The sequence below is a fragment of the Enterobacter sp. MEB024 genome (assembly GCF_030209635.1).
Taxonomy (GTDB): Bacteria; Pseudomonadota; Gammaproteobacteria; order Enterobacterales; family Enterobacteriaceae; genus Enterobacter; species Enterobacter ludwigii.
The window spans coordinates 115,344-229,647 of the sequence record NZ_JARVRQ010000015.1; the positions used below are offsets into that span (position 1 = coordinate 115,344).

General features: G+C 54.7%; 116 protein-coding genes and 1 pseudogene (2 of these 117 only partly in view). 80 read left to right on the plus strand and 37 right to left on the minus strand.

What is annotated here, in order from left to right; translation table 11 throughout:
• Nucleotides 1–516, minus strand: the 5' end (the start) of a protein-coding gene (locus QRN24_RS20315; protein ID WP_032677755.1) for an MFS transporter. Its footprint begins 699 nt before the window's first position; 516 of the gene's 1,215 nt are visible here — the first part of the coding sequence; the start codon lies at nt 514–516; the stop codon falls past the left edge of the window.
• An 82-nt stretch (nt 517–598) separates the two neighbouring features.
• Here QRN24_RS20315 and QRN24_RS20320 point away from each other — a divergent pair, with 82 nt between their 5' ends.
• The gene (locus QRN24_RS20320) at nt 599–1,150 is read left to right on the plus strand and encodes a TetR/AcrR family transcriptional regulator (RefSeq protein WP_020884879.1); all 552 of its coding nucleotides are present in this window, start codon (nt 599–601) and stop codon (nt 1,148–1,150) included.
• Here QRN24_RS20320 and QRN24_RS20325 read toward each other — a convergent pair.
• From QRN24_RS20325 to QRN24_RS20360, 8 genes are all read right to left on the minus strand, one after another.
• On the minus strand, nt 1,147–1,923 hold the full coding sequence (locus QRN24_RS20325; RefSeq protein WP_284942999.1) for an SDR family NAD(P)-dependent oxidoreductase: 777 nt from the start codon (nt 1,921–1,923) through the stop codon (nt 1,147–1,149). The genes QRN24_RS20320 and QRN24_RS20325 overlap by 4 nt on opposite strands.
• Before the next feature lie 117 nt (nt 1,924–2,040).
• Nucleotides 2,041–2,472, minus strand: a complete 432-nt coding sequence (gene arsC, locus QRN24_RS20330; protein WP_025204600.1) for a glutaredoxin-dependent arsenate reductase — start codon at nt 2,470–2,472, stop codon at nt 2,041–2,043.
• Between the two features lie 12 nt (nt 2,473–2,484).
• Complete coding sequence (locus tag QRN24_RS20335) at nt 2,485–3,774, minus strand: arsenic transporter (RefSeq protein ID WP_284943000.1); 1,290 nt, start codon at nt 3,772–3,774, stop codon at nt 2,485–2,487.
• Between the two features lie 36 nt (nt 3,775–3,810).
• On the minus strand, nt 3,811–4,131 hold the full coding sequence (locus QRN24_RS20340) for a metalloregulator ArsR/SmtB family transcription factor (protein WP_113656807.1): 321 nt from the start codon (nt 4,129–4,131) through the stop codon (nt 3,811–3,813).
• A 177-nt stretch (nt 4,132–4,308) separates the two neighbouring features.
• Nucleotides 4,309–5,364 carry a phage integrase gene (locus QRN24_RS20345; protein ID WP_284943001.1) on the minus strand — a complete coding sequence of 352 codons (1,056 nt, stop codon included), beginning with the start codon at nt 5,362–5,364 and terminating at the stop codon, nt 4,309–4,311.
• Nucleotides 5,365–5,436: 72 nt separating this feature from the next.
• Nucleotides 5,437–6,033: a DUF4276 family protein gene (locus QRN24_RS20350; RefSeq protein ID WP_284943002.1), complete on the minus strand. Its 597-nt coding sequence runs from the start codon at nt 6,031–6,033 to the stop codon at nt 5,437–5,439.
• 5 nt (nt 6,034–6,038) lie between these two features.
• Nucleotides 6,039–7,172, minus strand: a complete 1,134-nt coding sequence (locus QRN24_RS20355) for an AAA family ATPase (RefSeq protein ID WP_063435276.1) — start codon at nt 7,170–7,172, stop codon at nt 6,039–6,041.
• A gap of 2 nt (nt 7,173–7,174) precedes the next feature.
• Nucleotides 7,175–7,741, minus strand: coding sequence for a phage repressor protein CI (locus QRN24_RS20360; RefSeq protein ID WP_284943003.1), 567 nt, complete (start codon nt 7,739–7,741; stop codon nt 7,175–7,177).
• Between the two features lie 125 nt (nt 7,742–7,866).
• On the opposite strand from QRN24_RS20360, the gene QRN24_RS20365 reads away from it, so the two are divergent.
• The 10 genes from QRN24_RS20365 to QRN24_RS20410 all read left to right on the plus strand — a co-directional run bounded on the left by QRN24_RS20365 (nt 7,867) and on the right by QRN24_RS20410 (nt 13,362).
• The gene (locus QRN24_RS20365) at nt 7,867–8,088 is read left to right on the plus strand and encodes a regulator (RefSeq protein WP_284943004.1); all 222 of its coding nucleotides are present in this window, start codon (nt 7,867–7,869) and stop codon (nt 8,086–8,088) included.
• A gap of 32 nt (nt 8,089–8,120) precedes the next feature.
• Nucleotides 8,121–8,624 (plus strand): phage regulatory CII family protein, encoded by a 504-nt coding sequence (locus tag QRN24_RS20370; protein ID WP_284943005.1) that lies wholly within the window; start codon nt 8,121–8,123, stop codon nt 8,622–8,624.
• Between the two features lie 9 nt (nt 8,625–8,633).
• Nucleotides 8,634–8,828 carry a phage filamentation protein Fil family protein gene (locus tag QRN24_RS20375; protein WP_284943006.1) on the plus strand — a complete coding sequence of 65 codons (195 nt, stop codon included), beginning with the start codon at nt 8,634–8,636 and terminating at the stop codon, nt 8,826–8,828.
• On the plus strand, nt 8,818–9,246 hold the full coding sequence (locus QRN24_RS20380; RefSeq protein ID WP_013097409.1) for a hypothetical protein: 429 nt from the start codon (nt 8,818–8,820) through the stop codon (nt 9,244–9,246). The genes QRN24_RS20375 and QRN24_RS20380 overlap by 11 nt, the downstream gene beginning before the upstream one ends.
• The gene (locus QRN24_RS20385) at nt 9,246–9,647 is read left to right on the plus strand and encodes a hypothetical protein (RefSeq protein ID WP_284943007.1); all 402 of its coding nucleotides are present in this window, start codon (nt 9,246–9,248) and stop codon (nt 9,645–9,647) included. The genes QRN24_RS20380 and QRN24_RS20385 overlap by 1 nt, the downstream gene beginning before the upstream one ends.
• 66 nt (nt 9,648–9,713) lie before the next feature.
• On the plus strand, nt 9,714–9,947 hold the full coding sequence (locus QRN24_RS20390; RefSeq protein WP_044857840.1) for a DUF2732 family protein: 234 nt from the start codon (nt 9,714–9,716) through the stop codon (nt 9,945–9,947).
• The gene (locus QRN24_RS20395) at nt 9,938–10,804 is read left to right on the plus strand and encodes a DNA adenine methylase (RefSeq protein ID WP_284943008.1); all 867 of its coding nucleotides are present in this window, start codon (nt 9,938–9,940) and stop codon (nt 10,802–10,804) included. Before QRN24_RS20390 ends, QRN24_RS20395 begins: the two co-directional genes overlap by 10 nt.
• Nucleotides 10,801–11,013: a hypothetical protein gene (locus QRN24_RS20400; RefSeq protein WP_284943009.1), complete on the plus strand. Its 213-nt coding sequence runs from the start codon at nt 10,801–10,803 to the stop codon at nt 11,011–11,013. Before QRN24_RS20395 ends, QRN24_RS20400 begins: the two co-directional genes overlap by 4 nt.
• Nucleotides 10,982–13,030 (plus strand): replication endonuclease, encoded by a 2,049-nt coding sequence (locus QRN24_RS20405; protein ID WP_284943010.1) that lies wholly within the window; start codon nt 10,982–10,984, stop codon nt 13,028–13,030. Before QRN24_RS20400 ends, QRN24_RS20405 begins: the two co-directional genes overlap by 32 nt.
• 119 nt (nt 13,031–13,149) lie before the next feature.
• A complete protein-coding gene (locus QRN24_RS20410) occupies nt 13,150–13,362 on the plus strand; it encodes a hypothetical protein (RefSeq protein ID WP_047362327.1) in 213 nt (70 codons plus the stop codon).
• Here the strand turns inward: QRN24_RS20410 and QRN24_RS20415 are convergent.
• Genes QRN24_RS20415 through QRN24_RS20425 form a run of 3 tightly spaced genes read right to left on the minus strand, consistent with a single transcriptional unit; the run spans nt 13,336 to nt 16,480 of the window.
• Nucleotides 13,336–13,659, minus strand: a complete 324-nt coding sequence (locus QRN24_RS20415) for an Ogr/Delta-like zinc finger protein (RefSeq protein ID WP_078774158.1) — start codon at nt 13,657–13,659, stop codon at nt 13,336–13,338. The two genes, QRN24_RS20410 and QRN24_RS20415, sit on opposite strands and share 27 nt — an antisense overlap.
• A complete protein-coding gene (locus QRN24_RS20420) occupies nt 13,656–14,708 on the minus strand; it encodes a phage portal protein (protein WP_271040621.1) in 1,053 nt (350 codons plus the stop codon). Before QRN24_RS20420 ends, QRN24_RS20415 begins: the two co-directional genes overlap by 4 nt.
• Nucleotides 14,705–16,480, minus strand: coding sequence for a terminase large subunit domain-containing protein (locus tag QRN24_RS20425; protein ID WP_284943011.1), 1,776 nt, complete (start codon nt 16,478–16,480; stop codon nt 14,705–14,707). Before QRN24_RS20425 ends, QRN24_RS20420 begins: the two co-directional genes overlap by 4 nt.
• Before the next feature lie 172 nt (nt 16,481–16,652).
• On the opposite strand from QRN24_RS20425, the gene QRN24_RS20430 reads away from it, so the two are divergent.
• From QRN24_RS20430 to QRN24_RS20545, 24 genes are all read left to right on the plus strand, one after another.
• Nucleotides 16,653–17,447 (plus strand): GPO family capsid scaffolding protein, encoded by a 795-nt coding sequence (locus QRN24_RS20430; protein WP_284943012.1) that lies wholly within the window; start codon nt 16,653–16,655, stop codon nt 17,445–17,447.
• Between the two features lie 59 nt (nt 17,448–17,506).
• Nucleotides 17,507–18,529 carry a phage major capsid protein, P2 family gene (locus QRN24_RS20435; RefSeq protein ID WP_284943013.1) on the plus strand — a complete coding sequence of 341 codons (1,023 nt, stop codon included), beginning with the start codon at nt 17,507–17,509 and terminating at the stop codon, nt 18,527–18,529.
• Nucleotides 18,530–18,532: 3 nt separating this feature from the next.
• On the plus strand, nt 18,533–19,234 hold the full coding sequence (gene gpM, locus QRN24_RS20440) for a phage terminase small subunit (RefSeq protein ID WP_284943014.1): 702 nt from the start codon (nt 18,533–18,535) through the stop codon (nt 19,232–19,234).
• A gap of 98 nt (nt 19,235–19,332) precedes the next feature.
• Entirely contained in the window at nt 19,333–19,785 is a 453-nt protein-coding gene (locus QRN24_RS20445) for a head completion/stabilization protein (protein WP_108648578.1), read from the plus strand.
• Nucleotides 19,782–20,288 (plus strand): phage tail protein, encoded by a 507-nt coding sequence (locus QRN24_RS20450; RefSeq protein ID WP_284943015.1) that lies wholly within the window; start codon nt 19,782–19,784, stop codon nt 20,286–20,288. Before QRN24_RS20445 ends, QRN24_RS20450 begins: the two co-directional genes overlap by 4 nt.
• The gene (locus QRN24_RS20455; RefSeq protein WP_284943016.1) at nt 20,285–20,992 is read left to right on the plus strand and encodes a hypothetical protein; all 708 of its coding nucleotides are present in this window, start codon (nt 20,285–20,287) and stop codon (nt 20,990–20,992) included. Before QRN24_RS20450 ends, QRN24_RS20455 begins: the two co-directional genes overlap by 4 nt.
• Entirely contained in the window at nt 20,989–22,116 is a 1,128-nt protein-coding gene (locus QRN24_RS20460; protein WP_275061963.1) for a DUF2586 domain-containing protein, read from the plus strand. The genes QRN24_RS20455 and QRN24_RS20460 overlap by 4 nt, the downstream gene beginning before the upstream one ends.
• Nucleotides 22,113–22,568 (plus strand): phage protein, encoded by a 456-nt coding sequence (locus QRN24_RS20465; protein ID WP_044865384.1) that lies wholly within the window; start codon nt 22,113–22,115, stop codon nt 22,566–22,568. Before QRN24_RS20460 ends, QRN24_RS20465 begins: the two co-directional genes overlap by 4 nt.
• Nucleotides 22,569–22,577: 9 nt before the next feature.
• Nucleotides 22,578–22,871, plus strand: coding sequence for a phage holin family protein (locus QRN24_RS20470; RefSeq protein ID WP_039268767.1), 294 nt, complete (start codon nt 22,578–22,580; stop codon nt 22,869–22,871).
• Complete coding sequence (locus tag QRN24_RS20475; RefSeq protein WP_039268768.1) at nt 22,868–23,209, plus strand: M15 family metallopeptidase; 342 nt, start codon at nt 22,868–22,870, stop codon at nt 23,207–23,209. Before QRN24_RS20470 ends, QRN24_RS20475 begins: the two co-directional genes overlap by 4 nt.
• Nucleotides 23,209–23,577, plus strand: a complete 369-nt coding sequence (locus tag QRN24_RS20480) for a hypothetical protein (RefSeq protein ID WP_044857981.1) — start codon at nt 23,209–23,211, stop codon at nt 23,575–23,577. Before QRN24_RS20475 ends, QRN24_RS20480 begins: the two co-directional genes overlap by 1 nt.
• Nucleotides 23,578–23,696: 119 nt before the next feature.
• A complete protein-coding gene (locus tag QRN24_RS20490) occupies nt 23,697–23,957 on the plus strand; it encodes a putative phage tail assembly chaperone (RefSeq protein WP_271040633.1) in 261 nt (86 codons plus the stop codon).
• 47 nt (nt 23,958–24,004) lie between these two features.
• Nucleotides 24,005–24,148 (plus strand): DUF6890 family protein, encoded by a 144-nt coding sequence (locus QRN24_RS22855; RefSeq protein ID WP_409014059.1) that lies wholly within the window; start codon nt 24,005–24,007, stop codon nt 24,146–24,148.
• A complete protein-coding gene (locus QRN24_RS20495; RefSeq protein WP_284943017.1) occupies nt 24,145–26,457 on the plus strand; it encodes a phage tail tape measure protein in 2,313 nt (770 codons plus the stop codon). The genes QRN24_RS22855 and QRN24_RS20495 overlap by 4 nt, the downstream gene beginning before the upstream one ends.
• Nucleotides 26,454–26,783, plus strand: coding sequence for a DUF2590 family protein (locus QRN24_RS20500; protein WP_044857978.1), 330 nt, complete (start codon nt 26,454–26,456; stop codon nt 26,781–26,783). Before QRN24_RS20495 ends, QRN24_RS20500 begins: the two co-directional genes overlap by 4 nt.
• A complete protein-coding gene (locus tag QRN24_RS20505; RefSeq protein WP_284943018.1) occupies nt 26,780–27,964 on the plus strand; it encodes a baseplate J/gp47 family protein in 1,185 nt (394 codons plus the stop codon). Before QRN24_RS20500 ends, QRN24_RS20505 begins: the two co-directional genes overlap by 4 nt.
• Nucleotides 27,957–28,544: a hypothetical protein gene (locus QRN24_RS20510; protein ID WP_275061960.1), complete on the plus strand. Its 588-nt coding sequence runs from the start codon at nt 27,957–27,959 to the stop codon at nt 28,542–28,544. Before QRN24_RS20505 ends, QRN24_RS20510 begins: the two co-directional genes overlap by 8 nt.
• Before the next feature lie 9 nt (nt 28,545–28,553).
• Nucleotides 28,554–30,980: a phage tail-collar fiber domain-containing protein gene (locus tag QRN24_RS20515; RefSeq protein WP_284943019.1), complete on the plus strand. Its 2,427-nt coding sequence runs from the start codon at nt 28,554–28,556 to the stop codon at nt 30,978–30,980.
• Nucleotides 30,980–31,561 (plus strand): tail fiber assembly protein, encoded by a 582-nt coding sequence (locus tag QRN24_RS20520; protein ID WP_284943020.1) that lies wholly within the window; start codon nt 30,980–30,982, stop codon nt 31,559–31,561. The genes QRN24_RS20515 and QRN24_RS20520 overlap by 1 nt, the downstream gene beginning before the upstream one ends.
• The gene (locus tag QRN24_RS20525; protein ID WP_284943021.1) at nt 31,551–32,276 is read left to right on the plus strand and encodes a hypothetical protein; all 726 of its coding nucleotides are present in this window, start codon (nt 31,551–31,553) and stop codon (nt 32,274–32,276) included. Before QRN24_RS20520 ends, QRN24_RS20525 begins: the two co-directional genes overlap by 11 nt.
• The gene (locus tag QRN24_RS20530) at nt 32,248–32,796 is read left to right on the plus strand and encodes a baseplate complex protein (RefSeq protein ID WP_275061957.1); all 549 of its coding nucleotides are present in this window, start codon (nt 32,248–32,250) and stop codon (nt 32,794–32,796) included. Before QRN24_RS20525 ends, QRN24_RS20530 begins: the two co-directional genes overlap by 29 nt.
• A 2-nt stretch (nt 32,797–32,798) precedes the next feature.
• Nucleotides 32,799–34,475, plus strand: coding sequence for a hypothetical protein (locus QRN24_RS20535; RefSeq protein ID WP_284943022.1), 1,677 nt, complete (start codon nt 32,799–32,801; stop codon nt 34,473–34,475).
• Between the two features lie 38 nt (nt 34,476–34,513).
• Nucleotides 34,514–34,882: a hypothetical protein gene (locus QRN24_RS20540; protein ID WP_284943023.1), complete on the plus strand. Its 369-nt coding sequence runs from the start codon at nt 34,514–34,516 to the stop codon at nt 34,880–34,882.
• A 310-nt stretch (nt 34,883–35,192) separates the two neighbouring features.
• Complete coding sequence (locus QRN24_RS20545; RefSeq protein ID WP_284943024.1) at nt 35,193–36,311, plus strand: PIN domain-containing protein; 1,119 nt, start codon at nt 35,193–35,195, stop codon at nt 36,309–36,311.
• Between the two features lie 255 nt (nt 36,312–36,566).
• On the opposite strand, the gene QRN24_RS20550 is transcribed toward QRN24_RS20545, so the two are convergent.
• Nucleotides 36,567–38,252 (minus strand): aspartate:alanine antiporter, encoded by a 1,686-nt coding sequence (locus tag QRN24_RS20550; RefSeq protein ID WP_014169303.1) that lies wholly within the window; start codon nt 38,250–38,252, stop codon nt 36,567–36,569.
• Between the two features lie 273 nt (nt 38,253–38,525).
• On the opposite strand from QRN24_RS20550, the gene QRN24_RS20555 reads away from it, so the two are divergent.
• On the plus strand, nt 38,526–38,900 hold the full coding sequence (locus tag QRN24_RS20555) for an inner membrane protein YbjM (RefSeq protein ID WP_020884874.1): 375 nt from the start codon (nt 38,526–38,528) through the stop codon (nt 38,898–38,900).
• Nucleotides 38,901–38,930: 30 nt separating this feature from the next.
• On the opposite strand, the gene QRN24_RS20560 is transcribed toward QRN24_RS20555, so the two are convergent.
• Nucleotides 38,931–39,200 (minus strand): GrxA family glutaredoxin, encoded by a 270-nt coding sequence (locus QRN24_RS20560; RefSeq protein ID WP_014169305.1) that lies wholly within the window; start codon nt 39,198–39,200, stop codon nt 38,931–38,933.
• 182 nt (nt 39,201–39,382) lie between these two features.
• Between QRN24_RS20560 and nfsA the strand changes: the two genes are divergently transcribed.
• The 11 genes from nfsA (at nt 39,383) to QRN24_RS20615 (ending at nt 50,100) form a co-directional block, all read left to right on the plus strand.
• A complete protein-coding gene (gene nfsA, locus QRN24_RS20565; protein ID WP_025204598.1) occupies nt 39,383–40,105 on the plus strand; it encodes a nitroreductase NfsA in 723 nt (240 codons plus the stop codon).
• Between the two features lie 69 nt (nt 40,106–40,174).
• A complete protein-coding gene (gene rimK / locus QRN24_RS20570; RefSeq protein WP_284943025.1) occupies nt 40,175–41,077 on the plus strand; it encodes a 30S ribosomal protein S6--L-glutamate ligase in 903 nt (300 codons plus the stop codon).
• A gap of 63 nt (nt 41,078–41,140) precedes the next feature.
• On the plus strand, nt 41,141–41,617 hold the full coding sequence (locus QRN24_RS20575; protein ID WP_020884871.1) for a YbjN domain-containing protein: 477 nt from the start codon (nt 41,141–41,143) through the stop codon (nt 41,615–41,617).
• Nucleotides 41,618–41,968: 351 nt separating this feature from the next.
• Nucleotides 41,969–43,081 carry a spermidine/putrescine ABC transporter substrate-binding protein PotF gene (gene potF / locus QRN24_RS20580; protein WP_284943026.1) on the plus strand — a complete coding sequence of 371 codons (1,113 nt, stop codon included), beginning with the start codon at nt 41,969–41,971 and terminating at the stop codon, nt 43,079–43,081.
• A 143-nt stretch (nt 43,082–43,224) separates the two neighbouring features.
• Nucleotides 43,225–44,358, plus strand: coding sequence for a putrescine ABC transporter ATP-binding subunit PotG (potG, locus tag QRN24_RS20585; protein WP_020884870.1), 1,134 nt, complete (start codon nt 43,225–43,227; stop codon nt 44,356–44,358).
• Nucleotides 44,359–44,368: 10 nt separating this feature from the next.
• Nucleotides 44,369–45,322, plus strand: coding sequence for a putrescine ABC transporter permease PotH (potH, locus tag QRN24_RS20590; protein WP_014169313.1), 954 nt, complete (start codon nt 44,369–44,371; stop codon nt 45,320–45,322).
• The gene (gene potI, locus QRN24_RS20595; RefSeq protein ID WP_078774814.1) at nt 45,319–46,164 is read left to right on the plus strand and encodes a putrescine ABC transporter permease PotI; all 846 of its coding nucleotides are present in this window, start codon (nt 45,319–45,321) and stop codon (nt 46,162–46,164) included. Before potH ends, potI begins: the two co-directional genes overlap by 4 nt.
• A gap of 65 nt (nt 46,165–46,229) precedes the next feature.
• Nucleotides 46,230–46,703 carry a YbjO family protein gene (locus QRN24_RS20600; protein WP_014169315.1) on the plus strand — a complete coding sequence of 158 codons (474 nt, stop codon included), beginning with the start codon at nt 46,230–46,232 and terminating at the stop codon, nt 46,701–46,703.
• A gap of 40 nt (nt 46,704–46,743) precedes the next feature.
• Nucleotides 46,744–47,871, plus strand: coding sequence for a 23S rRNA (uracil(747)-C(5))-methyltransferase RlmC (gene rlmC, locus QRN24_RS20605; RefSeq protein WP_049023301.1), 1,128 nt, complete (start codon nt 46,744–46,746; stop codon nt 47,869–47,871).
• Between the two features lie 71 nt (nt 47,872–47,942).
• Nucleotides 47,943–48,647, plus strand: coding sequence for a response regulator transcription factor (locus QRN24_RS20610; RefSeq protein ID WP_014169317.1), 705 nt, complete (start codon nt 47,943–47,945; stop codon nt 48,645–48,647).
• Nucleotides 48,634–50,100: a sensor histidine kinase gene (locus QRN24_RS20615; protein WP_047742425.1), complete on the plus strand. Its 1,467-nt coding sequence runs from the start codon at nt 48,634–48,636 to the stop codon at nt 50,098–50,100. Before QRN24_RS20610 ends, QRN24_RS20615 begins: the two co-directional genes overlap by 14 nt.
• A gap of 63 nt (nt 50,101–50,163) precedes the next feature.
• Here the strand turns inward: QRN24_RS20615 and artJ are convergent, their stop codons facing one another.
• The 6 genes from artJ to QRN24_RS20645 form a co-directional block, all read right to left on the minus strand.
• On the minus strand, nt 50,164–50,895 hold the full coding sequence (gene artJ, locus QRN24_RS20620; RefSeq protein ID WP_040017023.1) for an arginine ABC transporter substrate-binding protein ArtJ: 732 nt from the start codon (nt 50,893–50,895) through the stop codon (nt 50,164–50,166).
• Nucleotides 50,896–51,072: 177 nt separating this feature from the next.
• On the minus strand, nt 51,073–51,741 hold the full coding sequence (artM, locus tag QRN24_RS20625; protein ID WP_014169321.1) for an arginine ABC transporter permease ArtM: 669 nt from the start codon (nt 51,739–51,741) through the stop codon (nt 51,073–51,075).
• The gene (artQ, locus tag QRN24_RS20630; RefSeq protein WP_014169322.1) at nt 51,741–52,457 is read right to left on the minus strand and encodes an arginine ABC transporter permease ArtQ; all 717 of its coding nucleotides are present in this window, start codon (nt 52,455–52,457) and stop codon (nt 51,741–51,743) included. Before artQ ends, artM begins: the two co-directional genes overlap by 1 nt.
• Nucleotides 52,458–52,463: 6 nt before the next feature.
• On the minus strand, nt 52,464–53,195 hold the full coding sequence (gene artI / locus QRN24_RS20635; RefSeq protein WP_020884864.1) for an arginine ABC transporter substrate-binding protein ArtI: 732 nt from the start codon (nt 53,193–53,195) through the stop codon (nt 52,464–52,466).
• 20 nt (nt 53,196–53,215) lie between these two features.
• Nucleotides 53,216–53,944 carry an arginine ABC transporter ATP-binding protein ArtP gene (artP, locus tag QRN24_RS20640; protein ID WP_014169324.1) on the minus strand — a complete coding sequence of 243 codons (729 nt, stop codon included), beginning with the start codon at nt 53,942–53,944 and terminating at the stop codon, nt 53,216–53,218.
• 226 nt (nt 53,945–54,170) lie between these two features.
• On the minus strand, nt 54,171–54,689 hold the full coding sequence (locus QRN24_RS20645) for a lipoprotein (protein ID WP_284943027.1): 519 nt from the start codon (nt 54,687–54,689) through the stop codon (nt 54,171–54,173).
• A gap of 97 nt (nt 54,690–54,786) precedes the next feature.
• Here QRN24_RS20645 and QRN24_RS20650 point away from each other — a divergent pair, with 97 nt between their 5' ends.
• The 3 genes from QRN24_RS20650 to QRN24_RS20660 all read left to right on the plus strand — a co-directional run bounded on the left by QRN24_RS20650 (nt 54,787) and on the right by QRN24_RS20660 (nt 56,829).
• Nucleotides 54,787–55,110 carry a heavy metal-binding domain-containing protein gene (locus QRN24_RS20650; RefSeq protein ID WP_006174327.1) on the plus strand — a complete coding sequence of 108 codons (324 nt, stop codon included), beginning with the start codon at nt 54,787–54,789 and terminating at the stop codon, nt 55,108–55,110.
• Nucleotides 55,107–55,937 (plus strand): N-acetylmuramoyl-L-alanine amidase, encoded by an 831-nt coding sequence (locus tag QRN24_RS20655; RefSeq protein ID WP_284943028.1) that lies wholly within the window; start codon nt 55,107–55,109, stop codon nt 55,935–55,937. Before QRN24_RS20650 ends, QRN24_RS20655 begins: the two co-directional genes overlap by 4 nt.
• Nucleotides 55,938–56,205: 268 nt before the next feature.
• Entirely contained in the window at nt 56,206–56,829 is a 624-nt protein-coding gene (locus tag QRN24_RS20660; protein ID WP_032677768.1) for a helix-turn-helix domain-containing protein, read from the plus strand.
• Here the strand turns inward: QRN24_RS20660 and QRN24_RS20665 are convergent, their stop codons facing one another.
• Nucleotides 56,830–57,426 (minus strand): type II secretion system protein GspB, cryptic system variant, encoded by a 597-nt coding sequence (locus QRN24_RS20665; protein WP_063925218.1) that lies wholly within the window; start codon nt 57,424–57,426, stop codon nt 56,830–56,832.
• Complete coding sequence (locus QRN24_RS20670) at nt 57,426–58,988, minus strand: ExeA family protein (protein WP_284943029.1); 1,563 nt, start codon at nt 58,986–58,988, stop codon at nt 57,426–57,428. Before QRN24_RS20670 ends, QRN24_RS20665 begins: the two co-directional genes overlap by 1 nt.
• Before the next feature lie 300 nt (nt 58,989–59,288).
• Here QRN24_RS20670 and gspC point away from each other — a divergent pair, with 300 nt between their 5' ends.
• From gspC to QRN24_RS20745, 15 genes and pseudogenes are all read left to right on the plus strand, one after another.
• Nucleotides 59,289–60,020 (plus strand): type II secretion system protein GspC, encoded by a 732-nt coding sequence (gene gspC, locus QRN24_RS20675; RefSeq protein WP_068794881.1) that lies wholly within the window; start codon nt 59,289–59,291, stop codon nt 60,018–60,020.
• A gap of 13 nt (nt 60,021–60,033) precedes the next feature.
• Complete coding sequence (gene gspD / locus QRN24_RS20680; protein ID WP_032677771.1) at nt 60,034–61,950, plus strand: type II secretion system secretin GspD; 1,917 nt, start codon at nt 60,034–60,036, stop codon at nt 61,948–61,950.
• Nucleotides 61,951–61,964: 14 nt separating this feature from the next.
• Complete coding sequence (gene gspE / locus QRN24_RS20685; protein ID WP_014169332.1) at nt 61,965–63,443, plus strand: type II secretion system ATPase GspE; 1,479 nt, start codon at nt 61,965–61,967, stop codon at nt 63,441–63,443.
• Complete coding sequence (gene gspF, locus QRN24_RS20690; RefSeq protein WP_014169333.1) at nt 63,443–64,651, plus strand: type II secretion system inner membrane protein GspF; 1,209 nt, start codon at nt 63,443–63,445, stop codon at nt 64,649–64,651. The genes gspE and gspF overlap by 1 nt, the downstream gene beginning before the upstream one ends.
• A gap of 3 nt (nt 64,652–64,654) precedes the next feature.
• On the plus strand, nt 64,655–65,104 hold the full coding sequence (gene gspG / locus QRN24_RS20695) for a type II secretion system major pseudopilin GspG (protein WP_014169334.1): 450 nt from the start codon (nt 64,655–64,657) through the stop codon (nt 65,102–65,104).
• On the plus strand, nt 65,104–65,589 hold the full coding sequence (gene gspH, locus QRN24_RS20700; RefSeq protein ID WP_014169335.1) for a type II secretion system minor pseudopilin GspH: 486 nt from the start codon (nt 65,104–65,106) through the stop codon (nt 65,587–65,589). The genes gspG and gspH overlap by 1 nt, the downstream gene beginning before the upstream one ends.
• Nucleotides 65,582–65,962 (plus strand): type II secretion system minor pseudopilin GspI, encoded by a 381-nt coding sequence (gspI, locus tag QRN24_RS20705; protein ID WP_121340052.1) that lies wholly within the window; start codon nt 65,582–65,584, stop codon nt 65,960–65,962. Before gspH ends, gspI begins: the two co-directional genes overlap by 8 nt.
• Nucleotides 65,959–66,582, plus strand: coding sequence for a type II secretion system minor pseudopilin GspJ (gene gspJ / locus QRN24_RS20710; RefSeq protein WP_047355708.1), 624 nt, complete (start codon nt 65,959–65,961; stop codon nt 66,580–66,582). Before gspI ends, gspJ begins: the two co-directional genes overlap by 4 nt.
• Nucleotides 66,579–67,589: a type II secretion system minor pseudopilin GspK gene (gene gspK, locus QRN24_RS20715; protein ID WP_032681350.1), complete on the plus strand. Its 1,011-nt coding sequence runs from the start codon at nt 66,579–66,581 to the stop codon at nt 67,587–67,589. Before gspJ ends, gspK begins: the two co-directional genes overlap by 4 nt.
• A gap of 15 nt (nt 67,590–67,604) precedes the next feature.
• Nucleotides 67,605–68,738, plus strand: a complete 1,134-nt coding sequence (gene gspL / locus QRN24_RS20720; RefSeq protein WP_219372844.1) for a type II secretion system protein GspL — start codon at nt 67,605–67,607, stop codon at nt 68,736–68,738.
• A complete protein-coding gene (locus tag QRN24_RS20725) occupies nt 68,735–69,220 on the plus strand; it encodes a type II secretion system protein M (protein WP_020884851.1) in 486 nt (161 codons plus the stop codon). Before gspL ends, QRN24_RS20725 begins: the two co-directional genes overlap by 4 nt.
• The gene (locus QRN24_RS20730; protein WP_219372845.1) at nt 69,217–70,014 is read left to right on the plus strand and encodes a prepilin peptidase; all 798 of its coding nucleotides are present in this window, start codon (nt 69,217–69,219) and stop codon (nt 70,012–70,014) included. Before QRN24_RS20725 ends, QRN24_RS20730 begins: the two co-directional genes overlap by 4 nt.
• A 260-nt stretch (nt 70,015–70,274) precedes the next feature.
• Nucleotides 70,275–72,968, plus strand: a pseudogene (locus QRN24_RS20735) (glycosyl hydrolase family 18 protein).
• 137 nt (nt 72,969–73,105) lie between these two features.
• A complete protein-coding gene (gene iagB / locus QRN24_RS20740) occupies nt 73,106–73,546 on the plus strand; it encodes a type III secretion system invasion protein IagB (RefSeq protein WP_014169343.1) in 441 nt (146 codons plus the stop codon).
• 144 nt (nt 73,547–73,690) lie between these two features.
• Entirely contained in the window at nt 73,691–75,526 is a 1,836-nt protein-coding gene (locus QRN24_RS20745) for a glycoside hydrolase family 19 protein (protein ID WP_277492398.1), read from the plus strand.
• A 62-nt stretch (nt 75,527–75,588) separates the two neighbouring features.
• On the opposite strand, the gene QRN24_RS20750 is transcribed toward QRN24_RS20745, so the two are convergent.
• The 4 genes from QRN24_RS20750 to poxB all read right to left on the minus strand — a co-directional run bounded on the left by QRN24_RS20750 (nt 75,589) and on the right by poxB (nt 80,900).
• Nucleotides 75,589–76,602, minus strand: a complete 1,014-nt coding sequence (locus QRN24_RS20750) for a 3-beta-hydroxysteroid dehydrogenase (RefSeq protein ID WP_020884845.1) — start codon at nt 76,600–76,602, stop codon at nt 75,589–75,591.
• Nucleotides 76,603–76,691: 89 nt separating this feature from the next.
• Complete coding sequence (locus QRN24_RS20755; RefSeq protein WP_040017040.1) at nt 76,692–78,131, minus strand: SDR family oxidoreductase; 1,440 nt, start codon at nt 78,129–78,131, stop codon at nt 76,692–76,694.
• A gap of 10 nt (nt 78,132–78,141) precedes the next feature.
• Nucleotides 78,142–79,143: a low-specificity L-threonine aldolase gene (gene ltaE / locus QRN24_RS20760; protein WP_277492397.1), complete on the minus strand. Its 1,002-nt coding sequence runs from the start codon at nt 79,141–79,143 to the stop codon at nt 78,142–78,144.
• A 38-nt stretch (nt 79,144–79,181) separates the two neighbouring features.
• Complete coding sequence (gene poxB / locus QRN24_RS20765; RefSeq protein ID WP_014169348.1) at nt 79,182–80,900, minus strand: ubiquinone-dependent pyruvate dehydrogenase; 1,719 nt, start codon at nt 80,898–80,900, stop codon at nt 79,182–79,184.
• A 151-nt stretch (nt 80,901–81,051) separates the two neighbouring features.
• Between poxB and QRN24_RS20770 the strand changes: the two genes are divergently transcribed.
• The gene (locus QRN24_RS20770) at nt 81,052–81,486 is read left to right on the plus strand and encodes a DoxX family protein (protein WP_014169349.1); all 435 of its coding nucleotides are present in this window, start codon (nt 81,052–81,054) and stop codon (nt 81,484–81,486) included.
• Nucleotides 81,487–81,531: 45 nt separating this feature from the next.
• Here the strand turns inward: QRN24_RS20770 and hcr are convergent, their stop codons facing one another.
• The 4 genes from hcr to aqpZ form a co-directional block, all read right to left on the minus strand.
• Entirely contained in the window at nt 81,532–82,500 is a 969-nt protein-coding gene (gene hcr / locus QRN24_RS20775; RefSeq protein ID WP_284943030.1) for an NADH oxidoreductase, read from the minus strand.
• 10 nt (nt 82,501–82,510) lie between these two features.
• A complete protein-coding gene (hcp, locus tag QRN24_RS20780) occupies nt 82,511–84,163 on the minus strand; it encodes a hydroxylamine reductase (RefSeq protein WP_032677785.1) in 1,653 nt (550 codons plus the stop codon).
• A 144-nt stretch (nt 84,164–84,307) separates the two neighbouring features.
• Nucleotides 84,308–85,207, minus strand: a complete 900-nt coding sequence (locus QRN24_RS20785; RefSeq protein ID WP_284943031.1) for a LysO family transporter — start codon at nt 85,205–85,207, stop codon at nt 84,308–84,310.
• Between the two features lie 166 nt (nt 85,208–85,373).
• Nucleotides 85,374–86,069, minus strand: a complete 696-nt coding sequence (aqpZ, locus tag QRN24_RS20790; RefSeq protein WP_025204573.1) for an aquaporin Z — start codon at nt 86,067–86,069, stop codon at nt 85,374–85,376.
• Nucleotides 86,070–86,358: 289 nt separating this feature from the next.
• On the opposite strand from aqpZ, the gene QRN24_RS20795 reads away from it, so the two are divergent.
• The gene (locus tag QRN24_RS20795) at nt 86,359–88,017 is read left to right on the plus strand and encodes an ATP-dependent endonuclease (RefSeq protein ID WP_014169354.1); all 1,659 of its coding nucleotides are present in this window, start codon (nt 86,359–86,361) and stop codon (nt 88,015–88,017) included.
• On the opposite strand, the gene QRN24_RS20800 is transcribed toward QRN24_RS20795, so the two are convergent.
• Nucleotides 88,014–88,970, minus strand: a complete 957-nt coding sequence (locus QRN24_RS20800) for a VirK/YbjX family protein (protein WP_020884839.1) — start codon at nt 88,968–88,970, stop codon at nt 88,014–88,016. The genes QRN24_RS20795 and QRN24_RS20800 overlap by 4 nt on opposite strands.
• A gap of 159 nt (nt 88,971–89,129) precedes the next feature.
• Between QRN24_RS20800 and macA the strand changes: the two genes are divergently transcribed.
• Nucleotides 89,130–90,245, plus strand: coding sequence for a macrolide transporter subunit MacA (macA, locus tag QRN24_RS20805; protein WP_020884838.1), 1,116 nt, complete (start codon nt 89,130–89,132; stop codon nt 90,243–90,245).
• Nucleotides 90,242–92,182 (plus strand): macrolide ABC transporter ATP-binding protein/permease MacB, encoded by a 1,941-nt coding sequence (macB, locus tag QRN24_RS20810; protein WP_020884837.1) that lies wholly within the window; start codon nt 90,242–90,244, stop codon nt 92,180–92,182. Before macA ends, macB begins: the two co-directional genes overlap by 4 nt.
• 70 nt (nt 92,183–92,252) lie before the next feature.
• Here macB and cspD read toward each other — a convergent pair whose 3' ends face one another.
• Nucleotides 92,253–92,474 carry a cold shock-like protein CspD gene (gene cspD, locus QRN24_RS20815; RefSeq protein WP_008499993.1) on the minus strand — a complete coding sequence of 74 codons (222 nt, stop codon included), beginning with the start codon at nt 92,472–92,474 and terminating at the stop codon, nt 92,253–92,255.
• A 267-nt stretch (nt 92,475–92,741) separates the two neighbouring features.
• Between cspD and clpS the strand changes: the two genes are divergently transcribed.
• The 3 genes from clpS to QRN24_RS20830 all read left to right on the plus strand — a co-directional run bounded on the left by clpS (nt 92,742) and on the right by QRN24_RS20830 (nt 96,209).
• The gene (clpS, locus tag QRN24_RS20820; RefSeq protein ID WP_006174393.1) at nt 92,742–93,062 is read left to right on the plus strand and encodes an ATP-dependent Clp protease adapter ClpS; all 321 of its coding nucleotides are present in this window, start codon (nt 92,742–92,744) and stop codon (nt 93,060–93,062) included.
• A 28-nt stretch (nt 93,063–93,090) separates the two neighbouring features.
• Nucleotides 93,091–95,370, plus strand: a complete 2,280-nt coding sequence (gene clpA / locus QRN24_RS20825) for an ATP-dependent Clp protease ATP-binding subunit ClpA (protein WP_020884836.1) — start codon at nt 93,091–93,093, stop codon at nt 95,368–95,370.
• A gap of 389 nt (nt 95,371–95,759) precedes the next feature.
• A complete protein-coding gene (locus tag QRN24_RS20830) occupies nt 95,760–96,209 on the plus strand; it encodes a hypothetical protein (protein ID WP_149376127.1) in 450 nt (149 codons plus the stop codon).
• A gap of 70 nt (nt 96,210–96,279) precedes the next feature.
• Here QRN24_RS20830 and infA read toward each other — a convergent pair whose 3' ends face one another.
• The 5 genes from infA to trxB form a co-directional block, all read right to left on the minus strand.
• Nucleotides 96,280–96,498 carry a translation initiation factor IF-1 gene (infA, locus tag QRN24_RS20835; RefSeq protein ID WP_002211347.1) on the minus strand — a complete coding sequence of 73 codons (219 nt, stop codon included), beginning with the start codon at nt 96,496–96,498 and terminating at the stop codon, nt 96,280–96,282.
• Nucleotides 96,499–96,782: 284 nt separating this feature from the next.
• Nucleotides 96,783–97,487, minus strand: a complete 705-nt coding sequence (gene aat, locus QRN24_RS20840) for a leucyl/phenylalanyl-tRNA--protein transferase (RefSeq protein ID WP_014169362.1) — start codon at nt 97,485–97,487, stop codon at nt 96,783–96,785.
• A gap of 46 nt (nt 97,488–97,533) precedes the next feature.
• Nucleotides 97,534–99,255 (minus strand): heme ABC transporter ATP-binding protein/permease CydC, encoded by a 1,722-nt coding sequence (gene cydC / locus QRN24_RS20845; protein WP_284943032.1) that lies wholly within the window; start codon nt 99,253–99,255, stop codon nt 97,534–97,536.
• A complete protein-coding gene (gene cydD / locus QRN24_RS20850; protein ID WP_020884832.1) occupies nt 99,255–101,021 on the minus strand; it encodes a heme ABC transporter permease/ATP-binding protein CydD in 1,767 nt (588 codons plus the stop codon). Before cydD ends, cydC begins: the two co-directional genes overlap by 1 nt.
• A 114-nt stretch (nt 101,022–101,135) precedes the next feature.
• Nucleotides 101,136–102,104 (minus strand): thioredoxin-disulfide reductase, encoded by a 969-nt coding sequence (trxB, locus tag QRN24_RS20855; RefSeq protein ID WP_025204565.1) that lies wholly within the window; start codon nt 102,102–102,104, stop codon nt 101,136–101,138.
• Nucleotides 102,105–102,648: 544 nt separating this feature from the next.
• On the opposite strand from trxB, the gene lrp reads away from it, so the two are divergent.
• From lrp to QRN24_RS20895, 8 genes are all read left to right on the plus strand, one after another.
• On the plus strand, nt 102,649–103,143 hold the full coding sequence (lrp, locus tag QRN24_RS20860) for a leucine-responsive transcriptional regulator Lrp (protein WP_000228469.1): 495 nt from the start codon (nt 102,649–102,651) through the stop codon (nt 103,141–103,143).
• A 135-nt stretch (nt 103,144–103,278) separates the two neighbouring features.
• The gene (gene ftsK, locus QRN24_RS20865; RefSeq protein ID WP_284943033.1) at nt 103,279–107,076 is read left to right on the plus strand and encodes a DNA translocase FtsK; all 3,798 of its coding nucleotides are present in this window, start codon (nt 103,279–103,281) and stop codon (nt 107,074–107,076) included.
• Between the two features lie 127 nt (nt 107,077–107,203).
• On the plus strand, nt 107,204–107,818 hold the full coding sequence (gene lolA / locus QRN24_RS20870) for an outer membrane lipoprotein periplasmic chaperone LolA (protein ID WP_014169368.1): 615 nt from the start codon (nt 107,204–107,206) through the stop codon (nt 107,816–107,818).
• Between the two features lie 9 nt (nt 107,819–107,827).
• Nucleotides 107,828–109,171 carry a replication-associated recombination protein RarA gene (rarA, locus tag QRN24_RS20875; protein WP_025204557.1) on the plus strand — a complete coding sequence of 448 codons (1,344 nt, stop codon included), beginning with the start codon at nt 107,828–107,830 and terminating at the stop codon, nt 109,169–109,171.
• 92 nt (nt 109,172–109,263) lie between these two features.
• Nucleotides 109,264–110,556 (plus strand): serine--tRNA ligase, encoded by a 1,293-nt coding sequence (serS, locus tag QRN24_RS20880; RefSeq protein ID WP_008499983.1) that lies wholly within the window; start codon nt 109,264–109,266, stop codon nt 110,554–110,556.
• Nucleotides 110,557–110,767: 211 nt separating this feature from the next.
• Nucleotides 110,768–113,209, plus strand: a complete 2,442-nt coding sequence (gene dmsA / locus QRN24_RS20885) for a dimethylsulfoxide reductase subunit A (protein WP_284943034.1) — start codon at nt 110,768–110,770, stop codon at nt 113,207–113,209.
• Nucleotides 113,210–113,219: 10 nt separating this feature from the next.
• Nucleotides 113,220–113,837 carry a DMSO/selenate family reductase complex B subunit gene (locus tag QRN24_RS20890; protein WP_014169373.1) on the plus strand — a complete coding sequence of 206 codons (618 nt, stop codon included), beginning with the start codon at nt 113,220–113,222 and terminating at the stop codon, nt 113,835–113,837.
• 1 nt (nt 113,838) lies between these two features.
• Nucleotides 113,839–114,304, plus strand: the 5' portion of a protein-coding gene (locus QRN24_RS20895; protein ID WP_014169375.1) for a dimethyl sulfoxide reductase anchor subunit family protein. It continues 398 nt past the right edge of the window; only the first 466 of its 864 coding nucleotides appear in the window; it begins with the start codon at nt 113,839–113,841; its stop codon lies off the right edge, out of view.

Here is a 114,304-nt window from a genome sequence, read left to right on the forward strand (position 1 = left end):
AATATGCAGGTTCGCGGCGACGCCCGAGGCCGTCAGCGCCATCCCCACACCCGCCCCGGCCAGCGTGCCAAGGCTGTAAAAGCCATGCATCATCGGCAGTACGGTTTTATTCATCTCACGTTCAACCGATGCCCCTTCAACGTTAATGGCCACTTCAGCGGCACCGAAGCTGCCGCCAAACACCGTCAGCCCAAGGGCAAACAGCACCGGCGAGGCAAGCCACAGCGCCACGCTCAGCACCAGCATCCCGAACACGGCACAGCACATGGTGGTGCGGATGACCGCCCGTGTACCGAAGCGTTTGACAAGCCACGCGGAGCACAGAATACCGCTCATAGAGCCTATTGACAGGCCAAACAGCACGATGCCCATCTCGGCCGTTGAGACAGATAAAATATCGCGAATGGCCGGGGTACGCGTGGCCCATGAGGCCATCAGCAGACCGGGAATAAAGAAGAACATAAACAGCGCCCACATGCGCAGCTGCAGAGTTCTACGGGGGGAGGTCAGAGTCATTGAAGTTAGCACCGGAAGTACAACAATAGCGACAACACTAGCAAGTTTGTGTACATTTGTACACAAACCACGTGGGGAATTTATGAGCAGAGCACCGAACGATCCTCAACGCCGGGAGAAGATCCTGCAGGCGACCCTGGACACCATTGCAGAGCACGGTATTCATGCCGTGACGCACCGGAAAATTGCCACCTGCGCGGGCGTGCCGCTGGGGTCGATGACCTACTATTTTGACGGCATGGAGTCGCTGCTGGAAGAGGCCTTTACGTGGTTTACCCGGCAGATGTCGCAGCAGTATCGGGATTTCTTCGCCGGCGTGACCGGGCCAGAAATGGCGTGCGAATCCATCACCACGCTGATCCACAGTTCGCAGGTCACGACGCCGCAGAATATGGCGCTGATGTACCAGCTCTATGCCTTTATGCACCGCAGTGCGGCGCTCAAAACGGTAATGCAGGACTGGATGAAGATGAGCCAGACCACGCTTGAGCAGTGGTTCGACCCGGTGACCACCCGCGCGCTGGATGCCTTTATCGAAGGGATGACGCTGCACTTTGTGACCGACAGAGCCCCGCTCACCCGGGAGGAGATCCGGGCGATGGTCGGCAGGATAGCGGGCGAGAGCGGACGTTAGATTGTGGTCGCGCCGGCCGTCATGTTTACCGTTGTTCCCGTGATGGCACCGGCTGCATCTGACGCCAGAAACGCGATGGTGTCTGCCACCTGCTCCAGCGTCGGCAGGCGATTCAGCATCGTGCTCTGTGCCGCGCCCTCCAGAAACTGCTCCACGGTGATGCCCATCGCCTGCGCCTTGATGGCGAACAGGTCACCCACACAGGAACCGGCCTGAACCGCGTCGGCTATCGCATGCGAACGCACGCACAGGACGCGAATATTCTTTGCCCCCAGCTCCGCCGCAAGCGCACGGGTTAACGCTTCCGTTCCCGCGCAGCCAACGATATGCCCGAGATGTCCCGGCATCGCCATATTTGCAGCCGGAGCAACGACGGTGATAAGCGTTCCGGCACGCTCACCGCCCATATGGGGTGCGACAGCTTTGGCGATGTTGAAATAGGCGGCCAGAAAAGGGTCGAACCCCTGTCTGAATTCACTGATCGTTAATGCGTCGAGGCGTTTACCCTGGTCGTGCATAAAGCCCGTGGCATTCACGACGATATCAATGCCGGCAACGTCCGGGAGCGTCGCGTCGGCATCGAGAGCATCGAAAACAAACAGCCGGGCTGACCCGCCAGCGGCGTGAATGCGGTTAGCGACGTGCTCCAGCCTGGCCTGATCGCGTGCCGCGAGGTAGACCGTAGCCCCTTCACGGGCGAGCGCGTACGCAGTGGCGCTGCCAATAGCGCCGCTGCCACCAAAGATAACGGCGGTTTTATTTTTGAGACTCATACCTGCATCCCCTCACCAGACCGGTCCATCAAATTATGGGTCGGGTGACGGCGGATGCAACTCCGCCACGGGGCAGGGTATGTGGCTGACAAGACTTACGGCATCACTATCAGCAGATTAGCTGCCGGAGATTTTTTTTCCGCTGGCGTCCACCACCGCTTCGCCATCTTCTTTCGTAAACGCCCCTTTCTGTGCATCAGGCAGGATATCGAGTACGACTTCGGAAGGGCGGCACAGGCGAGTGCCCAGCGGCGTCACCACGATCGGACGGTTAATCAGGATCGGATGCTGCAGCATAGAATCGATAAGCTGGTCGTCGGTAAACCGGTCCCCGGCGAGGCCCAGCTGTTCATAAGGTTCGACATTTTTGCGCAGCAAATCCCGCACGGAAATCCCCATCTCAGCAATCAGTCTGGTCAGTTCATCACGAGACGGTGGGTTCTCGAGGTACAGAATAATTTCGGGTTCAGTGCCGCTGTTGCGGATCATCTCCAGCGTGTTGCGCGAGGTGCCGCAGGCTGGATTGTGGTAAATGGTGATATGGCTCATATCCGTTACTCATTACAGTGTGAAGGAGAGACGTAACGCCAGCGCGGCGAGCGTCACAAACAGAACCGGCAACGTCATGATGATGCCTGTCCGGAAATAATAGCCCCGGGTGATCGTCATGTTTTTCTGCGCCAGGACATGGAGCCAGAGCAGGGTGGCCAGGCTGCCGATAGGCGTGATCTTCGGACCCAGGTCGCAGCCAATCACGTTGGCATAAATCATCGCGTCCTTAATCACACCCGATGCCGTGCTGCCATCGACAGAGAGTGCCCCAATCAGGACGGTCGGCATATTGTTCATTATGGATGACAGGAACGCCGTGATGAACCCGGTACCGAGCGTGGTGGCCCACAGGCCATGTCCGGCGAGGAGATTGAGTACCCCTGACAGATACTCCGTCAGCCCGGCATTGCGCAGGCCATACACCACCAGGTACATCCCCAGCGAGAAGATAACGATCTGCCACGGTGCGCCACGAAGCACTTTTCCCGTATTAATGGCATGCCCGCGCTTTGCAACGGCAAACAAAATCAACGCGCCTGCTGTCGCGATAGCACTGACCGGAATGCCGAGCGGTTCAAGTACAAAGAACCCGACAAGGAGCAGTAACAGAACAATCCAGCCCGTTCTGAAGGTTGGAAGATCGTTAATCGCGCGGGAAGGCTCGCGGAGTTTTGACAGGTCGTATGCCGGCGGAATGTCCTTTCGAAAGAACAGATGCAGCATCACCAGCGTGGCCGCAATCGCGGCGAGATCCACGGGGATCATCACCGAGGCGTATTCGCTGAACCCCAGCGAGAAGAAGTCTGCCGATACGATATTCACCAGGTTCGAAACGATCAGCGGCAGGCTGGCAGTGTCGGCGATAAATCCAGCCGCCATGACAAACGCCAGCGTGGCCTGCTTGCTGAACCCGAGGGCGAGCAGCATGGCGATAACGATGGGCGTGAGGATAAGCGCCGCGCCGTCGTTGGCAAAAAGCGCCGCAACGGCCGCACCCAGCAGAACGATATACGTAAACAGCAACCGGCCCTTGCCATTACCCCAGCGGGCCACGTGCAGCGCCGCCCACTCGAAAAATCCGGACTCATCAAGCAGCAGGCTGATGATGATGACGGCGATAAACGTGGCCGTCGCGTTCCAGACAATATTCCACACCTCCGGTATATCGTTAATGTGGATCACGCCGCTGACCAGCGCCAGTACAGCACCTATCGTGGCGCTCCAGCCGATACTTAACCCTCTGGGCTGCCAGATGACCAGCACCAGTGTAAACAGAAAAATTGCCCCAGCCAGAAACATCGTGAACTCCGTTATATCTGTTTTTATGAATGTGTTTTAACACGCGCCCGGAAGACGATTTTTCAGCTTTGCGCGGGTCTCTTCGCGCAAGCAGTTCCAGCTGTTGTCAATCACGGTGGCAGCCCATGCCGGCATAATGGGGGACAAACGGTAATAAACCCATTTCCCCTCCCGGCGATCGCTCACCAGCCCGGATTCACGCAGCAGTGCCATATGGCGCGATACCTTGGGCTGTGATTCAGCCGTGGCGGAACAGAGATCGCAGACGCACAGTTCCCCGGCTTCGCGCAGAAGCATGACGATGGACAGGCGGGTCTCGTCAGAGAGGGCTTTGAAAAGTTGGACCGGATGTAGCATCGGCTTTCCTGCGGTTGGTTATATATATGGTTAAGCATATATGTTTGGGTGGAAAGAGGGAAGGCGGAATGTTGAAGAGGGGAATTTCAGGCAACAAAAAACCCATTTATATAAATGGGTAAATAAAAACAATGATTTATAATTATATCAATGGCTTAAATTGGTGGTAAGGTGGGATTAAGGGTGAGCAGTGCCAACGGGTGCCGCCATTTTGTCGCCATTTTGCATTGTAGCTAGCGGGTTGAGCTTTAACGCAGTTTCAAGGTGATCTGGCGCGAGGTGGGCATAACGCATAGTCATTTTTATATCGTGATGTCCCAGAATTTTTTGAAGGGCGAGTATGTTTCCCCCGGACATCATAAAGTGAGCTGCAAAGGTGTGGCGGAGAACATGTGTTAGCTGGCCACGCGGCAGGATGATGGAAGTTTTATCCATCACTGAAGCAAATTGAAAATAGTAGTCATCAAAAAACTTGAACCCTTTGAGCGCCGTGATCTCTTCATATAGTTCCCTGCTTATAGGGATGCTTCTATTTTTCTTTCCTTTCGTTCTGGTGAAAGTGATGCGGTACTTCGTAACCTGCGACCTTGTCAGATTGACTGCCTCTCTCCATCTTGCCCCTGTACTGAGGCAAATCTTCACTACCAGTGTCAACAGCTTGTTTTGACGCTGGCAGTCATACAGAAGCTCTGCAATTTGATCATGTGTCAGCCAAGCCATCTCCTTTTCAGCAATGGTAAATTTGCGCATGTTTTCTAACGGATTGGGCTGCACCCATTCACCCAAGCGAATCAGTTCGTTAAAAGCCCCGCTTAGGTAGCTTTGTTCTAAGTTAACTGTTACTGGGCTGGCACCCTTTTTCCATTTTTCGCTGAAGTATATTTCTCCCGTTAAGCGTTTATCACGGTAATGGGCAAACATTTTTGATGTAAGAGAAGTGGCCAGTGGATTACCAAGTGCCTCAACTATTAGAAGCAATTTTTCGTAAACATGCTCTCCAGCTGATAAAGAGGCTCCGTGCAGTTTGTACCAAAGTTGAACAATCTCTTTAAGAGTTCTGCGATCAAGAGCCTCCCCCAACCACGGTTTGGCTACTGATTCATCCATAGTATGTCGTTCAAAGGCAAGAGCTTCACCCTTAGTCGAGAATTGCTTACGAACACGTCTCCCACTTCGGCCTGCGGGGTAACATTCACAAATCCATTTTCCAGTGTCTAGTTTTCGTACTGTCATACACACCTCTTAAAACTGTCACTCTCAGTTTACTGGATGTGCATACAGTATCAATGTTTGTTTCCTGCAAGTTCATACATGCTGAATGTCATCGATAAAGCTTATCGTTTCTCTTAAACTCGGAGATAACTCATACGCGCGCGTAATATCCCAGTGTTCACGAATAAAGGAACATAAAAGTGTATTGTACGATAAACCCATTTTTGCCGCAGCTCCCTGCTTAGGTGGTATCCCTTTTTTGATGTTACTATCCCGTGATTGCCTTGCGAGATTTATTATTTTTTCTTTAGGGTCTAATAATAACTCTGGTTCTCGGTCAATTTTATCTTTTGAAACTGCGAGGAATTTACTCAATCCTTCTCTGTCTGCTAAAAGCCAACTCTCGATTTCGCGCACAGGTACGATGATTTTGAGTTTTTCATCTTTATTTTTAATTTGTCCTTCAATATTGTTTTTAAACTCCTGTAAATCATTCTTGTTGTCTAGATCTAAAACCAAAAGAACATAATGGCTGTTGGCTAGTGCGTTAAATTTATCAAGGTTGCTGGTTAAGTAGCCACAACCTCTCTTACCGAGGCTGCAACGAATTCTAAATCTTTCTTTAGAGGCAATGATTTTAGTCATAGCCTCTTCGGTTAAAATATCCTCAGTAGCAATTGATATATCCATTTTTACTAAATTCCAGCTATTTTACTAATGTTGTTAGGAGTAGTTAGCGGAAGCATGATTTCTGCGGGCGAAAAACCAGCGCGCATGGCTTCTAACTCTTCATCATTAGGGATTCTTGCTGTTGTACCGTTTTCAGATGCCATGAATAAAATTATATTGTTTCCATCGATATTATTACTCAGCAATGAAGGGCTGTGAGTGCTAATTATAATTTGCTTTTGATTCCTTGCCCCTTTAAGAGTATTTTCAATTATTTCGGGGATGAATCTAACAATCTCACTGTTAAGTGATAGTTCAGGCTCTTCTAATAGAAGCAATTGACGCTTTTCTAATAGCGACCACATGAGGCCTATCAAACGCAGAGTACCATCCGAAAACTGTTCTTCTTTTTGCCAGCCAGCGTTTGGCCGCCAGTGCTCGTAGCGTGCTTCAAGATGGGGTTGACCCGACTCATCACGTTCAAATCTTAATTCTTTAAATTGAGGAACTGCAATGGATAAACCGGCTTGAATTTTTTTAAGCCACGCATCTCTTGTCCGTGTCTGAGTGTTTGCCAGTCGGTCCAGAAATCCTTGGCCAAACGGGTCATCTTCAACTTTATTAACACCGATCTCTTTTGCATATTTCAGCAACTGAGGAACGATATGTAAATAAGTCACAGAAGAGAAGTAATCAGATACGACTCTGAATTGCTTGTTAGCTAAAATCTGCTCGAGATGAGTTTGTGTGAGTTGTACTGAGTCACCATCATCTTGTTTATTTGGTCTAGCTAAAATCTCTTTTCCGTCTTTATAGACATTTTCTCTAGTTACGTTGATTAACTGCTTTCCACGCCCCGAAGCCTTAAATATAAGTTCATATATCCATTCTACTCCATCATCATCGAAGTATAAGGTTATACCAACCTCTGTATCATTTCGAGCCTGTAAGCAACGAAGTTTAGTTATACCACCTCTGTCATTTACGGCTTTTTGTAAGCCACCACCATCACGACATATATCACTCATAAAACGAAAAACATCAAGAAAATTTGATTTGCCGACAGCATTGGGGCCGATAATATAGACTCTGTCATGAAGAGGGACATCGATGTTTCTGAAGTTCTTCCAGTTTTTCAACTTCAAACGTGTGATATTCATATTTATTCCCCCACTAATAATTTAGCGGAAACTTTTCCTGTGATTAATATTTCAGACAGTTTTACGTCAATGGTTAATTTACCGTAATCTATCTTAACCTTATTATCAGGTAATCGTATTAAATTTTTTATTGACGATTTCCCATCTATAGAAATCAGCCATTCGCCATCCATAACGTCTAGTTGACCAGTATCGATCAAGAATGAGTCTTTTCCATCTTGAATTAAGGCTGGCTGCGTAAGATTGCTAGGAATCAGCACCTTGTCGAACATTACGCTACCAGCTTCATAAAGAATGCCGTCAATAATTTTTTTCATGGGCATATGCAATACGTCTGAATGCGCATGCTCAAACTTTGGCCCTATGCCAAATGTTAGCCACTGTAAGGACGCTTTAGTTTCCAGTGCGCATTGAATCACCCAGTCCGCTGGAAATGAGTCGCGCATATACCTTGTCGCCAGGCTGCTTTTTGAAACGCCTAATTGTTCACACAATGCCTGTCTCGTTGTGAAGCCATAGGCCTCAACCATTCGTTCGATGGCACCTTTACCGCCACTAGTTAAATCCATGGGTTTCATCCTGTGAACTTTAATGTTGACGATTTCATAATGTGATCATATAGTCATCTCGATTTCAAAAAGTGACTCTTCACAGTTCGTCAATGCTAAACACTTTAAAAGAGAGATGTTGCACTATGACTCAGCATATTTCAATCACCTTGGCCGTACCCTCGATCTCTGTCGAAAAGTACAGTGAACTCACTGGATTATCTATCGATACGATCAATGACATGCTTTCCGATGGACGCCTTAAACGCCACCGTCTTCGTAAAGATAAAAAGCGCGAGAAAGTGATGATCAACATCGCAGCTATGACTATTGACGCGCTAACTGATTGCAATGTGACATTCAATTGATGTGATTTTGAGACATAGAGGAATCGCTGACTATGTTTGATTATCAGACTTCTAAACATGCACATTTTGATGCAGCTTGCCGAGCGTTTGCGCTGTCGCACAATCTGGAAGATGTGGCCGCTGCCGTTGGTATGCGTCCGCAGATCCTGCGCAATAAGTTGAACCCGATTCAACCGCATCGCCTGACCTGTGACGAGCTACTGGCTATTACAGATTACACCGAAGATGCGCGTTTACTGGATGGGATGCTGGGGCAGATTAACTGCCTTCCGTCCGTTCCGGTCAATAACGCCACTGAAGCGAACATGCAGTTTTGCGCATTAAGCGCCACCGCAAACGTGGGTGCGATCGCTGGGGAAGCCGTTTCTACTGAGCACATGTCCGCCGCGCGCCGCACACAAATTCTTGAACGTGCCCGTGATGCCATCCGTTCCCTTTCCGTTCTGGCTTATACCGTTGAAAGCCGCCTCCAGTCTGCGCCGGTTCTTGCTGCTGCCGTCGATATCGTGACTACCAGCGCCAGCAGCATGATGTGAGGGATAACCATGAAAGCGTTCGTTACCTACCTGCAAAAAGAATCTCCGGCCATACAGCTGGCCAGCGGGTCAACGGGTTGGCTTGAACTGCCAAATGGCCAACGCTGGAACCCTGGCCACCAGTACAAATTCAATGCCCGTTCGTCTCGTCGTCCATGGTGGTTTCGTTTGTTCGGGATTATCAGGGGGCGTTATGGCCATTAGCGAAAAGCAGCAGGAAATTGGTCTGAAGTGGCTGGGGAATATCCGCCGTAAATACTGGAGTGAGAAAAGCGAAGCCGCCGAATGGTGGGACAAATTAACTCCTGAATGGCGCGGGGTTGTTTTACATGCGGCCGCAGTTGCTTCCGGGATGGACGTTTTCAAAGCCCATCTGAGCAAATGCTACTGGTCAGAGTTATTCGAACGCCTGGACTACCGGGCAATGATTCAGCTGCGCCAGGGCATATCCAGGGCGCGTCTGACGTTTGAAGGGTTCGGGAGTCTGAGCGACAGCGATTTTTCAAAGCGCAGCGCTAACCGCCAGGTGAAAAAGGCACATCCGATCCACAGCAGTAATGGCGTGCAGATGATTATCGCGCCTCATATCGTTCATAAGATGCAACAGCAGGAGAATCATTAATGTCCATTATCTCTGTAAACGCCAAAGAACTGGGACAGGAGCTGGCTGCGTGGGGTGTTCCACACAATTACGCCATTCTCTTTCTTGAGAAAAGTACCGTTAAAAATGGCCGTGTGGCATTACATCCGTTTTTCTTTAACGACACCGAGCACATGACAAACAAACGCCACTGGCTGGCCGTGAATGTTGCGTACTGGTGCTGTGTCTATCGTGAAGCGGAAAGCCAGTACCAGCAGGTTGAAGCGCTGGCTGGCATTCGTTCCATGTATTACATCGCCGGGTCATTGGGTGCCGGGGAAGTCAAAGCGCTGATCCAGGAGTGGTGGCGCAATACCTATGAGCTGCATCAGATACCCGCGCCGAGCTACTCAGCCGCGCCCGTTACCGTCTCTTTCCACTAATTAACTGCCTGAATTTTTGGCCATCCCTGCGGTGGCCGGGGATTCTTTTGCCCTGAGGAAACATAAATGCACATGACTCGTCAGAATTTACCCGCAACAGAATCAGGTATTGACCTGATGGCAATGCTTATTAAAGCCACGCAGGAGGGGAAGGTTGCAGCGGCTGATCTGTGTTCCACCCGTTTGGATAAGCTGGCCACCTTTGCCGCTAATGAAGGGCTAAGCGCTGCGGAAATCGTAGAGCTGATCCGTGAAGAGGCGGCGGCCATTTGCAGCAAAGGCGGTGCAGCGTGGCAGTAAAAACCCCTCTTAAATGGGTGGGCAGCAAAGTCCGCCTTATGCCGCAGCTGCGTGGCCACCTGCCTGAAGGTAAACGCCTGGTGGAGCCGTTCGCGGGTTCATGCGCTGTCATGATGAATACGGACTATGACGAATACCTGATCGCTGACCTGAACCCGGATTTAGTCAATCTGTATAAGGCGATGGCCTACCATACCGACGCGTTTCTAATGGAGCTTGAAGCCCTGTTTTCTGCCGGGGCGTTAGGTGAACAGGAGAGTCGCGCTATTTTTTACTATGCCGTCCGGGATGCGTTCAATCTGTCAGGAAAGGCTCTCGGCTCAGAGAGCGTAGAGGCCGCCGCCCGTTTCATGTACCTGAACCGCCACGGCTTTAACGGGCTTTGCCGTTATAACCGCCGTGGCCAGTTCAATGTCCCATTCGGGAAGTACAAGAAAAACTATTTCCCACTAAATGAAATCCGCGCATTCGCTGAAAAGGCGAAGCGCGCGACGTTCATCACCGCACATTACTCCGAAACGCTGGCGCTGGTTCGTGCCGGGGATGTGGTCTATTGCGATCCACCTTACCTGACGGAATCAGGGAATTTCACCTCATACACAGAAAACGGCTTTTCACATCTTGATCAGGGGCGACTGGCCAGAAAGCTGCGCCGCCTTACTGAGTACGGCGTGAGTGTTGTTGCGTCAAACAGCGATCTGGAGATGGTGCATTACCTTTACGCCGGATTTGAGGCCGTAAAGGTAAACGCTCCCCGCAGTGTTGGTGCCGCAGCTGCAAGCCAGAAATCTGCCGCAGAGCTGATCCTGAAATCACCAGTTTCAACAGCTTCCAGCGCTGGGGTGGTGGCGAAATGATGACTGAACCCATGACCGGGCTGTATGCGCTGACGGTATTTGCGGCTTTTATCTTCTTTTCCTGGGAAGAGCGTCGGGACGTGGAGACTTCAGATGATGCTGACTTTATTTTGGTCGCAATCTCTTCCCTCGTCTGGCCTGTACTGGTGGCGGTTTGTGCCACTGCTTACATGATTAATGCCTGGAAGAAATGGGTTAATCGTGGCTGATCTGTCTCTTGCTGGCCAATATCATGCCGTCGATGCCTGGCGGCGTGATACTTTTGCGCCCGGAACGCCAGCGAATGCGACGATCACAGAGCGCCGTTTGTGGGCGGTAAACCCACAGGATTATGAGTGGCGCTCACAGTTCCTTCATGAGATACCCGACTGGTTAGCCGGGTATTTTGGCAACCGTTACGAAAAGCTGTTTGCTGGCCGTGACGGCCGCCGCCGTGCCAATACATTCCTGCGCAAAACAATCGGTGAGAATGTATTGCCACGTCTGCGGAAAGTGGCTGCGCGTTACCAGCTGGCCGCTGATGTAAGCGACCTCCCATTTGGAAAGTCATTGCAGCGCTTGCCGTCGCTTGACCGTACCGATCTCAAAAAGCTGTCTGGCCAGGTCTCTGGCTGGATAGCTCAGATGTTTTATGACTTCACCGACACGCTGAAGGGTAAACCCAAAGACGAAAGGGAAATGCGCCAGCGCACGCTGGAGGCTTACCGCAACCTTTGTTCGCTTTCCCTCATGCTGAACAATCAACCGCCTTACTGGGCAGAACATGAAGCCAATGATGGCCACCTGGAAACCCGAAAAGCGGAGTCCGGGATTTTGCGTCTCATGGCACCGGAATGGTGGTATCAGCGCCTGAAGCGTGCCCGTGATCTGCAACGTGAACATCTGTCCATCGCCGTTGGCCAGGTGCAGAAATCTGCAAGCGCCTACGTATCACGTAAAACCCTGGGCGAATGGATTGAACAGAAGAAACGTAATCTGGAGTTCTTCAAAAAGTTTGATCTGATGGACGATGAGGGCAACCGCATTGCGCTGGACAGCATGGTACACCGCAGCGTTGCTAACCCGGCCATCCGTCGCTGTGAACTGATGGTGCGTATGCGCGGGTTTGAAGATATCGCCAATGAACAGGGGCTGGCTGGCGAGTTTTACACGATCACTGCTCCTTCACGTTATCACGCGGTACACAGCAAAGGCGGCTTTGTGTCTCAGTGGAACGGATTAAGCCCACGGGACACGCAGCGTTATTTATGCAACGTCTGGGCAAAAGCACGCGCGGCGATCTCCCGTGCCGGTATTCATGTGTTTGGCTTTCGCGTGGTTGAGCCACACCACGACGGGACACCGCACTGGCATATGTTGCTGTTTATGCACCCGCATGATGTTGAGGCGGTGCGCGATATTCTTTGCTATCACGCCCGGATTGCCTATTCAGAAGAGCTTCAGACACCCAACGCGCTTAAGGCGCGTTTTCACGTTGAGCCTATCGATCCCGCTAAAGGGTCGGCAACGGGCTATATCGCTAAATACATCTCAAAAAATATCGACGGGTTTGCGCTCGATGGCGAACAGGATGAAGAAACCGGGGAGAACCTGCGTGATATGGCTAAGTCTGTATCGGCATGGGCATCCCGCTGGCGGATCCGCCAGTTCCAGCAGATTGGTGGTGCGCCTGTGACCGTCTGGCGGGAACTGCGGCGCCTGGGTGATCAGCGCCTGACTGATAGCCGCATGGATGCGGTGCTGGCGGCGGCAGATGTTGGGGACTGGGCTGCCTATACCCAGTTGCAGGGCGGCGCACTGGTTGCGCGTCGTGATCTGGTTGTTCGTCTGGCCTATGAAATCACTGAGCAGGGTAACGAGTACGCCGAAGATGTTCAGCGCGTGCAGGGTATCTATTCGCCTTCGATTCCTGATTCCGAAGTTTGCACCCGTCTGATCAAGTGGCAGAAGGTTGCGAAGTTGGCCGAAGCGCCAGCGGAGGCGGGTTTTTCAGGCGGCAACGCCGCCCCTTGGAGTTCTGTCAATAACTGTACGGAGGGAGGAACCCGGAGACGGTTAAAACTGGAACTGAACCAGCGAGGGTTTGCCGGAACGGATGAAGAAATCGACATTCTGAAGCGGGGGGGCGGTCTCAAATTTGGCCGATCTGCCCTGATTTACAGGGAAGGGAGGTTGCAGGAGAAACGGAACAATCCGGAAGATGAGCAATGGCCAGGCTGGCAGTAATAGCCTGTAAGTGTGTGATATGTAAAACGTAAATTGTTGCTGGTGTGAATAAAAAAATTCACAATTAATGCTTTTGAGTGTACTGTATGTTTATACAGTTGTTTGCGTGGGAGGATACTGTGCAGGATTTATTTTTTGAAACCGTTGCCTTTCAACGGATCGCTTTAGTTGCAAAACTTATGGCAACCGCTGACTGTTCTGAAGATGAAAAGGATGTGGCGCTGGCCTGGCTTGGAGAGATGACGCAGGAACTGGGAAGGAAGCTGGATCAGTATGAAAAAAAACACCCCCAAAATGGGGGCGATTCAGGCGGCAGGGGCGGCTTTCAGTAAATCCAGAGCCATTTGCTTCTGGTCGGGTGACAAATTTTTGAGCAATGTTTGCACCAAAGAATCACCCGTTTTAGCGCTGGGGCTGAGAGTGTGGGAAAACGTCAAATTCATAACAAAAGTGTGCCCACACTCCACATCAGCACAGGCGCAGTAAATGTCTGCAATCTGGCGGTGCTTCCGGTTAGTCTTGCGAATCACAGCCTTTGAGCCACATTCAGGGCATTCAATTTTCAGGACTCTCATATTCCGCTCTCCAGCTGTTAAATAATGCCTGGATTTTAGCCTTTTTTGTCTCATGCTGCACCCTTCTCCGTTGTTTCCGTTGCGAAATTCAGATGCAGGTGGCGCGGGATTTCCGGATCGCTGTTGATGGCCATCGCCAGGCGGCGCTGAATGGGCAAGACTTCATTCTTTTTGTAGGTGCGTTCAACCTTTTCCGGGTCGCCCAGTCCGGCAGTGTTCTGCGGAACGATACCCGCCAGCCCGGCCGGGAAGCGGTGCGCGTTCAGAATGTCCTGGGCGCTGATGTTCTTCACACTCGCAAACTCATCTTTGGCCGAAATATCCCCCATCTCAATAAACTTGATCGCGTCCCCGTCGCCGCCAGGGATGTTCACCAGGATGGTGGAGAAGTTGCCGATCCCCTTGCTGTCCCGCAGCTGCTGTTCAATCTCCTCCTCCATCTCGTCCGTCATGCTGGGGTCACGGGTATACAGAATGCCGCCCGTGTGTGCGCCGTTGTGGTAGTAGCGACGGCGAAAAATAACCGCCTCACTGTTCAGCAGGGCAGAATGAACGCCGCCGATGTAGTCCGGCAGACCATAGATGTGCTGCTGCGGGTCGTACATCTTGATGAAAATAATATCGTCAGGCGGGAACGCCAGCGGCTCGCCTTCCTGTAAAACCACGTAATCCCCTGGCACAGTCTCCGCGTTTTCTCTCTCCTTTCGTCGGCGGAGATAAAGTCCCGGCAGCGGCTGAAGCCCGATCACGTCTCCCCAGCCATTACGGACTTTGGCCACGGCGATATCACCAAAGGTCAGGTAGTCAAAAACAGCTGCCTCCAGCTCGTCGAACGTCAGGCCGCCACCCTGATAGTCCGCCGTCACCATGTTTTTACGGGCGTGGATAATCCCGCCGTGCTGGCCGTTCAGGTTGATAAGCTGCGCCAGTGCCAGGCGGTCAATCGGCTGGGTATAGTGATCAGCGGCGTTGTCGTACCAGATTTCCCGGTAATCGGTTCCGGTTGTCAGTACCGGTTCTGGTTTACCGAAGCTGATAATGCTCATTTTTTTTGATTTGTCGCCGCGCTGCTCGCGTTTCACAAAGCGTTTCTTTTTGCTCATGCTGCCTGTTTCCTTACACCCCAGCGGGATTTTGGTTTGTTTTCGTAGTTAAGTGGTTCGTTATGCAGGGCGTGGGTGATTGCCCAGAATGCCTCAGCGTGGCCAGTGTCCTGGCTGCGGTCTGCAACAAAGGTCATTGCGTTACCGCTTTGCGTGGTTGTGCGCCGCACTGACATAAAGCTGGCGGGGATTTCCTTCAGGTTTTTGTCCCACTCGATACGCTGGCTTTCCACCACGTCTGCGGCCTTCAGTACCAGCTGGTTTTTGGTGTTCATGTCGTAGCGGATCGGGACAACAACTTTCATGGCAAAGTGCTGGATATTGTCAAACACCCCCTGGCCGATCCCGGTCACGTCCACGCCCAGATAAGTGAAGTTGTACTGGTCAAACAGCTTTTCGATCTGCTTTGCCTGGTAGCGGAAGTTCATGCCCTTCCAGTAAATAACCTTCAGCACGCGGAATTTTTCCACGGCAAACATTGGCGGGGCGACAATCACAAAACACGACAAATCACCGCTGCGTGCCGGGTCAAATCCTCCCCAAACTGGCCTGTCCCCAAACGGCCGTTTTGCGTCCGGGTCGTGATCCTGCCAGGTGTCCACCTCCACGCCGCACGCTTCCAGGTCGGAAAAGCTGAACACGGAATCTTTGCTGTCCACGAACACGCACATATAAAGCATATCGAACGTGGCGGTGTTGTAGCGGTTGCGCAGCTTCTCTATGTTTGCCAGGTTGAAGCCACCCGCAATGGCATCTTCCATGGTGATGACATAACGCCACTGGCCATCCGGACAGAGCCGGCCGCCGTCCCGCATTTCATCGAACAGCGGAAATTTGATGGCCGCACGTTTCTTGCTGCCCTGTTTCCACTCTTCACCCGTCCAGAACGGGTACGCCTGGTGCGTTTTGGCCGATGGCGTGGAAAAGTAGGTGGTTCGCCATTTGTCATGGGTGGCCATCGCGCTGGCCACTTCATTGAGTTTTGCGAAGTTGGGCACCCAAAAATATTCATCGCAGTAAAGATGGCCGCTGTATGACTGTGCGGTGTTTTTGTTGGTAGACAGAAAACGCAGCTCTGCGCCGTTGCTTAAGCGGATCGGGTTCCCGGTCAGTGTGATACCGAAATACTGTTCAGCAATGTTCACGATGTAAGACCGGAACACTTCAGCCTGTGCTTTGGACGCGGACAGGAAGATTTGCGGATCGCCCGTCATTACCGCGTTTTCGAATGCTTCAAACGCAAAATACCAGGTTGCACCGATCTGGCGGCTCTTCAGGATGTTCCTGACAAGCTGCCCAATGTTGCGGCGCAGGTGTTTCTGATATTCAAAAAGATGCTCTTCAGCCCAGGTGTCAAAATCCTCCTGGGTAAGTGACGAGATATCGTTTTTCTTGTACTTGCGTTTACCGCGGGGTTCATCCTCGTTATCCCCTCGCGCAGCTGCTTGCCGTTCTCCCTGGCTGCTGGCCAGCTTTTCTTTATGTTTATTGCTCTGGGCACGCAGCTTGGTGGCGTGAGCAATAAGCAAATCCATTTCTTTTAAATCCAGATCCGTTTTATTGTCGCGTCCGGCTAACAGCTGGTAACGGCGTTCAATTGCCTCCTCTGTACTTTCGAAACTGAGCAGGTCAGCCCATTTATATTTTTCCGCCCAGTAGTAAACGATCCGCGCATTCGGCAGATTTAATTCTGATGCAATTTCTTTTGGCGTATAACGGCGCAGGTATAGAGCGCGGACAACGCCTTTTAATTCTTCTGAGTATTTAGCCATAGATTTAATTATGCCGTGGTACTGATGAAAAAACGGCGCGGTTAATTCGGGGTTGTTCGGTAAAGGCTTATAACCGAACTGTTCAGAATAAAGTGTAATGCGGGGATGTATTTAATTAGCAATAATCAAATCCACAGCAAGGGAAACAGTTAATCGACAGAGGGGGAAATATGTGTCGCATTTAAAAACTGGCTGGCTGTGTGTTGCTACTGAAGGCGATACGGTTGATGGACGAGTGCTGGAACGGCAATGGATTATTGACATGGGGGAAACCTATGACCCTGACCATTACGCCGCCTTACTCTGGCCTGAACATGAGCGCTACGCCGGAAATTTCGGTGAGGTGCTGGAGGCGATGTGGCAGGACGGTGATGACGGGCTGGCGCGGCTGTATGTCAGTCTGTGCCCGAATAAGCGCCTGATTTACGCGAATGATGAAGGCCAGTTGCTGTATTTCTCCGTAGAGCCGGAGCTGAACTGGCGCGGAGGGGAGCGCACTTATCTGAAGGGGCTGGCTGTTACTGACAACCCGGCAAGTGTAGGAACTACACGGCTGCGCTTTAGTCGGCGCAAATTAAACAAACAGGGATATTACAGTTGTGTGATTTCCCGTAACGGTAAAATTACGCAGGAAGGGAAGATGAAAAACTGGCAGCAATTATTTGGTATTAAGCCGAAGTTCGAAGATGAAAATCCGCAAAACGATCCGCCAGCAGATGATAAATTGCAGGCGCTCGCGAGTGCTCTGAACGATCTGGAGGCGCGTGTGGGTGCAATTGAAACCCAGCTTAATTCCGTGCAGGACGATGTTGATACTATTACCGAAGTCGTAGACACGGAAGAGTTCGCCGCTATTCGTGACAATGCAAAAGAGATTGTTACCCGTTTTAATGATTTGGGTAATAAAGGCGGTCAGCGTAAACAGCGCCAGGTGCCTTCCAAATCCGGAAAATTTAATTTCCTTTAATTAACCGCAACGCGAATAAGCAAAACATTTTTATTATCGCTTAATTGCGAGGGAGTCTTATGTTACTGAATAACCGTGCGCGGGAATTAATGGAGAATTATACGGCAGGGGTAGCGCAGCATTTTGGCACTAAAGACCCAGGCCGTTATTTCTCCCTGAATGACCCGCAGGAAAACGCATTGCGTCTGGCCATGCTGGAGTCTGTCGAGTTTCTGGATTGGATCACCACGCTGGATGTAGACCAGCTGAGTGGTCAGGTCATTAATGTTGGTGCATCTGCCCTTCACACCGGACGCAGCGAAAAAGGCCGTTTCGTTCGCCAGGTAGGGGTTAACGGCAATACTTACTCACTGGTTGAAACCGACAGCTGCGCGGCACTGCGCTGGGATTTGCTTTCCGTCTGGGCGAACGCCGGGAAAGAAGAAAATGAGTTTTACAACCTGGTGCAGACCTTCAGCACCCAGGCGTTTGCCCTGGACATGCTGCGTATCGGCTTTAACGGTACACACCGTGCCGCTACTACAGACCCGCTTGCCAACCCGAACGGCGAAGATGTGAACATTGGCTGGCATGAAATCATGAAAACGATGCTGGACGGTAAGCAAATCATGACCGATCCGGTAGTGCTCGATCAGGCGGGTGATTACAAATCGCTGGATGCGATGGCCTCCGATCTGATTAACGCCAAAATTCCGGCACAGTTCCGCAATGACCCGCGCCTGGTGGTGCTGGTAGGCGCTGACCTGGTGGCCGCAGAACAATACCGCCTGTTCCAGGCTGCCGACCGTCCATCAGAGAAAATCGCGGCGCAGATGTTAGGCAACACGATTGCTGGCCGAAAGGCGATTATTCCGCCATTCATGCCGGGCAAACGCATGGTGGTTACGCCGCTATCTAACCTGCACATCTACACCCAGCGCAACACGCGCCAGCGTAAATCCCGCTTTGAAGATGATCGCAAACAGTATGAGAACAGCTATCTGCGTAATGAAGGCTACGCGGTTGAAGTGCCGGAGCTGTACGCGGCTATTGATGAAGATGCCGTGACAATCGGCAAACCGTCAGAGCCAGTGGAGGGTTAAACAATGTCTCTTTCACCCGCGCAGCGTCATAACCAGCGCATTGCGATGGAACAAAAGCTGAAGCAAAGCCTGGCCGTTGGTACCACGGAAAGCATGCACCTGTTGATTAAGGCGCTGGAAACAGACGTGGAACAGGTGCGGAACCTGCCTCTGATTGCTGATCGTATTGAGCATAAGCGCAATGTGCTGCTGCCGAAATGGGTTCCGACTGTAGAGGCGTATCTGGCCAGCGGCCAGGTATATGCCAATCCGGTTCTGGCCTGGTGCGTGATCTGGCTGTTTGACGTGGGCGATCTGGATAAGGCGCTGGAATGGGCGGATATCGCTATTGCCCAGCAACAGGCCACGCCGGAACGACTGCGCAGTAATTTCCCTACGTTCGTGGCCGATACGATGCTGGCCTGGGCGCAGGAGTCTGCGGGGCGCGGGGAAAGCATTGAGCCGTATTTCTCACGCACGTTTGAGAACGTGGCCACTAAATGGCGTCTGCATGAGCAGGTGACAGCGAAATGGTACAAGTTCGCCGGGTTGCAGCTTCTGCGCGGTGAGGATGGCCAGAAAACAGCGGCGGGGGTGGATGATGTGGAAACACTTCAGAAAGCCGATCAGCTGCTGGCCACCGCTGAACAGTATTACCTGAAAATCGGCGTCAGAACGCAGCGGCAAACCATTGCCGCACGCATCCGAAAACTGACGCAGGGTTAAAGACTACCGCAAGCCAGGCGGGCGCGGTGGAGGGCAGAAACACGTTGTGAAGCTGCGCCGTGGAAACCGGACAGCCCGCCTATTTTTTCGGGGGAGCCATGTTTAGTGGAAAGCCGCTTGATTATCAGGACGAGCCGCTAAAAAACGAAGGATTCTGGCCAGACCTGAACCTGAAGGACTTTCAGGCACAGCGAGCTATCCCGGCTGATGTTGACGCGGACACCGTTGCCCAGGCGCTGCTTGCGGCCGTGGCGGAGGTGAATGCGGAGCTGGAAAAAGTAGAGGCCAGCTGGAAGGCAAGGGGGATTCTGAGCGCAGAGGACGCGCCGGGGGCACGGATGGGGGAATTAAATGCCCTTTGTGCGCAGTACATAAAGGCGGTTTTCGCCAGAGCAAAAGCGGACTTGTTGGGGGAATTCGCCACGGTTGGGCGGCGCGATACTCACCCCGGCCAGGAAAGCACGGAAACCCGCGCCGGGTTGCTGACTGAAGCCTCGGTGGTGATCCGACGCATTAAGGGACTGAAACGGGCAACGGTGAAAAAGGTATGAATCAGACACAGCTTGAAAACCTGACGGCATTCTTTACCGACAACGTGCCAGCCCGTGCGATGCAGTCGTTTGACAGCGTGGTGGATGAAATGGAGTTCGTACCGGCTGCAAAGGATATGGGGCTGGGGCAATACCGCCAGGCGGTAATTCGTTATGACGCGGTACTGAGCTGGGAGCGTTTCCCGTATCGCCTGTGTCCGCCGCAGCTGCTTATGTCGCTGATGGCTGCCTGGCTCGATGAGGCAGACCGGGAGTTACTGGACGAAATCGGGGTAACTGAGGCCGATCCGCAGTGGGATGTGTCGGTGGCCGATGAAGAAACTGCCGATATCGTCCTGACGGTTCCCATGGCGGAAGAGCTGGTGATCCGGGAGGACGAAAAGGGATTGATCCCATGGCAGGGCAAGCGCTGGTCACTGGTTGACCCGGAAGTCTGGACGGCGCTGACCGCAACGATTTACGGCGTGGATGAATCCGGTGCGCCTGTGGGCGATGCGTCGTGATTGCCGGAGGGGAGCTTAACAAACGCCAGCTGGCGGAGCTGAAAAAGGCGCTGGCCAGCATGGAATTGCCGCCCAAAAAACGGCAGCGGTTGCTGTGGCGAATGGCGAAATACGGCGTGATTGTCGCTGCCAAACGCAACGTGCGGAACCAGGAAGCGCCGGACGGGGGAGCCTGGGCAGGACGCAAGACGAAGCGCAAAGGCAAGATGCTGCGCAATATGCCGAAATGGCTGCATATCCGGGAAATGCCTGAGATTCAGGCTGTGCGGATTTACCTGCAGGGAGGCGGCTACCGGAACGGTGAAAAGCCTGTACCTGCTGGCACAGTGGGGTATTCACAGCAGAACGGTATGCGCGTTCGTGTGAGCCGCGCAAGCCAGCCAGGGAGGACACAGGCCGGGAAGATGGCCACCGCTGCGCAGGGAAAGAAACTGCGTGCGCTGGGCTACCGGGTGCGCCGGGGTAAGCGCTGGAAAAAGCCCACAATCCGGGAAATAACCAGCGAAATGCCATATGCACAGGCGGGTTTACTTATCCGCAAACTGAGCGGCAAGGCCGTGAAAACGAGCTGGACTATCGATCTCCCTTCCCGCGTGTTTCTGGGAATGGGTGATGAAGACTTTAACAAGGCGCTGGCACGCCAGCTTCAGGCCATTGGCTTTGGCTGGGATGTAAATGCGCAGGATATCAGGGGGAGAACATGACTTGGCCAAATGTGACCGTTAACCAGGTAAACCAGCTTCTGGGTGAAACCAATGAGGTGGAACGCACGGTGCTGTTTATCGGTACGGGAACCAAAAACACAGGCAAGACGCTGGCAGTAAACACCCAGAGTGATTTTGATGCGCTTCTGGGTGAGTCTGACAGCCAGTTAAAACGGGACGTGCTGGCGGCCGTGTCGAATGCTGGCCAGAACTGGTGGGGGTTCGTCCATGTGCTGGCCGCTGACAGCGAGCCGGATGCGTGGGTTAAAGCGGTGCTGGCCGCGCAGGTCTCGTGCTCTGTTGAAGGCGTGGTGCTGTGCAATGACATTTCCACAAAGGCGGAAGTTAACCAGGCCATTACGCTGCGTGCGGATCTGATCGCCAAATACGGCCGCTGGGTGTGGTTCATTCTGGCCACGCAGGGAATGCAGGATGAAGAGGGACAGGCGGATTACCTTGCGCGTATGTCCATCCTTCAGGACGGCATTGCGGAAAAAGCGGTGCAGCTGGTTCCCCGCCTCTGGGGGAATGAGCCGGGTGTGCTGGCGGGCCGTCTGTGTAGCCGTGCCGTTACCGTGGCGGACAGCCCGGCTCGCGTAAAAACGGGGGCACTGGTCAGCCTGGGCAGCGATGAACTGCCGCTGGATGGCACAGGGGCGGTGCTGGAACTGGCCACGCTTCAGGCGCTGGAGGCGCAGCGCTTCAGCGTGCCGATGTGGTATCCGGACTATGACGGGTTCTACTGGTCAGACGGCCGCACGCTGGACGTGGAAGGGGGAGATTATCAGTCCATCGAGACGCTGCGCGTGGCCGATAAAGCGGCACGCCGGGTACGTCTGCTGGCCATCGGCAAAATTGCAGACCGTTCGCTTAACAGCACGCCGGGCAGTATTGCCGCACACCAGACGCTGTTTGCGAAGCCGCTGCGCGAAATGTCCACGGCTGCAAACATCAACGGGGTTTCATTCCCCGGCGAGGTGAAGCCGCCGCAGGATGGTGATGTCACCATTGTCTGGAAAAACAAAAAGGCGGTGGAGATTTACATTGTGGTGCGCACCTGGGAAGTGCCGCTGCAAATCACCATTAGTCTGTTACTGGATGCCAGCCTGGAGGCCGCCGCATGACCAAGCGTATTTCGGGGATGTCGTTTGATGCTTATGTTGACGGCGATCTGATCCACATTGAAAAAATATCTCTCGATATCACGGATAACAGCGCCGCCGCGCAAACCCGTGGTGTGCCGGATGGCCACGTTGATGGTGATGTTGCCGCAGAGGGAGAAATTGAAGTCAGTTCCAAAGTGCTGGGTGTACTGACAGCAAAAGCCCGATCTGCGGGTTCATGGCGCGGTATTGAGCCCGTGGATTTCCTCTTCTATGCCAAAGCCGGTAATGAGGAAGTCAAGGTGGAGACGTTCGGCTGCAAGCTTCAGCTGAGTAACCTGCTGGATATCGATCCGAAGGGCGGCAGCGTGGCCACGCACAAAATCAAATATTTCGTGACCAGTCCGAAGTTCGTAAACATTAACGGCGTTCCGTATCTGGAAGCGGAAGCCACGGAAAACCTGATCGGTTAAGGGGCAGGGATGCAGGAGTATGAAAAGGGGTTTATCGCACTGGCTCTGATGGGGGCGCTGATTGCCCTCGGAAAAATGCTGAACAGCGATGAGCCGATCACGTTGCGCCTGGTTCTGGGGCGCGTCATTGTCGGCAGCGCCTTATCGCTTGCCGCAGGGGTTGCACTGTACTTTGTGCCGGACATTCACCCTCTGGCGCTTGCCGGGATTGGTTCTGCGCTGGGTATTCTGGGGCTGAATGGTGTTGAAGCCTGGCTGCGCAAAAAAGGGATCAACTTTTTGGGTAAAGGAGTGGGGAAATGACGTTAAGCGAGAAACAGCAGCTGTTTACCGTGATGGTGGCCAGTCTGATCCACTGGGCTGAAGAGCATGGCTATCGCCTGACTTTTGGCGAGGCGTACCGCACGCCGGAACAGGCGGCGCTGAACGCTAAAAAAGGCAGCGGTATCACCAACAGTCTGCACACACAGCGTCTGGCCGTGGATTTTAACCTGTTCGTGAATGGCCAGTACAAAACGGACACGGCTGATTATCTGCCGCTGGGTGAATACTGGGAATCGCTGGGCGGAACGTGGGGCGGCCGCTTTAAATCCCGTCCGGACGGTAATCACTTCAGCCTGGAACATAACGGGGTGCGCTGATGACAAACGGCCAGTGGCTGGTAGTGGTTGCGCTGGCATTTGTCTGGGGCTGGCTGACCGCTGACTGGCGGCGTGACAGTCTGGAACTGGCAATCAACTCCGCTGCGCAGGTTGCGGGTAACAAGTCCCGCAAGGCAATGATGGAGATTGCCAGCGAGTCCGCCAGGGGACTGGAAGAGAAGCTGGAGGCGCTGGAAAGTGGCAGACCGAAGGAAATCAGGACGGAAATCCTTAAGCCGGTATTCACTAATGTTTGCGTGTCTGATGAATTTATCCGGATGTATAACGCAACCGTCGAAAATACCGAACGTACCCTATCAGGAAAACCTGAAGCGAAAATGCCCAACGGAAAATCTTCCGCGCATTAAAGGTAATACCGGGGCGGATATTGCTGCCCCTGCTATTGAATATCAGGATTTATATTCTGTGTGTGCAGCACGTCATAACGCGCTGATTGATGAAATGAATAAACGAGAGAGTGTATTAAATGGAACAGAAAATTGAATTATCCGTGTGTGGTAAAACCATTGTATTTGCACCAAACCAGACCGCCTATAACAAATTCATTAATGAAATGGCGATGGATAACAAAGTCGCCCCGGCGCATAGCTATCTTATGCGTATTGTTGAACCAGAAAGTAAAGACGCGCTGACGGAAATATTGAAACGTCCCGGTGCTGCGTTGCAGTTGACGGGCAAAGTAAATGAAATTTACGCACCAGAGCTGGAAATTGAAGTAAAAAACTGACAAGGCGAGTCCGGGCTATTGAGCAAAACGGACTCGATCAGTATTTAATTTTACGCCGTCATTATTTACCCCACGGGGAAGATTCCATTGATGATATTGCCGCCGCTGTCTGGCTGGATAATCGTTACTGGGAAAACATGCGTATTGCTACGGCAAACGGAATAGGCACTGCTTTTAAAGGCGCTGAATGAAACAGTTAGATTTTACATTAAGCCTGATCGATAAATTGTCCCGCCCGTTAAAACAGGTGCAGAACAATGTGACCGGCTTTGCGGATAAATCAAAAGCAGCGTTTATGCAGATTGGCGGCGGCGTGCTGGCGCTGGCCGGAACGGGAATGGCCATCAAAGGCGCATTGTCTCCGGCCATTGAAATGTATGACGCGCTGAATGATGCGGCCGCAAAAGGCATCGACAATTCAGCGCTTAAAACTGTTCAGCGTGATGCTCTGGCGTTCAGCACCACATACGGAGCCAGCGCGGTGGAGTTTGTACAGTCCACTGAATTAATCAATGCGGCCATCGCCGGGCTGACCGGGAATGAACTGCCGAAAGTGACCAAAGTCGCCAACGTCCTGGCGTTTGCCATGAAATCAACCGCGGCGGAAACGTCGGAGTTCATGGGGCAGATGTTCGGTAACTTTGCGTCTGATGCCGCACGCCTGGGCAAAGTGCAGTTTGCTGAACAGCTGGCCGGAAAGATGGTTTACATGCGCAAGACGTTCGGCGCGGAAATGGCCACTATCAAAGACCTGATGGAAGGCGCGCGCGGCGTGGGGACAAACTATGGTGTCGGGCTGGATGAACAGCTGGCCGTGCTGGGGCAACTGAGCCGCACGCTGGGAACGGAAGCGAGCAGCGCTTACGAAGGCTTTATGACGAGCGCGATTGATGGCGCTAAAAAGCTGGGGCTGTCCTTCACCGACGCTACCGGAAAAATGCTGTCCATGCCTGAAATGCTGACGAAGCTACAGGGCAAATATGGCAAGAGCCTGGAAGGGAACCTGAAGGCACAGGCGGAGCTGGATGAAGCCTTTGGGGATAGTTCGGCGGTGGTTAAGCAGCTGTATGGCAACGTGGCGCTGCTTCAGCGCAATATCACTGAGCTGGGCGGCGCTGACGGGCTGAAACGTACCCAGGAAATGGCGGCCAAAATGGTTAAGCCGTGGGATCGCTTTATTGCCATCCTGACGGCCATTAAAACCGTTATTGGGCTGACGCTGATCCCGGTGCTTTATCCCTTGCTGAATCGCCTGGCGGATATGGGGCAGACCTTTGCCCGCTGGATGCAGCTGTTTCCCAATATTGCGCGGGTGGTGGGTTATGCCGCACTGGCACTGCTGAGTTTTGCCGCCGTGGGAGCCATCGCCAATATTGTGATGGGTGTTAATACGTTTGTGATGATGGGCGTAACGAAGGTGCTGGCACCTATGGCCAGACTGCTGGGACTTAATCGCCTGGCAATGCTCGCGAGTAATGCCGTGACACAGCTGTTTACTGCCGGATTGCGTCGTTTACGTGCCACCCTCCTGGCGGCAAGTATCGCCGCCCGTGCGGGTTCCGCCTCGTTCTTGCTGATGATCGGCCCGATAGCGGCCGTTGCCCTGGCTATTGCTGGCGTGGTGCTGGCGGTTATCAAATTCTGGCAGCCGATTAAGGCGTTCGTCAGCGGTTTTATCAGTGGTTTCAGCCAGGCCAGTGGCGCACTGACTCCGTTTAAGGGGCTTTTCAGCGGCATCGCCACGGCGGTGGGCTGGGTCTGGAACGGCGTGAAAACGCTGTTTGGCTGGTTTGGCAACCTGCTTTCCCCGGTACAAATGACCGGGGAAAAACTGGCTGGCGTGACCAGCGCGGGGGAAACCTTTGGTCGTGTCGTGGCGGGTGCGGTTGGCCTGGTTCTGACTCCGTTTCAGCTGGTTTATCGTTCCATTCAGACGGTCATTGAGATGTTCGGGATTATTATTGAGGGTTGGGGTGATGTGGTTAACGCCTTTGATATTAATTCTCCTGTCGCATCCTTTGAAAAAATGGCCAGTGTGATCGGTGGTGTGTTCGGGAAACTGTGGGACGCGCTGAAAGGTTCATTTACCGGAACGTACAACTGGATTATTGAAAAGCTGAATAAAATTCCGGGCGTAGATATTGCCCTGGCTGCTGATTCAGGTTCGGGAGCTAATAAGGGAATACCCTTTAATCCTAAACAAATTGAACAGACTGCGATCGCTTCACCTGAAATAAAACAGGTTGAGTATGGCGGGAATATTACGCAGCACTTAACGCAAAACACGTTATTACCGGAGCCGCCGCCAGCAATCGCCCCCAATGTACTTTTAACAGGCGGGGAGCTGAAAGGCATTGAGCGCGGCGGTATCAGTAAAACCATAAACAGTAATTCTAAGTCTGTTACGGACAACAGCCGCAAAATTGACACGGTGAATATTTATCCGAAAGAAACACTTTCACCGGGACAGTTGCAGGAGTGGCAGGAGCTAAACCCATGAGTGATTTGCTTTACATCGATCTGCTGATTGAAAACGGTAATTTTGTTCTGAATACCGGGAAAGAGCCTGAGCTGTGTAATAACCGCAAAAGCATCGGGCAGGACATTATTCACAGCATTCTGGAAAGCGGTCTGGCCACGCAGCTGGTTGGCGAACGCAGCCCGACTTTACGCGCGGATATCTTCACGCAGCTGGAGCTGCTCATTGAAGAGGATGAACGCATTGTGCCGGGTACGGTGGATGTGAGCGAGGAAAGCCAGAAGCGGTTATGGATAACGGCGAGCACGTATGACTTTGGCGGGATATCGGCGCAGGTGGAGCTATGACGGAAAAGCCGCAGGTTGATTTTGAAGGGGTGGTGAAGTCCAGCGGGATGCCCGTTACGGAAGAGGCAGTACGCACCCGTTTCAACGCCATCGCCGCAGAGGAAGGACTGATTACCAACACGTCGCGCATGTCTCCGTTCTGGCGGCTCATTACTGCCATTGTGACCGCGCCAGTGATGTGGCTGAAGGATGCGCTGGTTTCGGTGGTCATGGCCAATATGTTTGTGGCCACTGCGGGTGGGCAGATGTTGCGTCTGCTGGCCTGGGCGGTGAACGTCACGGCTAAACCTGCCAGCGCTGCGGAAGGTGTGATCCGCTTTTACAAGGAAGATTTAAAACAGGCCGTCACCGTGACGGCGGGAACGGTAGTCCAGACCGAAAGGATTAACGGCCAGGTTTATGCCCTGGCCACCGTGGCCGATGTGGTGATCCCGTCCGGCACGGCAAGCGCTTTACTTGCCGTCAAGGCAACCGGAACGGGCGGGGCGTACAACCTTGCGCCGGGCTATTACCGCATTTTGCCCGCGGCCGTGGACGGTATCAGCCATGTGGCCAGTGAAGAGGACTGGCTGACCGTGCCAGGTGCGGACGAAGAAAGCGATGACGAGCTGCGCGAGCGCTGCCGGAACCAGTTCAACCTGGTGGGCAACTATCACACGGACGCGGTTTACCGTTCGATGATTGCGAGCGTGGCCGGACTGAGCATTGAGCGGATTTTCTTTCTCCATGACGCGCCACGTGGTCCGGGTACAGCAAACGCGTATCTGTTGCTGGACAGCGGGGTCACGTCAGAGCCGTTTATTGAAGCCGTTAATGACTATATCAACACGCAAGGCCACCACGGGCACGGGGACGATATGCAGTGTTTTGCCATGCCGGAAACCCGCCACGATCTGAGTGTGACGGTATATGTCAGAAACCTGAGCAACCTGGAGGCGGAACAACAGGACGCGCTGAAAAAAGGGATTGAAAACCTGATCCGCTGCGCCTTCAGGGAAAACACGGATTATGACGTGAAAAAGACGTGGCCATATTCCCGCTTTTCGTTTTCGCAGCTGGGGAGAGAGGTGCACAAAACCTTCCCGGAGTCGGATTCCATTGAGTTTTCGCTGAAGGATATCACCAGCGAACTGAGCGTACCGCGCCTTAACTCCTTAACGGTGAGCCTGAAAGATGACTGATTTTCTGAAGAAACTGGCCAGTCTGGCGCTGCCGTCCTGGATGAATAAAGGTGAGCCACTGGCTTTATTGCGCACGGCGCGGACTTTTTGGGCTGAGGTCTACGGCTGGATCACGTGGCCATTAAGGCAGTTTGATCCGCTGACCTGCATTGAACCGGTACTCAATTTGATCGCGTATGACCGTGACATAAGCCGCTTCAGTGGCGAACCGCTGAGCCTGTACCGCAAGCGCGTGGCTTATGCCTTCATCAACGCGCGTGATGCGGGTTCGGTTGAGGGGTTCATCAACATCTTTTCACGGCTGGGGATTGGATACGTGGAGCTGGTAGAACGCCAGCCGGGTATTGACTGGGACGTGATCATGGTGCGCGTCACGGACAGCCAGATTGCGGACAACACGCAGCTGATGATTCAGATAATCCGGCAGTACGGGCGAACCTGCCGCCGTTATCAGTTTGAAGTGATCACGTCTGAAAGCCTGACTATCCGGGCGGGATGGGATCAGGGGGAATATGTGGTTTATCCGGCACGTCTGAACAGCACGGAAGCCAGCGGCGCAACGTTTAGCGCGAGTTTATAGGGAGAGTTTATGTCACAGACAGCTATCACACTGGCCTTTGAGCAGTGGAAAGCCAGCCAGGCGGTAACGGGTGAACCCGTATTGCTGGATGAATTTGTGTTTGCCAACGTGCCGGGGCTGGATGCCAGTAAGCCGATTGACCGCAGTGAAACGCTGCCACCTGCCGCACAGATCGTTCACCGCCAGGCCGTCAGCCGTAAAGGCGTGGTTAATGAAAACGCCGTGGTTCACTCCGTTGTGCTGGGTGCGGAAGTGGGTGATTTTTCGTTTAACTGGATTGGCCTTATTAACAAGGCAAGCAACACGCTGGCCATGATTGTGCATGCGCCGCTACAGCAGAAGCTGAAAACGAAAGATGGCCAGCAGGGTAATGTGCTCACCCGTTCTTTTTTGATGGAGTACAACGGCGCACAGGCTGAAACCGGAATCAACACGCCAGCGGAAACCTGGCAGATTGACTTCACTGCCCGTATGGCCGGGATGGATGAACGTCAGCGCCTGGAAAATATTGACCTGTACGGCGCGGCGGCTTTCATGGGGAATGGCTGGCTTGTCGCAAAAAGCGGCTCGCAGTATTTTGTGACGGCGGGGACGGGTTATGTGCGCGGCTTGCGCGCGCAGCTGGCCGCTAACCAGAACATTACGGTTACGACAAAGCCTGTAAAAGTCTGGCTGGATGTAGCGTGGACGGGAACGCTGACCAGCGCCTGGGGCGTGGTCAGTAAAATCACCGTGGCGGCTGACCTGGTGGATTACGTGCAAAGTGGCGTACAGCACTATGTTTTTGCCGTGGCCAGTATTGACGCAAACGGCAATATTACCGATCTGCGCCCTAAGGGTACGCTTAACGAACAGGCCGCCAGTGATGCGCTGAAAAAACATGAACAGTCGCGTAATCATCCGGACGCAACGACAACAGCCAAAGGGTTTACCCAGCTGAGCAGTGCGACGGATAGCGCGTCTGAATCTCTTGCCGCCACGCCAAAAGCTGTTAAGGCGGTAAGCGATGAACTGGATGAAGTAAAAAACGCCCTTGGGACAGCGTCCGGGAAAGATGTTGTCACTTCTCAGACCGATACAACGGCGGGAAGAGTGTTGACAGTTGGCTATGGAGGGCTTGGTGGGACATCCCCACGGACACCTGTAGCCGGGTCAAACAGTTATGACAATATTCCAGCCGGATTGCCGTCTGGCTTCTGGACGCATGCTGTTGATGGCGGTCCGTATGCTCACACTATAACACTGCTACAGGATGGAGGCGGAAACAGGGACGACAGACATCTGATTATTCCTTCCAGCAGTACAGGTAAAATTGCAATTCGCTGGGATGGTGGGCAAACAAAGAGTTACCAATATTTTTATACCGACAAGAATAAACCTACAGCCGCGGACGTGGGGGCGGTTCCTGACGGGCGCAAGGTCAATGGCCATGTGCTGAATGCTGATATTAACGTAACCTCTCAGGATATTTTCAACGGTCAGGCAACCGGGCTTTCTACAGAAGATCTGGATACACTAAAAACGCCGGGAATTTATTATCAACCAGCGAACGCCAATACGTCAGCAGCAAGGCACTACCCAGAGAATAACGCCGGAACGCTACTTGTTTATAAAAATGCCGGAGTAACGCAGGTTTACAGGGTTTATAACAGTTCCAGAAGTTATACCCGTAGCCAGTATTCAACAGGAGCCTGGACTGTCTGGACGCCTGATGATTCGTTTCCTGTTGGTGCCCCTATTCCGTGGCCGTCCGACACAGCGCCATATGGATATGCAATTATGGCGGGACAAGCCTTTGATAAAACGGCTTATCCACTCCTTGCGGCGGCCTATCCTTCAGGCATCATTCCCGATATGCGGGGCTGGACGATTAAGGGTAAACCTGCCAGCGGAAGGGCGGTGCTGTCACAGGAGCAGGACGGTATTAAATCGCACACCCATGGCGCTTCTGCTTCATCTACCGATCTGGGTACGAAAAATACCAGCGCTTTTGACTACGGTACGAAAACAACCAGCGCATTTGATTACGGGACGAAAACATCAAACAGCACCGGGGCGCATACACACAGCGTTTCCGGTACGGCGGCCTCCGCTGGCGATCACAGTCACGCCCAGAGAGCATGGCGCGATGGTAGCGGCGGGAATGGCGTTTATATTGACCGTAACGTTTATAACAAAGCCGGCTTTGTTGATACGTCCTCTTATACCGTTAATGCCGGGGCACATACCCACAGCGTAACGGGTACGGCGGCCAGCGCTGGGGCACATGCACACACAGTAGCCGTTGGTGCCCATACGCATACAGTGGCAGTGGGTTCACATACCCATTCGGTTGTGATGGGAGCACATACACACACCATCACTGTTTCCGCAGCTGGTAATGCTGAGAACACCGTTAAAAACATCGCCTTTAATTACATTGTGAGACTTGCATAATGACTTTTAAATTTTCTGATAAAGACCGAACAATTCGAATTTATAACCTGCGAGCAGATACCCGTGAATTTATCGGTGCGGGTGATGCTTATATTCCGGCCGGGACGGGATTGCCAGCTGATTGCACAGATATTGCGCCGCCTGATATCGCACCGGGTATGGCTGCTGTATTTAACGGAAAAAAATGGACGCTTTATGAAGACCATCGTAATGATGCGGTATACAGCAAAGAAAATGGCCAGCAGATATTTATTACCGAATTGGGTGAATTACCTTCTGATGTGACAGCTATTGCACCCGAAGGTGATTATATGTGCTGGGATGGCACTAAATGGATTAAAGATTCCGATGCTGAGCGAGCTGCTGCGGTATCACATGCAGTTGATAAAAAAAAACAGCTTCAGAAAGACGCTACTGAAATTATCAGCACGTTACAGGACGCTGTTGATTTAGACATGGCTACAGAAAAGGAGATCGCCTTGCTGTCTGAATGGAAGGCATTTCGTGTGCTGCTTAACCGTGTAGATACCAGCAAAGCGCCGGAAATTGAGTGGCCAGAGGTGCCTGACAATGTGGCGTGAAGCACGAATTGCGTTCAGTGATTCAGTGGCCGCGCTGAATTGTTCCGTTATCCCGGTGCATCCCTGGGTGTACGGGGTAGGACAGCAGACTGAAAACGGCGCGTATCTCAGCCCGGTAAACGCGATCAATTACCTGGCTGACAAACTGGCCGGAACGGGCGGCGCGGCGGATATCGTTATCATGATGGTTTCTGGCCAGACGCATGACAGCTTTATGGCCAGCCTGAACAAACTTGTGGATGTATTCCCCAGCCCGGCATTTACCCAGGTACGGAGGCTGGCGCAGTCCGCCGCGCAGCTGGCTGCGGAAAAGATGCAAATTCCGGCGAAATACAGTCAGAGTTTGCCCGCAGCGATCCCGCTATCCGTGCCTACAAGCCGCACCGCCCTGGCGGCTGCAGCGGTAAAAAAAGCCCAGCAGGAAGCCGCAGCCGTCGCAGATTTGACGGGCGTAAAAAAGCTGATGGGGGAGTTTAAACAGCAGCGCGAAAGCCTGATTTCTGACATTGCCAGCGGGTTAACAGAATTGCAGGGAAAAAGCGCCAGGGCATGGGTGTTTACCGCCAGCGGCGATCTGCCATCGACGCTTCTGGAGCTGGTAAAAGGGATACCGCTTCAGTCCTCCGTGTACACCGCCGCCATGATGCTGGTCGGCGACAATCTGGACGGCATAAAAGGAATGATACATGACATCGAACCCGACACTGGCGCTTAACGGTGAAGCCATTCTGCTGAAGAACATGCGTGTGACCGTTTCGCAGCAATTTCAGGACAAAGACCAGTCCGGCCAGACGAGTGCTACCACGAAATCAGAGCAGGGCATCAAAGGCAAGGAACTGCGCGTATCCGGTGAAATTCCGTATAAAAATCCGGAGATCCTGCGCCGTATATTTGAGCTGGGCAGCGCGACGGATGCCAGCGGCCAGCGCCAGAAATACCGGGTTGCACATGAGGCAGCACGGGCTGTGAATTTTCGTGAGGCGACTTTTACCGGAACCCTGGACGCCCCGCCGCAGGACGGGCGTATGTCCTGGCTGGTTACGTTCACCCTGACCGAACATATCAGCGTGCAGGAAAAGCGTGAGGCCAGGACAAGCGGCAAAACCAAAGCCGTGAAGCAAACGGCGGGAAGTGGAGGCGGCCAGAACGGTGGCCAGGTCGCTGGCGAGGATGAAGAAAAACTGACGTGGTTTGAAAGTAACGTACTCAAGCCCGTAAATGACGCACTGGCATAATCATGAAACCAATAAAGCGTTTATATCTTTCGACGGATGAAATTCACCTGGCTGATGCCAGTCTGGTGCTGGAGCTGAACAGCTGCGGCCGGGGGTTTATTACTGCCGGAACCACCCAGGACTATACCGGGAAACTGGTGCGTCTCGATGTTGGTTACACCGATCTGGTGTTGCGCTGGTTTACCGGGTACGTGGAACGCTCTCAACCTGCTGAAAACGGCTTTCAGCGTCTGTTTGTCCGTGAGCTGGTCGGCGTTTTCGAACGTCAGTGGCCATGTTCCTTCCAGCACCCCACGCTGCGTGATGTGGCCAGCTGGCTTACAGAACACAGCGGGTTGACCTTCAGCGTGCCGGATGCCGATTATTCAGACCGTCCGATCCCACATTTCACCCACAGCGGTACGGGGTATCAGCTTTTGGATAATCTGGGAAAGGCTTTCGGGATCACGGATTACGTCTGGTATCAGCTGCCGGACGGAGCGGTATATACAGGCGGCGCGGAAAAAGCCCTGTTTGCTGATCGCCCGATTGAGATCCCACATGAATTTAATCAGGGAGCGGCCGGGGGTAATTCAATGACACTTCCCCTGGTGCAGAGTCTGCGCCCTGGTGTGGATCTGAACGGGCAAAGGGTGACGAAAGTCCACCTGCAAAATGACACGATGGCTGTTACATGGACGCCCCGCAATCGTGCCACGGGGAAGGCACTTCAAAAAACGCCTGTTCAGCGCCAGATTGAAAGCCATTATCCGGAGCTGGCATCCGGGCTGCATTTGCCAAAGTTTGGCCGTGTCATGAATCCCGTTGAGGCGGTGAAAAGTGGGAATTTCTCCGATCCATTCCGTCCCCGCTATGCGGTTGATGTGCAGCTGTTGGACGCGGACGGCAACCCGGATAAAGACACGCCTGTTTATTCAGCCGTTCCGCTGCCGGTTCCTATGGCGGGTAATGATTCGGGGATGTTCCAGTTTCCGCCTGAAGGGACGCTGGTCGAAATCGCTTTTACTGGCGGGCGGCCGGATAAACCCTTTGTGCGGCAGACCGTGCCGGACGGAACCAGCCTCCCGGATATCCAGCCTGGCGAACAGCTGCAACAGCAGCGTGCGGAGGTGTCGCAGCGCGTCACCCAGGCGGGTGACTGGGTGAGGCAGACAGACCAGACGATCAGTGAAACCTCAATGGCGCGGGTGGTTAAGTCCGATACGGAACAACGGGAGCTGGTCAGCCGTGAAACGACGGTTAAGGCCACGGATAAACTGACTGTGCTGGGCACGTCCACACTGCTGGCCGGAGCCATTCAGCAGGTATGCACGGGCGATTACAGCCAGGCAGTAAATAACCGGGTGACGAGTATCGGCGGCAATGATGAAACGGACATAGCCGGGAGCCAGACAGTCACAACGGGTAAAGACCTGATTGAGAAGATTGGCCAGATACGCAAAAGCGTGGCGGTCGTCCAACAGCAGATTATTGCCCCGGTGGTGTGGATTGGCTCTGGCACTATCAACGTGGCACAGCTGATGCTCGACACACTCGACGTGGTAAAAGAGCTGGCAGAGCAAACGGCAAGCCACACGCACAGCAATACGGGCGCACCGACCAACGCGGGAGCCATCCGGAACACCGGAACGAAAGCGGACACGCTGAACGGCAAATATTCCCCGGTAATTGGCAAGTAATCCGATCCAGAACATAACCCGCGAAAGCGGGTTTTTTTATGCCCTTCATCCCATGGCGGGGATATCTCTTTTCTTATCTCACAAGCGGCTATCGCTACGCGCAACCAGCGGCGCTCTGGCGCGTTCCAGTCCTTCAGGTACTCAACGCCACCCTTAAAACAGATCGTGGGCACAGCAGAGCGCTAGCGCGTCACAGCACGGCCAAAAAAATCTTTCGCAGACCAAAATCGCACTACACCGCACCCGCCTGCGGTTTTTGGATCATAAAAATTTTTCAGTTTTATTTTTCTACAAACCAGACCGCCAGACCGCGCCACTGCTGGCGGCTTTGCGTAAAACCAGAACTGAAAAGAATGAAAAAGATTTCAGTGTTTTTCACTTTCATGGTTCTGTGGAGGATCGAATAAAAAGTGTAACCTACAGAAAAACAAGGGAAAAACAAATCTTGTGTGAATGGAATGGATCGATATTGTTTTCTGGCTGTTTTCGCCTTAGGAACGTTGAGGTCAGACTTAGCAAGGCATAGGGGAATTTTAAAGGGACATAGAAAACTGAAAAAACTGTATGCATTTCATGAAAACCAGCGACTAATAGTTGCATCGAAATCTAATTTTAATCTTGGAACTTAAGAAAACTTTTGCCACATTAGTAGTCGCTTTTTAGTTGTGGATTTTCTTCCGATGATTACTTGGCAGAGCTTACATTAAGGCATTCGATATGACTGAAAAATTCACCGCAATTTTGTTAGATACAAGTATCTACGACCAGTACGGATTAAAGCTTGAGAAAGGACTACTGGGTAAGCTTTCCCAGTTCAGCCGAACCTCGACAACGTTTTTGATACCGGATGTAATTTACAATGAAGTTAAAAATCATCTTGAAAGAAAAATCAGGACTTCACGTGGCTCCCTTGAGAAAGCTTTCGAAGAGGCTGGCGATCATCTTTTTTTTGATGGAAGCGAACTAAATGACGCAAAAAGAACATTGATTGAAGGCAGAGAAGTTGAAGGATTAGGAAAGAGTAGATTAGACAGATTCGTTGGCGTAACAGATGCGGAGGTTTTGACTACTGGGGATTACGTCTCGGTACCAGAACTACTTGAACGATATTTCTCTTCAGAAGCTCCTTTCGCAGATACAGGTAAGAAAAAAAATGAGTTTCCTGATGCGATCACATTAATGGCCGTACAAGCTTGGGCTGAAGAGAATGGTGAAAATGTTCTTGCCGTAGCAAGAGATGACGATTGGCAGAGATTTTGTGCTGATGCTGAGAATTTGCATTATGAACCTGACTTATCAAAGGCTTTAGCACACTTCAATGAAGAAACCGCACCTTATGAACTAATTGATAACTTACAAAAAGCACTTGCTGAAGGACAGGCCGGTAAATTCTTGCATGATATTGCTGTACACCTTGAGTCAACCTTTGACGGTTTTGCACCAGAACAAGAGGCAGATTCATATTTGTACTGGGAGGCTGATGGATGCTCAGGTGGATTTGAAGATTTTGAGTTCACAGATAACCACTTCACTGTCATTGACAAGGATGAAAACTGGGTTGTTATAGAAGCATTTGCAGAAATTTCACTTTACGCAGATGGTGATTTCTCCCTGTCAGTTTACGATTCATTCGATAAGGATCATGTTTACATGGGGTCAATCACCAAGCGTGCCGAGGAAACATATACATCCAGAATACTAATAACAATCTCCGGAGACTTGTCGGGTTCTATAGATGATTTGACCGTTGAAGATGTGGAAGTAATAGAGCGTCCAACGTCGATGGATTTTGGGGAGCTGGAATTAGCATATGAACCTGACGAGCAAGATTTGTAACAACTATGATTGGGCACTATCGCTGTCGCCATTTTGTCGCCAACCCAATTACAGTTTAGTTATAAGATTTTGAATTTAATGAGTTTTATTTTTAGACAACAAAAAACCCATCAACCTTGAACCAAAACGGCGGGGTTGATGGGCTCCACAAATTGGGGACATCAAAGAAAAGCAGTGGCAATAGTTATGACTGCCCCCTGATAAAAAAGTTCTGCGCGTAACGAAAATTTTTTCGTCGTGCGCAGAACTTAAGAGTTATCCGAGTCCAGGCCAGATGATGATGATCAGCGTACCCGCCAGTGTAAGCAGTACGTTAGCGATAGCGTAGGTGCCCGCATAGCCCAGCGCAGGAATATTGCTGCGTGCGGTATCACTGATAATTTCCATTGCCGGGGCGCAGGTACGGGCCCCCATCATTGCCCCGAAGAGCAGGGCGCGGTTCATGCGAAGCACATAAGCACCGAACAGGAAGCAAATCACGACCGGTACCAGGCTGACGATAAGTCCGGAAACCAACATCTGCCAGCCAACAGCCCCCAGGCTGTGGCCAATGCCGCTACCGGCGCTTAAGCCGACACCCGCCATAAAGACCATCAGACCAAACTCTTTCACCATATTGAGCGCCCCCTGCGGAATGTAGCCGAAGGTCGGGTGGTTCGCTCGCAGGAAGCCCAGCATGATACCGGCGAACAGCAGCCCGGCAGCGTTACCGATGCCAAAGCTAAAGTTGCTGAACTGGAAGGTGATCATCCCGATCATCAGGCCAACGATAAAGAAGGCGCAGAAGGCCAGCAGGTCGGTGACCTGGCTGTGAATAGAGATAAAGCCGATGCGGTCCGCAACGGTTTTCACGCGTCGCGCATCGCCGCTGACCTGCAGAACGTCGCCTTTGTTCAGCACGACGTTGTCGTCAATTGGCATCTCAATCTGGCTGCGGATCACGCGGTTGAGGAAGCAACCATGATCGGTCAGCTTCAGCTGCGCCAGACGACGGCCGACGGCATTATGGTTTTTCACCACAATCTCTTCGGTGACGATACGCATATCGAGCAGGTCGCGGTCAAACACCTCTTTACCGTTGCGGAAGCTCGGGTCGAGGCGGGCGTGGGCATCCGGGTAACCGACCAGGGCAATGTCATCGCCCATCTGCAGCACGGCGTCGCCGTCCGGGTTTGCCAGAATGCCGTTACGGCGAATACGTTCGATATAGCAGCCTGTCTGGCGGTAAATCCCCAGCTCGCGGAGGTTTTTCCCGTCCGCCCATGCAACCAGCTCTGGCCCAACGCGGTAGGCGCGAATCACGGGCAGATAGACTTTACGCTTGCTGTCAGTGTCCAGACCGCGTTCGCGGGCAATTTGCTGAGCGCTGGTCTGCAAATCCTGGTGCTGCAGTTTTGGCAGGTAGCGGGCGCCCACAATCAGGCTCACCAGACCAATCAGATAGGTCAGGGCATAGCCCAGGCTCAGGTGGTCGAGCGCGGTAGAGAGTTGCGCACCGGCCATGCCGGAGTGGCGCAGGGTATCGCCTGCACCCACCAGCACCGGTGTGGAGGTCATCGAGCCGGCGAGCATACCGGCCGTCAGCCCGATATCCCAGCCAAACAGTTTACCCAGTCCTAAGGCGATCAGCAGCGCGCTGCCGACCATGACCAGCGCCAGCATCAGATAATTTTTGCCGTCGCGGAAGAAAATTGAAAAAAAGTTGGGCCCGGCTTCCACACCAACACAAAAAATAAACAGCATAAAGCCTAAGTTGAGCGCGTCCGTGTTAATGCTGAAATGCTGCTGGCCTAATAATAGTGAGACGACTAAAACGCCAATGGAATTACCAAGTTGAACCGAACCAAGGCGCAATTTACCCAGGCAAAGGCCCAGCGCCAGTACCACAAATAATAACAGGATGTAATTCCCATTTAACAAGTCTGCGACGTTTATATTCACGGAGGCTAACTTCTTGTTTACCAGTAAGTTGTTGAATGAAAGGGCTTTTTGGGCTACTGTTTTCTGGGTCAGGGAAAGGCTTTAACGCTCCCTGTTTCCAGCTTTATTCCCTAAAACATTAGCTGGCGGTTAGTTTAATCGTATTAGCTACTGACAGCCACCTATTATCGCTTCACCCTGTGTGTACTTTGGCAAGGATTGCCGCATTGCTTTATCTGACTGGGCGTCTACCCGACGAAAGTGTATTTGATAGAGATAAGTCAGGAGGATAGTTTGAACATTAAACGAAACTGGGCGGGGGTGATCAGCTGCTTTTTGCTGTTCATTGTCGTTTGCATGTCCCTCGCTTTTAATGTGAAGGGGGCGTTCAGGGCGTCGGGTCATCCGGAGCTGGGGCTGCTCTTTTTCACCCTGCCAGGGGCTGCTGCCAGTTTTCTCTCGCGCCGGGGGGAAGTGGTGAAACCGTTACTGGGCGCAATACTTGCAGCGCCGCTGTGTCTGCTGCTGATGCGGTCACTGTATATTTCAACGCGAAGTTTCTGGCAGGAGCTGGCGTGGTTGCTGAGTGGCGTCTTCTGGTGCGCCCTGGGAGCGCTATGCTTTTTGTTTGTTCACAGCATGTTGGCCCGGCGCAGACAGCACAAATAAAGACGCCCTCAGGGTGAGGGCGTCTTAGCATTACTGAGCGGCAAACAGGCCCAGATGCTCTTTAGCGTATGCTTCAAAGTCTGTGCAACCGCCGATGTGTTTCTGATCGAGGAAAATCTGCGGTACGGTTTCAACCGGTTTACCCACGGTTTTTTCCAGATCGGCTTTGCTGATCCCTTCCGCATGGATATCAACATAACGGAAGTTAAAATCATCACGCTCTTCGGTCAGTTTCTCAGCCAGCTCTTTCGCGCGCACACAGTAAGGGCACCCTGGACGACCAAAAATTACTGCAAACATTTCTCTCTCCTCGAAAACAAGCCTGACGGCGAATGGGTCTATAGTGCCCGATAACCTGCCGTCATTAAAGAAGGTTTCGCCTGTCGTTATAATACCTCTCAGCTATGTTTCGCCAATTACATCGCGCGCATCATTGCCTATACTGGCTGCGATATGATTCACGCAAGACAAAGAGAGACAAGATGACGCCAACCATAGACCTGCTACGTTCCCATCGTTCAATTCGCCACTTCACCGACGAGCCGATAACGCCGGCGCAGCGTGAAGCCATTATTGACAGTGCAAGGGCGACATCCAGCTCCAGCTTCCTGCAGTGCAGCTCCATTATTCGTATTACCGACCCGGCAATGCGTGAACAACTGGTGACCCTCACCGGTGGACAAAAGCATGTGGCACAGGCAGCCGAGTTCTGGGTGTTCTGCGCCGATTTTAACCGCCATCTGCAGATCTGCCCGCAAGCCGAGCTTGGCCTTGCCGAACAGCTGCTGCTGGGCGTCGTGGACACCGCGCTGATGGCGCAAAACGCCTTCACGGCGGCGGAATCGCTGGGGCTGGGTGGCGTGTACATCGGCGGGCTGCGTAACAATATCGAAAGCGTTACCGAACTGCTGAAGCTGCCAAAACATGTTCTGCCCCTGTTTGGCCTGTGCCTTGGCTGGCCTGCGGATAACCCGGACCTCAAGCCGCGCCTGCCTGCGGCGATGCTGGTGCATGAAAACCACTACCAGCCTGTCGATCAGGATGTGCTGGCGCAATACGATGAAGAGCTGGCGCACTACTACATGACGCGCGACAGCAATAACCGTCGCGATACCTGGAGTGACCACATTCGTCGCACCATCATTAAAGAGAATCGCCCGTTTATTCTCGACTATCTGCACAAACAGGGCTGGGCGACACGATAGCCCATTCATCCTGCGCCTGCCTGCGTGTATGATACGCAGGCTTTTTCCATGTCTTTAGAGAGGTGCAGGGTGAAAATTGCCATTTTGTCCCGGGATGGAACGCTCTATTCATGTAAACGCCTGCGAGAAGCGGCGGCAAAACGGGGGCATCAGGTTGAGATCCTCGATCCGATGTCCTGCTATATGAACATTGATCCTGCTGCCTCATCGATTCATTACAAAGGCCACAAGCTTCCGCATTTTGATGCGGTTATCCCCCGCATCGGCTCCCAGATAACCTATTACGGCACGGCCGCGTTGCGCCAGTTTGAGATGCTGGGCAGCTATCCGCTCAATGAATCCGTTGCGATATCTCGCGCCCGCGATAAGCTCCGTTCGCTGCAACTGCTTGCCCGGCAGGGAATCGATCTTCCGGTTACCGGCATTGCGCATTCACCGGACGACACCAGCGATTTAATCGATATGGTGGGTGGCGCGCCGTTAGTGATCAAGCTGGTGGAAGGCACTCAGGGCATTGGTGTGGTGCTGGCCGAAACGCGGCAGGCGGCGGAAAGCGTGATTGACGCCTTTCGTGGGCTGAATGCCCATATTCTGGTGCAGGAGTACATTGAAGAAGCCAAAGGGCGCGACATTCGCTGTTTTGTTGTCGGTAACGAGGTGGTTGCGGCCATCGAACGTCAGGCAAAAGAGGGCGACTTCCGCTCTAATCTGCACCGTGGCGGCGTGGCGAGAGTTGCGGATATCAGCGATCGCGAGCGTGAGATTGCCGTGAAAGCGGCGCAAACGCTGGGGCTGGATGTGGCGGGTGTTGATTTACTGCGGGCGACGCGCGGGCCGTTGGTGATGGAGGTGAATGCCTCACCGGGACTGGAAGGGGTGGAAAAAACCACCGGGGTCGATATTGCGGGTAAAATGATCTCATGGGTCGAGCGCCACGCAACGCCGGGCTACTGTCTGAAAACGGGCGGTTAAATGGATTACAGCGCACTTTTTGCGTACTCTATGCGAAGTTTTTATTAAAGAGGCTGCACAGCGATGGATTTACAGGTCGTTCCAACACTGGATACGTTACGTCAATGGCTCGATGATGCCGGTATCACTTTCTTTGAATGTGATTCCTGCCAGGCGCTGCATTTGCCTCATATGCAAAATTTCGATGGTATTTTCGATGCCAAAATCGATCTCATTAACGACGTGATCCTCTTCTCTGCGCTGGCCGAAGTGAAACCGTCTGCGCTGCTGGCCCTGGCCTCTGACCTGTCGGCCATCAACGCCAGTTCTTTGACGGTGAAAGCATTTCTCGATATACAGGATGATAATCTGCCAAAACTGGTCGTTTGCCAGTCTTTATTCTCCGGTGCCGGCCTCTCATTCAAGCAGTTCTCCTGGTTTATGCGCTTGAGTGAAGAGCAAATTTCGATGGTAATGATGGAAGCCAATGCGCACCATTTGCTGTATAGCACGGAAGATGATGCAGAGAATAATGATGCATCTCCCAATTTTCTTCACTAAGCCTGTCTGACTTTTGCGCAGTCGCTGCCATAGCGGCTGCATAACGCCATTTTTTCTGCTGCTTTTAACCTTTCTTTAAAGAATTTTTCACCTCCCCAAACGCCATTTCGGCTTATCACGTAGACATAACCTGCATAAAAAATTGATAAAAGGCGTTTTTTCGTCTGGGCTATAGCCGGAGACACGGGCTACAGTTATTCTTGCGATGCTTAAAAAAGCGAGCGGATCCTGCCGGGTAAAGAGGTTTCTTTTTATTTCGTGCAGAGCGACAAACTATGCATGATTATTGCATATCTTCAGATTGCACAGTTTTAGTTCGTTTGTTAACGAGCTTTCAGAAGGAATAACGATATGATCGCCTTGAATAAAAAATGGTTATCGGGTCTGGTTGCGGGTGCTCTGATGGCCGTCTCTGCCGGCACGCTCGCTGCGGAACAAAAAACGCTGCACGTTTATAACTGGTCTGACTATATCGCGCCGGATACCGTCGCTAATTTCGAAAAAGAGACCGGCATTAAAGTGGTCTATGACGTTTTCGATTCCAACGAAGTGCTGGAAGGGAAACTGATGGCGGGCAGTACCGGTTTTGACCTGGTGGTACCTTCCGCAAGCTTCCTTGAGCGTCAGCTGACGGCAGGTGTTTTCCAGCCGCTCGATAAGAGCAAATTACCGAACTGGAAAAACCTCGATCCGGAAGTGCTTAAGCTGGTCGCCAAGCATGACCCGGACAACAAATACGCGATGCCGTATCTGTGGGCGACCACCGGTATTGGCTATAACGTCGATAAAGTCAAAGCGGTACTGGGTAAAGATGTCAAACTCGACAGCTGGGACGTGGTGCTGAAGCCGGAAAACCTTGAGAAGCTGAAAAGCTGCGGCGTCTCTTTCCTGGATGCGCCAGAAGAGATTTTCGCCACCGTGCTGAACTACCTGGGCAAAGATCCTAACAGCAGCAAGGCCGATGATTACACCGGCCCGGCAACCGATCTGCTGCTGAAGCTGCGTCCGAACATTCGTTACTTCCACTCCTCACAGTACATCAACGACCTGGCAAACGGCGACATCTGCGTGGCGATTGGCTGGGCAGGGGACGTATGGCAGGCGGCTAACCGCGCCAAAGAAGCCAAAAACGGCGTGAATGTTTCCTACTTCATTCCAAAAGAGGGCGCGCTGGCGTTCTTCGATGTCTTCGCCATGCCGGCTGACGCGAAAAACAAAGAAGAAGCTTACCAGTTCCTTAACTACCTGATGCGTCCTGAAGTCATCGCGCATATCAGCGATCACGTCTACTACGCTAACGGCAATAAGGCCTCTGTGCCGCTGGTCAGCGAAGAGATCCGCAATAACCCGGCTATCTATCCGCCGGCGGATGTGTTTGCCAAGCTGTTCACCCTGAAAGTTCAGGATCCAAAAATTGACCGCGTACGTACCCGTGCGTGGACCAAAGTGAAAAGCGGTAAATAACGGCGTCCGGTACGGTTGCCCGGTGGCGAAAACGCTCACCGGGCCTGCTAAACCCGTCGGTCGGGCTGGCGTGAGCGCCGCCCGACGATGCGCACCCTGATGGTGCGTTTGCACCAGTTTTGATTTCTGCCGGAGAGCACCCCGTGAATGACGCGATCCCCCGCCCGCAGGCGAAAGTCCGTAAAGCGCTGACCCCGCTTCTTGAAATTCGTAACCTCACCAAATCTTTCGATGGTCAGCATGCCGTGGACGACGTCAGCCTGACTATCTACAAAGGTGAAATTTTTGCCCTTCTGGGCGCATCTGGCTGCGGTAAATCGACCCTGCTGCGTATGCTGGCCGGTTTTGAACAGCCTACCGCCGGGCAAATCATGCTGGATGGTGTCGATCTCTCCCGCGTGCCGCCGTATCAGCGCCCGATAAACATGATGTTCCAGTCTTACGCGCTCTTCCCACATATGACGGTGGAGCAGAATATCGCCTTTGGTCTTAAGCAGGACAAACTGCCGAAAGCCGAAATCACCGCCCGCGTGGCAGAGATGCTCAGCCTGGTGCACATGCAGGAGTTCGCGAAGCGTAAACCGCATCAGCTCTCAGGTGGCCAGCGTCAGCGCGTGGCGCTGGCGAGAAGCCTGGCGAAACGTCCTAAGCTGCTGCTGCTCGATGAACCGATGGGCGCCCTGGATAAAAAACTGCGTGACCGTATGCAGCTGGAAGTGGTGGATATCCTTGAGCGCGTGGGGGTGACCTGCGTGATGGTTACCCACGACCAGGAAGAGGCGATGACCATGGCCGGGCGTATTGCGATCATGAACCGCGGTAAGTTCGTACAGATTGGCGAGCCGGAAGAGATTTATGAGCATCCGACCACCCGCTACAGCGCGGAGTTCATCGGGTCGGTCAACGTCTTCGAAGGGCTGCTGAAATCGCGCGAGGATGACGGTCTGGTGATTGAGTCGCCGGGGCTGCAGCATCCGCTTAAGGTCGATCCGGATAGCTCGGTGGTGGATAACGTGCCGGTGTATGTCGCGCTCCGCCCGGAGAAGATCATGCTGTGCGAAGATCCGCCTGCCGATGGCTTTAACTTCGCCGTCGGGGAAGTGGTGCACATTGCTTACCTGGGCGACCTCTCCATCTACCATGTGCGTCTGAAAAGCGGGCAAATGCTCAGCGCCCAGCTGCAGAACGAACATCGTTATCGCAAGGGACAGCCGACCTGGGGCGACGAAGTGCGCCTGTGCTGGGATGCGGACAGTTGTGTAGTGCTGACGGTATAAGGAGCGGACAATGAGTACCTTAGAACCTCCAGCCCGCGTTGAGAAACCGGGTGGCTTCGCGCACTGGCTGGCGCGCATGCAGATGAATCACGGACGCAAGCTGGTGATTGCCATGCCTTACGTGTGGCTGATCCTGCTGTTCCTGCTGCCGTTCCTGATTGTTTTTAAGATAAGCCTGGCGGAAATGGCGCGGGCGATCCCGCCCTATACCAACCTGCTGGACTGGGCTGACGGACAGCTGACGCTGACCCTTAACCTCGGCAATTTCCTGCAGTTGACGGAAGATCCGCTCTATTTCGAAGCTTATCTGCAGTCGTTGCAGGTGGCGGCGATCTCGACGATCTGCTGTTTGCTGCTGGGTTACCCGCTGGCATGGGCCGTGGCGCACAGTAAATCGTCGACGCGCAACATTCTGCTGTTGCTGGTGATCCTGCCGTCATGGACCTCGTTCCTGATCCGCGTCTACGCGTGGATGGGGATCCTGAAAAACAACGGCGTGCTGAATAACTTCCTGATGTGGCTTGGGGTTATCGATCAGCCCCTGACAATCCTGCATACCAATCTCGCGGTCTATATCGGGATTGTTTACGCCTATCTGCCGTTTATGGTGCTGCCAATTTATACGGCGCTGACGCGTATCGATTATTCGCTGGTGGAAGCATCGCTTGACCTTGGTGCCCGTCCGCTTAAAACCTTCTTCAGCGTTATCGTTCCGTTGACCCGGGGCGGCATTATTGCCGGGTCGATGCTGGTCTTTATCCCGGCGGTAGGGGAGTTTGTGATCCCGGAACTGCTCGGTGGCCCGGACAGCATCATGATTGGGCGTGTGCTGTGGCAGGAGTTCTTTAATAACCGCGACTGGCCTGTGGCGTCTGCGGTGGCGATCGTGATGTTGCTCCTGCTGATCGTACCGATCATGTGGTTCCACAAACATCAGCAGAAACAGATGGGAGACCACGGATGAACAACTTACCGGTAGTGCGCTCCCCATGGCGAATTGCCATCCTGGTGATTGGCTTTACTTTCCTGTATGCACCCATGTTGATGCTGGTGATCTACTCGTTCAACAGCTCCAAACTGGTAACGGTATGGGCCGGCTGGTCGACGCGCTGGTACGGCGAATTGTTCCATGATGACGCGATGATGAGCGCGGTGGGGCTGAGCCTGACCATCGCCGCGCTGGCGGCCACGATGGCCTCCGTGCTGGGGACCATTGCCGCGCTGGTCATGGTGCGCTTCGGGCGTTTTCGGGGGGCGAACGGCTTTGCCTTTATGATCACCGCGCCACTGGTTATGCCAGACGTTATCACCGGTCTGGCGCTGCTGCTGCTGTTCGTCGCCCTGGCGCATGCCATTGGCTGGCCGGCAGATCGCGGCATGCTCACCATCTGGCTGGCACACGTCACCTTCTGTACCGCGTACGTGGCGGTGGTTATCTCTTCGCGTTTGCGCGAGCTGGACCGCTCCATTGAAGAGGCGGCGATGGATCTCGGTGCGACGCCGCTGAAGGTCTTCTTCATCATCACGTTGCCGATGATTATGCCGGCGGTGATCTCCGGCTGGCTGCTGGCGTTTACGCTGTCGCTCGACGATCTGGTTATCGCCAGCTTTGTCTCAGGACCGGGCGCGACGACGCTGCCTATGCTGGTCTTCTCCAGCGTACGCATGGGGGTCAATCCGGAGATTAACGCCCTGGCCTCGATTATCCTCGGGGTGGTCGGAATTGTCGGATTTATCGCCTGGTATTTGATGGCGCGCGCGGAAAAACAACGTGTGCGTGATATCCAGCGTGCAAGACGCGGCTGAAGGATTTAAAATTTCCAGTGATGTGCCGCGCATGACGCGGCACTGTTTTTCAGGGAAGTAAAACATTGGGATTATTAAAAAAATCACGTCTTACGCACGCTCGTCCAAACGTTCCTGCACTGGTGCAGGTGGCGGCGCTCGCTATTATTATGATCCGCTGTCTTGATGTGCTGATGATCCTTAACACCCTGGGTGTGCGCGGTATGGCTGAATTTATTCACCGCAGCGTACAGACGTGGAACCTGACGCTGGTCTTTTTGAGCAGCCTGGTACTGGTGTTTATCGAGATTTACTGCGCTTTTTCGCTGGTCAGAGGACGCAACTGGGCACGCTGGGTCTATTTGCTGACGCAAATTACGGCGGCGAGCTATCTGTGGGCCGCCTCGCTGGGGTATGGCTATCCGGAACTGTTCAGCATTGCGGGTGGATCAAAACGCGAGATTTTGCACGCGCTGTTTTTGCAAAAACTCCCGGATATGCTGGTGCTGTTTTTCCTGTTCGTGCCTGCTTCCAGTCGGCGGTTCTTCCAGCTGCAATAATGTGTATAATCGCAGCCCTCGTGATTCTTAAGGTTTTGATATGCAGTGCGCACTCTATGACGCCGGTCGCTGCCGCTCCTGTCAGTGGATAGAACAGCCGGTTTCTCAGCAACTCACCGCCAAAATGGCCGACCTGCAACACCTGCTGGCAGACCATGCCGTGGGGGAATGGTGCGCACCCGTCAGCGGGCCGGAGCAGGGCTTTCGTAATAAAGCCAAAATGGTGGTGAGCGGCAGCGTTGAAAAACCGCTGCTGGGCATGTTGCATCGCGAGGGTACGCCTGAAGATTTAACCGACTGTCCGCTTTATCCTGCCTCCTTTGCGCCGGTCTTTGCTGCGCTCAAACCGTTTATTGCCCGTGCCGGATTAACGCCCTATAACGTTGCCCGCAAGCGCGGCGAGCTGAAATACCTTCTTCTTACCGAAAGCCAGCTAGACGGCAGCATGATGCTGCGCTTTGTTCTGCGCTCAGAAGCCAAGGTGGAGCAGCTTCGCGCGGCGTTGCCATGGCTTCAGCAACAGCTTCCGCAGTTAACCGTTATCACCGCGAATATTCAGCCGGTGCATATGGCTATCATGGAAGGGGAGCGGGAGATCTTCTTCACCGAACAGCATGCGCTGGCAGAAACGTTCAACGATGTACCGCTGTGGATCCGTCCGCAAAGCTTCTTCCAGACCAACCCGACCGTCGCGAGTGCGCTTTATGCCACCGCCCGTGACTGGGTGCGGGCGTTAAATATCCATCATATGTGGGATCTGTTCTGCGGGGTGGGTGGCTTCGGTCTGCACTGCGCCACGCCAGACATGCAGCTTACCGGGATTGAGATCTCCGCCGAAGCGATTGCCTGTGCCAGACAGTCTGCTGCAGAGCTTGGGTTGACCCGGCTGCACTTCCAGGCGCTGGACTCCACGCAGTTCGCGACGGGGCAGGACAATGTGCCTGAACTGGTGCTGGTGAACCCGCCGCGCCGGGGCATCGGGAAAGCGCTGTGCGACTATCTGAGCCAGATGGCACCGGACTACATCGTCTACTCCAGCTGCAACGCGCAGACGATGGCTAAAGATATCGCGACGCTGCCGGGCTACCGCATTGAACGCGTCCAGCTGTTCGATATGTTCCCGCATACCGCGCATTATGAAGTCCTGACGCTACTCGTTAAATCTTAAACAAAATGTGAACTCTGTCCGCCTGCGAAATCAGGTAAGCTTATCTCATCAGAATTGAAGAAGGCTTACCCATGAAGCAGATCCTGCTGGTGGAAGATGACCACGATATCGCGGCGCTTCTGCGCCTCAACTTAGAAGATGAAGGCTACGCCATCACCCACGAGCCCGACGGGGGCAATGCCTTACAGCGCCTCGAAAAGCAGCCGTGGGACGCGGTGATCCTCGATTTAATGCTCCCCAACGTCGACGGTCTGGAGATTTGCCGTCGCATCCGCCAGATGACCCGCTACCTGCCGGTGATCATCATCAGCGCCCGCAGCAGCGAAACCGACCGCATTACCGGGCTTGAAACCGGGGCGGACGATTATCTGGCCAAGCCGTTTTCGGTACAGGAGCTGATCGCGCGTATCAAGGCGCTGTTCCGACGCCAGCAGGCGATGGGGCAGGCGCAAAGTGCCGGGAATATTCAGGCTCACGGCCTGACGCTCGACCCGCTGGCGCGCAGCGTGCTTTTGCACGGCCAGGTGGTGGATCTCACCCCGCGCGAGTTTGAACTGCTGTACTTCTTTGCCCGTCATCCCGGTGAAGTTTTCTCGCGTCTGGCGCTGCTGGAACAGGTCTGGGGCTATCAGCACGAAGGTTACGAACACACCGTCAACACCCACATTAACCGCCTGCGCATCAAGATTGAGAAGGACGCCGCCGAGCCGGAGATCATTCGCACCGTCTGGGGCAAAGGCTACAAATTTGCGGAGCCAAACGATGCGCCGCTTTAGCCTGAGCCAGCGCCTGACGCTGCTGTTTATTCTGCTGCTGACGCTCTGTGCGACCATCGCCTGCGCGGTGCAACTTTACAGCACCACGCAGTACGGTAATGCAATGGTGCAGCGGCTGTCCGGTGGCCTGGCGCAGCAGATTGTCCAGCGGGAACCGATTCTGGATGCGCAGGGCAGGGTTGACCGCCACGCGCTGAAACCGCTCTTTGACCGGCTGATGACCTTCAATCCAAGCGTCGAACTGTACGTTGTCTCGCCTGATGGCGAACTGCTGGCTGACGCCGCGCCGCCGGGGCATATCCAGCGTCAAAAAATCGACCTCGGGCCGGTGCAGACTTTCCTCAGTGATGCCGCGCGGCCGGTACTGGGTGATGACCCGCGAAGCCAGAACAAAAAGGTTTTCAGCGCAACGCCGTTGCGTCAGGACGGAGAACTGAAAGGCTATCTGTACATTATTCTGCAGGGCGAAGAGTCAAACGCGCTGGCGGAGATGGCCTGGCATCAGGCGCTCTGGAGCACCGTCCTGTGGTCATTGATGTGGGTCGCGCTGTTTGGTGTGCTGGCGGGGTTACTGGTCTGGTACTGGGTAACGCGTCCGGTCAAACGTCTTACGCAGGAAGTGGCCGGGCTGGAGCAGGACAGCATTAGCGCCATTAAGCAGCTGGCGGCGCAGCCTACAGAAACCACGGTAAAGGATGAAGTGGCCACGCTGCGCAATACGTTTATCGAGCTGGCCCGTAAAATCACCCTGCAGTGGGATCAGCTGGCCGACAGCGATCGCCAGCGCCGGGAGTTTATCGCCAATATTTCGCACGATTTACGCACGCCGCTCACCTCCTTGCTGGGCTATCTCGAAACGCTGTCGCTGAAATCTGCGACGCTGACGCCGCAGGAACACCAGCAGTATCTCGCCACGGCGCTGCGCCAGGGGCAGAAAGTGCGTCATCTTTCGCAGCAGCTGTTTGAACTGGCGCGCCTTGAGCACGGCGGCATCAAACCGCAGCGCGAGCGTTTTGCCATGGGTGAGCTGATTTCAGACGTGGCGCAGAAATTTGAACTCACGGCCCGCACGCGGGAGGTGAACCTGCGCATTGATGTACCGGGCCCGTTGCCGCTGGTGAATGCCGATGTCTCGATGATTGAGCGGGTGGTGACTAACCTGCTGGATAACGCGATGCGGCATACGCCGACCGGTGGAGAGGTTCGTCTGGCGGTCTGGCAGGAGAACGCGCAGCTACAGGTTGAGGTGGCTGATAATGGAACCGGCGTTGATGCTTCTCTTCGCAACGATCTGTTTGAGCGTCCTTCGGCGTTAAATCCGCAGGCATCACGGGAAAACCGTGGCGGGTTGGGGCTGTTGATTGTGAAACGCATGCTGGAACTGCACGGCGGGGGGATCAGGCTGATGGAGTCCACGAACGGGGCTCGTTTTCGCTTCTTTGTTCCGCTGTGAAATTGCCGGGTTTGCCCGGCCTACAGACCACCCCCGTAGGCCAGGCTACCCGACAAAAAGCTGTTATTGCGGGAACCACCGATCGCTGATTTTCTTGTACGTGCCGTCAGCTTTAATTGCTTTCAGCGCGCCATTCAGTTTTTCCAGCAGAGCTTTGTTATCCGGACGCACCGCAATGCCCAGGCCCGTACCGAAGTACTGTGGATCGGTCACTTTTTCGGTCGCGGTGCCCAGCTGTGGGTTGGTTTTCAGCCACTCGTTCACCACCGCAGTGTCACCGAAGACCCCATCAATACGGCCATTTTTCAGGTCGATAATGGCATTCTGGTAGCTGTCATAGGCCACGGTTTTCACTTCAGGATGTTTGTCCTGCAGGTATTTCTGGTGCGTGGTGCCGTTTTCCATCCCAATGCGTTTGCCTTTCAGCTGGTCAAAGGATGTGTAAGCCCCTTTCTTCGCAATGACCACCGCCGAGTTGGCGTAATACGGGTCGGTGAAGGTGACCTGCTTGCTACGCTCTGGGGTGATGTCCATCCCGGAGATCACCGCGTCGTATTTTTTGAATTTCAGCGACGGGATCAGGCTGTCAAACGCATGGTTCGTGAACGTGCAGTCGGCCTGCATCTGTTTGCACAGGGCTTTGGCGAGGTCGATATCAAAACCGACAATCTGGTTGCTGGCATCCAGCGACTCAAATGGCGGATAGGTGGCCGAAACGCCGAAGTTGATTTTATCTGCAGCTGATGCGCCAGCGGCGAAAGTGGCCAGTAAAGCGGCCAGAACTAACTTTTTCATTGTAATGCTCCCGTCTGTCAGTCTGTCTTATGCGCCGTGTCTGCGGCATGGAAATACAATGCCATTTAATGAATTTATATTCAATAAAAATGATTAAATATTATTTAACCCATAAAAAAAGACGGGCAGTCGTTAGACTTGCCCGTCTTCGTCAATAAAGTTTATGCAAAACGGTGATTAATTACGGCGCTCAAACGCCAGCGCTTTACGCTCGATAAGGCGCATCATCAGCGTCAGCAAACCGTTTACCACCAGATAGACCACGCCCGCGGCACCAAACACCATGACGTCATAGGTGCGTCCGTAGAGCAGCTGCCCGTGGCCCATGACTTCCATCAGCGTGATGGTGTAGGCCAGAGACGTACTCTTGAAAACCAGCACCACTTCGTTGGAGTAGGAGGAGAGCGCACGTTTAAACGCGTACGGCAGCAAAATAGCCAGCGTGTCTTTCTTGCTCATGCCCAGCGCACCACAGGACTGCCATTGCCCTTCCGGGATGGCACGAATAGCCCCGTAGAACAGCTGCGTGGTATAGGCCGCACTGTTCAGCGAAAGGGCAATCAGGGCGCACAGCCATGGCTCAGAAAGCAGGTGCCAGATAACCGGATACTCCTGCAGCGACGGGAACTGGCCCGGGCCGTAGTAAATCAGGAAGATCTGCACCAGCAGCGGTGTACCGGTGAACAAGGTAATGTAGGCTCGCACAATCCATACCAGCACCGGCGTTTTTAGCGTCAGGACGATGGTAAAGATCAACGCCAGGATCAGCGCCACGATGATCGATGCGACGGTCAGCGTCAGGCTGGTGTGCAGCCCTTTCATCAGCTCCGGAAAATATTCAAGCATCAGCCTGGTCTCCGTTCAAAGCGCGTCGCACGCAGGTCAATGCGCTTGAGGATGTACTGACTCACCAGCGTGATCACCAGGTAGATAGCCGCCGCCACGATGTACCAGGTAAACGGCTCCTGGGTACGGGTCGCGATACTTTTGGTTTGCAGCATTAAATCGTTCACGCTGATCAGGCTTACCAGCGCGGTATCTTTCAGCAGCACCAGCCACTGGTTACCCAGCCCGGGCAGCGCATGACGCCACATCTGCGGCATCACCAGACGAAAGAAGATCGCCGATTTCGACAAGCCTAACGCCTGGCCAGACTCCCACTGTCCCTGCGGAACCGCTTTCAGCGCACCGCGCAGGGTTTGCGAAGCATACGCGGAATAGAGCAGAGAGAGGGCAATCACGCCGCACAGGAACGGGCTGACGTCAAAGTTCTCAATCTGCATCTGCACCGGGATCTGCACCACACCCAGATTGAGGGTGAAGCCGTCCGACAGCGTTAACAGCAGCTGCGAGGAGCCAAAATAGATAAACAGGACCACCAGAATTTCAGGCAGCCCGCGCAGCACGGTGACCAGCGCTGAGCCGGCCCATGCGACAGGGAACCATTTTGCTGATTCCCATACCGCAAAGATCATCGCCAGCACAAGGCCGATAATCAGTGCGCAAACGGCAAGGCCGACGGTCATCCCGGCGGCGCTTGCTAAAGGAAAAATTTCATTCATCAGGAATTACTTCTGGAACCATTTTTTGTAGATGGTTTCGTAGGTGCCGTCTTTCTTCACTTTTTCCAGCGCAGCGTTGAATTTCTGCTGCAGCTCAGTGTTGCCCTGACGAACGGCAATACCCAGACCCGTGCCGAAGTAATCCTTGTCGGTCACTTTATCGCCCACTGGTGCCAGTTTATCGTTGGCTTTCAGCCACTCGGTCACCACGGCGGTGTCGCCGAACACCCCATCAATACGGCCGTTCTGCAGATCCAGCTTCGCATTCTGGTAGCTGTCATACGGAACGGTGGTGATTTCCGGGTGTTTATCCATGATGAATTTCTGGTGCGTGGTGCCGTTCTGCACGCCCACTTTCTTGCCTTTCAGCTGATCAACCGACGTGAATTTGCCTTTCTGACCAATAAACAGGGCAGAGTTGTCGTAGTAAGGGGTGGTGAACAGAACCTGTTTTTCGCGCTCAGGGGTGATATCCATTCCGGCCATAACGGCGTCGATACGGCGGAACTTCAGGCTTGGAATCAGGCTGTCGAACGCCTGGTTGCTGAAGGTACAGGTTGCGTCGATCTCTTTACACAGGGCGTTTGCCAGATCCACGTCAAAGCCGACAATTTTATTGTTCGCATCAATGGATTCAAACGGAGGATAAGACGCTTCAGTCGCGAAACGAATCGTCTGGGCTGCGGTAGCGGAAAGGGTGACGCTGGCGAGCAGCGCGGCAAGTAATACTTTTTTCATTATCATTTCCCCTGACACAATCAATGAGATAAATAGTTTTTGAACGCATCGGTTTGCGGGTTTGAGAAGCAGCTCGCATCACCTTGCTCAACGATATACCCGTTTTCCATGTAGACCACGCGGCTGGCCGTTTTGCGCGCCACTTCCACTTCATGGGTTACGATGACCTGAGTAATATGGGTTTCCGCCAGCTCGCGAATGATGCTCACGATCTGGGCGGTAATTTCGGGATCCAGCGCCGCGGTCGGTTCATCAAACAGCAGTACCGCAGGCTCCATCATCAGCGCACGGGCAATCGCCACACGTTGCTGCTGACCACCGGAGAGGTGCAGCGGATAGCGGTCGCTGTAAGGCTTAAGGCGCAGACGCTCCAGCAGCTTATCCGCACGCGCGATCGCCTGATCTTTACTTAAGCCCAGCACGCGGCACGGGGCTTCGATCAGGTTTTGCAGTACGGTCAGATGCGGCCAGAGATTGTATTGCTGGAAGACCATGCCAACGTTTTGACGCAGTTCACGAATCGCTTTATCAGACGGTGTTTTCGCGAAATCAAAATGGTTACCGGCGATAGCCAGCGTACCCGAACGGGGCATTTCAAGCAGATTAAGGACACGCAGAAGGGAGCTTTTACCTGCACCGCTTGGGCCAAGCAAAACCAGCGTTTCGCCTTCCGGGCAGTCCAGCGTGATGTCAAACAGCGCCTGGTGTGCGCCGTAGAAGCAGTTAATGCCGTTTAGTTTAATACTCATCGGGGCAGTCTTTACTCATCCAGGCAATCTATAGCAATTGAGGCCGCAGATAGTACCGTTGACAGAATAGTTATGCAATATTTCTGCGTTAAAAGTTAAATATAACCCGCAATACCCTCTAAACATAGCACAAAATAGCGAACGGCAATGTCGGCGAGTATAAATGTCGGCATTCCGCATGAAATGCCGCACATTTTACGGGGTTAACGCTTTTTAAACGGGTGGCTTAGCGGTTTTCAATCGACTGGCGGAGCGTGCCTGCCGGGGCGTGAACGCTGCCACCGACGTACCTTACGTCGTCCACCGCCCAGCACTGGCCTTCACGGATCATCAGCACTTCATCCTGCCAGGTCTGCGTTCCCTGGGTCAGTTTGACGCGCAGGGGAATGTTTCGCGCATCGGTGTTTGGGATCGTTGAAGCACTGGTGACCTCGGCGCTGTCAGGCAGCGTGGCGCGGCTGGAGAACGGATCGGATTTAAGCAGCGCGTTATGCTGCGGATCGCGGGTGGCGTCGCTCAGCAGTTTCGCCAGGCCGTCACTCAGATACGGTCGCAGGGCGGTAATATCATTGCTGCGGTGCTGTATGCGGTAATCATAGAACGGTTGCGCCACGGTATCCGGGCCGCCCTCAATGCATGGGCCGCTGCGGGTACCAATATCCTTAAAGGCTGGCGTGACCGTGGTGGTGCAGGCGCTGAGCACCAGCGCGCAGGGCACGAAAAGTGTTAAAGCTGAATAGCGCATGTTGATTTCCTTATTTATTAACTATCCTTTCAATCATAGCGTAACGAACCGATAATGCTGTACCTAAGGCATTGAACGCTAAAGAAGGAGAGAAAGTATGCAGTTTTCAACAACGCCTACCCTGGAAGGGCAACCTATTACCGAGTACTGCGGCGTGGTCACCGGCGAAGCCATACTGGGCGCGAACATTTTCCGGGACTTCTTTGCCGGCATTCGCGATATCGTGGGGGGACGTTCTGGCGCGTATGAGAAAGAGCTGCGCAAAGCCCGCGAAATTGCGTTTAAAGAGCTTGGCGAACAGGCCAAGGCGCTGGGTGCAGATGCCGTGGTAGGCATCGATATTGACTACGAAACGGTCGGTAAAGATGCCAGCATGCTGATGGTGAGCGTAAGCGGTACGGCGGTGAAAACCCGTCGATGAAGCGCTCGCTTGCCACACTCCTGCTGGCGCTGTTGCTGGCAGGGTGCGCCACGGAAAAAGGCATTATTGATAAAGGTGCCTATGAGCTGGATACCCGCTATCAGGCCCAGGCGGCTTACCCGCGTATAAAGGTGCTGGTGATCCACTACACCGCCGATGACTTTGACAGCTCGCTGGCGACGTTAACCGACAAGAATGTCAGCTCTCACTACCTGATCCCCGCCAAACCGCCTGCCCCTGAGGGCAAACCGCGTATCTGGCAGCTGGTACCGGAGAGCGAACTGGCATGGCATGCCGGCATCAGCTTCTGGCGCGGCACCAACCGTATTAATGACACCTCCGTGGGGATTGAGCTGGAAAACCGGGGCTGGCAAAAAACGGTGGGAGTAAAACATTTCACCCCGTTCGAGCCGGCGCAAATTGCTGCTCTGATCCCGCTCGCCAAAGACATTATCGCCCGCTACGACATTAAGCCGCAGAACGTCGTCGCGCACTCTGATATTGCCCCCCAGCGTAAAGACGATCCCGGCCCGCTGTTCCCCTGGCGCGAACTGGCGCAGCAGGGAATGGGTGCCTGGCCCGATCCGGACCGCGTCAACTTTTATCTCGATGGGCAGCCACGGTATCAGGAAGTGGACAGCGCACTGCTGCTCGATCTGTTAGCGCGGTATGGCTATGAAGTGCCGGAGGCTGCCACAGCCCAGCAGCAGAAAAGAGTGATTACCGCGTTTCAAATGCACTTCCGTCCACAGCTGTGGAATGGTGTGGCTGACCGTGAAACGCTGGCTATTGCTGAAGCGCTTCTGGAAAAGTACGGACAGGGGTGATCCTGCGGGATACCCCCTCGTAAGTTTTTTTCGCGTAATTTAAGTAAGATTAATCTTAAGTACAAATTCAATTCATTTTTAGTTAATTGACTTAAAATTATCCGGATTTAAGATGGACACATAGCTTGCTAAGTAAAGCAGCAAATTAACGTAAACAATTTCTATTTTTATTTTCTCCTTGAGTGTTTCATCAGGAAAATATTCCTGGGTTGAGGCCTTACGTCTTAATCCTGAGTTTTATATTTCACATCTTAAATTGGGTATAATAATGTTAAGCATCTACGGTAAAAAATTACGTCCGCAAAACGAAGTCAACGCAATTATTTCTGCAACGTCAGGATTTGAAGAGAAGACGTTAAAAAAGTGGCAGAAAATATCTACCAGTGATTCACAGTATATTCATATTATCGTCAGTGGCGACGTTGAGTTCCGCCGCGAATCTGATGAACTGTGCATGTTCACCGTTCAGGGGCCGTGTATATTTGGGCTTTGTTCTATGTTTTACAGCGCCACGCACATGTATGGCCTCATTCGGTCAAATACCGTCGTGCGCTCGATAAAAAAAGAGGCCTTCGCCCAGCTAATGACTGAAAACAATCTGTGGCCGGAACTGACGAAAGTGCTCTCCTGGTATATTTGTATGCTGAGCAAGCGTGACGATGTGCTGGTTGCCCGCAGCGCCTATTCGGTAGTGCGCGAATTTTTATACGAGATTAATGAACTGATTGTTCAGCATCAGCGTGATATCAACATATATGACTATATTCAGGAATACACCAACCTGGCACGCAGTACCATTATTAAAATTCTCTCCGACCTGAAAAAAGGTCAGTATATTGTGGTGGAAAAGGGGCGACTCCTTAACCTGACATCCTTGCCTGAAAAATATTAATTACTCCAGCCGGTCTCCTTTATGACGTAAAGGGGACCGGGAAATATCCTGCGTTTCGTCAACCGGCGTCGCGGGAATTTTGCCTTGCGAATAATCCTGCTCTTGTTCTTTTAACGCCTGCTTAAACAATTCTGTTAATGAGGAACTGTCGCTGCCAGCCCGTGCAGAAGCGTCGGTGTGCGCCCCGGTTCCGGGTAACGTATCCCGCGCGGTATCATGCTGAGCCGCTCCTTCAGGCGCCTGCTGCCAGTCGGTATCATCGCCGTTAATCGGCAGATCTTGCAGGGCAGGCATATCCTCATGCACCGGCGCAGGTTTAGGGTGCGGATGCGGGAAGGGTTTGCTCACATACACATAATGCATATCTGAAAGCTGTGTTTCCGGTCTGGCGCTGCTCGTGTTGATGGGGGCGGGTGCAGGGTGGCGCAGATCCCAATACACATGCGCGTACAACCCGGCCATCAGCATGGCGCACAGACCCAGGAGTCCTAAAACGGTGTGGGCAAAAACGTTTCTCAGTCCGGGAAGGCGATATGAAAACCAGACCGCTTCCCCGGTGGTGTAACTGCGCTGAGCCGCAAGGCTGATAGTAGACATCAGGAATGCTTCTCCTGCATTTTCGCATCCGGTATCGCATGCGAAGCCTGGATCAATACGCTTGGCGTGGTGTTGGTTTCCCGCATTAACTGCATCAATGTCTCTTCGCCGGGAATACCGTCCACATGCAGATGCATTTTTTGCTGGAACGCGCGGGTGCGTTTCATCATCTCCGCAGTCCAGCGCTGAGCGTGGGTTTCAGGTTGAGAAAGGGCCTGGCTCAGCTGCTGATCAAGCCAGGTCATCTCTTTGCCGTCACTGGTTGCGCTGATGGCGTCTTTACCTTCCGGCGTCAGGCGGTGCAGTTGCGTATAGTTTCCGGTTGCATGTTGGTTAAACCAGTTACGACTGACCTGCCAGGTCCGGTTATTCATCAATAAGTCCATCGAGGTTTCTCCGACGCGGGCGACCACCGCATAGTTAAGATGATTGCCGGTTTTGAGCTCGCTCACCCACGGATAACCTTCGCCTGCCAGCGCATCCGGAGAGGCATTTCCCTGCTTACACATCAGGTTTACCTTCACCGCGTTTTGACACAGCGCATCGTCCGCCGAGGCGTCATACCCCCACATCAGATAAAGCTGATGCATCGCGTCCGGCTGATTGACTATTTCCTTGTCGATAACCGGCACGACGGGGGCCTGAACGGGGGCGGCCGGGTGTTTCCAGCTTATCGGGACCGGCAGAGAAACCGGGAGGCGAGCAGTCATTGAGGCGGTAAAATACCAGCCGCAAGCCGCGAACAGCACAGAAGCAAACAGTGAAACCGTTGCCAGACGCTTACCCTGTTTTTTCGCGGGCAGCACCTCTGCGGCCGCCAGGCGTAAATGTCGCGGACTGACCTGGTTTGCGCGTTCGGTCCAGGCCGCGAGCATCGACAGGTGCGCCAGCGCATTCAGTTCACTGATTTTCCCTTTTGTCATTGCGTGCATCTTACGCACGCGCGCCGGGGATAACGGTGAGCTTTCGCCTCCGTGCTCTTCGCACTGCGCCTGCACGTAGCTGAGATATTCACGGCAGGTCAGGGGGCGCAAGGTGTGGTGGGTATGCACATATTCACGCAGATCAGATTGCTGTAGCAGCGCCGCCTGATTTTCCGCGCCCGTCAGCACCACCGATAAATGAAACCCCAGCTCCTGCGCACGGGTGAGCAACATCCCCAGCACCGTCCGGCAGGTCTCTTTCATGGCTTCAGTATGGGAAATGACCAGCACGGTGGCCTGCGTTTTCCCGGCCTGCCACTGCTGCAGCACGGTATCGACCGCCTGAATACGGCTGGCGATTGCTTTCGTGTCCGGGCTGAGCTTGTACAGCAGGCTACTGGCGCTCAGTTTTGGAAACGCGTTGATGGCAAAAACGCGGTTGTCGCTGTTTTTCAGCGCATCGCTGAACTGGCCCAACAGCGAGGTATCGTCGCTAAAGAGCCCGCATAATCCCGCCTGTTGGGTTTTCTCTTTCAGCAGGTTAAAGACGTCCTGATGATAAGGCACCAGAAAATCCCCGGATAAGCGGGTGACCTTCCTGAAGGGCGGGGTTTTAAAAGTAAAGTGGCTCTGATACATAACGACTTACCGTCTCTGATTAGGAATAGCAACAGGTCGTGAAATTACGGTAAGGAGACGGGGCGATCAATTTTTCAACTGGGTAAAAATATCCGGCAGAAATGTCCTAACACCTCGATTTTAGACGGTCAATAATTTTCTTTATTAAAGTTGGTGGCGAAGTCGATGGTCGTATTCACCGCGTCTCATTACTCTCTTCACACGTTTTGTCGCAGTGTGATGCTGCTTATTTTCGCTTTGTTAAAGGCCAGATGAAAAATGAGGTTCTCATTTCTGTCACGGTGGATAACCCCTTGCATGATGTTGGCGCTGTTAATTTTTAGCGGCCAGCAAGGGTATTTCACGTTTAAAGATTATAAAAAGGTTACGAATAGGTTGGCTAACTCTGATGCGCAGCCGCTGAAAAATCGCCGCGAAGAGAAAACATTCACGCTTTTCACGGCTGCAGCACGTCAGGACACTGGGCCGGCTGCGCTAAAAGCCCCGCTGGCGGCGGAAATAGAAGGCATTGTGCGCAGTGATGACCCCTGGCTTTCCTTCGCCGTTATTAAAACGCCCGCGGGCCAGAAGAGCTACCGCGAAGGGGAGCCGCTGACCGGTTTTAACGATGCCTTTATTCAGGAAATTAACAAAGACAGTGTCGTCGTGAATTATGAAGGCATCACGCAGACGCTGGCCTTAAAGAAACCGGATTATTTCAAGGGCGGCGTTGATAGCGGCCCGGTAACCAAATCGACAAAAGATGCAGGCGCAGACACGCTGCATTTGAATGATTATCTGGTATTAAAACCGGTTGTCGAAAAAGGCCAACTGGAAGGCTATGCCATTAATCCCCGGAATGCCTCTTCCTTTTATAGCCATTCAGGACTGAAAAAAGGGGATGTGGCAGTCGAAGTGAATGCTGTCGATATGACCGATGAAGTAAAGGCAAAAAATATTATTGCTGAATGGTCAAAAATGAAAGAAGCGGAGGTTGTCGTCAGACGTCACGCTCACCTTGAAAATATTCGGGTCAATGTTCTTAACAATTAATAAGTGTACAGACATGAAGAAATTTCCATGGGCGTGCGTGGCGCTGACCGCATTGTCGTTATATTCGGGTTCGCTGCTCGCAGCCAACTTTAGCGCGAGTTTTAAAAATACCGATATCCGCGAGTTTATCGATACGGTAGGCCGCAACCTTAACAAAACCATTCTCGTCGATCCGTCGGTTCAGGGCTCCGTATCCGTCAGAACCTACAACGTGCTGACGGAGGATGAGTATTACCAGTTCTTCCTGAGCGTGCTGGATCTCTACGGTCTCTCGGTGATCCCGATGGATAACGGTATGGTTAAAGTGGTGCGCTCAAGCGTGGCTCGTACAGCCGGTGCGCCGCTGGCAGACAGCACAAACCCGGGCAAAGGCGATGAGATTATTACCCGTGTCGTGCGCATGGAAAACGTGCCGGTGCGTGAACTCGCGCCGCTGTTGCGTCAACTGAACGATGCTACCGGCATCGGCAACGTGGTGCACTTCGAGCCTTCCAACGTGCTGCTGTTAACCGGTAAAGCGTCCGTGGTGAACCGGCTGGTGGATCTGGTCCAGCGCGTGGATAAAGACGGTGTACAGCGTCGCGAAATCGTCCCCCTGCGCTTTGCTTCCGCCAAAGCGCTCTCCGACATGTTGAATAATCTCAACAACGAAGAGCAGAAAGGGCAGAACGCGCCGCAGTTGGCCACCAAAGTGGTGGCGGATGACGAAACCAACAGCCTGGTGATCAGCGGTTCGGAAGATGCGCGCACGCGTACCCGCAGCCTGATCCATGAGTTAGATCGCGAGCAGAACAACGAGGGGAATACCCGCGTCTTCTATCTCAAGTACGCCAGCGCCACCAAAGTGGTTCCGGTGCTCACCGGTATTGGCGAACAGCTGAAAGACAAAGCCGGCACCGCGAAGGCGAAAACGGCCACCGCGGCAACCGATCTGAATATTACCGCCGACGAGTCAACCAACTCGCTGGTGATCACCGCGCAGCCTAACGTGATGAACTCCCTTGAGAAGGTGATCGACAAGCTCGACATCCGCCGTCCGCAGGTGCTGGTGGAAGCCATCATTGCTGAAGTGCAGGACGGCAACGGTCTGGATCTCGGCGTGCAGTGGACCGGCAAGCACGGTGGCGTCCAGTTCGGCTCCACCGGCCTGCCCATTAGTCAGATAAAAAATGGCACCATCAAGGGCGCCAGCTTTACTGGCCTGGCGACCGGCTTCTTTAACGGTGATTTCGGTGCGCTGATGACCGCGCTCTCAACTGACGGCAAAAACGACATCCTTTCCACGCCAAGCGTGGTCACGCTGGATAACAAAGAGGCGTCATTCAATGTCGGTCAGGACGTGCCGGTGCTTTCCGGTTCGCAGACCACCAGTGGCGATAATGTCTTTAACTCCGTAGAGCGCAAGACGGTGGGGACCAAACTGAAAATTGTGCCGCAAATCAACGACGGCGACATGATCCACCTGAAGATTGAGCAGGAAGTCTCAAGCGTCGACAACAGCGCAACGGAAGACGCCAGCCTTGGCCCAACCTTTAATACCCGAACCATCAATAACGAAGTGATGGTGCACAGTGGGCAAACGGTGGTACTCGGTGGCCTGATGGAGAATGTCACTAAGCAGTCGGTCTCCAAAGTGCCGCTGCTGGGGGATATTCCACTGGTCGGGCAGCTTTTCCGCTACACCTCGCAGGACGCGTCCAAACGCAACCTGATGGTCTTTATTCATACCACCGTGCTGCGTGACGACGACAACTACAGCGCGGCGTCGAAAGAGAAATATGACCAGATCCGCGCCCGCCAGCAGCAGCGCGTTGAGGAGAAAAAGCTCGGGATCATTGAACCGGCGGATAACGCCGTGTTACCCGCGTTCCCTGCTGCGAGTGCTGCAACGGTGAAAACCAGCGCGTCCCGCAATCCGTTTAAAGAATAAGGCGGAGGTATCACGTGGACGAACTGAGCAAAACCCTGTGTAGCAGCGGCTACGCAAAAGATAACGGCGTTTTATTTTATCACGATGCGGTCTATATCCGTGATGACACCCCGGCACTCGCGCTGCTGGAAGTGCGTCGGGTGCTGGGACGCGCGTTTGTCCCGGTCACCCTGACGGCGGAAGCCTTCGATGAAATGCTGGCCAGGATCTGGCAGCAGAGCAGCGGGGTGTCCCAGCAACTGGTGGACGATATGGACGCCGATATCGATCTGATGGCGTTAACCGAGGAGATCCCGGATAACGAAGATCTGCTCGATAACGATGAAAACTCGCCGGTGATCCGCCTGATCAACGCCATTCTCGGCGAGGCGGTAAAAGAGGGCGCGTCGGATATTCATATTGAAACCTTCGAGCGTACGCTGAGCATTCGCTTTCGCGTCGACGGCGTGCTGCGTCCGGTGTTGCAGCCCGCGCGTAAGCTCGCGCCGCTGCTGGTTTCGCGTATCAAGGTGATGTCCCGGCTGGATATCGCGGAGAAACGTCTGCCGCAGGATGGCCGTATTTCCCTGCGCATTGGCCGTAAGGCGGTCGACGTGCGCGTATCGACCATTCCGTCCCAGTATGGTGAACGCGTGGTCATGCGTCTGCTCGATAAAAGCAATCTCAAGCCTGATATCAACAAGCTTGGGCTGATTGATGAAGAACGGGAGAAGTTACAAGGGCTGATTGACCGCCCGCACGGCATTATCCTGGTCACCGGGCCAACGGGTTCCGGTAAAAGTACCACCCTGTACGCGATTCTTTCGGCGCTGAACGGCCATGAGCGCAACATCCTGACCGTAGAAGATCCTATTGAATACGAGCTGGAAGGGGTGGGGCAGACGCAGGTTAACCCGCGCGTGGACATGACCTTTGCCCGCGGGCTGCGCGCGATTCTGCGCCAGGACCCGGACGTGGTGATGATCGGCGAAATCCGTGACGCCGAGACGGCACAAATTGCGGTGCAGGCGTCGCTCACCGGTCACCTGGTCATGTCTACGCTGCACACCAACAGCGCCGCCGGGGCGATAACCCGCCTGCGGGATATGGGGCTGGAGTCATTTTTAATCGGTTCATCGTTACTGGGGGTCATTGCCCAGCGTCTGGTGCGTCGGCTGTGTCCGCACTGCCGTACCACCAGTCCGCTGGATGACAATGAAAAGGCGCTGTTCAGCTTTATGGACCAGCCGCCACACGCGATCTATCGCGCGGTGGGGTGCGAACACTGCCGCCAGAGCGGCTATCAGGGGCGCGCCGGTATTCATGAATTTCTGGTGGTCGACAGCACCCTGCGCCGCGCCATTCATGAAGATAAAGACGAAATGGCCATCGAAACCGAGCTCTTTAAGCAGGCCTACAGCCTGCGTGAGAACGGGCTGCTGAAGGTGATCGGCGGCGTCACTTCGCTGGAAGAGGTGATGCGCGTCACCGCCGAGCGCGGAGGAGATGCGTAATGGCCTTCTACGCCTGGACGGCGAGGGATACCGCGGGCAAAACCCGGCGTGGCACGTTGCAGGCTGAGGGGCAAAAGCAGGTTCGCCAGATGTTGCGCGAGCAAAAGCTGATGCCCGTCAGTATCAACGAAACCCGTGAGGTTGCGGCTGCCGGTAATGCGAACGCCGGGGCAAAACTCTCCACGCCGGTGCTGTCGATGTTTACCCGTCAGCTGTCGACGCTTGTCAACGCTGCGCTGCCGCTGGAGAGCGCGCTGAAGGCAATCGCGAAACAGACGGAGGACAAAAAGCTCGCGGCGATGGTGGTGGACATCCGCGAGAAGGTAGTGGAAGGGCATACGCTGTTTGACGCTTTCAGCCAGTTTCCGCGCAGCTTCGACAAGCTCTACTGCACGCTGGTAATGGCCGGTGAAAAGACCGGCCATCTGGGCGACGTGCTGGAAAAGCTGGCCGAGTACAACGAGCAGCGTCAGAAGATGAAAAGCAAACTGACGCAGGCGATGGTCTACCCGATCACCCTGACCGTGGTGGCCATCGCGGTGATCGGCATTCTGCTGGTGGCGGTTGTGCCCCAGGTGATTGAGCAGTTCACCCATATGAAACAGCAGCTGCCGATCACCACCCGCACGCTGATCGCGGTGAGTGATTTCCTGCAGGTTTACGGCCTCTATATCGTCGGCAGCCTGGCTGGCGGGATGATGGGTTTTAAGGCCTGGCTTCGAAACGCTAAAAATCGTTTTCGCTGGCACGGCTGGCTGGTGAACGGTTCGCCCGTCAAAAAGCTGGTCTGCGCCATCAACAGCGCCCGCTATATCCGTACCCTGAGCATTTTGCAGGCCAGTAGCGTGCCGCTGCTGGAGGGGATGTATATCGCGATGGACGGGATCGAAAACCGGTATGCCCGGCAGGTGCTGGAGCAGGCGGCGGATACCGTGCGCCAGGGGGCATCGCTTTATGCGGCTCTGGAGCAGGCGAAATTATTCCCGCCGACCATGTTGTATATGATTGCCTCCGGGGAAGAGAGTGGGGAATTAGGCCATTTAATGGACCGCGCGGCGGAAAACCAGGAATCGGCATTACAGCATCGTATTACGTTAACGCTGTCGGTATTTGAACCGGCACTGGTGGTATCTATGGCGACGATTGTTTTATTCATCGTCCTGTCAATATTACAACCGCTTCTGCAACTTAATAATATGGTAGGTTAAATCATGGCTATAAAACGTAAACACCTGGCTCGCCAGGCGGGCTTCACCTTGCTCGAATTAATGGTGGTTATTGTTATTCTCGGCGTACTCGCGAGTATGGTGGTACCCAATTTAATGGGCAATAAAGAAAAAGCGGATACCCAAAAAGCGACCAGCGATATCGTCGCGCTCGAAGGCTCGCTGGATATGTATAAGCTGGATAATCACCGCTATCCCACCACCGAACAGGGCTTGCAGGCGCTGGTCACGAAGCCAGAGATTGCGCCCATTCCCAACGGCTACCGTGCGGACGGTTATATCCGCCGCCTGCCGCAGGACCCGTGGGGCGGGGATTATATTCTGGTCAGCCCGGGTGAACACGGTGCCGTAGACGTTTTCTCCGCCGGTCCGGATGGCGAAGCCAATACCGCCGATGATATTACAAACTGGTCTCTGGATAAGAAAGAGAAATAATGAAACGTCAACGCGGCTTTACGTTGCTGGAAATTATTCTGGCGCTGGTGATATTTGCCAGTTGCGCCATGATGGTGGTTTCAACAATACCCTCACGCAGCGGTGCGGATATATTTGGTCAGCAATTAAAAGCCCTCGTTGATTATGGTTCAGACCGGGCAGTGATGGACGGAAATATCGTGGGGTTGGTTATGACCGCGGATAAATATCGGCTGGTGACGCTCGAGGATAAAAACGGTGAACGTCACTGGGTGTCGTTATCCGCGGGGCGGATAACGACCCGGGGTGATTTCCCGCCGGAGATGCACGTCTCGCTCACGCCGCAGCGTCTCGCCGCCACGGTGACATCCGAACCGCAGGTGTTATTTCTGCCGGACGGTGAAATCAGCCGCTTTACGCTGGCGCTGCAAAGCCGCGACAACGCGCACCATTTCCGCGTGGTGTCGCAAGGCGCGGCCCCTGTAACGGTAGAAAACGATGGCTAACGGCAAGAGAAAGCAAAAGGGGATGACGCTGCTGGAGGTGATGGTCGCGCTGGCCATCTTCTCCACCGCCGCACTGGCGCTGATGAACTCGGTCTCCCTGAACGTGCGTTTCACCCACGGGCTGGCCGATACATTGCAGGCCAGCTGGGTCGCCGAAAATCAACTGGCGGAGGCGCAGCTCAACAGACGTGATTTTCCTGACGCTGAAGCGCAGGGGGCAGAGGTCATGGGCGGGCGCAGCTGGGCCTGGCGAAAGCAGCGCGTAAAAACCGCGGCTAACGGCTGGGCGAATGCCATCCGCGTCTATGCCGAAGGCGATGAAAGCCAGCCGGTTATTTCACTGCAGGTCATCGCGCCGGGAGAGGAACCGTGAAGAAAATCCGACGCCAGCGGGGATTTACCTTGCTGGAGATCATGATTGCGCTGACCATTTTTGCGGTGATCAGCACCCTGGCCTGGCAAATCCTCGACGGGGCGATGCGCACCAGTTCGGCGACGGAGGCCAGCGCGGCAAAGCTCAATCAGCTTCAGCGTGCCTGGAGCCTGATGGAGCGCGATTTCTATCAGCTTCAGGCGCGTGCGCCGCGCAATGAGCCGGATACATTTCGTCAGGGGGATGACGGCCTTGAGCTGACCACGCTGAACGGCGTGAGCGGAACCGTACAGCTGGAGCGCGTGCGCTGGCGGCTGGAAGAGGGGCGACTGTACCGGGATGTCTGGCCGGTGATTGACAGCCCGGCGGGTGCCAGACCCGATGCGGTGCCGATTGTCGGCGAGGTGAAATCTCTGCAGTGGCGTTTTTACCGTCAGGGCTGGCAAAAAAGCTGGAACGACCCGGCACATCTGCCGGATGGCGTCGAGCTGACGCTGACGATGGAAAACGGGGAAACCTGGCGCTGGGTGTTTACGACGCCGGGCGATATCCCCGAGGCCGCCGCGCCAGCGCCCGCAGACGCACCTGCCGCGCCACCTGCAGCGGAAGCGACATCATGAAGGCTTTACGTAAACAGAAAGGCGTCGCGCTGCTGGTGGTACTGATCCTGCTGGTCATGATGTCGGCGCTGGCTGCCAGAATCAGCCAGCAGTTCTGCCGCAATCTGCAGAAAACCCATTACCAGGTGAGTCAGCAGCAGCTGCGCTGGGCCATGCAGGCTCAGGAGAAGGTGGTCAAAGATCGTCTGCAGAGCGACGCCAGCGGTGAGAGTAAAGCCCTTACCCTGCAGGGTGACTGGCATCAGCCGCTGGAGACCCGGGGTGACGATTACACGGTGGTCAGTCAGGTAGAAGACGCCCAGGACTGCTTCAACGTGAATAACCTGCTGGCGGCCGATGACATCGCGCAGGGGCAAAATGCGCCCGCGGTGCCGGAAAAACCGCGGAAAGAGCAGATTGTTGAGCAACTCCTGACCGGGAGTGGCCTCAGCCAGTCCACGGCGCACGAGGTTTACTCGCAGCTGGTGGACTATCTGGATGGCGATACCACCACGGCCAGCAAGGGGGCGGAGGGCGATGCCTGGGCGGGCGTGGTGCCCCCCCGGCAGCCCGCAAACCAGATGATGCGCACGATCGCTGAGATCACGCTGCTGCCGGCATTTCCGGCAACGGCATACCGGAAGGTGAGCACGCTGCTGTGTGCCTTACCGGATACCGCCAGCAAGGTGGATGTGAACACCCTGAAACCGGAACAGGCCGCCTTACTGGCCGCCATGTTCCCCGGAAAAATAACGCAAGACGATGCCGTTCGCCTGATTGAATCGCGACCTGAAACCGGCTGGGAAAATATGGAAACCTTCAGCAACGCGCTGGAGCAGGCCTTCCCGCAGGTGAAAGACGACCTTCCGCAGGTGGCCGGACAACTCTCCACCCAAAGCCGGTACTTCCGCGTTAACTATACCGGCAACACCGATGCGCTAACGCTTCGCGTGGTAAGCCAGCTTCAGGTCAATAACGAAGCCGGTGAGATCGTGACGTGGCAACGTCGTTACCGAATGATTGAATAAGAAAAGCAGATGGCTATGAAACAGGTACTTTTTGTTCGTCCCGACAGCCGTGAGGGCGGGAAAATAATGTGGTGTGCTTCCGGCAGCCAGCAGGTTGACGTTGTGGAGCGCCTTGACGCGCTGGCAGACCATCCTCTCGCGGCCCGGGTCTGTTTACTGTTGCCCGCGGGCAACATGATCTTCCGCCATTTTACGTTGCCGAAAAAAGTTGCCTCTCAGACGGCGGCGTTCTCGTGGCTGGCGGAAGAGACGCTCATTGGCGAGGTGGATAACCTTCACTGGACGGTGCTTCACAAAAAGGGGGCCGACGTTGACGCGGTGGCGATTGATACCGATCTTCTGCGCGGGTGGTTAGCCCGTTGCCAGGAGGCCGGTTTGAAGGTGATTCAGGTGCTGCCGGATGCCTGGCTGCTGCCGGTGACGGCAGGAGGAAGCACGCTGGTTGCCCTGGATGACCGCTACTGGCTGCGCCTGTCGCCCCATGTCGCCAGCGAAATGGAGGCCAGCCTGCTGCCGCTGCTGATGCAAAAAACCCCAGACGGTGACGTGTGCTGTTACGGCGAACCGCCAGCCGGTGTCGGGGTGGATCTTCTGCAACCGTGGCAGCATCCGCTGGTGCTGATCCAGCCACAGTGGCAATCCTGTCGGGTCACCCTCCTGCACGGTGAATTCAGCCCGAAGGCAGGAAAAGGCAGCGCGTCTAAAGGAATAAAAATCGCGATGGCGGCGGCGGGCCTGCTGTCTCTCGGGCTGTTGCTGGGCCCGCGGATCGCGATGGCCTGGATGCTGGTACAGCAGGAAAATCGGGTTCAGCAGGAGATCGTTCAGGTTTATCAGCACCATTTTCCCAGCATGCGCCAGCAGACCAATATCAAATACCACTTTGGTCAAAACATGAAAAAGCAGCACAAAGGGATATTCCTGCAGCTGGATGATCTTGAGAAAGCCAGACTGGCCGTACCCGCACTTGAGATCTCCCTGCTTGAGTACGATGCGCAACAAAATGCGCTGACCCTGAGCGTCAGTGCGCAAAGCCAGGCCGCGCTGCAGTCGTTTGTGGAGAAAACAGGGGAGCATTTTGATTTCACCCTACAGCCTGTTTCGACCACTGCACCTTATACCGCCATGATCGCAGGGAAATATAAATGAAAGAGCGAATCACGAAGCTTACGTCGCGTTATCAACAATACAGCATCCGGGAGAAATATATTTTAAAAACCGGTGCCGTTGCCCTCCTGGCCGCGGCTGTTTATTACGCGGGCATGATGCCACTGGATAATATGATTCAAAATAGCAAATCAACGCTGACCCGACAAAAAGAGACGCTGAACTGGATGCGCAGAGAAATAGATAAACACCACCTTCCGGTGATGATCATTAAAACGGATAACCCGCGCACGGTGGTGGAGAACAGCGCTCATGAAATTAACCTTTCCCTGACGGAGGTGCGTCAGGACGGGCAAACCTTATCGTTCGTGGTGAACCGCGTAAATGTGTATGAATTAAAAAACTGGCTGCGGGAAATCAACCAGACCTCCGGCGTCAGGCTGCAAAAAATGAACCTTACGCCGGTCGATCACCTCAGTGATGTGAAAGCAGAAGTGCAGCTCACCTGGCGCAAAACCGCATGAACACCGTTGCGCTGATGCGGGAAATCTACCCGGTGGGGTTCCCGGTGATGAGTGCGATCCTGGGCAGCATGGTGGGCAGTTTTCTGGGGGTTGTCGCCGAGCGCGTGCCGGGCATGGTGATGGAGGAGGAAGGCACGGGCAACTTGCTGTTTCCGGCCTCTCACTGCCCGGTGTGCCAGCATGATCTCGCGGCCTGGGAGAATATCCCGCTGGTCAGCTGGCTAGTATTGCGCGGGCGCTGCAGGCAGTGCGGCACGGCCATCCCGCTGCGCTTATTGATGCTCGAACTCGTCACCGCGCTCTTTTTTGGCCTCACCGCCTTGTGCATTCCGGGCGAACCGGCGTTGTTCTCACTGTGGTTGCTGGCCGCGTTTCTGCTGCCGCTGGCGATGATTGACTGGCAGCATCAGTTGCTCCCTGACTGTCTGACCCAGCCGTTGCTGTGGGCAGGACTGTTGTTACACCTCGTTGACCACACGCTGCCGCTTAAGGATGCGCTGGTCGGGGCGGTGGCTGGCTACCTTTCGCTCTGGTCTCTTTACTGGGTATTTCGTCTGCTTACCGGACGAGAAGGATTAGGCTATGGCGATTTTAAACTTCTGGCGGCGTTAGGCGCCTGGTGCGGCTGGCAGGCACTGCCCACCCTGGAATTGATTGCCGCGTTAAGCGGTATTGTCGGATATTTCGCGACAAGACATGCGAATAAAAATAACCGCATTATTTCTTTCGGTCCTTATTTAGCTTTTGCCGGCATGACGGTTTTTGTTTATCAGGTTGCCTGTTCCACATTCTGAATACACCGGTCAAGTTTTTTTAGTGATTTTTTCGATTGGGGAATGAAAGGAATACAGTATTTATTCAGCGTATCGTTAAAGACATAAGCTTCACAGAATTCGAGCTTGTATCTTTTAATGGAGGAATACAGCGCGCCACAGAAATAGCGGTTAACGATTATTGCTTAAGTTGAAATTCAAAGTCTGTAAAAAACTATTCCATGTTTTAAAGGAAGACATGGGTCATTAACGTTTACAAATAAATTTATCAGGAAATAAAAATGAAATTTATGAAGCCTAAATATCTGGCGCTTTTCGTTGCAGCGGCGTCCAGCTCTGCCTTCGCGGCGGCGCCAGGTACGCCAACCCTCAGCAGTGGCAATGATAAGTTTGCGATTGTTGAAGTTGACCAGGCAGCGCAAGACTATAACAGCCTTGTGAAAGTCCATGATGGCGCGGATGTGAAAGTTGAGTGGAACGTCTGGAGCGGCGATGCGCCAACCTCGGCAAAAGTGCTTCTGGATGGTCAGGCCGTGTGGAGTGGCGCCGCAAGCGCCTCCGGGTCAGCCACCTTCAAAGTGAAAAAGGGCGGACGCTATCAGGAGCAGGTTGAACTCTGTAACGCCAGCGGGTGTTCTAAAAGTGCCAGCAAACTGATCATCGTGGCGGACACGGACGGGAGCCATCTGCTGCCGCTGAACACCACCCTGAAGGAAAATAACAAAACTTTCTCTAAACATACGGACAAAGTGGTGGGTGCCTATTTCCCTGAGTGGGGCGTCTATGGGCGTGAGTTCCCGGTGGATAAAATCCCTGCGGCGAACCTGAACCACATTTTGTACGGTTTCATTCCGATCTGTGGCGGTGATGGCATCAACGACGGATTAAAAACGGTTGAGAACGGCAACAGCTTCGCCGCGCTGCAGCGCGCCTGTGCGGGCCGTCAGGATTACACCGTGGCCATTCACGATCCGTGGGCGGCATTGCAAAAACCGCAGGCCGGCGTGACCAACTGGGACGACCCCTACAAAGGTAACTTTGGTCAGTTGATGGCGCTGAAAAAAGCCCATCCGGATCTGAAAGTGCTGCCTTCCATTGGCGGCTGGACGATGTCCGATCCATTCTTCCAGATGCATGATTCCGCGATCCGCGCGCGCTTCGTCTCTTCCGTGAAAGAGTTCCTGAAAACCTGGAAATTCTTCGACGGGGTCGATATTGACTGGGAATTCCCGGGGGGTGGTGGCGTGTCGGAAAATCTTGGCAACCCTGCTCAGGACAAAGCCACCTATACCGCGGTGATGCACGATCTGCGCGCGATGCTGAACGAGCTGTCAGCAGAAACGGGCCGTACGTACGAACTGACCACCGCCATTGGTTCCGGTAAAGACAAAATTGAAGACGTGGATTACACCACGGCGCAGCAGTACCTCGACCACATCTTCCTGATGAGCTACGACTTCTACGGCGGCTGGAGCAACACTGATCTCGGCCACCAGGCGGCGTTGCACGGCGCGGAGTGGAAACCGGACACCAACTACACCACTGAAAACGGCGTGAACGCGCTGCTGGAGCAGGGCGTGCAGCCGGGCAAGATTGTTGTGGGCGCGGGCATGTACGGTCGCGGCTGGACTGGCGTTCATGGCTACACCGGCGACAATCCGTTCACCGGTACGGCAACGGGCGCGGTCAAAGGCACCTGGGAACCGGGCGTGGTTGACTACCGTCAGATTGCGAACGAGTACAAAGGCAAGCCAGGCTGGGAATACAAATACGATGCCGCGGCAGAAGCGCCGTATCTGTTCAATAAAGCCACCGGCGATCTGATTACCTATGAAGACGCGCGTTCTACCACGGCAAAAGGTAAGTATGTGCTGGCGAAAAACCTGGGCGGTCTGTTCTCCTGGTCCATCGACTCGGACAATGGCGACATCCTCAATGCGATGAACGAAAGCCTGTTGGGCGGCGGTTCAACGCCGGTTGATCCCGTTGTCACCAACCATGCGCCGATCGCTGCGGCTGCCGATCAGACCGTGACCGGGCCTGTTACCGTCACCCTCGATGGCTCTGCGTCTGGCGATCCGGACGGCGACGCCATTACCTATAAGTGGACCCAGATTTCCGGTCCAGCCGTGACCCTTACCAACAGCACGAAAGCCAAAGCCTCCTTCGGCGCGGCGGCAGTGACTCAGAACCAGACGCTCTCCTTCCGCCTGACGGTGAAAGATGCGAAAGGTCTGACGAACGCCATTGACGTTCAGGTCGTGAACAAAGCACCTAAAGCGAACTAGGCACCGGTGGTCAACCCGATGGAAAGCATCACGCTGCAGGCGGGTGAAACCTATGCCCTGCATGCGCAGGCAGCCGATCCGGATGGTGACGCGCTGACCTATGCCTGGAGCGTGCCGGCGGACATGAACGCAACCGGTACTGACACCGCGAACGTGAATATCACCGCACCGGCTGTCGCTTCCGATTCCACCTACACCCTGAGCGTGGTGGTCAGCGACGGTAAAACCAGCGTTCAATCGAACGTGCAGGTTATTGTCACGCCAAAAGCAGCCGATGAGGTCACGCCGCCATCTGACGAGGTGACACCACCAGCCGATGAGGTCACGCCACCTTCTGATGAAGGCTCTGCCACCGGCAGCTGTGATGCACCTGTTGATGCCAATGCCAGCCAGTACCCGGCCTGGAGTGCGAGCAAAATCTACAACAGTGGTGACACCGTGAGCGCCGACAACCTGGTGTGGAAAGCGAAGTACTGGACACAGGGCAATAAACCTGGCTTTGACGCGGATGCGTGGGAGCTGGTCAGCCAGGTGAAAATGAACTGGCGTTCAGATGTGGTTTACAACGGTGGCGATACGACCACCTACCAGGGGTATGTCTACCGTGCGAAATGGTGGACCCGTGGTGATAAACCAGGTAACAGCGATGTATGGGTGAAAGAAGGCGCGTCAGCAGACTGCAAATAACCTTCTTAGCCTGAGGTTGCGGGTTTGATATCGCCTGCAATCGTTGACCACACCCCGTTTCGGGTGTGGTCAACCCCTTCCGGAATAAGACAGCGTGCGCAAGGAGAAGGATCGTCAGTAAATAAACAGGTAATGAGATGAAACGCTTTTTATTGTTATTGCTTATTTTAAGTCAGAGTGCGACAGCAAATTGCTGGGATAAAGCTGCGCATTATTATCATGTCGATCCGTATTTATTATATGCCATTGCGCAGGTGGAATCCGGTATGAATCCGAATGCCGTGGGGTGGAATCAGGATGGCTCGCGGGATGTGGGATTAATGCAGATTAACAGCACGCATTTCAGCGAACTGCAGCGCCAGGGCATTGACGAGAACCGGCTTGTGACCGAGCCCTGCACCTCCATTATGGTGGGCGCATCAATACTGTCGACGATGATCAACGTATATGGCTATAACTGGGAAGCCGTCGGGGCTTATAACGCGGGAGTGAAAAAAGAGAATTATTCAAAGCGTATGAATTATGCCCGCAAGGTCTGGGCGAAATATCAGGAGATAAAACCTCGCTCCTCTTATTAATTCTGCTTTTTGTTTTTTGAAGCGTACCCATAGGTGCGCTTCAGAAAATGAAAAATTACCGCACTCTTTGGTTTATTTATTAAGGGAATAATACATAAACCGTGATTGCATTAACCCTTGTTGCTATATATAGGATGAGTTGAAATGACCAAAAGGACCTTACTGAGCGTGCTCGTTGCGGGTGCATGCATTGCGCCTTTCATGGCACAGGCTGCGACGCTGCAGGCAACCACCAGCGAGCCGTTCACCCTGAAAGCCAGCGATCTGGCGAAGAAAGAACAGGAACTGACTAACTTTCCACTGATGGCGTCGGTTAAAGACACCATTCGTACGCTGGATAATGCCCAGGTTGAGCTGATTGAGCCAGGCCGTGCAGCGAACCCGGATAACGTTAAACGCGTTGAAGGCATTGTGAAGGCCAGCGACTGGGAATACCTTTTCCCGATGCGAGCGCAGTCCTACACCTACAGTAACTTCCTGAAAGCGGTGGGCAAATTCCCGGCGCTGTGTAAGACCTACAACGACGGCCGTGACAGCGACGCCATCTGCCGTAAAGAGCTGGCCACCATGTTTGCCCACTTCGCACAGGAAACCGGCGGCCACGAAAGCTGGCGTCCGGAAGCCGAATGGCGTCAGGCGCTGGTTCACGTTCGCGAAATGGGCTGGACCGAAGGGCAGAAAGGCGGTTACAACGGCGAATGTAATCCTGATATCTGGCAGGGACAAACCTGGCCGTGCGGCAAAGACAAAGACGGCGATTTCGTGAGTTACTTTGGCCGTGGGGCAAAACAGCTGTCTTATAACTACAACTACGGTCCGTTCTCTGAAGCGATGTTCGGCACTGTCCGCACGCTGCTCGACAAGCCGGAGCTGGTGGCTGACACCTGGCTGAACCTGGCAAGCGCCATCTTCTTCTTCGCCTACCCGCAGCCGCCGAAACCGAGCATGCTGCAGGTTATCGACGGCACCTGGCAGCCAAACGATCATGACAAAGCCAACGGCCTGGTTCCGGGCTTCGGCGTGACCACCCAGATCATTAACGGTGGCGTAGAGTGTGGTGGCCCGACTGAGATTGCCCAGTCTGAAAACCGTATCAAGTACTACAAAGAGTTTGCGAAGTACCTGAAAGTGCCTGTCCCGGCAAATGAAGTGCTCGGCTGTGCCAACATGAAGCAGTTCGATGAAGGCGGCTCCGGTGCGCTGAAGATTTACTGGGAGCAGGACTGGGGATGGAGTGCCGATACGCCAGACGGTAAAACGTATTCCTGCCAGCTGGTCGGTTATCAGACGCCGTTCAGCGCCTTTAAAGAGGGTGACTACACGAACTGCGTGAAGAAATTCTATAACGTCAACATTATCAACGATGACGGTTCCGCCGTGACGCCGGACGAGCATCCGGTCACTCCGGCACCGACGCCATCGGAAGATGAAACCCCGGCACCGGCACCGGCACCGGTTCCGGACGAAACGCCGGCAGAACCGACCGTGGTGAACCACGCACCGGTCGCGCAGATTGCGGGCCCAATCGGTGCGGTGGAAGCGGGCGCGCAGGTATCCCTGAGCGCAGAAGGATCCACTGACCAGGACGGCAATACGCTGACCTACACCTGGCGTTCACAGGATGGCCAGACGGTCACCGGTGAAGACAAGGCGGTGGTGACCTTTACCGCGCCAGAGTCTGCGACGGCTCAACAGTATGAAGTCAGCCTGACCGTGAGCGATGGCGAGCTGAGCAGCACCACTTCCTATCTGCTGAACGTTAAAGCGAAAGCCACGACGCCGTCTGAAAACGACGGTACCTCAGGTGCTTACGCCGCGTGGAGCGCCAACAGCAAGTACAAGGCAGGCGATATCGTGAATAACCACGGTAAACTGTTCCAGTGCAAACCGTTCCCGTACAGCGGCTGGTGTAACAATGCCCCGGCGTACTACGAGCCAGGCGCGGGTCTGGCGTGGTCAGACGCCTGGACGGCGCTGTAAAACAAAACGGCAACCTTCGGGTTGCCGTTTTCGTCTCTGCTCTCTGAGATGTGCGTGCTTAACTAGCGATGCAATTTACCGTGGTCACGCAGCCAGGCGGCAGTACGCACAATCCCTTCATCCAGGGAGACAATCGGCTTATACCCCAGTTCGTTCTCTGCGCGGGTGATATCCAGCGTAAAATCAAAGTTGAGCTTTGAGACACCGTAGTGCGTCAACGCAGGCTCTTTCGCCGATTTACTCCCAAGACGCTCCATACTGCGGGCAATCATATCCAGCATCGGGTAGGGCACGGAACGAATACGGCAGTCAATTTGCAACTCGTCAATCAACCTTTGCACGATGCTGCGCAGCGTGCAGGGCTCACCGTTGGTGATATTGTACGCGCGACCGGAAATCAGGGTATCGCAGTCAGGCTGGCTTGCCAGCCACATGGCGTGGACCGCATTTTCGTAGTACGTCATATCCACCATCGCATCGCCACCGCGGGGCAGCAGCACGCTGCCGTAGTGGTGCATCATCTGCGCCAGACGCGGGATAAACACTTTGTCATGCGGGCCGAACAGGCTCTGAGGACGCAATACGGTAAAACGGGTGTGCGGGTTCGACTGTGCCAGCAGATCGATCACCTCTTCGCTGGCCGCTTTACTGCGGGCAAACTCACAGGCAAAGCGCGCCGGGCGAAAATCTTCCTGCACGTCGCGGTGATGGTGATAGTCGAAATAGAGAGACGGGGAGGAGATATGAATAAAGTTACGCACACCCCAGGCCACGGCCCATTCACCCAGACGACGGGTGGCGCGCACGTTGGCAAGGTCAAAAGCTTCCTGGGTGCCCCACGGGGAGGTAAAACTGGAGCAGTGCCACAGCGTATCGATACCGGCCAGCATCACCTTGGCCTGAGAGGAGACCAGCTCCGTCAGGTCGGCATGGACAAACTCTGCGCCCATTTTTTGCAGCAGTTTACCCATCGCTTCGTTGCGACCGGTGGCCCTGACGCTGATGCCTTTGTTGCGCAGAAACTCGACCGCATTTCGGCCTAAGCCGCTGGTCGCCCCGGTAACCAGTACCTTCATATCAATCCACTGTGTTGAAAAAGAATTTCGTGCGCATTCTTTCGTGAATTACGGCGGGTTGCAATGGGAAAGGTGAAAGAATAAGAGTTTTATTGAGTTATTTTCGTCTTTTGTTCTGCCAACTGCGCGATACGTTTCGCCATTCCGCGAAAGATAAACAGGTGAGCGGGGATCATTAACAACCAGTAGAAAAGCCCCGGCATACCGTGCGGGTGCCACCATGCACGAACGTCCAGTTCTCGATGGTCGCCTTTGTCTTTTAGCGTAAAGCACAACCGTCCCAGACCGGGCGCTTTCATGCCAAACAGCAGCGCCAGCTGTTTTTCGGGCTCGACGATAATTACCTTCCAGCTGTCAACCGTATCGCCTACCGCAAGATACGGGTGTGCAGGACGGCCTTTCGCCAGCCTGTGTCCTACCAGCAGATCCAGTGCGCCACGGGTTTGCCAGAGGATATTGCCGAAGAAATAGCGTTCTTTGCCGCCAATCTGATTCACCACCTCCCACAGGTCCGCCAGACTGGCCGGGGTGTTCACCGTGCAGCCAGCCTGTTTAGGAAAGTAACCGTACTCAGGCCGCCAGCGGGCAAACGCCTGGGCGTCGTAGCCCCAGTCGCTGGAGTTCATCAGCTGTTCCTCTTCCTTGAGCGTATTGCGTACCGCATCATCGAAACGGATCAGCGTCTGGGGGATCAGCGCACGCAACGCGCGATCGTCGGCCAGCAGATCGTGTTTGAGCCCCTGGATCAGCGCTTTTGCGGTCGTCGGCGGCACGGACGTAATGACGGTTAAAAACCACACCGAGATCCAGCGGGTAGGGAAGGGAATGGGGATCAGCCAGCGTCGGCGGCCGCTGACACGCATAAAATGTTCGAACTGTTGCTGGTAGCTCAGCACTTCCGGGCCGGCAGCCTCAAGCACACGGTGTTGCTCAGCCGGATGGTCCAGCAGGGCCACCAGATAATGGCGTAAATTTTCCAGCGCAATCGGCGTGGTGCGCGATCGCACCCAGCGCGGCGGGGTAAGCACCGGCAGGTTGTACACCATGTCGCGCATCACTTCGAACGCGGCGGAGCCGGCCCCGACGATGATCCCCGCCCGCAGTTCGGTGACGGGAATATTGGCGCCGCGCAGGGTTTCAGCCGTGAGCTGACGGGCGCGAAGATGATCGGACTGCTCGTTAGCAGGCGCCTGCAGCGAGCTTAAAAAAATCACCTGCTTCACCGGTGTGCGCAACAGCGCGTCGCGAACGTTCATCGCCACCTGACGCTCGTGGGCGATAAAATCGCCCCCTTCGCCCATGCTGTGAACAAGGTAGTAAAGCGTGTCGACCCCTTCCAGTAACGCCGGCAGCGTCGTGGGCCAGTTGAGATCGACGTTGTGACAGGTCACCCCGGGCAGGTGCAGCTTTTGCAGACGCTCCGTGTTGCGTGCCACGGCCAGCACCTGGTGTCCCTGCTGACTTAACGCAGTGGTGAGATGCTGACCGATATACCCACTGGCACCGAGTACCAGAATACGTTGCGGCACGCTCTGCTCCTTAGCGCTGTAAAAACGCCTGCCAGTGTTTCACCACGTCTGCCAGCTGCTGACGATTAACGTCTAAGTGCATAACCAGGCGTACCACCGGCGAGGCGTTGATCAACACGCCACGGGCTTTCATAAACTCACCCAGCGCGACAGCGTGCTCTTCGCCCACGCGAATGAACAGCATGTTGGTATCGTGGCGCATAACGTCTGCACCAATCTCGCGTAGCTGTGCGGCCATCCACGCGGCGTTTTCATGATCGTCTTTCAGGCGGGCCACGTTGTTTTTCAGGGCGTACAGTCCGGCTGCCGCCAGAATACCGGCCTGGCGCATCCCGCCGCCGGTCATCTTACGCCAGCGGACCGCGCGTTTGATGAAGTCCGCATTGCCCACCAGCAGCGAGCCAACGGGCGTCCCCAGCCCTTTAGACAGGCAAATAGTGAACGAATCGCAATACTGCGCGATGTCTTTCAGCTCGCAGCCATACTCCACCACGGCGTTAAAGATGCGCGCGCCGTCCACGTGCAGCCCGAGTTTGCGCTCGCGGGTGAATTCCCACGCTGCTTTCAGGTACTCGCGCGGCAGCACTTTGCCGTTGTGGGTGTTTTCCAGACTGAGCAGCCTGGTGCGGGCGAAATGCACATCATCGACTTTGATTTTCGCCGCGACCTTGTCGAGGGGCAGGGTGCCGTCCGGGGCGGCATCTATCGGCTGAGGCTGAATGCTGCCCAGTACCGCCGCACCGCCTGCTTCGTACAGGTAATTGTGCGCACCCTGACCGGCAATATACTCTTCACCGCGTTCGCAGTGGCTGAGCAACGCCACCAGGTTGGCCTGGGTGCCGGATGGCAGAAACAGGGCAGCCTCTTTACCGCTTAGCTCGGCGGCATAACGCTGCAGCGCATTCACCGTCGGATCGTCACCGTAGACGTCGTCCCCGACCGGGGCGGCCATCATCTCTTCGAGCATGGCGCGACCCGGACGGGTAACGGTATCACTGCGTAAATCAATCATTTCACATCCCTTTAATTTAAGAGGTTATGTGAAATGTTTTACCTGAGCCAGTTGGTTTTTGCCAGTTCGATTACCTCATCACCGCGTCCGCTGATGATGGCGCGCAGCATATAGAGGCTGAATCCTTTGGCCTGCTCGAGTTTAATCTGCGGTGGGATCGCCAGCTCTTCTTTCGCCACCACCACGTCCACCAGTACCGGACCGTCGATGGAGAAGGCGCGCTGCAGGGCTTCATCGACTTCTGAGGCTTTCTCTACGCGAATACCCGTGATGCCGCAGGCTTCAGCGATGCGCGCGAAGTTGGTGTCGTGCAGCTCGGTGCCGTCCGTCAGATAGCCACCTGCCTTCATCTCCATCGCCACAAAGCCCAGCACGCTGTTGTTAAAGACCACGATTTTCAGCGGGAGCTTCATCTGCACAACCGACAGGAAATCGCCCATCAGCATGCTGAACCCGCCGTCGCCGCACATCGCCACCACCTGACGCTCTGGTGCGGTAGCCTTGGCCCCCAGCGCCTGCGGCATGGCGTTGGCCATCGAACCGTGGTTGAACGACCCCAGCAGACGGCGTTTGCCGTTCATCTTCAGATAGCGTGCCGCCCAGACGGTCGGGGTGCCCACGTCGCAGGTAAAGATGGCGTCGTCGTCCGCGAAATGGCTAATTTGCTGCGCCAGATACTGGGGATGAATGGCTTTGTCGCTCGGTTTGGCAAGATCGTCCAGTCCTTTGCGTGCATCGCGGTAATCACTGAGGGCTTTGTCGAGGAACTTCCGGTCGGTTTTTTCTTCCACCAGCGGCAGCAGGGCGGCGAGGGTCGATTTGATGTCCCCTACCAGCGCCATATCGACTTTGCTGTGGGCACCGATACTGCCCGGGTTAATATCAATCTGAATGATTTTGGCATCCGTCGGGTAAAACGCGCGGTACGGGAACTGGGTGCCGAGCAGGATCAGCGTGTCGGCATTCATCATGGTGTGGAAACCGCTGGAAAAACCGATCAGTCCGGTCATGCCCACGTCATACGGATTGTCATATTCGACGTGCTCTTTGCCGCGCAGGGCGTGAACAATCGGGGATTTTAACTTGCCGGCAAATTCCACCAGCTCTTTGTGCGCGCCTGCGCAGCCACTGCCGCACATCAGGGCGATATTGCTGGAATAACGCAGCAGCTGCGCGAGCTTTTTGAGCTCTTCTTCAGCCGGTGTGATGACAGGCTGTGGGGCGTGATACCAGTGCGAACTGGCACCTTCAGGCGCGGCCTTCAGCGCCACGTCACCGGGAATAACGACCACCGAAACACCGCGGTTAAGCACGGCTTTGCGCATTGCAATGGCCAGAACCTGAGGGATTTGTTCTGGTGAGGAAACTAATTCGCAATAGTGGCTGCATTCACGGAACAGCTCCTGAGGATGCGTCTCCTGAAAATAGCCGCTGCCGATTTCGGAAGAAGGGATGTGCGCGGCAATCGCCAGGACCGGTACGTGATTGCGGTGGCAGTCAAACAGGCCGTTGATCAAGTGAAGGTTGCCCGGTCCGCACGATCCGGCGCAGACGGCCAGTTCACCCGTCACCTGCGCTTCCGCACCAGCCGCGAAGGCGGCAACCTCTTCATGACGGGTTGGCATCCATTCAATGGTCTTCATCTTATTGAGGCTATCGCTCAGCCCGTTCAGGGAGTCGCCGGTTACGCCCCAGATGCGCTTTACGCCTGCCTGCTCGAGGGTTTTTGCTATGTATGCAGCCACGGTTTGTTTCATGGGTGTCCATCTCCTTTAAGTGATATCGCTTACAAGCTTAGAAGAAAGTCACTGTATTGCCGCGCTTTCCCCCTTATTAAAAGGTGCTTTTCACCCGCAATGATTCGGCATAATCTGGTCATCACACAGATGAAAACAGGAATCATTTCAAATGGTTAAATCATTGTTAATTGCTGTTAATGAAAAGCTATCGTGCGACGATGCCGGCAAACTCTTGTTACGACTTGCCGTCGGTGGGCTGATGCTTTTTCACGGTTTACACAAGTTATTGGGTGGCGTGGGGTTCATCAGCGGCATGCTGGTGGAAAAAGGATTACCGGGGTTTATCGCCTACGGCGTGCTCATTGGCGAAGTGGTGGCGCCTGTCCTGATTATCGTGGGGCTTTTTACGCGCCCGGCGGCACTGGTGCTGGCGTTTACCATGATTGTAGCGTGGCTGATGGTCGGGACGGGGGAAACCTTTGCGCTGGACGCGGTAGGTGCCTGGGCGATTGAGAGCCTGGTGTACTTCTTTATCGGTGCGCTGGCGATAGCATGCTTAGGCGCTGGGCGTTTTGCGTTGGGGAAAGCGCCGGTCTGGCGGTAGGCGTACTAACCGGGGGTAAACGCGAGCGCTTACCCCCGTCATTCGCTACGCCAGCACAAGATCGCCCTGTGGATGACACGAGCACGCCAGTACGTATCCGTCGGCGATTTCTGCCTCGGTCAGCGTCATGGTGCTCGTCACGGTGTACTCACCGGAGACCACTTTGGTCTTGCAGCAGCCACACACGCCAGCACGGCATGCTGCCACCACCGACACGTTGTTGCTTTCCAGCGCGTCCAGTAGCGTGGTGCCGACCCGGCCAAAGAAAGTCTGAGCAGGCTGCAGTCTGGTGAACGTAATTCCGCTGGTTGCCGCTTCCGCCACCGGGGTGAAGAACTGCTCTTTGAAGAAGCGGGTCACGCCCAGTGCTTTCACGTCCTGCTCAACGATATCCATATACGGCGCCGGCCCACAGGTCATCACGGTACGTTCCGCGAGATCCGGGACGCTTTGCAGCAGTTCACGGCTCAGACGTCCGGCGACAAAACCGTGGGTTGCGTTATGTTCCGCCACCAGCGTCACCGGATAGTTACGCCACTCTTCGGCAAAGATCACATCTTCCGGCGAGCGCACGCTGAAGATCACCTGAACATCTGCCTGCGGACGGTTTTTCGCCAGCCAGCGACGCATTGACATGATCGGCGTGACGCCGCACCCGGCGGCCAGCAGCAGGAATTTATCTTCCGCTTTATCGTCACAGGTGAAATCCCCGTGTGCGTCCGACAGCCAGAGGTAATCCCCGCGCTTCACGTCCCGGGTCAGCCACTGCGAGCCTGCGCCATCATCGATACGGCGGATAGTGAGCGTGATGTACTCGCTCACGCCCGGCGTTGAGGAGATCGTGTAGGCGCGCAGCGTGTCCGCTGAGTTGCGGACACTGACCAGCGCATACTGACCTGCACGGTACGGATAGTAGTCATGGCACAGCAGGGACAGCGTCCACACATCCGGCGTCTCCTGATGGATGTGATGAACCTGCATCCGCCACGGACATTGTGAGGTTGGCATGGTCATGAATAACTCCTTACGCGCTCAGCAGCTGCTGCATATCTTCTTCTACGGTGGTCACGGAACGCAGACCAAACTTCTCGTTCAGCACGGCCAGCAGATCCGGTGTCAGGAAGCCGGGTGCGGTGGGGCCGGTCACAATGTTGGTCACGCCGAGAGAGAGCAGGGTCAGCAGGATGACAATCGCTTTCTGTTCAAACCAGGAGAGCACCAGCGACAGCGGCAGATCGTTGACGCCGCAGCCCAGTTTTTCCGCCAGCGTGACGGCCAGAATGATGGCAGAGTAGGCATCGTTACACTGACCCGCATCGACCAGGCGTGGCAAACCTTCGATGTTGCCGAAGTCCAGCTTGTTGAAACGGTATTTACCGCACGCCAGCGTCAGGATCAGGCAATCTTCCGGTACGCTGGTGGCGAAATCGGTGAAGTAGTTACGCTCACCGCGCGCACCGTCACAGCCGCCAATCAGGAAGATATGGCGCAGTTTTTCACGGCTCACGAGGTCAATCAGTGAATCCGCGGCACCGAGCAGGGTTTCGCGACCAAAGCCGACGGTGATCAGATGTTCGATTTCGCTGTACGGGAAGCCACCCATCTGCTGCGCCTGGGCGATGACCGGGCCGAAATCATCCCCTTCCAGGTGGCTCACACCCGGCCAGCCAACGATGCTGCGGGTCCAGATGCGGTCGTCATACGCGCCAACGGTGGGGTCGATGATGCAGTTAGAGGTCATCACGATGGGGCCCGGGAAACGGGCGAACTCAACCTGCTGGTTCTGCCAGCCGCTGCCGTAGTTCCCGACCAGGTGTTTAAATTTACGCAGTTCCGGGTAGCCGTGTGCGGGCAGCATTTCGCCGTGGGTATAGACGTTAACGCCCGTGCCTTCGGTCTGCTTCAGCAGGTTATAGAGGTCTTTCAGGTCATGGCCGGAGATCAGGATGCACTTGCCTTCGGTCGCTTTAACGTTAACCTGCGTCGGCGTCGGGTGGCCGTAGGTGCGGGTTTCACCGGCATCCAGAATACGCATCACGTTGAAGTTCATCTGGCCGATTTCCATTGAACATTCGAGCAGCGGATTCATCTCAGCAGGCCAGGTACCCAGCCACGCCATGATTTTGTGGTACTGAGCATAGATAGCGTTATCGTACTGGCCCAGAACGTGCGCGTGTTCCATATAGGCTGCGGCCCCTTTCAGGCCGTACAGGCAGAGCAGACGCAGGCCGAGAATGTTCTCGCCAATCGCCGCTTTATCTTTGTTGGGGGTGAATTCTGCTGCCTGACGCTGCAGCTCGCCCAGGTCGTCGCTCACCAGCTGCAGGTCTGCCATTGGGTTTTCTACCCGTGCGTTGGCATCGGCGCTCAGGCACTGCGCTTTGAGCGCTTCACGCAACGCAATCGCTTCGCGGGCATAGCCGACGATGCGCGGGGAATCAAAGTTAACGTTAGTCAGCGTGGAGAAAAAGGCGCGGGGGGCGAAACTGTCTACATAGTGGTCAATAATGCCATATTCGCGGGCCTTGAATGCCCATGCGGAAAGGCCTTGCAGGGCGGCAATCAGCAGATCCTGCAGGTCTGATGTTTCTGCGGTTTTGCCGCACATACCTTGCGCATAAGAGCAGCCATTGCCTGCCGGGGTACGGATGGTTTGTTCACATTGCACACAAAACATAATCACACCTGTTAAAGTTATATTTGATATACATGTTTGAGGTTATGCCTGTGACTGAACGGTGAAAAGGGCTTTCTTCTACAAAATAGAGGGAGATTGATTTAGCGCAATTTTGGCGGCAGAAAGTCTACCGCCAGAGGAGTATCAGGCGGAGAAAAACGCCATCAGAACGGGAACCAGCAGGCTCAAAATAAAGCCGTGTACGATGGCGGCAGGCACCATCTCCAGCCCACCTGAACGCTGCAGAACCGGCAGGGTAAAGTCCATCGACGTGGCGCCACACAGACCCAGTGCGGTCGAGCGACTGCGGCGCACCAGGCCCGGGATCAGCATAATGGCAATTAATTCTCGCGCCAGGTCGTTAAAGAAGGCGGCGCTCCCGATGACCGGACCGAACGATTCGCTCAGCAGAATACCGGAAAGGGAATACCAGCCAAATCCGGAGGCCATTGCCAGACCGGTTTTTAACGGCAGGCCGAGAATAAAAGCGTTAATCACGCCCGCCACCAGTGAGCTAATGACGACGATAACCGCGACGATCATTCCACGGCGATTAAGGACAATCTGTTTCAACGTCATGCCATTATTTCGCAGCTGAATACCGATAAGGAACAGCAGGAAAATGAGGGTATATTCACTGGCTTCCGTCGCGTGCTGTAAAAAATTCCATCCGCTAAGCCCAAGAACAAAACCCAGCACCACGACGCCGCATAATTTTAAAGATTCTAGCGCCATTGCAATTCGTGACGGCAGTTTTTCCTGATGGTGGTGATTTTTCCACGGAATAGTGCGTTCAAGCCAGAAAAGTGCGGCAATATTGCACAGCAAAATAACGGCGCAGGTGACGACAGAATAATGCAGGATCGCCAGCAGATTGGTGGCCAGATTATCCAGAAACGCCAGGCTTATCCCCATAAAGAAAAGAATGACGTAGACAATCCAGCTCAGAAAACGGTTGATAAGCCGTAACGTGGATTCGCGATGCAGCGGGATAAGGTAGCCCACAATCAGAGGCAGCAGAATGATGAGGAGTCCTGAAAACATGAACAACGGGTCCTTGTGAGTATCTGTTAAGCGCCAGAGACACTACCCAATAAACGTTGTCAGGTAAAGGAGCAACAAAAAAGCCGGGTGGCAGCAACGCCTGACCCGGCCTGAGTGTTGTCATGCAGCTCGGGTAAGCGTAAGTGCTACCCGACTGCACACGCAATTAATCGCGTTTTTCCAGCAGGGTGCGATACAGCACGCCGCCCAGAATACCGCCGATGATTGGCATTACCCAGAACAGCCACAGCTGCTCAAGCGCCCAACCGCCCTGGAAAATAGCGACGGCAGTACTGCGCGCCGGGTTTACGGAGGTGTTGGTGACCGGAATAGAGATCAGGTGGATAAGCGTCAGCGCCAGACCAATGGCAATAGGTGCAAAGCCCGCCGGGGCGTGTTTGTCGGTTGCGCCGTGGATCACCAGCAGGAAGCCTGCGGTCAGCACAATTTCAATCACGATGGCAGAGAGCATGGAGTAACCGCCAGGGGAGTGTTCGCCGAAACCGTTTGAGGCGAAGCCGCTTGCGGCGGCGTCAAAGCCGGCTTTACCGCTGGCAATAACGTACAGAACCGCTGCAGCAATAATCCCGCCAACAACCTGGGCCACAATATAACCAATGACTTCTTTAGCAGGGAAACGACCGCCCGCCCATAAACCTAATGTCACCGCCGGGTTAAAATGACCACCGGAAATATGACCCACGGCAAACGCCATGGTTAATACGGTTAAACCGAATGCCAGCGCAACGCCGACAAAACCAATACCTAATTCCGGAAATGCTGCTGCCAGAACGGCGCTACCGCAGCCACCAAACACCAGCCAGAATGTACCAAAGCATTCTGCTGCTAATTTTCTAAACATAACCACCTCAATAATAAACTTCACACGCGTTCCTGCGTGCGGGATATCGTCAAAAAAGGGATGACGACTCAAAGAGCCATTATTTTAAAAACAAAAACATCCCTTCGCCACTAAAATTAATTCGGTTAATTTGATTTATGGCAACGTGATGTCATTCCTTGTTCAAATCGACGGTAAATAGAGCATAGACCAATTCTCTACAGCACGAAGGTTGTGCTGTCGTGTCAAAGTTCCTGCCGCTATACTGCTGATAACTTAAAGGAAAAAGTGATCATCTCGCGGGGGATTTATGCTTCTCGAACGTGTGGAAATTGTTGGGTTCCGCGGTATTAACCGCCTGTCGCTGCAGCTTGAGCAGAACAACGTCCTGATCGGTGAGAACGCGTGGGGTAAGTCCAGCCTGCTGGATGCGCTGACGCTGCTGCTTTCGCCCGAAGACGATCTGTATCACTTTGCCCATGATGATTTCTGGTTTCCTCCCGGCGATGTGAATGGCCGCGAAAAACACCTGCACATTATTTTGACGTTCCGCGAATCCGAGCCGGGGCGTCATCGTGTGCGACGCTTCCGTCCGTTATCACCCTGCTGGGTCCCGTGCGACGACGGTTTCCACCGGATTTTCTACCGGCTGGAAGGTGAGATGGCAGAAAACGAGGGCGTATTAACCCTGCGTGATTTCCTCGATGAGAAAGCCAACCCTATTCCGCTGGATGACATCGACGACCTGGCTCGCCACCTGATTCGCCTGATGCCGGTGTTGCGCCTGCGTGATGCGCGTTTTATGCGGCGGATCCGCAACGGCACCGTACCGAATATGCCGGAAGTGGAAGTGACCGCCCGCGAGCTGGATTTCCTGGCGCGAGAGCTGGTGGCGCGTCCGCAAAATCTGACCGATGGTCAAATCCGCCAGGGGTTGTCGGCAATGGTACAACTGCTGGAACACTATTTTTCCGAGCAGGGGACGTCGGAGTCGCGCCATCGTCTGATGCGCCGCCGCTCTCACGATGAACAACGCAGCTGGCGTTACCTCGATATCATTAACCGGATGATCGACAGGCCTGGTGGCCGTACCCATCGGGTGATTTTGCTGGGGCTGTTTTCGACGCTACTGCAGGCCAAGGGCACCGTTCGTCTCGACCGTGACGCCCGCCCGCTGCTGCTGGTGGAAGACCCGGAAACGCGCCTGCACCCGATCATGCTCTCGGTGGCGTGGCACCTGTTGAATCTGCTGCCGCTGCAGCGCGTGACCACCACCAATTCCGGCGAGTTATTGTCCCTGACCCCGGTTGAGCACGTCTGCCGTCTGGTACGTGAGTCTTCCCGCGTCACCGCCTATCGCCTCGGGCCGGGCGGGATGAACGCGGAAGAGGGACGTCGTATCTCGTTCCACATCCGCTTTAATCGTGCGTCGTCGCTGTTCGCCCGCTGCTGGCTGCTGGTTGAGGGAGAAACGGAAACCTGGGTTATCAACGAACTGGCGCGTCAGTGCGGACACCATTTTGATGCCGAAGGTATCAAGGTCATCGAATTTGCCCAGTCGGGGATCAAGCCGCTGATCAAATTCGCCCGGCGGATGGGCATTGAATGGCATGTGCTGGTGGATGGTGACGAAGCGGGGAAAAAATATGCCGCGACCGTGCGTGGCCTGCTGAATAATGAGCGCGAAGAAGAGCGCGACCACTTAACCATGCTGCCGGCCATGGACATGGAGCACTTTATGTACCGTCAGGGGTTCGACGACGTGTTCCACCGGATTGCGATGGTGCCGGTGGATGTGCCAATGAACATGCGGCGCGTGATTGCCAAAGCCATCCACCGCTCTTCAAAACCTGATTTAGCGATTGAGGTGGCGACGGAAGCGGGGAGACGTGGCGTGGAGTCCGTGCCGACGCTGCTGCGCAAGATGTTCTCCCGCGTGCTGTGGCTGGCACGCGGGAAAGCGGATTAAGCGCGGGTCGCCTGCGTGACGTGTTGCGTCAGGCTGTCCAGTAACGCATAGCGGCGGCGGTACTCAGCGCGCTTTTTGCTCGCAATCTCGTCCATCGGCTTACGGGGCATGGCGAGCGGCAGCATGAAGTGGCCGTTATCCTGTTTTTGCCCGCCGAGGGAGAGCCAGAAGCTGTCATAATCGGCCAGCAATTTTCCCTCTTTTTTCTTGCGGTAACGCCAGCTGCGGTAGATATGCGTGGCGTTACTCACCGCGACAATATGCTCAACCGGGAAAGCTGCGCCAAGCGTCATTGCCGTTTCAACCAGCAGGCGTTTCGGGAACAGGCCGTGACACGCTTTGGTCGCCCCCTGGATCAGTTCATGTGGAACGTGTGCTTTTGCCCCCTGCAGGCCGCCGATGAACAGCGTTGTTTTTCCTTCAAACGGGCACAGCGTGAAGGTCATTTCCGCCAGCACGGTATTCTGATGGTTACAAAAGACGAGGGTGGCTTCACCCTCTTTATCCATGAAGGCGTCGGCGCACAGGCGCACAGTAAACTGCTGTTCGTCTTTTCCGGTCAGCGTCAGCAGGGTTGCCCCCTGCGGTGAAAGGTAACCCTTGACCAGCGTTGCCGGAAGCTGGCGCGTCATGGTCTGGTAGTGCCAGGTCAGCGATTCCAGCGCCTGTCGGCGATCCATGTCCACCGTTAACCACGGGCGGTGCAGGCGGCACGGCAGCCCCGGTTGCACCTGCAACATTTGCATCAGGCGCGGCTGCTTTGCCAGCTCTGACAGCAGACGCGTGGTGCTGAACGGTGTCATCAGCGAACGGAGCATGAATTTACGTCGATAAGCGGGGTTTTGCCATGCCAGCCCCGGTGTGATCTTACCGAAGGCCAGATTATTGAAGAGCTGCCAGCCGGATTTAGGCTGGTGCTGATGAGAAATAAGTGTATCGACGATGGAAGACATGTTAGATCCTGCTTCTGAAGGAAGGGTTCTATTTCAGCAGGCGAAATTTCAATAACTCATCAACAAATTGAGGCGATTTCGGTGCGCGGGGGTTTCGTTGAGGAGTCGTTTAGATAGAATCAACGTTTATAATTGCCAGAACATTTATTTGGAATATTTATGAACCTCAAGGGAAAACGCAGAACGTGGTTTCTGCTGCTGGCGGTAATTGTTATCGGGGGTGGGTTCTGGCTATGGCAGATCCTGAATGCCCCTGTACCACAGTATCAAACACTGATTGTCCGTCCGGGCGAGCTGCAGCAAAACGTGCTGGCGACGGGAAAACTGGATGCCCTGCGCAAGGTTGACGTGGGTGCACAGGTAAGCGGTCAGTTGAAAACGCTGTCGGTTGAGATTGGCGACAAGGTGAAAAAAGGCCAGCTGCTGGGCGTTATCGATCCTGAGCAGGCGCAAAACCAGATCCGTGAGGTGGAAGCCACGCTCATGGAACTGCGTGCCCAGCGTGCACAGGCGCAGGCTGAGCGTAACCTGGCCCAGGTGACGTTAACGCGTCAGCAGGCGCTGGCCAAAACGCAGGCCATCTCGAAACAAGATTTAGACACGGCTGCCACCGAGCTGGCGGTTAAGCAGGCGCAGATCGGGACTATCGATGCGCAGATCAAGCGCAACCAGGCCTCGCTGGATACGGCCAAAACCAACCTCGACTATACGCAGATTGTGGCGCCCATGGCCGGGGAAGTGACTCAAATTACCACGCTGCAGGGGCAAACGGTGATTGCGGCGCAGCAGGCGCCCAACATTCTGACCCTGGCGGACATGAGCACCATGCTGGTGAAAGCCCAGGTCTCAGAGGCGGATGTTATTCATCTGAAGCCGGGGCAGAAAGCCTGGTTCACCGTCCTCGGCGATCCTCAGACGCGCTATGAAGGCGCGCTAAAAGACATTCTGCCGACGCCGGAAAAAGTGAACGATGCCATCTTCTACTATGCGCGCTTCGAGGTACCTAACCCGCAGGGCGTGTTGCGTCTGGACATGACCGCACAGGTGCACATTCAGCTTACCGGCGTGAAAAATGTGCTCACCATTCCTCTCTCTGCGCTGGGTGAATCCACCGGCGAGAGTCGCTATAAAGTGAAAGTGCTGCGCAACGGCGAAACGCGTGAGCGAGAAGTGGTCATTGGTGCACGTAATGACACCGACGTGGTGGTGGTCAAAGGGCTGGAAGAGGGTGAGGAGGTTGTTACCAGCGAAAGCCTGCCCGGAGCCGCTAAATGACGGCGTTGCTTGAGCTGAATGACATTCGTCGCAGCTATCCGTCGGGTGATGGCCCGGTTGAGGTGCTGAAGGGGATCACTCTGCGCGTCGAAGCGGGCGAGATGGTGGCGATTGTCGGTGCGTCCGGCTCCGGTAAATCGACGCTGATGAATATTCTCGGCTGTCTGGACAGACCCACCAGCGGCACCTATCGGGTGGCCGGTATGGATGTTTCCACGCTGGACGGTGACGCGCTGGCTAAACTGCGGCGGGAACATTTCGGTTTTATCTTCCAGCGTTACCATCTGCTCTCTCACCTGACGGCGGCGCAGAACGTCGAAGTGCCGGCGGTCTATGCCGGCGTCGAGCGGAAAAAACGCCTTGAGCGCGCCCAGATGCTGCTGACGCGTCTGGGGCTGGCGGAGCGGGTGGAGTACCAGCCCTCGCAGCTCTCCGGCGGCCAGCAGCAGCGTGTCAGTATCGCACGCGCGCTGATGAACGGGGGTCAGGTGATCCTCGCAGATGAACCGACCGGGGCGCTCGACAGCCATTCGGGTGAAGAGGTAATGGCGATCCTTCACCAGCTTCGCGATCAGGGGCATACGGTCATCATCGTTACCCACGATCCGCAGGTGGCTGCACAGGCCGAGCGCATCATTGAGATCCGCGACGGAGAGCTGGTCAGCAACCCGCCGGCGCGACACGCCCGGGCGGCGGCGCCGAAAGAAGTCCTGCCGGCGTCAACCGGCTGGGGACAATTTTCCAGCGGGTTTCGTGAGGCGCTGACCATGGCCTGGCTGGCGATGGCCGCCAATAAAATGCGCACCCTGTTGACCATGCTGGGCATCATCATTGGTATCGCCTCGGTGGTGTCGATTGTGGTCGTGGGCGACGCGGCCAAACAGCTGGTGCTGGCGGATATTCGGGCCATCGGGACCAACACCATTGATGTCTATCCCGGCAAAGATTTTGGCGATGACGAGCCGCAGTATCAGCAGGCGCTGAAGTATGACGATCTGGCGGCTATCCAGAAGCAGCCGTGGGTGAATTCGGCCACGCCGGCGGTCTCACAAAACCTCCGTCTGCGGGTAGGCAATGTTGACGTTGCTGCCAGCGCCAACGGCGTCAGCGGCGATTACTTTAACGTCTATGGCATGACCTTCAGCGAAGGTGCCACCTTCAATGCCGAGCAGTTAGCGGGCCGGGCGCAGGTGGTGGTGCTTGATGCCAACTCGCGCCGGCAGCTCTTCCCCAATAAAACCAACGTGGTGGGCGAGGTTATCCTGGTCGGAAACATGCCTGCGACGGTGATTGGCGTGGCGGAAGAGAAACAGTCGATGTTTGGCAGCAGCAAGATCCTGCGCGTCTGGCTGCCCTATACCACTATCTCCGGGCGGATTATGGGGCAGTCCTGGCTGAACTCCATCACCGTTCGCGTGAAGGAGGGCTACGACAGCGCGCAGGCCGAGCAACAGCTGGAACGGCTGCTGACGTTGCGTCACGGGAAGAAAGATTTCTTCACCTGGAATATGGACGGTCTCTTGAAAACGGCGGAAAAGACCACACGTACTCTTCAGCTGTTCCTGACGCTGGTGGCGGTGATCTCGCTGGTGGTCGGCGGTATCGGGGTGATGAATATCATGCTGGTATCGGTCACGGAACGTACCCGGGAGATTGGCATCCGCATGGCCGTCGGTGCCAGAGCCAGCGATGTGCTGCAGCAATTTTTGATTGAAGCGGTGCTGGTGTGTCTGGTGGGCGGCGCGATGGGCATTGCGCTGTCGATGATGATCGCGTTTGCTCTGCAGCTTTTTTTACCCGGCTGGGAGATTGGTTTCTCGCCGGTGGCCATTCTTACCGCATTTTTGTGTTCGACTTTTACCGGCATTTTGTTTGGCTGGCTGCCTGCCCGCAATGCGGCGCGTCTGGATCCTGTGGATGCGTTGGCTCGCGAATAGGCTGAAAATAAAAATGCCAGCCGATCGGGCTGGCATTTTGACGGCGGGATGTACACAATAAAACAGAGAGCTATGCGACCGTTTCTGCTTCAATGGGTACGATCAGGCTTGCATGATTGCCTTTTGGTCCCTGGTGTACATCGAACCGGACGGACTGCCCGGCTTTGAGCGTTCTGTAACCATCCATCTGAATGGTGGAGTAGTGAGCGAAGATATCCTCGCCGCCGCCTTCGGGGCAGATGAAGCCAAACCCTTTGGCGTTGTTGAACCACTTAACAGTACCCATTTCCATGCTTCGACATCCTTCGTAAATCTTATAAGTTAAGATGGAATGAACCGGTGGTGGAGTGGGGGCTGTTCAAAACCTCGCCATCTCACGCTTGTACAATTTAGAGAAACGAAAGAAGTCGTCAAGCGTTTGGCGCTTGAGATGGGACAATAATCAACCAAAGTTTGAAGCAGTTAACGCTATTGCAACAGTTTGTGACAGACATCGCGGATGACAGTAATAGATGATTGTTATCTAACATCTGAGGTAGATTCAAAGTGGTTATGCAAAATGGGTAAGACCAACGACTGGCTGGATTTTGACCAGCTGGCGGAAGATAAAGTGCGTGACGCGCTAAAACCGCCATCTATGTATAAAGTTATGTTAATGAACGATGATTACACGCCGATGGAATTTGTTATTGACGTGCTACAAAAGTTCTTTTCTTATGATGTAGAACGTGCAACGCAACTGATGCTTACCGTTCATTATCGTGGCAAAGCTATCTGCGGCATCTTTACCGCCGAAGTGGCGGAGACCAAAGTCGCGATGGTGAACGATTATGCGAGGGAGAACGAGCATCCGTTGCTGTGTACGCTGGAAAAGGCCTGATAAGGCATAAAATTTGGGGGAGGTGCCTATGCTCAATCAAGAACTGGAACTCAGTTTAAATATGGCTTTCGCCAGAGCGCGTGAGCACCGACATGAGTTTATGACCGTCGAGCATTTACTGCTCGCACTGCTTAGCAACCCATCTGCCCGCGAAGCGCTGGAAGCCTGCTCCGTGGATCTGGTGGCGCTACGTCAGGAACTCGAAGCCTTCATCGAACAAACCACACCGGTGCTGCCAGCCAGTGAAGAAGAGCGCGACACGCAGCCGACGCTCAGCTTCCAGCGCGTGTTGCAGCGTGCGGTATTCCACGTCCAGTCTTCCGGACGTAGCGAAGTGACGGGCGCAAATGTGCTGGTCGCCATCTTCAGCGAGCAGGAGTCACAGGCTGCCTACCTGCTGCGCAAACACGAAGTCAGCCGACTCGACGTGGTTAACTTTATCTCTCACGGAACGCGTAAAGACGAGCCGAACCAGGCATCGGATTCCAGCAATCAGGTCAATAACAATGAAGAGCAAGCAGGCGGGGAGGATCGTATGGAAAACTTCACCACCAATCTCAACCAGCTTGCTCGCGTTGGCGGTATCGACCCGCTGATTGGTCGCGATAAAGAGCTGGAGCGCGCGATCCAGGTATTGTGCCGTCGCCGCAAGAACAACCCGCTGCTGGTGGGTGAATCCGGCGTCGGTAAAACCGCGATTGCCGAGGGTCTCGCCTGGCGTATTGTGCAGGGCGACGTACCGGAAGTGATTGCCGATTGCACCATCTACTCGCTGGATATTGGCTCGCTGCTGGCGGGCACTAAATACCGCGGCGATTTTGAAAAACGCTTTAAGGCGCTTTTGAAACAGCTCGAGCAGGACACCAACAGCATTCTGTTTATCGATGAGATCCACACCATCATCGGTGCCGGTGCGGCCTCGGGTGGCCAGGTGGATGCCGCTAACCTGATCAAACCGCTGCTCTCCAGCGGTAAGATCCGCGTGATTGGTTCCACAACCTATCAGGAGTTCAGCAACATCTTTGAGAAAGATCGTGCCCTGGCGCGTCGCTTCCAGAAAATCGATGTGACTGAACCCTCTGTTGAAGAAACCGTGCAGATCATCAACGGTCTGAAACCGAAGTACGAAGCGCACCACGATGTGCGTTATACCGCCAAAGCGGTGCGTGCGGCGGTGGAGCTGGCGGTGAAATACATCAACGATCGTCATCTGCCGGATAAGGCTATTGACGTGATTGATGAGGCAGGGGCGCGTGCGCGTCTGATGCCAGCCAGCAAGCGTAAGAAAACCGTTAACGTGGCGGATATCGAGACCGTGGTGGCCCGTATCGCGCGTATCCCTGAGAAGAGCGTTTCTCAGAGCGACCGTGACACGCTGCGCACCCTTGGCAATCGCCTGAAAATGCTGGTCTTTGGGCAGGATAAAGCCATTGAGGCGTTAACCGAAGCCATCAAGATGGCCCGTGCCGGACTGGGGCATGAACATAAGCCTGTCGGTTCCTTCCTGTTCGCCGGTCCGACCGGTGTGGGGAAAACCGAGGTCACGGTTCAGCTTTCCAAAGCGCTGGGCATTGAGCTGCTGCGTTTTGATATGTCCGAGTACATGGAGCGTCACACCGTCAGCCGTTTGATTGGTGCGCCTCCGGGCTATGTGGGCTTTGACCAGGGCGGTCTGTTAACTGACGCGGTGATCAAGCATCCGCACGCGGTACTGCTGCTCGATGAAATCGAGAAAGCGCATCCGGACGTGTTCAACATCCTGCTGCAGGTGATGGACAACGGGACGCTGACCGATAACAACGGGCGCAAGGCGGACTTCCGCAACGTAGTGCTGGTAATGACTACCAACGCCGGTGTACGTGAAACGGAGCGCAAATCTATCGGCCTTATCCATCAGGATAACAGCACCGATGCGATGGAAGAGATCAAGAAGATCTTTACGCCGGAGTTCCGTAATCGTCTGGACAACATCATCTGGTTCGATCACCTCTCTACCGAGGTTATCCATCAGGTAGTGGATAAGTTCATCGTCGAACTGCAGGTTCAGCTGGATCAGAAAGGCGTGTCGCTGGAAGTGAGCCAGGAGGCCCGCAACTGGCTGGCTGAAAAAGGCTACGACCGTGCGATGGGGGCCCGTCCAATGGCGCGTGTGATTCAGGACAACCTGAAGAAACCGCTGGCGAACGAGCTGCTGTTTGGCTTGCTGGTAGACGGCGGTCAGGTGACGGTCGCGCTGGACCAGGAGAAGAATGAGCTGACGTATGATTTCCAGAGTGCGCAGAAGCACAAGCCGGAAGCGGCTCACTGATTTCCAGCATTAGTCTTAAAAACCGGGCAACTGCCCGGTTTTTTTTATGCCTGCCCGCACCGAAACTTTGCGAGGCGCTTTCCATATTTTCATCTCACTCATTGCTGTATAAATTCACAGTCCTAGAATGGCGGCGCACCTGCAAAATCAGGTGTCAGGATTGGCGTCCTGATAACACACATAGGGAAAGATATTGCTCACAGCAATGTCACTGGTTTCGTTCACTCTGTTTTTAGCTGCGGTATAATCCGCACCTTCAAATATGGTGGGCTGAACCGGGGCTTCTTTGAAGCGCCGATTTTCCATATGGTCGGTACGCCAAACCGGTTCAGTCTGCCACCCGAAGTTGGCGTTTCTGGTGGTAATTGTTAGCTTTTAATATGGAAATTATGATCATGGAAAACCAGTCTCTCTCCCGGCTCTACAGCGAACTCTCCCTCAACCCCGATCTCCCGACCCTGGCCGGGCGCTGCATGCTGCTCACCGAAATTCTGCTGGACTGCAACGCCCACCCGCAAACGCAGGCCGTGTGCCGCTGTTTAGGCGCGTATCTGGAAGAAGTCAAAACCGGACTCACAGAATCAATGCGTGATTTTCAGATAGTGGAATTTGAGGAGGACGCTGAACCACCGCGACAAAAAGCGTGGCTACTGGAAGATACCGAAACAAAGTGCGACTACTGCCGGGCAGTAAACCACGTGCTGCTGGTGTCCCATTTTGATCGGGATATGCTGCCGCACCTGACGGGATTGCTGCATGAGATGGCGCATTCCATGGCCGGGGATTTAATCACGCCGGCGCAGCCCCGCATGACAATACATCTTCCTGCCCGGCATTAAGCCGTTAAATAAAAAAGGCCGGGGTTAACCCGACCTTTATATATTCATCTGCCATTACAGGCGAAAACAATTAGCGACTACGGAAGACAATGCGGCCTTTGCTCAGGTCGTACGGGGTCAGTTCAACAGTCACTTTGTCGCCCGTTAAAATGCGGATATAGTTTTTGCGCATTTTACCGGAGATGTGCGCAGTTACCACGTGACCGTTTTCCAGCTCTACGCGAAACATGGTGTTAGGCAACGTATCAAGTACGGTACCCTGCATTTCAATATTGTCTTCTTTGGCCATCTAATCCTCTGGGGTATCACTACCAAGTTTTGAACCGGCAAGATAATGCCGAAATTCATCAATTAAGTAAAGAATTGCGCGTTTAAAACGCAGCAAAATAGTTTCGGCGCATTGCCCAAGCGTCACGGTACAACCGAACGGAAAGCGCATTCGTAAAGGGGATACAACAGGATAAACGTCAGGACGTTATCTGAAGCGGAGGACCCAAACGGCGGCGAGGCAACAGGCAGAACCTACTCTGCGGCATAATTATAACACCCTCACAAAAAATATGCGGAAAACATTTAGGCATTGGGCATAAAGAGCGTTCTTGGTACCCAGAAGTCTCGCGGCAGCTTCTCCTGACGGCAAACGTCCAGATGTTCTATGTAGTGACGGCGGGGGATTTCAACCGCGCCGAGCGAGGCCGTATGCTCATTGAGGACCTGGCAATCCATCAGTTTTCCGCCGCGCTGGGCAAACTCCTGGCAGAAGATCAGCAGCGCGGTTTTCGAGGCATTCACGGCACGGGAGAACATCGATTCGCCGCAAAACAGCGTCCCCTGCGCAACGCCATACATCCCGCCGACGAGTTCACCGTCTTGCCAGACTTCAATGGAGTGCGCGAAACCCAGCTCATGCAGCTGGTGATAGGCAGTAATGATATCGCGGGTGATCCAGGTTCCTTCATGACGGTCTTCGGCACAGCCTTCAATGACCTGACCGAAGGCATGATTCAGGGTGACGCGGTAGGGTGATTTCGCATGGAAACGCTTCATGCTGCGGCTCAGGTGAAACTGCGCCGGCCACAGCACGGCACGGGGATCGGGCGACCACCATAAAATCGGGTCGCCGGGTGAAAACCACGGGAAAATGCCGCGCTGGTAAGCCATCAAAAGCCGCGCAGGACTGAGATCGCCGCCAAGGGCCAGCAGCCCGTTAGGTTCACGCAGCGCTCCCTCCGGCGAAGGGAACGCAATGTTATGACGAGAAAGCTGGACCAGGCGCATGACAGCAGAACTCCAATACGCGAGTTAGGATCGGTACAAATATAGTCTACAGACGCTGTTTAAACTGGTAGTAGCGACCCTGTTTCGCCAACAGTTCTGTGTGACTACCTTGCTCAATAATATGTCCGTTGTCCATCACAATTATCTGATCAAAACTCGCCAGCCCGCGCAGGCGGTGGGTGACCATCAGCACGGTTTTTCCGGTCATAACATGGGCCAGTAAATCAAGGATTTGGCTCTCGGTTGTTGCGTCCAGCCCTTCGGTGGGTTCATCAAGCAGCATCAGAGGCGCATCGTGCAGCAACGCGCGTGCAATCGCCAGACGGCGCAACTCGCCGCCGGAGAGCTGACGACCGCCTTCCCCGAGCCAGCCGTTCAGCCCGTCGTTCTCAAGCAGTTTTTGCAGCCCAATCTGCTCCAGCATGGCGCGCAGATCATCGTCGGAGGCCTGAGGTGCCGCGAGCAGCAGGTTATCACGCAGCGTCGCGCTGAAGAGGTGCACGCGCTGCGGAACCACGCTCACGGTCTTGCGCAGCGTCTGTTCGCTGAAGTCGGTCAGCGGCGTATCGTTAAACCGAATCTGACCGTGCTGCGGATCCCAGGCGCGGGTCAGCAACTGAAGAAGGGTGGATTTACCGCAACCGGTACGACCGAGGAGCGCAATCCGCTGGCCTGCTTTAACAGACAGCGTGATCCCTTCCAGCGCGTTCTGCGCCTGTTTTTCATAGGCAAAGGTGACGTTATCCAGGGTCAGCGCAACCCGCGCCGGCACGGCGGTCTGAGCGCCGCTGAATGTAACCTCCGGCTCCTGCTCGGCAATCTGGGTGATGCGCAGGGCAGAAGCGATGACCTGTCCGAGATGCTGGAAGGCGCCCGTCACCGGGGCCAGCGCTTCAAACGCGGCCAGGGCGCAGAAAACGAAGAGGGCAATCAGAGGGCCGGGCTGGGTATTCCCGCCTACGCCACCTGAAGCCATCCACAGCATGGCGATGACCGCCACGCCGCCGATTAACATCATCAGCGCCTGGGAGAATGCCGTCAGCTCCGACTGGCGGCGCTGGGCTTCGTGCCAGTTCAGCTCAGTGCTTTCCATTTGACTGCGATAACGCGTGCTGGCACCAAAAATGGTCAGTTCCGCCTGTCCCTGCAGCCAGGATGTCAGCTGCTGTCGGTAGTCGCCGCGCAGTCGCGTCAGGTTCTCTCCGGTGGATTTACCTGCACGATAAAACAGCGGTGGCAGGATAATCAGCGTCAGCAGCATGATGCCACCCAGCGTGAGCGCAACGGGAACGTCCAGAACCGACAACCCCAGCGTGACCACCACAATCACCACAAACGCCCCCACGATGGGCGAGATGACGCGCAGGTAAAGGTGATCCAGCGTGTCGACATCGGCTACGACACGGTTGAGTAACTCACCCTGACGAAAACGCGCCAGCCCGGCAGGGGAGAGGGGTAACAGTTTGCTGAAGGTGTAAATGCGCAGGTGCTGTAGCACGCGGAAAGTGGCGTCGTGGCTGACAAGACGCTCAAAATAACGTCCGGCAGTACGCGTGATTGCGGTGCCGCGAACGCCTGCCGCCGGAAGCATATAGTTAAAGCTGTATAAACCCGCGAACCCCGCGACGGCCGAAGCGGACAAGAACCAGCCGGAGAGCGTAAGCAGACCGATGCTGGCAAGCAGGGTAACAATCGCCAGCACAATGCCCAGCAGCAGCATCCATTTATGGCGTTTATAGAGCGCAAGATAGGGAAGCAGAGCACGCATCAGATATCCTCCTGACGGTTTGCCAGCAGGGTGGCAAACGGGCCCTGCGCGGCAACGAGAGAGGCGTAATCGCCTTGCTCAACAATATGACCATTTTCCATAACCCAGATCTGATCCCAGTCAGCAATACCTTCCAGCTGATGGGTGACCATCAGGGTGGTCTGCTGCCGCGAGGCCGCATTCAGGGCATCCATGACGCGTTGCTCACTGTGTGCGTCAAGGCTCGCTGCTGGCTCGTCGAGCAGCATGAGCTGGCATGGGTTAAGCAGCGCGCGGGCAACCGCCACACGCTGGGCCTGACCGACTGACAGGCCGGCAGACTGGTCACCGACAACGGTATCGACACCCTGCGGAAGCTGCGGCAGAAACTCGCTGACCCAGGCGCGGTCGAGAACGGATTGCAGTTCATCGTCACGTGCATCCGGGCGAGCCAGCAGTACATTGTCTCGCAGCGTGGCGGCAGGAAGCTGAGGGTTTTGTCCCACCCAGCTAAGCTGTTTACGCCAGGCAAGCGGATCGAGATCGCGCAGTTCAGTTTGGTTGATCCGTAGCGATCCGGTGTAGGCCATAAAACCCGATAGCGCATTGAGCAGAGAGCTTTTCCCTGAACCGCTGATGCCTACGAGCACCACACGTTTTCCGGCCGGAAGGGTAAAGTTAAGCGGACCTGCCAGCACGTTGCCTTCAGGCGACAGAATGGAGAAATCACGCGCTTCAAGGGTAACCGGCTCTTTGGCGTTCAGGGTCACGTCACCGCGTTCCGGATGCGCCAGTGGCGTTTCCATAAACGTCTTCAGGCTGTCAGCCGCGCCCACGGCCTGCGCTTTTGCATGATAGAAGGTGCCCAGATCGCGAAGCGGCTGGAAAAATTCGGGGGCCAGTATCAGCGCAAGGAAACCGGCTGAAAGGGTCACCGCCGTGCCGTAGTGGCCAAAATCCAGCGCGCCGAGATACGAGAAGCCAAAGTAGACTGCCACAAGCGCAATCGACAGCGAGGTAAAGAATTCGAGTACGCCGGAGGAGAGGAACGCCAGACGTAACACTTCCATGGTGCGCTGACGAAAATCCTGCGATGCGAGGCGGATATTTTCAGTTTCCGCTTCACCGCGGCCAAAAATGCGCAACGTTTCCATGCCGCGCAGACGGTCAAGGAAATGGCCGCTTAAGCGACCCAGAGCCAGAAAGTTACGTCGGTTAGCGTCCGCGGCGCCCATGCCCACCAGCGCCATAAACAGCGGGATCAGCGGGGCTGTGCCCAGCAGGATCAGCGCTGCCATCCAGTTGACCGGGAAAATGGCGATGACAATCAGCAACGGAACGAAGACGGCTAGCGCCATCTGTGGCAGATAGCGCGCATAGTAGTCATGCATATCGTCAATCTGCTCAAGGATCAGCGTCGCCCAGCTTCCCGCGGGTTTACCCTGGATCCACGCCGGACCGGCCTCCTGAAGGCGGTCAAGCACCTGACGGCGGATCTCATAGCGGATATGCTGTCCGGCGTGAAAACCCACGCGCTCACGCAGCCAGACCACCCAGGCACGAAGAACAAAAATCAGGATCAGGACGATAAAGGGCAACAGGAGCGCTTCGCGCGGAATGTTCTCCATGATCATGTGATTAAGAATGCGGGCCAGCAGCCATGCCTGGGCAACAATCAACAGACCACTGACAAACCCCAGAAAACGGGAGATTGTTAGCCAGCGGCGGGAAAGAACGCTTTGCTGTTTCAGCCAGCGTGTTAACTCTTGTTGACGGGTTTTTTCCATTGCGTACTTAGCAGGTGACGTTATTAGAAGTTGGGCAGCGCAATGTTACAACGGAGAGACAATAAAGGCGACTTATCGCCGCCTTTATTTACGTTTGTTACTGACTTGTAAAGATTATTTACCTTGTTCCGCCAGCCCGTCGAGGTAGCGTTCAGCGTCCAGCGCGGCCATACAGCCGGTGCCAGCAGAGGTGATCGCCTGACGGTAGATATGGTCCATCACATCGCCAGCAGCGAATACGCCAGGAATGCTGGTCTGGGTCGCGTTGCCGTGAATACCGGACTGCACTTTGATGTAGCCGTTTTCCAGCTCCAGTTGCCCCTCGAAAATCGCGGTGTTCGGGCTGTGACCGATCGCCACAAACAGACCCGCCACTTCCAGCGTTTCGACGTTATCGGTGTTCTGGGTATCACGAATACGCAGACCGGCAACGCCCATCTGATCGCCCGTGACTTCTTCCAGGGTACGGTTGGTGTGCAGCACGATATTGCCACTCGCCACTTTATCCATCAGACGTTTGATCAGGATCTTCTCTGCGCGGAAGGTGTCACGACGGTGGATCAGGTGCACTTCAGAGGCGATGTTCGCCAGATAAAGGGCTTCTTCCACGGCAGTGTTGCCGCCACCGATAACCGCCACTTTCTGGTTGCGATAGAAGAAACCATCGCAGGTTGCGCAGGCGGAGACGCCACGGCCTTTGAATGCTTCTTCAGACGGCAGACCGAGGTAACGGGCAGAAGCGCCGGTCGCGATGATCAGCGCATCACAGGTGTACTCGCCGCTGTCGCCCGTCAGACGGAACGGACGGTTCTGCAGGTCAACCTTGTTGATATGATCGAACAGAATTTCGGTTTCGAATTTCGTCGCATGCTCGTGCATACGCTCCATCAGCAGCGGCCCGGTCAGGTCGTTCGGGTCGCCTGGCCAGTTTTCCACTTCCGTGGTGGTGGTCAGCTGACCGCCTTTTTCCATGCCGGTAATCAGAACCGGTTGCAGGTTAGCGCGTGCAGCATAGACCGCCGCGGTATATCCCGCAGGTCCAGAACCAAGAATTAGCAGCTTACTGTGTTTGGCCGTGCCCATGAGATCCCCATTGTTGTTGGCAGACATTTGGCTGGATTGTAGGGAATTTGTTGCCGTAAAAAAAGAGCGCAGCAATTTTGATATCGATATGTGCAATAGCCAGCGACGATGAATTAAGCGCTATAACATCACGCTTTGCGCCGAAATTCGCTCGTTTGTACGGCAATAAAATGAGGATTAATACCCTGCCGTAATGAATATCCGGCATGTTGTACTAAAAATCGATGTTTTGCTTTGACAATCCCCTGCGCTTTTGCGAAAACATTCAAGGAAGAAAAAAAACCGCGTTAACCGCATGCCGCATAGGCATGCACGTAAATGCCATTTTTACCGGGTCAGTGAAATCTACGCATGGCGTGGACAGACGCCATACGTGATATCGGTGACTGCCTTCGGGCAACGGTCTTCTTACCAACAGAACCCGAATCCGCATCGCGTCTAATACATAACCAGGCGATGTGATGACTAACGGGTACAGGCTCTGAACAGTGATGTGCACAGGGTCCAGGCAGGAGTAGGGAAGGAATACAGAGAGACAATAATAATGGTAGATAGCAAGAAGCGCCCTGGCAAAGATCTCGACCGTATCGATCGTAACATTCTTAATGAATTGCAAAAGGATGGGCGTATTTCCAACGTCGAGCTTTCAAAACGTGTGGGACTTTCCCCGACGCCGTGCCTTGAGCGTGTGCGCCGACTGGAAAGACAGGGTTTCATTCAGGGCTATACGGCTCTGTTGAACCCGCATTATCTGGATGCCTCACTTCTGGTATTTGTTGAGATTACTCTGAATCGTGGTGCGCCGGATGTGTTTGAGCAATTTAACGCCGCTGTACAAAAACTTGAAGAAATTCAAGAGTGTCATCTGGTATCCGGTGATTTCGACTACCTGTTGAAAACCCGTGTGCCTGATATGTCCGCCTACCGTAAGCTGCTGGGTGAAACCCTGCTGCGTCTGCCGGGCGTGAATGACACCCGTACCTATGTGGTGATGGAAGAAGTCAAACAGAGCAATCGTCTGGTTATTAAGACGCGCTAACACGGAACAGGTGCAAAATCAGTGTAGTTTGATTACACTCCTGTTAATCCATACAGCAACAGTGCCGGGGATACCCGGCGCTGTTGTCCGTTTTAGCAAACAGGCAGGATATGCCTGATACCTGGAGAGCCTTTCTTGAGCCAGGAATACACTGAAGACAAAGAAGTCACATTATCGAAGCTAAGCAGCGGACGTCGTCTCCTCGAGGCTTTGCTGATTGTTATTGCCCTTTTTGCCGTCTGGCTGATGGCAGCCCTACTCAGTTTCAACCCCTCAGATCCCAGCTGGTCACAAACCGCCTGGCATGAGCCTATCCATAACTTAGGCGGTGTTCCCGGCGCCTGGCTTGCAGATACGCTCTTCTTCATTTTCGGGGTGATGGCCTACACCCTTCCCGTCATTATCATTGGCGGATGCTGGTTTGCCTGGCGCCATCGTCAAAACGATGACTATATCGACTATTTCGCGGTGTCGCTGCGCCTGATTGGCGCACTGGCGCTGATCCTCACCTCGTGTGGGCTGGCGGCTATCAACGCCGATGATATCTGGTATTTCGCCTCTGGCGGGGTGATCGGCAGCCTGTTGAGCTCTGCGCTACAGCCCATGCTTCACAGCAGCGGTGGCACGCTTGCGTTGCTCTGCATCTGGGCGGCAGGACTGACGCTGTTCACCGGCTGGTCGTGGGTGAGCATCGCTGAGAAGATCGGCAGCTTTATCCTCACCCTCCTGACCTTCGCCAGCAACCGTACCCGTCGCGACGATACGTGGGTTGACGAAGATGAATATGAAGATGAGTACGAAGAGGAAGACGATGCTCCCGTACAGCGTCGCGAATCTCGTCGTGCCCGCATTATGCGCGGCGCGCTGGCGCGTCGTCAGCGTGTTGCCGAGAAATTTGTCAACCCGCTAGGCCGTAAAACCGATGCGGCGCTCTTCTCCGGCAAACGCATGGATGAAGACGATCAGGTTGAATATCGTGCAGCCGGTGCGGCTGTCGATCCAAACGATGTGCTCTTCTCCGGCAACCGTGCCACGCCGGGAGCGTTTGATGAATACGACCCGCTGTTAAATGGTCACTCCGTGACCGAGCCGGTCGCTGCAGCGGCCGCCGCTACTACGGCTTCACAGGCGTATGCCGCTCCAGCCGATGCGGTGATGCCTTCAGCACCGGTTCCACCACCCGAATCCGCCATTCAGCAACCTCAGGTGGAGTGGCAAACCGCCCCTGGCGTTCATACGCCTGAGCCGGTTATTGCGCCAGAGCCAGAGAGCTATGTTCCTGTCCAGCAGGAAGCCTGGCAGCAGCCTTATCAGCCGGAGCCGGCATATGAGCCTCAGGGATATCCGCAGTACGCGCAGCCTGCCGCACAGCCTCATCAGGAGTACGTGCCGGAGCCGATTGAACCTGAACAGCCATACGTAGCGCCTCAGCCAGAGCCTGGCGTGGTGGAAGAGGCGAAACCGTCTCGTCCGCCATTGTACTATTTTGAAGAGGTCGAAGAGCGTCGTGCCCGCGAGCGTGAACAGCTGGCGGCCTGGTATCAGCCTGTGCCTGAACCGGTGCAGGAGCCTGTAACCAAAGCACCTTCTGTTTCGGTTCCTCCGGTTGATCCAACGCCTGCCGTTGCACCTGTTGCTGAAAGCGTGAAGCAGGCTACAGCGGCAGCCGCTGCGGCTGCCCCGGTCTTTAGCCTCGCCACAGGCGGTGCGCCACGTCCACAGGTGAAAGAGGGCATTGGCCCGCAGTTACCTCGCCCAAACCGTGTTCGCGTGCCAACGCGGCGTGAGCTGGCCTCCTACGGTATCAAGCTCCCTTCTCAGCGTATGGCTGAGGAGAAAGCACGCGAGAATGAGTATGAAGATGACGTTGATGAAATGCATCAGGATGAACTGGCGCGCCAGTTCGCCGCGCAGCAGCATCAGCGCTATGGCGAAGAATACCAGCATGAAGTGCATCATCCACAAGACGAAGATGACGCGGCTGAGGCGGAATTAGCGCGCCAGTTCGCGGCCACGCAGCAGCAGCGTTATGCCGGTGAGCAGCCCGCCGGAGCGAATCCGTTCTCGCTGTCGGATTTTGAATTCTCGCCAATGAAAGATCTGGTGGATGATGGCCCGAGCGAGCCGCTGTTCACGCCGAGCGTGATGCCGGACGCTGAACCGACGCGTCCGCAGACTGCGCCAGCGCCGCAGGCGTATGCACAGCCGCAACAACCGGCACCGCAAGCGTATGCACAACCGCAGCAACCGGCGCCGCAGGCGTATGCACAGTCGCAACAACCGGCACCGCAGGCGCATGCACAGCCGCAGCAACCGGCGCCGCAGGCTTACGCGCAACCGCAGCAGCCACCACAGCCGCCGCAGTTCCAGCAGCCTCAGGCACAGCCGCAGGAGAGTCTCATTCACCCGCTGCTGATGCGTAACGGCGACAGCCGTCCGTTGCAGCGTCCAAGCACGCCTCTGCCGTCGCTGGATCTGTTAACCCCACCGCCGGCTGAAGTCGAGCCGGTCGATACCTTTGCTCTTGAGCAGATGGCTCGTCTGGTGGAAGCGCGTCTGGCGGACTTCCGTATCAAGGCTGATGTGGTCAACTACTCCCCAGGGCCGGTGATCACTCGCTTCGAACTTAATCTGGCACCAGGCGTAAAAGCCGCGCGTATTTCTAACCTTTCCCGTGACCTGGCGCGTTCTCTGTCGACCGTGGCGGTGCGTGTTGTAGAGGTTATTCCGGGTAAACCTTACGTCGGTCTTGAACTGCCGAATAAGAAACGTCAGACCGTTTACCTGCGCGAAGTCCTGGATAACGCGAAGTTCCGCGACAACCCGTCACCGCTGAGCGTGGTTCTGGGTAAAGATATTGCGGGCGAGCCGGTGGTGGCCGATCTGGCAAAAATGCCTCACCTGCTGGTGGCAGGTACCACCGGCTCCGGTAAATCCGTCGGTGTGAACGCCATGATCCTCAGCATGCTCTATAAAGCGCAGCCGGAAGATGTTCGTTTCATCATGATCGACCCGAAAATGCTGGAACTGTCGGTCTATGAAGGTATCCCGCATCTGCTGACAGAAGTGGTTACCGACATGAAAGACGCGGCCAATGCCCTGCGCTGGAGCGTTAATGAGATGGAGCGTCGCTACAAGCTGATGTCTGCGCTGGGCGTGCGTAACCTTGCCGGTTATAACGAGAAAATCGCCGAGGCGGCACGGATGGGTCGTCCGATTCCGGACCCTTACTGGAAACCGGGCGACAGCATGGATGCCCAACATCCGGTGCTGGAAAAACTGCCTTACATCGTCGTGCTGGTGGATGAATTCGCTGACCTGATGATGACCGTCGGTAAAAAAGTGGAAGAGCTGATTGCACGTCTGGCGCAAAAAGCGCGTGCGGCCGGCATCCACCTGGTTCTGGCGACGCAGCGTCCGTCTGTGGACGTTATTACGGGTCTGATCAAAGCGAACATTCCAACCCGTATCGCGTTTACCGTATCGAGCAAAATTGACTCGCGTACTATTCTCGACCAGGGTGGCGCGGAGTCGCTGCTGGGTATGGGGGACATGCTTTACTCTGGCCCGAACTCCACCTCTCCGGTGCGTGTTCACGGCGCATTTGTTCGCGACCAGGAAGTTCACGCCGTGGTGCAGGACTGGAAAGCGCGCGGTCGTCCGCAATATGTTGATGGCATTACCTCCGACAGCGAAAGCGAAGGCGGCGGTGGTGGCCTGGACGGCGGCGAGGAGCTGGATCCGTTATTCGACCAGGCAGTTAACTTCGTCACCGAAAAACGTAAAGCCTCTATCTCGGGTGTGCAGCGTCAGTTCCGCATCGGCTACAACCGCGCAGCGCGCATCATCGAGCAGATGGAAGCGCAGGGCATTGTGAGCGAGCAGGGGCACAACGGTAACCGTGAGGTGCTGGCACCGCCGCCGTTTGATTAACCTTCAGTGATTGCAAAGAAGGGTAAATCAGCCAAAATTAAGCATTTTCTTCTGTCGCCTGCCTTCGGGCAGGTACACAATAGAGGGCAGAACCCCATATCGGGATGACGTATTTTAAGGATTAACAATGAAAAAAATCGCAATCGCCTGTGCATTACTCACCAGTTTTGTCGCCAGTAGCGTCTGGGCTGATGCAGCCAGCGACCTTAAAAGCCGACTGGATAAAGTGAGCAGTTTCCACGCCAGCTTCACGCAAAAAGTGACTGACGGCAGTGGCAATGCGGTGCAGGAAGGTCAGGGGGATTTGTGGGTAAAACGCCCGAATCTGTTTAACTGGCATATGACTCAGCCGGATGAGAGCATCCTGGTTTCTGACGGTAAGACCTTGTGGTTCTACAACCCGTTTGTCGAGCAGGCTACTGCGACCTGGCTGAAAGACGCGACCAGCAATACGCCTTTCATGCTGATTGCGCGTAACCAGTCCAGCGACTGGCAGCAGTACAATATCAAACAGAATGGTGATGAGTTTGTTCTGACGCCGAAAGGCAGCAATGGCAACCTGAAACAGTTCACCATCAACGTGAGCACCAACGGAACCATTAATCAGTTTGGTGCGGTTGAGCAGGACGACCAGCGTAGCAGCTACCAGCTCAAGACCCAGCAAAACGGCGCGGTTGACGCGTCTAAATTCACCTTTACCCCGCCGCAGGGCGTAACGGTGGACGATCAGCGCAACAAGTAAGAGGCATGAGTGAGCAATCTGTCGCTCGATTTTTCTGAGAATGCGTTTCAACCTCTGGCCGCTCGTATGCGGCCAGAAAATTTAGCGCAGTACATCGGCCAGCAACACCTGCTGGCTGCGGGGAAACCCTTGCCGCGTGCCATTGAGGCCGGGCATCTGCACTCCATGATCCTCTGGGGGCCACCCGGTACAGGCAAAACCACGCTCGCAGAAGTTATCGCCCGCTATGCTAACGCGGATGTCGAGCGCATCTCGGCGGTCACGTCCGGCGTGAAGGAGATCCGCGAGGCGATTGAACGTGCGCGGCAAAACCGCAATGCCGGGCGACGTACCATTCTCTTTGTCGACGAAGTTCACCGTTTCAATAAAAGCCAGCAGGATGCTTTCCTGCCGCACATTGAAGACGGCACCATTTTCTTCATCGGTGCCACCACCGAAAACCCGTCGTTTGAACTCAATTCCGCGCTGCTTTCCCGCGCACGTGTTTACCTGCTCAAATCCCTGACCGTGGAGGATATTGAACAGGTTCTCACGCAGGCGATGGACGATAATGCGCGCGGCTACGGCGGGCAGGATATCGTTCTGCCTGACGACACGCGCCGGGCGATCGCTGAGCTGGTTAACGGCGACGCCCGGCGGGCACTCAATACGCTGGAAATGATGGCCGATATGGCCGAAGTGGATGCGTCCGGCAAGCGGGTACTGAAACCGGCGTTGCTCACCGAGATCGCCGGGGAGCGCAGCGCGCGTTTCGACAATAAAGGCGATCGGTTTTACGATCTGATTTCGGCACTGCATAAGTCGGTGCGCGGCAGCGCGCCCGATGCGGCGCTTTACTGGTATGCCCGCATTATCACCGCCGGTGGCGATCCGCTGTATGTGGCCCGTCGCTGCCTGGCGATTGCCTCTGAAGATGTCGGGAATGCCGACCCGCGCGCCATGCAGGTGGCTATTTCGGCCTGGGACTGCTTTACCCGCGTCGGGCCTGCTGAAGGCGAGCGTGCTATCGCTCAGGCGATTGTTTATCTGGCCTGCGCACCGAAAAGTAACGCTGTCTATACCGCCTTTAAAGCGGCCATGTCCGACGCTCGTGAACGTCCGGATTATGACGTGCCGGTTCATCTGCGCAATGCGCCGACCAAACTGATGAAAGAGATGGGGTATGGGCAGGAGTATCGCTACGCCCACGACGAACCCAATGCCTACGCCGCCGGGGAGGAATATTTCCCGCAGGAGATGGCACAAACCCGCTATTATCACCCCACAAACAGAGGTCTTGAAGGCAAGATTGGCGAAAAGCTCGCCTGGCTCGCCGGACAGGATCAAAATAGCCCTATAAAACGCTACCGTTAGTGCGATCGTTGCGGTAATGTTGGCAATGTATCCCTGTGGCCGCAGGCTGTGGTCACATTTTCCTATTTTAATTCGATAAGCACAGGATAAGCATGCTCGATCCCAATCTGCTGCGTAATGAGCCAGACGCAGTCGCTGAAAAACTGGCACGCCGGGGCTTTAAGCTGGATGTAGATAAGCTGCGCGCTCTTGAAGAGCGTCGTAAAGTTCTGCAGGTACAAACTGAAAATCTGCAGGCAGAGCGTAATTCTCGATCGAAATCCATCGGCCAGGCGAAAGCGCGCGGGGAAGACATTGAGCCATTACGCCTGGAAGTGAACAAACTGGGTGAAGAGCTGGATCAGGCGAAAGCGGAGCTGGACGTGCTTCAGGCCGAGATCCGTGATATCGCGCTGGCGATCCCGAACATTCCTGACGATAGCGTACCTGTCGGTAAAGATGAAAACGACAACGTTGAAGTGAAACGCTGGGGCACGCCTCGCGAGTTCGATTTCGAGGTTCGCGATCATGTGACCCTGGGCGAAATGCATGCCGGCCTGGACTTTGCGGCCGCAGTTAAGCTGACCGGTTCTCGCTTCGTTGTGATGAAAGGCCAGATTGCTCATCTGCATCGCGCTCTGGCGCAGTTTATGTTGGATCTGCACACCGAGCAGCACGGTTACAGCGAAACCTACGTCCCGTATCTGGTTAACCACGATACGCTGTACGGTACTGGCCAGCTGCCAAAATTTGCCGGCGATCTGTTCCACACCCGTCCGCTGGATGAGGAAGCTGACAGCAGCAACTACGCGCTGATCCCAACTGCGGAAGTGCCGCTGACTAACCTCGTGCGTGATGAGATCATCGACGAAGACGACCTGCCAATCAAACTGACAGCACACTCACCGTGCTTCCGTTCTGAAGCGGGTTCTTACGGTCGCGACACCCGTGGTCTGATCCGTATGCACCAGTTCGACAAAGTAGAGATGGTGCAGATTGTCCGCCCGGAAGAGTCGATGGACGCGCTGGAAGAGATGACCGGCCACGCTGAGAAAGTGCTGGAGCTGCTGGGTCTGCCGTACCGTCGTATGGCGCTGTGCACCGGTGATATGGGCTTTGGTGCCTGCAAAACCTTCGACCTGGAAGTCTGGGTTCCTGCGCAGAATACCTACCGTGAAATCTCCTCCTGCTCTAACGTCTGGGATTTCCAGGCGCGTCGTATGCAGGCACGTTGCCGCAGCAAGTCTGACAAGAAAACTCGTCTGGTGCATACCCTGAACGGTTCTGGTCTGGCTGTCGGTCGTACACTGGTTGCCGTGCTGGAAAACTATCAGCAGGCGGACGGTCGTATTGAGATCCCTGAAGTGCTGCGTCCGTACATGAAAGGCCAGCAGTACATCGGTTAATGATTTGACGTGAAACAAAAAAGCGCCTCAGGGCGCTTTTTTTATACCTTAGAATTGATACGACGCAATAACCCCTCCCTCCAAAGTAGTAATACTCCTCCGAATGAAAGTCAGCATAAAAAACCAATAACGAAGTCATTCGTTATATATAAAACTATATAGCGGCATATGCCGCCTCTCTTTTCTTTGTGAGCAACCAAAGTGAGTCTCTATGAAAATCAAAGCGCCTGAAGCGTTAATGGCTGCCGAGGTCACTCGCCGTGGGTTGATGAAAACCACGGCAATTGGTGGTCTGGCTGTTGCCAGCAGCGCCTTTACGCTCCCTTTTTCTCGTCTGGTGTCGGCGGCGGATGCACTGTCCCCGGCCACCCCGGAAAAAGTGGTGTGGAGTGCCTGTACCGTAAACTGCGGTAGCCGTTGTCCACTGCGTATGCATGTGGTGGATGGTGAGATTAAATATGTCGAAACCGATAATACCGGGGACGATAACTACGAGGAGTTACATCAGGTCCGCGCCTGCCTGCGCGGCCGTTCAATGCGTCGTCGCGTTTATAACCCGGACCGCCTGAAGTACCCGATGAAACGCGTTGGCAAGCGTGGAGAAGGGAAGTTCGAGCGCATTAGCTGGGATGAAGCCTACGACATCATCGCGACGAACATGCAGCGTCTGATCAAAGACTACGGCAACGAATCCATCTATCTGAATTATGGCACCGGGACGCTCGGCGGCACGCTGACCCGCTCCTGGCCACCGGGGAAAACGCTGGTGGCCCGTCTGATGAACTGCTGCGGCGGTTATCTGAACCATTATGGCGATTACTCTTCGGCGCAGATTGCCGCCGGTCTGAACTACACCTACGGTGGCTGGGCAGACGGTAACAGCCCTTCTGATATCGAAAACAGTAAGCTGGTGGTGCTGTTCGGCAACAACCCGGGTGAAACGCGCATGAGCGGTGGCGGGGTAACGTACTACCTCGAACAGGCGCGCGCCAAATCGAATGCCCGCATGATTATTATCGACCCGCGCTATACCGACACCGGTGCAGGGCGTGAAGATGAGTGGATCCCGATTCGTCCTGGCACCGATGCTGCGCTGGTCTCCGCGCTGGCGTGGGTGATGATCACTGAAAATCTGGTCGATCAGCCGTTCCTCGATAAATACTGCGTCGGTTATGACGAGAAAACATTGCCAGCCAGCGCGCCGGCTAATGGCCACTATAAGGCCTATATTCTCGGTCAGGGCAGCGACGGTATTGCCAAAACGCCAGAATGGGCGTCCACCATCACGGGAATTCCGGTAGACCGTATTGTTCAACTGGCACGCGAGATTGGCTCGGCTAAACCGGCCTATATTAGTCAGGGCTGGGGGCCACAGCGTCATGCGAACGGTGAAATTGCCACCCGTGCCATTTCGATGCTCGCCATTCTGACGGGTAACGTAGGCATTCATGGCGGTAACACCGGTGCGCGTGAAGGCTCCTATGACGTGCCGTTTGAACGTATGCCGACGCTGGAAAACCCGGTTCAGACCAGTATCTCCATGTTTATGTGGACTGATGCCATTGAACGCGGCCCGGAAATGACTGCGCTGCGTGACGGCGTGCGGGGTAAGGACAAACTGGATGTCCCGATCAAGATGATCTGGAACTACGCCGGAAACTGTCTCATCAACCAGCACTCTGAAATTAACCGCACCCATGAAATCCTGCAGGATGACAAGAAGTGCGAGATGATTGTGGTAATCGACTGCCACATGACTTCTTCGGCAAAATATGCCGATATTATTCTCCCGGACTGCACGGCCTCTGAGCAGATGGATTTCGCGCTGGATGCCTCCTGCGGCAACATGTCCTACGTTATCTTTACCGATCAGGCCATTAAACCTCGCTTTGAGTGCAAAACCATCTATGAGATGACCTCTGAGCTGGCGAAACGTCTTGGCGTTGAGCAGCAATTTACCGAGGGGCGCACGCAGGAAGGGTGGATGCGCCATCTGCATGAACTCTCCCGCAAAGCGATCCCTGACCTCCCGGATTTCGATACCTTCCGTGAGCAGGGGATGTACAAACAGCGTGATCCGGAAGGCCACCACGTGGCCTACAAAGCTTTCCGTGACGATCCGCAGGCCAATCCGCTGACCACGCCATCGGGCAAAATTGAAATTTATTCAGAAGAGCTGGCAAAAATTGCCTCTACCTGGGAGTTGCCGGAAGGGGATGTTATCGATCCGCTGCCGATCTACACGCCGGGCTTTGAAAACTACAACGATCCGCTGACCGCGAAATTCCCGCTTCAGTTGACCGGCTTCCACTACAAAGCGCGTGTTCACTCTACCTATGGCAACGTCGACGTACTGAAAGCTGCCTGCCGTCAGGAGATGTGGATTAACCCGATGGATGCCAAAGCCCGTGGGATCAGCAATGGCGACCGCGTGCGCATCTTTAACGGTCGCGGTGAGGTACACATTGAAGCCAAGGTGACTCCGCGCATGATGCCTGGCGTTGTCGCGCTGGGGGAAGGGGCCTGGTATAGCCCGGATGCGAATCGCATCGACCAGGCAGGCAGTATTAACGTACTGACCACGCAGCGTCCGTCGCCACTGGCGAAGGGCAACCCGTCCCACACGAACCTTGTTCAGGTTGAAAAGGTGTAAGGAGTAACCGATGACAACCCAGTATGGATTTTTTATTGATTCCAGCCGCTGCACCGGGTGCAAAACCTGCGAGCTCGCCTGCAAGGATTACAAAGATTTAACCCCGGACGTCAGCTTCCGCCGTATTTATGAATACGCGGGCGGTGACTGGCAGGAAGACAACGGTGTCTGGCACCAGAACGTGTTTGCCTACTACCTGTCGATTGCCTGCAACCACTGCGAAGACCCGGCCTGTACCAAGGTCTGCCCGAGCGGGGCGATGCACAAGCGTGACGACGGGTTTGTGGTGGTGGATGAAGATGTCTGCATCGGCTGTCGCTACTGCCACATGGCCTGTCCGTACGGTGCCCCGCAGTACAACGCCGCCAAAGGGCATATGACCAAGTGCGACGGCTGCCACACCCGCGTGGCAGACGGCAAAAAGCCAATCTGCGTGGAGTCCTGCCCGCTGCGCGCGCTGGATTTCGGTCCTATCGACGAGTTGCGTAAAAAACATGGTCAGCTGGCAGCCGTCGCACCGCTGCCGTCCGCGCACTTCACGAAGCCGAGCATCGTGATTAAACCTAACGCCAACAGCCGCCCGACAGGGGATACCACCGGCTACCTGGCAAACCCGAAGGAGGTGTGAGATGGGAAGTGGATGGCATGAATGGCCGCTGATGATCTTCACGGTCTTTGGGCAGTGTGTGGCGGGCGGTTTTATTGTCCTCGCGCTGGCGCTGCTGAAAGGGAATCTCACTGCTGAGCAACAACAACGTTTAGTGTTGAGTATGTTTGGCCTGTGGGTGCTGATGGGAATTGGCTTTATTGCCTCTACGCTGCACCTCGGCTCACCAATGCGCGCGTTCAACTCCCTGAACCGGGTGGGCGCGTCGTCACTCAGTAATGAAATCGCCAGCGGGGCGATCTTCTTTGCTGTGGGTGGGCTGGGTTGGCTGCTGGCAGCACTGAAGAAATTGCCGGCAGGGCTGCGCAGCGTGTGGCTGATTGTCACGATGGTGCTGGGCGTGGTGTTTGTGTGGATGATGGTGCGGGTCTATAACACCATCGACACCGTGCCGACCTGGTACAGCATCTGGACGCCGATGAGCTTCT

Coding starts and splice junctions, on each gene's coding strand:
- QRN24_RS20345 (WP_284943001.1), bottom strand. CDS start 5,364: ATGACAGTACGAAAACTAGACACTGGAAAATGGATTTGTGAATGTTAC.
- ltaE (WP_277492397.1), bottom strand. CDS start 79,143: ATGATTGATTTACGCAGTGATACCGTTACCCGTCCGGGTCGCGCCATG.
- QRN24_RS20380 (WP_013097409.1), top strand. CDS start 8,818: ATGGCCATTAGCGAAAAGCAGCAGGAAATTGGTCTGAAGTGGCTGGGG.
- QRN24_RS20445 (WP_108648578.1), top strand. CDS start 19,333: ATGTTTAGTGGAAAGCCGCTTGATTATCAGGACGAGCCGCTAAAAAAC.
- gspD (WP_032677771.1), top strand. CDS start 60,034: ATGAAGAAATTTCCATGGGCGTGCGTGGCGCTGACCGCATTGTCGTTA.
- hcr (WP_284943030.1), bottom strand. CDS start 82,500: ATGACCATGCCAACCTCACAATGTCCGTGGCGGATGCAGGTTCATCAC.
- gspG (WP_014169334.1), top strand. CDS start 64,655: ATGGCTATAAAACGTAAACACCTGGCTCGCCAGGCGGGCTTCACCTTG.
- QRN24_RS20655 (WP_284943028.1), top strand. CDS start 55,107: ATGAAGCGCTCGCTTGCCACACTCCTGCTGGCGCTGTTGCTGGCAGGG.
- artI (WP_020884864.1), bottom strand. CDS start 53,195: ATGAAAAAAGTATTACTTGCCGCGCTGCTCGCCAGCGTCACCCTTTCC.
- QRN24_RS20505 (WP_284943018.1), top strand. CDS start 26,780: ATGACGGAAAAGCCGCAGGTTGATTTTGAAGGGGTGGTGAAGTCCAGC.
- nfsA (WP_025204598.1), top strand. CDS start 39,383: ATGACGCCAACCATAGACCTGCTACGTTCCCATCGTTCAATTCGCCAC.
- QRN24_RS20560 (WP_014169305.1), bottom strand. CDS start 39,200: ATGTTTGCAGTAATTTTTGGTCGTCCAGGGTGCCCTTACTGTGTGCGC.
- QRN24_RS20480 (WP_044857981.1), top strand. CDS start 23,209: ATGACAAACGGCCAGTGGCTGGTAGTGGTTGCGCTGGCATTTGTCTGG.
- QRN24_RS20530 (WP_275061957.1), top strand. CDS start 32,248: ATGACATCGAACCCGACACTGGCGCTTAACGGTGAAGCCATTCTGCTG.
- gspL (WP_219372844.1), top strand. CDS start 67,605: ATGAAACAGGTACTTTTTGTTCGTCCCGACAGCCGTGAGGGCGGGAAA.
- gspK (WP_032681350.1), top strand. CDS start 66,579: ATGAAGGCTTTACGTAAACAGAAAGGCGTCGCGCTGCTGGTGGTACTG.
- QRN24_RS20470 (WP_039268767.1), top strand. CDS start 22,578: ATGCAGGAGTATGAAAAGGGGTTTATCGCACTGGCTCTGATGGGGGCG.
- QRN24_RS20510 (WP_275061960.1), top strand. CDS start 27,957: ATGACTGATTTTCTGAAGAAACTGGCCAGTCTGGCGCTGCCGTCCTGG.
- QRN24_RS20750 (WP_020884845.1), bottom strand. CDS start 76,602: ATGAAGGTACTGGTTACCGGGGCGACCAGCGGCTTAGGCCGAAATGCG.
- gspC (WP_068794881.1), top strand. CDS start 59,289: ATGTTGGCGCTGTTAATTTTTAGCGGCCAGCAAGGGTATTTCACGTTT.
- cspD (WP_008499993.1), bottom strand. CDS start 92,474: ATGGAAATGGGTACTGTTAAGTGGTTCAACAACGCCAAAGGGTTTGGC.
- potH (WP_014169313.1), top strand. CDS start 44,369: ATGAGTACCTTAGAACCTCCAGCCCGCGTTGAGAAACCGGGTGGCTTC.
- lrp (WP_000228469.1), top strand. CDS start 102,649: ATGGTAGATAGCAAGAAGCGCCCTGGCAAAGATCTCGACCGTATCGAT.
- cydC (WP_284943032.1), bottom strand. CDS start 99,255: ATGCGTGCTCTGCTTCCCTATCTTGCGCTCTATAAACGCCATAAATGG.
- QRN24_RS20770 (WP_014169349.1), top strand. CDS start 81,052: ATGGTTAAATCATTGTTAATTGCTGTTAATGAAAAGCTATCGTGCGAC.
- potI (WP_078774814.1), top strand. CDS start 45,319: ATGAACAACTTACCGGTAGTGCGCTCCCCATGGCGAATTGCCATCCTG.
- clpS (WP_006174393.1), top strand. CDS start 92,742: ATGGGTAAGACCAACGACTGGCTGGATTTTGACCAGCTGGCGGAAGAT.
- QRN24_RS20645 (WP_284943027.1), bottom strand. CDS start 54,689: ATGCGCTATTCAGCTTTAACACTTTTCGTGCCCTGCGCGCTGGTGCTC.
- QRN24_RS20725 (WP_020884851.1), top strand. CDS start 68,735: ATGAAAGAGCGAATCACGAAGCTTACGTCGCGTTATCAACAATACAGC.
- QRN24_RS20375 (WP_284943006.1), top strand. CDS start 8,634: ATGAAAGCGTTCGTTACCTACCTGCAAAAAGAATCTCCGGCCATACAG.
- QRN24_RS20425 (WP_284943011.1), bottom strand. CDS start 16,480: ATGGCTAAATACTCAGAAGAATTAAAAGGCGTTGTCCGCGCTCTATAC.
- QRN24_RS20370 (WP_284943005.1), top strand. CDS start 8,121: ATGTTTGATTATCAGACTTCTAAACATGCACATTTTGATGCAGCTTGC.
- QRN24_RS20365 (WP_284943004.1), top strand. CDS start 7,867: ATGACTCAGCATATTTCAATCACCTTGGCCGTACCCTCGATCTCTGTC.
- iagB (WP_014169343.1), top strand. CDS start 73,106: ATGAAACGCTTTTTATTGTTATTGCTTATTTTAAGTCAGAGTGCGACA.
- arsC (WP_025204600.1), bottom strand. CDS start 2,472: ATGAGCCATATCACCATTTACCACAATCCAGCCTGCGGCACCTCGCGC.
- aqpZ (WP_025204573.1), bottom strand. CDS start 86,069: ATGTTTAGAAAATTAGCAGCAGAATGCTTTGGTACATTCTGGCTGGTG.
- dmsA (WP_284943034.1), top strand. CDS start 110,768: ATGAAAATCAAAGCGCCTGAAGCGTTAATGGCTGCCGAGGTCACTCGC.
- QRN24_RS20350 (WP_284943002.1), bottom strand. CDS start 6,033: ATGGATATATCAATTGCTACTGAGGATATTTTAACCGAAGAGGCTATG.
- QRN24_RS20335 (WP_284943000.1), bottom strand. CDS start 3,774: ATGTTTCTGGCTGGGGCAATTTTTCTGTTTACACTGGTGCTGGTCATC.
- QRN24_RS20465 (WP_044865384.1), top strand. CDS start 22,113: ATGACCAAGCGTATTTCGGGGATGTCGTTTGATGCTTATGTTGACGGC.
- artQ (WP_014169322.1), bottom strand. CDS start 52,457: ATGAATGAAATTTTTCCTTTAGCAAGCGCCGCCGGGATGACCGTCGGC.
- QRN24_RS20650 (WP_006174327.1), top strand. CDS start 54,787: ATGCAGTTTTCAACAACGCCTACCCTGGAAGGGCAACCTATTACCGAG.
- artJ (WP_040017023.1), bottom strand. CDS start 50,895: ATGAAAAAGTTAGTTCTGGCCGCTTTACTGGCCACTTTCGCCGCTGGC.
- QRN24_RS20390 (WP_044857840.1), top strand. CDS start 9,714: ATGCACATGACTCGTCAGAATTTACCCGCAACAGAATCAGGTATTGAC.
- QRN24_RS20660 (WP_032677768.1), top strand. CDS start 56,206: ATGTTAAGCATCTACGGTAAAAAATTACGTCCGCAAAACGAAGTCAAC.
- infA (WP_002211347.1), bottom strand. CDS start 96,498: ATGGCCAAAGAAGACAATATTGAAATGCAGGGTACCGTACTTGATACG.
- QRN24_RS20325 (WP_284942999.1), bottom strand. CDS start 1,923: ATGAGTCTCAAAAATAAAACCGCCGTTATCTTTGGTGGCAGCGGCGCT.
- QRN24_RS20495 (WP_284943017.1), top strand. CDS start 24,145: ATGAAACAGTTAGATTTTACATTAAGCCTGATCGATAAATTGTCCCGC.
- QRN24_RS20515 (WP_284943019.1), top strand. CDS start 28,554: ATGTCACAGACAGCTATCACACTGGCCTTTGAGCAGTGGAAAGCCAGC.
- cydD (WP_020884832.1), bottom strand. CDS start 101,021: ATGGAAAAAACCCGTCAACAAGAGTTAACACGCTGGCTGAAACAGCAA.
- rlmC (WP_049023301.1), top strand. CDS start 46,744: ATGCAGTGCGCACTCTATGACGCCGGTCGCTGCCGCTCCTGTCAGTGG.
- macB (WP_020884837.1), top strand. CDS start 90,242: ATGACGGCGTTGCTTGAGCTGAATGACATTCGTCGCAGCTATCCGTCG.
- trxB (WP_025204565.1), bottom strand. CDS start 102,104: ATGGGCACGGCCAAACACAGTAAGCTGCTAATTCTTGGTTCTGGACCT.
- QRN24_RS20670 (WP_284943029.1), bottom strand. CDS start 58,988: ATGTATCAGAGCCACTTTACTTTTAAAACCCCGCCCTTCAGGAAGGTC.
- gspH (WP_014169335.1), top strand. CDS start 65,104: ATGAAACGTCAACGCGGCTTTACGTTGCTGGAAATTATTCTGGCGCTG.
- QRN24_RS20400 (WP_284943009.1), top strand. CDS start 10,801: ATGATGACTGAACCCATGACCGGGCTGTATGCGCTGACGGTATTTGCG.
- QRN24_RS20535 (WP_284943022.1), top strand. CDS start 32,799: ATGAAACCAATAAAGCGTTTATATCTTTCGACGGATGAAATTCACCTG.
- QRN24_RS20460 (WP_275061963.1), top strand. CDS start 20,989: ATGACTTGGCCAAATGTGACCGTTAACCAGGTAAACCAGCTTCTGGGT.
- QRN24_RS20360 (WP_284943003.1), bottom strand. CDS start 7,741: ATGGATTTAACTAGTGGCGGTAAAGGTGCCATCGAACGAATGGTTGAG.
- QRN24_RS20415 (WP_078774158.1), bottom strand. CDS start 13,659: ATGAGACAAAAAAGGCTAAAATCCAGGCATTATTTAACAGCTGGAGAG.
- gspI (WP_121340052.1), top strand. CDS start 65,582: ATGGCTAACGGCAAGAGAAAGCAAAAGGGGATGACGCTGCTGGAGGTG.
- QRN24_RS20520 (WP_284943020.1), top strand. CDS start 30,980: ATGACTTTTAAATTTTCTGATAAAGACCGAACAATTCGAATTTATAAC.
- QRN24_RS20340 (WP_113656807.1), bottom strand. CDS start 4,131: ATGCTACATCCGGTCCAACTTTTCAAAGCCCTCTCTGACGAGACCCGC.
- hcp (WP_032677785.1), bottom strand. CDS start 84,163: ATGTTTTGTGTGCAATGTGAACAAACCATCCGTACCCCGGCAGGCAAT.
- QRN24_RS20800 (WP_020884839.1), bottom strand. CDS start 88,970: ATGTCTTCCATCGTCGATACACTTATTTCTCATCAGCACCAGCCTAAA.
- QRN24_RS20575 (WP_020884871.1), top strand. CDS start 41,141: ATGGATTTACAGGTCGTTCCAACACTGGATACGTTACGTCAATGGCTC.
- gspF (WP_014169333.1), top strand. CDS start 63,443: ATGGCCTTCTACGCCTGGACGGCGAGGGATACCGCGGGCAAAACCCGG.
- artM (WP_014169321.1), bottom strand. CDS start 51,741: ATGCTTGAATATTTTCCGGAGCTGATGAAAGGGCTGCACACCAGCCTG.
- lolA (WP_014169368.1), top strand. CDS start 107,204: ATGAAAAAAATCGCAATCGCCTGTGCATTACTCACCAGTTTTGTCGCC.
- aat (WP_014169362.1), bottom strand. CDS start 97,487: ATGCGCCTGGTCCAGCTTTCTCGTCATAACATTGCGTTCCCTTCGCCG.
- QRN24_RS20540 (WP_284943023.1), top strand. CDS start 34,514: ATGCCCTTCATCCCATGGCGGGGATATCTCTTTTCTTATCTCACAAGC.
- QRN24_RS20475 (WP_039268768.1), top strand. CDS start 22,868: ATGACGTTAAGCGAGAAACAGCAGCTGTTTACCGTGATGGTGGCCAGT.
- QRN24_RS20420 (WP_271040621.1), bottom strand. CDS start 14,708: ATGAGCAAAAAGAAACGCTTTGTGAAACGCGAGCAGCGCGGCGACAAA.
- QRN24_RS20320 (WP_020884879.1), top strand. CDS start 599: ATGAGCAGAGCACCGAACGATCCTCAACGCCGGGAGAAGATCCTGCAG.
- macA (WP_020884838.1), top strand. CDS start 89,130: ATGAACCTCAAGGGAAAACGCAGAACGTGGTTTCTGCTGCTGGCGGTA.
- QRN24_RS20490 (WP_271040633.1), top strand. CDS start 23,697: ATGGAACAGAAAATTGAATTATCCGTGTGTGGTAAAACCATTGTATTT.
- QRN24_RS20545 (WP_284943024.1), top strand. CDS start 35,193: ATGACTGAAAAATTCACCGCAATTTTGTTAGATACAAGTATCTACGAC.
- QRN24_RS20730 (WP_219372845.1), top strand. CDS start 69,217: ATGAACACCGTTGCGCTGATGCGGGAAATCTACCCGGTGGGGTTCCCG.
- QRN24_RS20795 (WP_014169354.1), top strand. CDS start 86,359: ATGCTTCTCGAACGTGTGGAAATTGTTGGGTTCCGCGGTATTAACCGC.
- QRN24_RS20435 (WP_284943013.1), top strand. CDS start 17,507: ATGTTACTGAATAACCGTGCGCGGGAATTAATGGAGAATTATACGGCA.
- serS (WP_008499983.1), top strand. CDS start 109,264: ATGCTCGATCCCAATCTGCTGCGTAATGAGCCAGACGCAGTCGCTGAA.
- gpM (WP_284943014.1), top strand. CDS start 18,533: ATGTCTCTTTCACCCGCGCAGCGTCATAACCAGCGCATTGCGATGGAA.
- QRN24_RS20785 (WP_284943031.1), bottom strand. CDS start 85,207: ATGTTTTCAGGACTCCTCATCATTCTGCTGCCTCTGATTGTGGGCTAC.
- potF (WP_284943026.1), top strand. CDS start 41,969: ATGATCGCCTTGAATAAAAAATGGTTATCGGGTCTGGTTGCGGGTGCT.
- QRN24_RS20500 (WP_044857978.1), top strand. CDS start 26,454: ATGAGTGATTTGCTTTACATCGATCTGCTGATTGAAAACGGTAATTTT.
- QRN24_RS20355 (WP_063435276.1), bottom strand. CDS start 7,172: ATGAATATCACACGTTTGAAGTTGAAAAACTGGAAGAACTTCAGAAAC.
- artP (WP_014169324.1), bottom strand. CDS start 53,944: ATGAGTATTAAACTAAACGGCATTAACTGCTTCTACGGCGCACACCAG.
- QRN24_RS20450 (WP_284943015.1), top strand. CDS start 19,782: ATGAATCAGACACAGCTTGAAAACCTGACGGCATTCTTTACCGACAAC.
- QRN24_RS20385 (WP_284943007.1), top strand. CDS start 9,246: ATGTCCATTATCTCTGTAAACGCCAAAGAACTGGGACAGGAGCTGGCT.
- QRN24_RS20525 (WP_284943021.1), top strand. CDS start 31,551: ATGTGGCGTGAAGCACGAATTGCGTTCAGTGATTCAGTGGCCGCGCTG.
- clpA (WP_020884836.1), top strand. CDS start 93,091: ATGCTCAATCAAGAACTGGAACTCAGTTTAAATATGGCTTTCGCCAGA.
- QRN24_RS20745 (WP_277492398.1), top strand. CDS start 73,691: ATGACCAAAAGGACCTTACTGAGCGTGCTCGTTGCGGGTGCATGCATT.
- QRN24_RS20405 (WP_284943010.1), top strand. CDS start 10,982: ATGCCTGGAAGAAATGGGTTAATCGTGGCTGATCTGTCTCTTGCTGGC.
- QRN24_RS20665 (WP_063925218.1), bottom strand. CDS start 57,426: ATGTCTACTATCAGCCTTGCGGCTCAGCGCAGTTACACCACCGGGGAA.
- QRN24_RS20890 (WP_014169373.1), top strand. CDS start 113,220: ATGACAACCCAGTATGGATTTTTTATTGATTCCAGCCGCTGCACCGGG.
- QRN24_RS20830 (WP_149376127.1), top strand. CDS start 95,760: ATGATCATGGAAAACCAGTCTCTCTCCCGGCTCTACAGCGAACTCTCC.
- QRN24_RS20610 (WP_014169317.1), top strand. CDS start 47,943: ATGAAGCAGATCCTGCTGGTGGAAGATGACCACGATATCGCGGCGCTT.
- poxB (WP_014169348.1), bottom strand. CDS start 80,900: ATGAAACAAACCGTGGCTGCATACATAGCAAAAACCCTCGAGCAGGCA.
- QRN24_RS20615 (WP_047742425.1), top strand. CDS start 48,634: ATGCGCCGCTTTAGCCTGAGCCAGCGCCTGACGCTGCTGTTTATTCTG.